General features: G+C 66.1%; 90 protein-coding genes (1 of these 90 running past the window's edge). 38 read left to right on the top strand and 52 right to left on the bottom strand.

Features of this window, described 5'->3' with window-relative positions:
* The 4 genes in view from LZC94_28120 to LZC94_28135 are tightly spaced (at most 40 nt apart) and all read right to left on the bottom strand, a layout consistent with a single transcriptional unit that may run on beyond the window.
* On the bottom strand, positions 1–549 hold the start of the coding sequence (locus LZC94_28120; protein WXB11713.1) for a mechanosensitive ion channel family protein. Its footprint begins 606 nt before the window's first position; 549 of the gene's 1155 nt are visible here — the first part of the coding sequence; the start codon lies at positions 547–549; its stop codon lies off the left edge, out of view.
* 6 nt (positions 550–555) lie between these two features.
* Positions 556–1254: a phosphoribosylglycinamide formyltransferase gene (purN, locus tag LZC94_28125; protein WXB20257.1), complete on the bottom strand. Its 699-nt coding sequence runs from the start codon at positions 1252–1254 to the stop codon at positions 556–558.
* The gene (gene purM, locus LZC94_28130; protein ID WXB11714.1) at positions 1254–2309 is read right to left on the bottom strand and encodes a phosphoribosylformylglycinamidine cyclo-ligase; all 1056 of its coding nucleotides are present in this window, start codon (positions 2307–2309) and stop codon (positions 1254–1256) included. The genes purN and purM overlap by 1 nt, the downstream gene beginning before the upstream one ends.
* 40 nt (positions 2310–2349) lie before the next feature.
* On the bottom strand, positions 2350–3426 hold the full coding sequence (locus tag LZC94_28135; GenBank protein WXB11715.1) for a hypothetical protein: 1077 nt from the start codon (positions 3424–3426) through the stop codon (positions 2350–2352).
* A gap of 9 nt (positions 3427–3435) precedes the next feature.
* Here LZC94_28135 and LZC94_28140 point away from each other — a divergent pair, with 9 nt between their 5' ends.
* Positions 3436–3987: an N-acetyltransferase gene (locus LZC94_28140; protein ID WXB11716.1), complete on the top strand. Its 552-nt coding sequence runs from the start codon at positions 3436–3438 to the stop codon at positions 3985–3987.
* Here the strand turns inward: LZC94_28140 and LZC94_28145 are convergent.
* The 5 genes from LZC94_28145 to LZC94_28165 all read right to left on the bottom strand — a co-directional run bounded on the left by LZC94_28145 (position 3963) and on the right by LZC94_28165 (position 11651).
* Positions 3963–5387 carry a hypothetical protein gene (locus tag LZC94_28145; GenBank protein ID WXB11717.1) on the bottom strand — a complete coding sequence of 475 codons (1425 nt, stop codon included), beginning with the start codon at positions 5385–5387 and terminating at the stop codon, positions 3963–3965. The genes LZC94_28140 and LZC94_28145 overlap by 25 nt on opposite strands.
* Positions 5388–5405: 18 nt before the next feature.
* The gene (locus LZC94_28150; GenBank protein ID WXB11718.1) at positions 5406–6329 is read right to left on the bottom strand and encodes a glycosyltransferase family 2 protein; all 924 of its coding nucleotides are present in this window, start codon (positions 6327–6329) and stop codon (positions 5406–5408) included.
* Between the two features lie 2 nt (positions 6330–6331).
* Positions 6332–7078 carry a class I SAM-dependent methyltransferase gene (locus LZC94_28155; GenBank protein ID WXB11719.1) on the bottom strand — a complete coding sequence of 249 codons (747 nt, stop codon included), beginning with the start codon at positions 7076–7078 and terminating at the stop codon, positions 6332–6334.
* 232 nt (positions 7079–7310) lie between these two features.
* Positions 7311–8693 carry a magnesium transporter gene (gene mgtE, locus LZC94_28160; GenBank protein WXB11720.1) on the bottom strand — a complete coding sequence of 461 codons (1383 nt, stop codon included), beginning with the start codon at positions 8691–8693 and terminating at the stop codon, positions 7311–7313.
* A 42-nt stretch (positions 8694–8735) separates the two neighbouring features.
* Complete coding sequence (locus LZC94_28165; protein WXB11721.1) at positions 8736–11651, bottom strand: sulfatase-like hydrolase/transferase; 2916 nt, start codon at positions 11649–11651, stop codon at positions 8736–8738.
* Between the two features lie 714 nt (positions 11652–12365).
* Between LZC94_28165 and amrB the strand changes: the two genes are divergently transcribed.
* Positions 12366–13736 carry an AmmeMemoRadiSam system protein B gene (gene amrB / locus LZC94_28170; GenBank protein ID WXB11722.1) on the top strand — a complete coding sequence of 457 codons (1371 nt, stop codon included), beginning with the start codon at positions 12366–12368 and terminating at the stop codon, positions 13734–13736.
* A gap of 3 nt (positions 13737–13739) precedes the next feature.
* On the opposite strand, the gene LZC94_28175 is transcribed toward amrB, so the two are convergent.
* Positions 13740–14348 carry a TetR/AcrR family transcriptional regulator gene (locus LZC94_28175; protein ID WXB11723.1) on the bottom strand — a complete coding sequence of 203 codons (609 nt, stop codon included), beginning with the start codon at positions 14346–14348 and terminating at the stop codon, positions 13740–13742.
* A gap of 110 nt (positions 14349–14458) precedes the next feature.
* On the opposite strand from LZC94_28175, the gene LZC94_28180 reads away from it, so the two are divergent.
* Positions 14459–15214: an SDR family oxidoreductase gene (locus LZC94_28180; GenBank protein WXB11724.1), complete on the top strand. Its 756-nt coding sequence runs from the start codon at positions 14459–14461 to the stop codon at positions 15212–15214.
* Positions 15215–15251: 37 nt separating this feature from the next.
* Here the strand turns inward: LZC94_28180 and LZC94_28185 are convergent, their stop codons facing one another.
* The 3 genes from LZC94_28185 to LZC94_28195 are packed head-to-tail and all read right to left on the bottom strand — an operon-like array spanning position 15252 to position 17806.
* Positions 15252–15659 carry a hypothetical protein gene (locus LZC94_28185; GenBank protein WXB11725.1) on the bottom strand — a complete coding sequence of 136 codons (408 nt, stop codon included), beginning with the start codon at positions 15657–15659 and terminating at the stop codon, positions 15252–15254.
* Between the two features lie 16 nt (positions 15660–15675).
* Positions 15676–16572 carry an AraC family transcriptional regulator gene (locus LZC94_28190; GenBank protein WXB11726.1) on the bottom strand — a complete coding sequence of 299 codons (897 nt, stop codon included), beginning with the start codon at positions 16570–16572 and terminating at the stop codon, positions 15676–15678.
* A 43-nt stretch (positions 16573–16615) separates the two neighbouring features.
* A complete protein-coding gene (locus tag LZC94_28195) occupies positions 16616–17806 on the bottom strand; it encodes a M20 family metallopeptidase (GenBank protein ID WXB11727.1) in 1191 nt (396 codons plus the stop codon).
* A 207-nt stretch (positions 17807–18013) separates the two neighbouring features.
* Here LZC94_28195 and LZC94_28200 point away from each other — a divergent pair, with 207 nt between their 5' ends.
* The gene (locus tag LZC94_28200; protein ID WXB11728.1) at positions 18014–19021 is read left to right on the top strand and encodes a saccharopine dehydrogenase NADP-binding domain-containing protein; all 1008 of its coding nucleotides are present in this window, start codon (positions 18014–18016) and stop codon (positions 19019–19021) included.
* Positions 19022–19044: 23 nt separating this feature from the next.
* On the opposite strand, the gene LZC94_28205 is transcribed toward LZC94_28200, so the two are convergent.
* Positions 19045–19410, bottom strand: coding sequence for a hypothetical protein (locus LZC94_28205; GenBank protein ID WXB11729.1), 366 nt, complete (start codon positions 19408–19410; stop codon positions 19045–19047).
* 313 nt (positions 19411–19723) lie between these two features.
* On the opposite strand from LZC94_28205, the gene LZC94_28210 reads away from it, so the two are divergent.
* Both LZC94_28210 and LZC94_28215 read left to right on the top strand, forming a co-directional pair.
* A complete protein-coding gene (locus LZC94_28210) occupies positions 19724–19942 on the top strand; it encodes a hypothetical protein (GenBank protein ID WXB11730.1) in 219 nt (72 codons plus the stop codon).
* On the top strand, positions 19939–21297 hold the full coding sequence (locus LZC94_28215; protein WXB11731.1) for an MFS transporter: 1359 nt from the start codon (positions 19939–19941) through the stop codon (positions 21295–21297). Before LZC94_28210 ends, LZC94_28215 begins: the two co-directional genes overlap by 4 nt.
* A 21-nt stretch (positions 21298–21318) precedes the next feature.
* Here LZC94_28215 and LZC94_28220 read toward each other — a convergent pair whose 3' ends face one another.
* From LZC94_28220 to LZC94_28240, 5 genes are all read right to left on the bottom strand, one after another.
* A complete protein-coding gene (locus LZC94_28220; protein WXB11732.1) occupies positions 21319–22326 on the bottom strand; it encodes a proline racemase family protein in 1008 nt (335 codons plus the stop codon).
* A 262-nt stretch (positions 22327–22588) separates the two neighbouring features.
* On the bottom strand, positions 22589–24238 hold the full coding sequence (dacB, locus tag LZC94_28225; GenBank protein ID WXB11733.1) for a D-alanyl-D-alanine carboxypeptidase/D-alanyl-D-alanine-endopeptidase: 1650 nt from the start codon (positions 24236–24238) through the stop codon (positions 22589–22591).
* Positions 24239–24427: 189 nt separating this feature from the next.
* Entirely contained in the window at positions 24428–25942 is a 1515-nt protein-coding gene (locus tag LZC94_28230; GenBank protein ID WXB11734.1) for a beta-lactamase family protein, read from the bottom strand.
* A 43-nt stretch (positions 25943–25985) separates the two neighbouring features.
* On the bottom strand, positions 25986–26627 hold the full coding sequence (locus tag LZC94_28235; protein ID WXB11735.1) for a hypothetical protein: 642 nt from the start codon (positions 26625–26627) through the stop codon (positions 25986–25988).
* Between the two features lie 44 nt (positions 26628–26671).
* Positions 26672–27253, bottom strand: a complete 582-nt coding sequence (locus LZC94_28240; protein WXB11736.1) for an RNA polymerase sigma factor — start codon at positions 27251–27253, stop codon at positions 26672–26674.
* Between the two features lie 259 nt (positions 27254–27512).
* Here LZC94_28240 and LZC94_28245 point away from each other — a divergent pair, with 259 nt between their 5' ends.
* Both LZC94_28245 and LZC94_28250 read left to right on the top strand, forming a co-directional pair.
* Entirely contained in the window at positions 27513–28082 is a 570-nt protein-coding gene (locus LZC94_28245) for a sorbitol dehydrogenase family protein (GenBank protein WXB11737.1), read from the top strand.
* A 15-nt stretch (positions 28083–28097) separates the two neighbouring features.
* Entirely contained in the window at positions 28098–29744 is a 1647-nt protein-coding gene (locus LZC94_28250) for a GMC family oxidoreductase (GenBank protein WXB11738.1), read from the top strand.
* A 57-nt stretch (positions 29745–29801) separates the two neighbouring features.
* Here LZC94_28250 and LZC94_28255 read toward each other — a convergent pair whose 3' ends face one another.
* The 7 genes from LZC94_28255 to LZC94_28285 form a co-directional block, all read right to left on the bottom strand.
* Positions 29802–32066: an ABC transporter ATP-binding protein/permease gene (locus tag LZC94_28255; protein ID WXB11739.1), complete on the bottom strand. Its 2265-nt coding sequence runs from the start codon at positions 32064–32066 to the stop codon at positions 29802–29804.
* Complete coding sequence (locus LZC94_28260) at positions 32063–32326, bottom strand: hypothetical protein (protein ID WXB11740.1); 264 nt, start codon at positions 32324–32326, stop codon at positions 32063–32065. The genes LZC94_28255 and LZC94_28260 overlap by 4 nt, the downstream gene beginning before the upstream one ends.
* Before the next feature lie 43 nt (positions 32327–32369).
* On the bottom strand, positions 32370–33395 hold the full coding sequence (locus LZC94_28265; GenBank protein ID WXB11741.1) for a cupin-like domain-containing protein: 1026 nt from the start codon (positions 33393–33395) through the stop codon (positions 32370–32372).
* Positions 33396–33421: 26 nt separating this feature from the next.
* Entirely contained in the window at positions 33422–34915 is a 1494-nt protein-coding gene (locus LZC94_28270) for a radical SAM protein (GenBank protein WXB11742.1), read from the bottom strand.
* A gap of 263 nt (positions 34916–35178) precedes the next feature.
* Entirely contained in the window at positions 35179–35703 is a 525-nt protein-coding gene (locus tag LZC94_28275) for a GNAT family N-acetyltransferase (protein WXB11743.1), read from the bottom strand.
* Between the two features lie 26 nt (positions 35704–35729).
* The gene (locus LZC94_28280) at positions 35730–36533 is read right to left on the bottom strand and encodes an ETX/MTX2 family pore-forming toxin (GenBank protein ID WXB20258.1); all 804 of its coding nucleotides are present in this window, start codon (positions 36531–36533) and stop codon (positions 35730–35732) included.
* A 587-nt stretch (positions 36534–37120) separates the two neighbouring features.
* On the bottom strand, positions 37121–37390 hold the full coding sequence (locus LZC94_28285) for a hypothetical protein (protein WXB11744.1): 270 nt from the start codon (positions 37388–37390) through the stop codon (positions 37121–37123).
* A gap of 608 nt (positions 37391–37998) precedes the next feature.
* Between LZC94_28285 and LZC94_28290 the strand changes: the two genes are divergently transcribed.
* Positions 37999–38427: a hypothetical protein gene (locus LZC94_28290; protein ID WXB11745.1), complete on the top strand. Its 429-nt coding sequence runs from the start codon at positions 37999–38001 to the stop codon at positions 38425–38427.
* Here the strand turns inward: LZC94_28290 and LZC94_28295 are convergent.
* Positions 38408–39235, bottom strand: coding sequence for a LysR family transcriptional regulator (locus tag LZC94_28295; protein WXB11746.1), 828 nt, complete (start codon positions 39233–39235; stop codon positions 38408–38410). The genes LZC94_28290 and LZC94_28295 overlap by 20 nt on opposite strands.
* A 232-nt stretch (positions 39236–39467) precedes the next feature.
* Between LZC94_28295 and LZC94_28300 the strand changes: the two genes are divergently transcribed.
* From LZC94_28300 to LZC94_28315, 4 genes are all read left to right on the top strand, one after another.
* The gene (locus LZC94_28300) at positions 39468–40637 is read left to right on the top strand and encodes a hypothetical protein (GenBank protein ID WXB11747.1); all 1170 of its coding nucleotides are present in this window, start codon (positions 39468–39470) and stop codon (positions 40635–40637) included.
* A gap of 11 nt (positions 40638–40648) precedes the next feature.
* On the top strand, positions 40649–42442 hold the full coding sequence (pdxA, locus tag LZC94_28305) for a 4-hydroxythreonine-4-phosphate dehydrogenase PdxA (GenBank protein ID WXB11748.1): 1794 nt from the start codon (positions 40649–40651) through the stop codon (positions 42440–42442).
* Between the two features lie 37 nt (positions 42443–42479).
* Positions 42480–42857 (top strand): cupin domain-containing protein, encoded by a 378-nt coding sequence (locus LZC94_28310; protein ID WXB11749.1) that lies wholly within the window; start codon positions 42480–42482, stop codon positions 42855–42857.
* Positions 42858–43203: 346 nt separating this feature from the next.
* Complete coding sequence (locus LZC94_28315) at positions 43204–44013, top strand: SDR family oxidoreductase (GenBank protein ID WXB11750.1); 810 nt, start codon at positions 43204–43206, stop codon at positions 44011–44013.
* Here LZC94_28315 and cml read toward each other — a convergent pair.
* Positions 43946–45136 (bottom strand): CmlA/FloR family chloramphenicol efflux MFS transporter, encoded by a 1191-nt coding sequence (gene cml, locus LZC94_28320; GenBank protein WXB11751.1) that lies wholly within the window; start codon positions 45134–45136, stop codon positions 43946–43948. The two genes, LZC94_28315 and cml, sit on opposite strands and share 68 nt — an antisense overlap.
* Positions 45137–45246: 110 nt before the next feature.
* Between cml and LZC94_28325 the strand changes: the two genes are divergently transcribed.
* A complete protein-coding gene (locus tag LZC94_28325; protein WXB11752.1) occupies positions 45247–45678 on the top strand; it encodes a hypothetical protein in 432 nt (143 codons plus the stop codon).
* A 171-nt stretch (positions 45679–45849) separates the two neighbouring features.
* Here the strand turns inward: LZC94_28325 and LZC94_28330 are convergent, their stop codons facing one another.
* From LZC94_28330 to LZC94_28390, 13 genes are all read right to left on the bottom strand, one after another.
* Positions 45850–47142: a ferritin-like domain-containing protein gene (locus LZC94_28330; protein ID WXB11753.1), complete on the bottom strand. Its 1293-nt coding sequence runs from the start codon at positions 47140–47142 to the stop codon at positions 45850–45852.
* A gap of 33 nt (positions 47143–47175) precedes the next feature.
* Positions 47176–47757: a hypothetical protein gene (locus LZC94_28335; GenBank protein WXB11754.1), complete on the bottom strand. Its 582-nt coding sequence runs from the start codon at positions 47755–47757 to the stop codon at positions 47176–47178.
* A 20-nt stretch (positions 47758–47777) separates the two neighbouring features.
* On the bottom strand, positions 47778–48554 hold the full coding sequence (locus LZC94_28340; protein ID WXB11755.1) for a hypothetical protein: 777 nt from the start codon (positions 48552–48554) through the stop codon (positions 47778–47780).
* Positions 48551–53422, bottom strand: a complete 4872-nt coding sequence (locus tag LZC94_28345; protein WXB11756.1) for a phage baseplate assembly protein V — start codon at positions 53420–53422, stop codon at positions 48551–48553. Before LZC94_28345 ends, LZC94_28340 begins: the two co-directional genes overlap by 4 nt.
* A 20-nt stretch (positions 53423–53442) precedes the next feature.
* Complete coding sequence (locus tag LZC94_28350; protein WXB11757.1) at positions 53443–54762, bottom strand: type VI secretion system baseplate subunit TssK; 1320 nt, start codon at positions 54760–54762, stop codon at positions 53443–53445.
* A complete protein-coding gene (tssC, locus tag LZC94_28355) occupies positions 54759–56126 on the bottom strand; it encodes a type VI secretion system contractile sheath large subunit (protein WXB11758.1) in 1368 nt (455 codons plus the stop codon). Before tssC ends, LZC94_28350 begins: the two co-directional genes overlap by 4 nt.
* On the bottom strand, positions 56123–57481 hold the full coding sequence (gene tssK / locus LZC94_28360) for a type VI secretion system baseplate subunit TssK (protein ID WXB11759.1): 1359 nt from the start codon (positions 57479–57481) through the stop codon (positions 56123–56125). Before tssK ends, tssC begins: the two co-directional genes overlap by 4 nt.
* Positions 57475–60339 carry a type VI secretion system baseplate subunit TssG gene (gene tssG / locus LZC94_28365; GenBank protein WXB11760.1) on the bottom strand — a complete coding sequence of 955 codons (2865 nt, stop codon included), beginning with the start codon at positions 60337–60339 and terminating at the stop codon, positions 57475–57477. The genes tssK and tssG overlap by 7 nt, the downstream gene beginning before the upstream one ends.
* Positions 60339–60737 (bottom strand): GPW/gp25 family protein, encoded by a 399-nt coding sequence (locus tag LZC94_28370; protein WXB11761.1) that lies wholly within the window; start codon positions 60735–60737, stop codon positions 60339–60341. Before LZC94_28370 ends, tssG begins: the two co-directional genes overlap by 1 nt.
* Entirely contained in the window at positions 60734–61222 is a 489-nt protein-coding gene (locus tag LZC94_28375) for a type VI secretion system tube protein Hcp (protein WXB11762.1), read from the bottom strand. The genes LZC94_28370 and LZC94_28375 overlap by 4 nt, the downstream gene beginning before the upstream one ends.
* A gap of 13 nt (positions 61223–61235) precedes the next feature.
* Entirely contained in the window at positions 61236–62951 is a 1716-nt protein-coding gene (locus LZC94_28380) for a type VI secretion system baseplate subunit TssF (GenBank protein ID WXB11763.1), read from the bottom strand.
* Between the two features lie 384 nt (positions 62952–63335).
* Entirely contained in the window at positions 63336–65951 is a 2616-nt protein-coding gene (locus tag LZC94_28385) for a serine/threonine-protein kinase (protein WXB11764.1), read from the bottom strand.
* 232 nt (positions 65952–66183) lie between these two features.
* The gene (locus LZC94_28390) at positions 66184–67221 is read right to left on the bottom strand and encodes a hypothetical protein (GenBank protein WXB11765.1); all 1038 of its coding nucleotides are present in this window, start codon (positions 67219–67221) and stop codon (positions 66184–66186) included.
* Between the two features lie 29 nt (positions 67222–67250).
* On the opposite strand from LZC94_28390, the gene LZC94_28395 reads away from it, so the two are divergent.
* On the top strand, positions 67251–68738 hold the full coding sequence (locus LZC94_28395; protein ID WXB11766.1) for an aldehyde dehydrogenase family protein: 1488 nt from the start codon (positions 67251–67253) through the stop codon (positions 68736–68738).
* On the opposite strand, the gene LZC94_28400 is transcribed toward LZC94_28395, so the two are convergent.
* Positions 68726–73111 carry an aminotransferase class I/II-fold pyridoxal phosphate-dependent enzyme gene (locus tag LZC94_28400; protein WXB11767.1) on the bottom strand — a complete coding sequence of 1462 codons (4386 nt, stop codon included), beginning with the start codon at positions 73109–73111 and terminating at the stop codon, positions 68726–68728. The two genes, LZC94_28395 and LZC94_28400, sit on opposite strands and share 13 nt — an antisense overlap.
* A 392-nt stretch (positions 73112–73503) precedes the next feature.
* Between LZC94_28400 and LZC94_28405 the strand changes: the two genes are divergently transcribed.
* The 5 genes from LZC94_28405 to LZC94_28425 all read left to right on the top strand — a co-directional run bounded on the left by LZC94_28405 (position 73504) and on the right by LZC94_28425 (position 83028).
* Positions 73504–76107 (top strand): MoxR family ATPase, encoded by a 2604-nt coding sequence (locus LZC94_28405; GenBank protein WXB11768.1) that lies wholly within the window; start codon positions 73504–73506, stop codon positions 76105–76107.
* The gene (locus LZC94_28410) at positions 76104–78515 is read left to right on the top strand and encodes a VWA domain-containing protein (GenBank protein ID WXB11769.1); all 2412 of its coding nucleotides are present in this window, start codon (positions 76104–76106) and stop codon (positions 78513–78515) included. The genes LZC94_28405 and LZC94_28410 overlap by 4 nt, the downstream gene beginning before the upstream one ends.
* A 390-nt stretch (positions 78516–78905) precedes the next feature.
* Complete coding sequence (locus tag LZC94_28415) at positions 78906–79271, top strand: metalloregulator ArsR/SmtB family transcription factor (GenBank protein WXB11770.1); 366 nt, start codon at positions 78906–78908, stop codon at positions 79269–79271.
* A complete protein-coding gene (locus LZC94_28420; GenBank protein ID WXB11771.1) occupies positions 79268–80095 on the top strand; it encodes an SRPBCC domain-containing protein in 828 nt (275 codons plus the stop codon). The genes LZC94_28415 and LZC94_28420 overlap by 4 nt, the downstream gene beginning before the upstream one ends.
* A 632-nt stretch (positions 80096–80727) precedes the next feature.
* Entirely contained in the window at positions 80728–83028 is a 2301-nt protein-coding gene (locus tag LZC94_28425) for a hypothetical protein (GenBank protein ID WXB11772.1), read from the top strand.
* Between the two features lie 9 nt (positions 83029–83037).
* Here LZC94_28425 and LZC94_28430 read toward each other — a convergent pair whose 3' ends face one another.
* Positions 83038–83838 (bottom strand): hypothetical protein, encoded by an 801-nt coding sequence (locus tag LZC94_28430; GenBank protein WXB11773.1) that lies wholly within the window; start codon positions 83836–83838, stop codon positions 83038–83040.
* Between the two features lie 205 nt (positions 83839–84043).
* On the opposite strand from LZC94_28430, the gene LZC94_28435 reads away from it, so the two are divergent.
* The 3 genes from LZC94_28435 (at position 84044) to LZC94_28445 (ending at position 86903) form a co-directional block, all read left to right on the top strand.
* Positions 84044–85414, top strand: a complete 1371-nt coding sequence (locus tag LZC94_28435) for a tetratricopeptide repeat protein (protein ID WXB11774.1) — start codon at positions 84044–84046, stop codon at positions 85412–85414.
* A 284-nt stretch (positions 85415–85698) separates the two neighbouring features.
* On the top strand, positions 85699–85944 hold the full coding sequence (locus tag LZC94_28440) for a hypothetical protein (protein ID WXB11775.1): 246 nt from the start codon (positions 85699–85701) through the stop codon (positions 85942–85944).
* 98 nt (positions 85945–86042) lie between these two features.
* A complete protein-coding gene (locus tag LZC94_28445; protein WXB11776.1) occupies positions 86043–86903 on the top strand; it encodes a phosphodiester glycosidase family protein in 861 nt (286 codons plus the stop codon).
* Between the two features lie 80 nt (positions 86904–86983).
* Here the strand turns inward: LZC94_28445 and LZC94_28450 are convergent, their stop codons facing one another.
* Together LZC94_28450 and LZC94_28455 are read right to left on the bottom strand one after the other, a co-directional pair.
* The gene (locus LZC94_28450; GenBank protein WXB11777.1) at positions 86984–89266 is read right to left on the bottom strand and encodes a glycoside hydrolase family 3 C-terminal domain-containing protein; all 2283 of its coding nucleotides are present in this window, start codon (positions 89264–89266) and stop codon (positions 86984–86986) included.
* 72 nt (positions 89267–89338) lie between these two features.
* Complete coding sequence (locus LZC94_28455; protein ID WXB11778.1) at positions 89339–89695, bottom strand: hypothetical protein; 357 nt, start codon at positions 89693–89695, stop codon at positions 89339–89341.
* Positions 89696–90744: 1049 nt separating this feature from the next.
* On the opposite strand from LZC94_28455, the gene LZC94_28460 reads away from it, so the two are divergent.
* The 11 genes from LZC94_28460 (at position 90745) to LZC94_28510 (ending at position 104370) form a co-directional block, all read left to right on the top strand.
* Complete coding sequence (locus tag LZC94_28460; protein WXB11779.1) at positions 90745–93630, top strand: protein kinase; 2886 nt, start codon at positions 90745–90747, stop codon at positions 93628–93630.
* Positions 93631–93664: 34 nt separating this feature from the next.
* Complete coding sequence (locus LZC94_28465) at positions 93665–94213, top strand: hypothetical protein (protein ID WXB11780.1); 549 nt, start codon at positions 93665–93667, stop codon at positions 94211–94213.
* A 341-nt stretch (positions 94214–94554) separates the two neighbouring features.
* On the top strand, positions 94555–95424 hold the full coding sequence (locus tag LZC94_28470; protein ID WXB11781.1) for a tetratricopeptide repeat protein: 870 nt from the start codon (positions 94555–94557) through the stop codon (positions 95422–95424).
* A 639-nt stretch (positions 95425–96063) separates the two neighbouring features.
* Positions 96064–96306 carry a hypothetical protein gene (locus LZC94_28475; protein WXB11782.1) on the top strand — a complete coding sequence of 81 codons (243 nt, stop codon included), beginning with the start codon at positions 96064–96066 and terminating at the stop codon, positions 96304–96306.
* Positions 96307–96650: 344 nt separating this feature from the next.
* Complete coding sequence (locus tag LZC94_28480; protein WXB11783.1) at positions 96651–97706, top strand: 50S ribosomal protein L11 methyltransferase; 1056 nt, start codon at positions 96651–96653, stop codon at positions 97704–97706.
* Complete coding sequence (locus LZC94_28485; GenBank protein ID WXB11784.1) at positions 97681–99102, top strand: iron-containing redox enzyme family protein; 1422 nt, start codon at positions 97681–97683, stop codon at positions 99100–99102. Before LZC94_28480 ends, LZC94_28485 begins: the two co-directional genes overlap by 26 nt.
* 203 nt (positions 99103–99305) lie before the next feature.
* Positions 99306–99458, top strand: a complete 153-nt coding sequence (locus LZC94_28490) for a hypothetical protein (protein WXB11785.1) — start codon at positions 99306–99308, stop codon at positions 99456–99458.
* A complete protein-coding gene (locus LZC94_28495; protein ID WXB11786.1) occupies positions 99455–100720 on the top strand; it encodes an ATP-grasp domain-containing protein in 1266 nt (421 codons plus the stop codon). The genes LZC94_28490 and LZC94_28495 overlap by 4 nt, the downstream gene beginning before the upstream one ends.
* On the top strand, positions 100717–102321 hold the full coding sequence (locus LZC94_28500) for an MFS transporter (protein ID WXB11787.1): 1605 nt from the start codon (positions 100717–100719) through the stop codon (positions 102319–102321). The genes LZC94_28495 and LZC94_28500 overlap by 4 nt, the downstream gene beginning before the upstream one ends.
* Positions 102263–103726, top strand: coding sequence for a hypothetical protein (locus LZC94_28505; GenBank protein WXB11788.1), 1464 nt, complete (start codon positions 102263–102265; stop codon positions 103724–103726). The genes LZC94_28500 and LZC94_28505 overlap by 59 nt, the downstream gene beginning before the upstream one ends.
* A complete protein-coding gene (locus LZC94_28510) occupies positions 103723–104370 on the top strand; it encodes an HAD family phosphatase (protein WXB11789.1) in 648 nt (215 codons plus the stop codon). Before LZC94_28505 ends, LZC94_28510 begins: the two co-directional genes overlap by 4 nt.
* A gap of 550 nt (positions 104371–104920) precedes the next feature.
* Here LZC94_28510 and LZC94_28515 read toward each other — a convergent pair.
* On the bottom strand, positions 104921–105445 hold the full coding sequence (locus LZC94_28515; GenBank protein ID WXB11790.1) for a transposase: 525 nt from the start codon (positions 105443–105445) through the stop codon (positions 104921–104923).
* 267 nt (positions 105446–105712) lie between these two features.
* Between LZC94_28515 and LZC94_28520 the strand changes: the two genes are divergently transcribed.
* From LZC94_28520 to LZC94_28530, 3 genes are all read left to right on the top strand, one after another.
* A complete protein-coding gene (locus tag LZC94_28520) occupies positions 105713–106042 on the top strand; it encodes a hypothetical protein (protein ID WXB11791.1) in 330 nt (109 codons plus the stop codon).
* Positions 106036–106434 (top strand): IS66 family insertion sequence element accessory protein TnpB, encoded by a 399-nt coding sequence (tnpB, locus tag LZC94_28525; GenBank protein WXB11792.1) that lies wholly within the window; start codon positions 106036–106038, stop codon positions 106432–106434. The genes LZC94_28520 and tnpB overlap by 7 nt, the downstream gene beginning before the upstream one ends.
* Positions 106435–106552: 118 nt before the next feature.
* Entirely contained in the window at positions 106553–107923 is a 1371-nt protein-coding gene (locus LZC94_28530; protein ID WXB11793.1) for an IS66 family transposase, read from the top strand.
* 9 nt (positions 107924–107932) lie between these two features.
* Here LZC94_28530 and LZC94_28535 read toward each other — a convergent pair whose 3' ends face one another.
* From LZC94_28535 to LZC94_28560, 6 genes are all read right to left on the bottom strand, one after another.
* The gene (locus LZC94_28535; GenBank protein WXB11794.1) at positions 107933–108457 is read right to left on the bottom strand and encodes a transposase; all 525 of its coding nucleotides are present in this window, start codon (positions 108455–108457) and stop codon (positions 107933–107935) included.
* Between the two features lie 41 nt (positions 108458–108498).
* Positions 108499–108888 carry a helix-turn-helix domain-containing protein gene (locus LZC94_28540; GenBank protein WXB11795.1) on the bottom strand — a complete coding sequence of 130 codons (390 nt, stop codon included), beginning with the start codon at positions 108886–108888 and terminating at the stop codon, positions 108499–108501.
* Positions 108889–109844: 956 nt separating this feature from the next.
* Positions 109845–110189: a hypothetical protein gene (locus LZC94_28545; protein WXB11796.1), complete on the bottom strand. Its 345-nt coding sequence runs from the start codon at positions 110187–110189 to the stop codon at positions 109845–109847.
* A gap of 133 nt (positions 110190–110322) precedes the next feature.
* Positions 110323–110793, bottom strand: coding sequence for a prolyl oligopeptidase family serine peptidase (locus tag LZC94_28550; GenBank protein ID WXB11797.1), 471 nt, complete (start codon positions 110791–110793; stop codon positions 110323–110325).
* Positions 110724–112154 carry a hypothetical protein gene (locus LZC94_28555; GenBank protein ID WXB11798.1) on the bottom strand — a complete coding sequence of 477 codons (1431 nt, stop codon included), beginning with the start codon at positions 112152–112154 and terminating at the stop codon, positions 110724–110726. Before LZC94_28555 ends, LZC94_28550 begins: the two co-directional genes overlap by 70 nt.
* A gap of 502 nt (positions 112155–112656) precedes the next feature.
* Positions 112657–114375, bottom strand: coding sequence for a hypothetical protein (locus LZC94_28560; GenBank protein ID WXB11799.1), 1719 nt, complete (start codon positions 114373–114375; stop codon positions 112657–112659).
* A 372-nt stretch (positions 114376–114747) separates the two neighbouring features.
* On the opposite strand from LZC94_28560, the gene LZC94_28565 reads away from it, so the two are divergent.
* Entirely contained in the window at positions 114748–115254 is a 507-nt protein-coding gene (locus LZC94_28565) for a hypothetical protein (protein WXB11800.1), read from the top strand.
* Positions 115255–115343 lie beyond the last annotated feature (89 nt).

The following is a 115343-nucleotide window of genomic DNA, read 5'->3' on the forward strand; positions in this document are numbered from 1 at the left end:
CAGCACCCAAATCAAAATGGTGACGATGCGGCGCGTGGGCACCGCCAGCTCCGGCTCCAGCCAGTCGAGCTCCAGCTTGCGCAAGCGCACGGCGTCCGTCAGCACCGCCACCGAGCGCGTGGAGAAGCGCGCCATCGAGAAAATGATGATGAGCATGACCAGGTTCGGGATGAACCCGAGCAGCGCCTCGAAGGCGTGCGTCAGCACGGTGACCAGCGGCTGCACCACCACGCCGAAGACGCGCCGGTTGGGATCGAGCGCCCAGGCGACGACCAGGATCCAGAGATACGTGACGGTCAGCGAGCCCAAGGCGCGCGTCATCCCGATGAGGGACCGGAAAAAGCCGATGATCGTATCGACGCCAAGGACCTCGACCGATCGGAAATGAAAGCCTTTCCCGCGCCGGCGCAGGCGCCGATCGATGAAGGCGACGAGGCTGCGCAGCATGCGCCCCAGGCTTCGCAGGATCCAGATCCAGAGCGCCGAAACGACCAGCGCCAGCAGGATGCGTCCGATCCAGATCGCCACGTAGTCGGGGCCGACCGCCATCGCGCCCTACCCTCCCCCCTCGTCTTGCGAGGTGCCACGCGTGCGGAGCACGACGTTCGACGCGGCGAGGATCTCCCGCGAATCGACGTTCACGCGAACGCGCGCGCGCCCGCCGCCCAAGGGCCGCTCGACGTCGACTCGGCCTTCGACGATCCACTGAAGGACGCGCGGGAGCAGCTGGTGCTCCTCGGCCAAGATGCGCGCGCTCAAGGTCGATGCGTCGTCGGAGTCGAACACGGGCACCGCGGCTTGCGCCAGGATGGGGCCCGTGTCGGTGCCCGCGTCGACCAGGTGCACGGTGCAGCCCGCGATGCGAACGCCGTACTCGAAGGCCTGCTTCTGCGCGTGCATGCCCGGAAACGACGGCAGCAGCGCGGGGTGGATGTTGACGATGCGGTACGGGAACGCGTCGAGGAGCACGGGGGTGATGACCCGCATGAAGCCCGCGAGGACCACCCAGTCCACCTCGTGCGCGCGAAGCGTGTCGACCAGGCTGGCGTCGAACGCCGCGCGGCCATCGAAGGCCTTGTGGTCGATGACCAGGGCCGGAATGCCGCGCGCCCGGGCGTGCTCCAGCCCCTTGGCGCTCGGGACGTTGGAGATCACCACCGCCACCTCGGCGGCGAGCCGGCCCTGGTCGATGGCGTCGAGGACGGCTTTGAGGTTCGAGCCGGTCCCGGAGATGAGAACGCCGAGCTTCACGATCACGCCCCCTGCCAGAGGACGCGCTCTTCGAACGGCGTCTGGGGATCCACCGGCACCACCTCGCCCAAGGCGATGGGCTCCTCGCCGAGCTCGCGCAGCACCGCCGTCGCGCGCGCCGCGTGGCCCGCGGGGACGATCACGACGAAGCCGATGCCGAGGTTGAAGGTGCGGCGCATCTCTTTTTCTTCCACCGGACCGCCCTGGGCGATCAGGTCGAAGATGGCGGGGCGGGTCCAGGTTCCATCGATCCGGACTCCCAGGCCGTCGGGCAACACGCGGGGCAGGTTCCCGGGGAGGCCGCCCCCGGTGATGTGGCTCATGGCGCGCACGTCGATGCCGCCATCGGACGTGAGCGCGGCCACATGGCGCGCGTAAAGGCGCGTGGGGCGAAGGAGCGCTTCGGCCAAAGTGGCGCCGCCGAGGCCCTCGGGGGTGTCGCTCGGGGCGAGGTGCATCGTCTCGAGCAGCACATGGCGCGCGAGCGAGTAGCCGTTGGAGTGAAGGCCGCTGGAGGCGATGCCGATGACCGCATCGCCGGCGGCGACCCGCTTGCCATCGACGATGTTCTTGCGCGAGACCACGCCCACCGCGAAGCCGGCCAGATCGTACTCGCCCTCGGCGTACATGCCGGGCAGCTCCGCCGTCTCGCCGCCGAGCAGGGCGCAGCCGACCTCTTTGCAGGCGTTGGCGATGCCGCGGACCACGGCCTCCCCCACGTCGACGTGAAGTTTTCCAGTGCCAAAGTAGTCGAGGAAGAAGAGCGGACGGGCGCCGGTGGTCACCACGTCGTTGACGCACATCCCGACCAAGTCGAAGCCGATGGTGTCATGGACGCCGGTGAGAAAGGCGACCTTCAATTTGGTGCCGACACCGTCCGTGCCGCTCACCAGCACCGGATCCTCGAGCCCCGAGGGCAGGCGGCACATGCCGGCGAAGCCGCCGACGTCTTCCATGACCTCGGCGATGCGGGTAGCTCGTGCGAGCGGTTTGATTCGTTCGACGAGCTCGTCGCCCGCATCGATGTCGACCCCCGCCTTCCGATAGGTGATCGCCATGGGTTTCCTCACTTTATCATATTGAAACGGGTTTCTCTGCCTACCAGCGCACCGTCACTGGCACGGGTCGTTCTTCGTGGGTGCCGTCGCCGGCCTGACCGTATTCGTTGCGCCCCCAACATCGCACCGCCCCATCCGCGAGGCGCGCGCACACGGTGCCATTGCCCAGCGCCAGCTGCTGCACGTCGAAGAGGCCCGAGATCATGCCCGGGACCTCGCGATCGGTGTGCGTGCCGTCGTTCTGTTGGCCGGAGTCGTTCTGGCCCCAGCAGCGCAAGGTGCCGTCGTAGAGCCGCGCACACGTGTGCCCATCGCCCAGCGCCACGGCACGCACTGCGTCGAGCCGATCGACGGGAACGGGCGAAGGGCGATCGGTGCGCGTGCCGTCGCCCAGCTGACCATAGCGATTGCTCCCCCAGCACGAGGCGGTTCGATCGAGGGTGGTGATGCACGTGTGGGCGGCTCCCGTCGCGATCTGGATCGCGCCGCGCACTCCGGAGACGGCGACGGGCTTCGGGCGGTCCATGGTGGTCCCGTCGCCCAGCTGCCCAAGGTCGTTTTTGCCCCAACAGCGCACGCTCCCGTCCTCTTTGAGGATGGCGCACACGTGCTCTCCGCCCACGGCGATGGAGTGCACCTCGTCGAGATCGTCGACCGGGACCGGCGCGCGGCCCGCGCCCCAGCAGGCGACCTTGCCCGCTTTCGACCTGGCGCACGCTTGGTGGGGGCCGATCGCGATCTCGGCCACGTCGTGGAGCGAGGCGGTGTCTCCGGCGAGCTCGCCCCAGCAGGTGATCGCGGCGCCGTCCTCCAAGGTCGCGCAGGTGGTGGAGCCGCCGGCGGCCACCTGGGTCACGCGGGTCGGGCTCTCCAGGCGAACCGGACGCAGGCGGTTGGCGCGGGTTCCATCCCCGAGCTGGCCTAGGTCGTTGCGTCCCCAGCACCGGAGAAAGCCCTCCTTCATGACCGCGCAGGCATGGGCGCCCCCGACCGCGATGTCGTCGGCCTGAAAAGCCGGGCCCTTCTGCCGTTTTTTGCACGATCCGAGCAGGCACGCCGCGACCGCCAGACCGACGGTCCACTTGACGAGCCTCAATCGACGGTGCTTTGTGGTCATAGCGGAAGAATGCCGAAGCGAGAGAGCAGCCCGCCTTCCTTTACACCGCGCCCGCGTCCTGGTGAACCGGCGAAGATCTATCCCACGGCGATCGTCCAACCGGGCGCGACGATCGGCCCCGACGCGGTGGTGGGCGCATTCTGCTTCGTGGCGAGCGGCGCCCGCATCGGGCCCGGGTGCCGCATCCAGTGCCACACCAGCGTCTGGAACGGCGTGATCCTGGAGGCCGACGTCTTCGTAGGCCCCGCAGCCACCTTCACCAATGTGCGCCATCCGCGCGCAGCTTTTTCACGGGGCCCCGCGGCCGGCGGCGCCTGGGACGAGACCTATGTGGAGCGGGGGGCGACCGTGGGCGCGAGCGCAACATTGGTGGCGCCCGTGCGCATCGGCGCGCACGCGATGATCGCGGCCGGCGCGGTGGTCACGCGCGACGTTCCGAGCCACGCCATCGTGGCGGGGGTGCCGGCGCGGATCATCGGCTGGGCGTGCGTGTGCGGGGAGACGGTGGCCCGCGGCGCGCGCCGTCCCAAGCGGCTTCAGTGCGAAGCGTGCGAGGGGTGAGGGTCGCAGCCGGTGTCCTCGAGGGCGGCCGGGCATCGGCCGGCCATGTCGAAGAGGTAATATTCGCCCACCCTGCGGCAGCTGCGCGCTCCATCGCGCAAGGAGCTGGGGATCGTATACGGCAAGAGCTCGACATTGGGGCGATTGGACGTGTACTGGGGCGCGATCAAGACCACGTCGCCCAGGCCCACCGGATCGCGGTCGTCCACCATATGGTACTCCTTGGCGTCGATGGATAGCGCGGCGCGGCTGGCGTTGGAGTTGAACCCGAGACGGGCCGGCTCGCACGCCGCGATGGCCTGGACCGCGCCCGCATAGCGCCTCTCGAGCCTGCGAACCGCCAGGCACGCGGCGATGCCGACCAACGCCGCGCCGGCCAACACCCACGCGGGCCGGTTCAGGAGCGGGAGCCGCGACCACACCCCCGCGGTGGCCACGAAAAGCACCACGTGCGCCGTGAGCACCAGCCGCTGCCCGCCGAGGAGCGTCTCCAGCCAGCGGGCCGATTGGTCGTGGTACGAGTACAGGAGGAAGAAGACCAAGATGGGGATCGCGGTGAGGATCCAGCGCTCGCAGCGGCGAAACGCGAGCACGATGCAGAGCAGGGGAAACGGCGGAATGAGCAGGAGCCCCGCCCCGTAGAGCACGAGGTTCTCGAAGAACGTCTTGCCGTTGAGCAAGCTGCTGCTGCTCTGCGCGTACCCGTAGTGCGCCGTGTCGACGTGGGTGAGCCGCGTGATCCACCACCCCACGGCGATGGCGACCGCCGATGCCGCGCCGATGAGGACCACGTCCCTGCGCCGCCTCCACGCGTCCGGCAAAATGGAGAGACCAAAGCCGACCGCCGAAATGATGGCGCCGATTCGAATGAAGCACGAATAGGCGATGGCGAGCGCGTTGCGCCCCGGCCTCCCTTCCTCCCACGCATCCATGGCGGCGAGGAGCAAGACGGCCGCGGGGAGGTCCGACATCAGGGTTCGCGAAAAGCTCCAGAACAGCGGATGAAACAGGTACGCGGCCGCGAGCCACGACGAGATCCCGCGGCGGGTCAAGAGTCGGCCCACCAGCGCGCCCCCGAACAGATGCGCGGCGAGCGGCAGGAGGTACATCCACCGAAAGCCGATGGCGGCGGCCGGCGCCAGGAGCAAGGGCCAGCCGAGCGGGTAGCGCACATGCTGGGCGGCGTCGACGAGCGGCGTGGGGAACGCATCGCCATCGGCCGGGACCAGCCGGCCATGCAGAAGCGCGCGCGCCTGCCCGGCGTAGTGCACTTCATCGGCGTTGATCATGGTCGCGGGCAGAAACGCCAGCGCGATGACGAGGGCGAGCGCGATGGCGGCCCAGGCGCCGAACAGACGGCGATCGGACCATCGCACGTGCGACGAAGGTAGGGGGAGCAAGGTGGCCGTTTCCGGTTCTCAAGCCTTGCCGCCGGCCATCGCCAACGGCTCGGTGCGCGCCTCGACCCGAAGATGCCCGTCGGCCACCTCGAGCACCGACACCGGATCGAGCGGGGGGTCGAGCGGCGACATGGCCTCGGACACCGACTCGAGCACCGGCACCGGCTGGGGCGAGCGAACCGGCTCGGGCGAGCGCACCGGCTCGGGCGAGCGCACCGGCGCACCCTCCGTCACCCAAGGCGCGTGTTTGCGGTTCACGAACCCGTACTTGGTAATGACATACAGGGCACGGAATCCGTCCTTGAGCCCAATTTTCTTTCCTTCTTCGTAGGTGCGGCCTTGGTACGAAATGGGCACCTCGTAGATGCGAATCTGTTTGTTTCGCGCCACCTTGAGGGTGACCTCGGGCTCGAAGCCAAAACGGTCCTCCTCGAGGAGGATGCTCTGGATGATCTCGCGGCGGAAGACTTTGTAGCAGGTCTCCATATCGGAGAGATTGAGGTCGGAGACCATGTTGCTGAGGAGCGTCAACAGGCGGTTGCCGACCGCGTGCCAGAAAAACAACACGCGCCGGGTACCCCCCTGAAAGCGTGAGCCGTAGACGACGTCGGCCTTGCCGCTCAGCAGCGGCGCGAGCAAGGTTTCGTAGTCGCCGGGGTCGTATTCCAGGTCGGCGTCCTGAATGAGGACGAAATCGCCCGTGGCCTCCCGAATGCCGCGCCGAAGCGCGGCGCCCTTTCCTCGATTTTGGGGCTGCAGCAGCACCCGAATTTGCGGCTGCCGCTGGGAGAGCCGCTCGAGGACGCCGCGGGTACCGTCGGTGCTACCGTCGTCGACGATGAGCACTTCCATATCGAACGGCTGCGCGAGCACACGGTCGACGATGGCCTCGATCGTCGAGCGCTCGTTGAAGCATGGGATGATGATCGACAACATCGACATGGCTAGCTCCTTGCGGTCTCCGACATCGGTCGCACAGCAACGCACGTTAGGTTTTTCCCGATCGGCGGCGGCATGAGCTGCTCGACTTTGGACATCAACGGAACAATGAAACGATCGTAAATCATCGCCGCCTGAGCGTTGAACGCGGTCTGGCGAAGGACTCGGCCGGCAAACCACCAAGGTAAGATGCCTGCGATATCGAAATAGTTCAAAGTCGCGATGTCAAACCCGACTTCTCGAAGCAAAGCTTCGAGCCCTTTGCGCTCGTAGCGCCGGTAATGGTGGACGAGTCTGTCCAATGTTCCATAGAGCCAGGGGCAGGCGGGCACGAAACAAAGAAACGCGCCGCCCGGCCGCAGCCGTTCGTAGAGTCGTCGCAACGTCATCGCGTCATCGCGAATGTGCTCGAGGACATTGATCATCAGGATCGCGTCAAAGGTTTCATGCTGCGCACCATCCGCGCCATCCGCGCCATTCGCGCCGAGCCACGACTCGATGGATGCTTCGACGACCTCCGCCGAACGAAGATGCGCCACGCGCTCACGAAGAACGGCGACCCGTTTTCCTTCCGGCTCGACGAGCACCGCCCGCTCGACCGAATGCGCGTAATGCATGGAAAGGCTTCCAATTCCCGCTCCGACCTCGAGCACGGAACCTCTCAGATAAGGAGAGTAAGGTTTCAGGATCCAGTCTTGATACCGTTGAATATCGACCAGGGCCTCGAGATCATTGCTCGGACTCGTTTGCATTTCGTCTTCCCCCTCACGTCCTTTGACGCCAAAATTCCTGCCATGTTTCGCGCCGGCAAACCAGTTTGGAATGGCGCCTCAGCCAAGCATATTTGGCTTGGGGCGAGCTCCCTAAATCCATCACGGCTGGCTCAAAAATAAAATTTGCCGTGGGCGCGCCAAAATATCCTGCCCAAAGAAAGGCAACCGTGCGCGGATCCGGCCGACCGTGTGGGGCGTATGGACTAGCGGGTCACTGCGCGCCTTGGAGCACGCTGGACATCACGATGCGGGCGACGTGGACGAAAACGACGATGCCGGCGACGTCGACCAGGCTGGCGATGAAGGGGGTGGAGCTGGTGGCGGGGTCGAGCCCAATCTTCTTGAGCGCCAGTGGGAGCATCGAGCCGATGGTGCACCCGGTCACCACGATGCCCACCAAGGTGAGCGCGATCGTCAAGGCGAAGGCCATCGACTGATCGCGGTACATGAGCACCCGCGCAAAGCCGATGACGCCCAGGATGGAACCGAGCACCAGGCCCATGAGGAGCTCGCGGACGAGCACGCGCCACCAGTCGCGCCCGCGCACCTCGCCAACGGCCAGACCGCGGATGATCAGGGTCGACGATTGGGAGCCGGAGTTGCCGCCCGCGGAGATGAGCAGCGGGATGTAATAGCTGGCGCCCTCGAGGACCTTGAAAATGGGGTCGTAATAGCGAAGGGCGGTCTGGGTGAAAAACTCGCCGACGAAGAGAATGACCAGCCAGCCGCCCCGCTTGCGGATGAACTCTGAAAAGCGGGTTTGAAAGTAAGGGACGTCCAACGGCTCGACGCCGCCGAGCTTTTGAACGTCCTCGGTCTGCTCGAGGGTCAGAACGTCGATGACGTCGTCGATGGTGATGACCCCCAAGAGGGAGCCATTCTCCGCGATCACCGGCATGACGTTCAGGTCGTACTTCGCCATACGGCGTGCGACCTCTTCTTGGTCCATGTCGGGGGGAACGCTGATGATGTTGGTGCGGAGAATGCTCTCGAGCGGCTCGTGGCCCGAGGTGATGATGAGCTGCCGCAAGGAGGCGATGCCCGCCACGGCGCCCTCGGGGGTCAGCGCGTACACCGCGTAGATCGGGCTATTTTCGTTCTCGAGGGTGAACTCGCGGACGGCGTCGAGGGCTTGGCCTACGCGGATGGAGGGCTCGACGGCCAGGTAGTTCGTGGTCATCAAGTGGCCCGCGCTGGTCTCGGGCCACTTTTCGATCTCGCGGACGGCCTCGGCGGCCTCCGGGTCCACCCGCTCGAGGCTCTCGAGGATCTTGTCGCCGATGGCGTCGGGGAGGACGCTGAACAGGTCGGCCCGATCGTCGGGCTCCATTTCACTGGCGATGTGAGCCACCGATTCGGGTGGCATCAGCTCGGCGAGCTCCTCCTGCTCGGTCTCGTCGAGGCGCTCGAAGATGGGGGCCGCCTCGTCGGCGGGCAGACGCGCGAGGAGCTGCGCGGCCTCGTCAGGCTCGAGCTCGGAAACGATGTCGGCGAGGTCTTCGGCGTGAATTTCGTCGAGCAGTTCACGCACCTGATCCGGGTCCTCCCTGAGGAGCTGCTTCAGGTCGGGGCTGAGCAGGGTTGCGAGCCTCATGGCGCCGCGCGCTTATAGCGGAAGCGCCGTCAATCGAGAAGGTCACTTTGCGCTCGAAAATGATCCTCGGGGCGCGCGGGTCACGAAAAGCCCGAGATCGCGCGCAGCATCGATCGCGGGCAGAGCCGCCGAAAGGATGGCCGAACGCGCTTCGTCGGTGTCGATTCCGTGAACGAGACGTGGCTCCGAGAGGCCCAGCGGGCCGGCAAAGATTCGCTCCTGCGGCCAAGGCCGGTCATCCATGTAAAGCTCCCACCCCAGGTGCGCGTCCGCGGGCTCGACGGAAAGGTCGAACCCCACTGGACCATCCGAGGCGGTCGAAAAGGCGAACTCGACGCCTGCCGCATCGACCTTGAACGATTCGAAGGCGATGCCCGCGGGCTCGACGCGAATGCGCGGCGGACCACCGCGTGCCAACGCGTCCGTGCGTGCCTCGATATGGCCCTGGATCCGATGCGCCGCACCGGCGCCCGCAAAACGGAGCTGAATGGGCGTTCCGGTCGGGCGGGGCTCGGGCGAGGTGCCAACCACCGGGACGTTCGTCTCCGCGGCAACGAGGCGTGCGCGCATTTCGGCGACCACATCGGGTCGGGCGGCGGCGAGGTTGGTCGTCTCGGCGGGATCGGTGGTTCGATCGAAGAGCGCCTCGCGCCCGCCGTGAAGGAGTAGGCGGTAGGGGCCGGCGAGGAGGGCGCGCAGGTGATGGCCTTCGGTGAGGGCGACGCGTTCGGCGCGGTCGGATGGCGCGTCGCGCGGGAGCGGGAGGAGCGGGAGGAGCGGGAGGAGCGAGCGGCCCGACATGCGGCTGGGGGCCTCTAGGCCTTCCAACTCGAGCACGGTCGGGGCCAGGTCGATGCTGCGCACGCGGTCGGAGAGAAGCTTGCCGCGGGGGAGAGCGCCAGGCAGGGCGACGATCATCGGGATGTGGCTCGTTTCGCTTTGGGCGGACGTCACGATGAGGAGGGTGCGCTCGCGAAGGCGCATTTCGTCGAGGGCGCGAAGGAGATCGCCGAGGGGCTCGTCGGTTTGGGCGGCTTCGGGGCCGTAGTTGCAAAAGAGGAAGAAGCGGGCGCCCGAGCTCTCGCGGAGGAACGACGTGGCGTCGCGGGTGATGGCCATATCGGGCGTGGTGGCGGGATCGCGGTACGATGCGACTTGGTCGAAGCCCATGTCGAGACCTTGGGCGGGGGAATCGTGGTGCGCGTTCGTGATGGCGGTCCCGTTCGCGCCGGGACCCGTCATGAACGGATGGTTCACCACCGCCCGCGTCCGAGCGCCGTGGTTCCGCAGGATGCGCGCGAGCAACGGCGGATCGGCGGCGCGGTAACGGGCGAGGTCCGCCGCGCGCAGCGGCGCGTTCCATGGCTCGACGCCAAACTCCGTCGGGCGCCCGCCCGCCAGCAACGCCAAGGTGCCGGGGCGGAGCGCGGTGGCGGCCGCATGTGCGTCCGTGAATCGCACGCCGGAGCGTACCAGGGCGTCGAGCGCGGGCGGGAGGACTTCGCCCGCGCCGGCGCGCAAGCCGCCATCCGCGCCGGCGCGCAGGCCGTCGATGGCGATCCAGAGCACGCTGTAGGGCAGCTCCGGCGCGCGCGGCACCGCCATGCCGTCGCGAAACGCGAGGTCCGGATCGCGCGCGACATAGGCGCGAAGCTCCTCGCCAAGGCGCGCGAGCACCTCCGGAAATTGCGCCGCGACGTCGTGCGCCTCGGCGGGATCCTGCGCGGTGTCGTAAAGCGTGTATTCTGCACCCATTCGAGTGGGCACGTACACCAGCTTGAAGCGCGCGTCGCGCACCATGCGGTGCTTGGCCGCGGCGACCAACGGGTGCGCCTCGCCGGCCTTGGCGCTCGGATCCGACTCCGCGTAGGCCAGCGCCGGCGCCAGCCCCTCTCCGGAGAGCGCGGGCGCGAGCGAGCGACCATCGAGCGCGATCCCCGCGGGCGGCGCAACCTGCGCCAGCTCGTACAAGGTCGGCGCGAGATCGACGTCGCGCACCACCCGCGGCTCATGGCGGCCCACGGGGTGGCGCGGATCGAAGACGACCAGCGGCACGTGCGTCCCTTCGTCGCCGAACAGCTGCTCGCCGGGGCCCAAGCCGCGCCCTCGTTCATTCAGCTGCTCTCCATGATCGGCGACCAGGACCACGATGGTGCGCTCCGCCAGGTGGCGCGACGCGAGCTCCCGGACGATGCGCCCGAAGGCGTCGTCGATCTGGGCCACGGCGCCGTCGTAAAGACCGCGGAGCTGCGCTTCGTCGTCTGCGCGGAGCACGGGTTGCGCGCGCGCCACGTCCAGAGGCCCGTGGTACTTGAATGGACCGCGGTACCCGGGCGCCGTAAAGCGCAGGTGGTAGGGCGCGCGCGGGGCATAGGGGCGCCGCGCGGCGCCGAGGCTCACCGCCGCGAAGAACGGCTCGTCCGGGCGAAGTCGCTCGAAGAGCTCGGGCGCGCCGGACGCATCGAGGTCGGACAGACCGAGGTCGGGCGCATCGAGAACGCCGGCGAAGCCGAGGTCGATCCGACCGAAGACGTCCGCGACCGAGTCGCCCGCGACCACCGTGCGGTAACCGGCGCGCGCAAACTGCGATGGGAGCGCGGCGACGTCGCGCGCGCGATCCGCGCGCGGCGCGAACGAAGAGTCGATTCCATGGTGGTGCGGGTGCCGCCCCGTGAGAAGCGAAACCCACGACGGAAGCGTGCGCGGAAGCGAGACATACATCCGATCGAACACCGTGGCCCGAGCCGCGAACCCGCTCATGTTCGGCATGGTCCTCGGATTGAGGCGATCGAATCGCAGCGAGCCGGCCGCAAGAACCAAGACGTTCATCCGCCCCCGAGGCTCCCCGCGCTCCCCCGCGCCAACGCCCTCGCGCAACGCCGCCACCGTCGATGCCGCGGCTGCACGCCAACGCCAAGCGCCCCACGCCGCCGCAACGACCCCGAGCACGAACGCCACCGCCCCCCATCTACGGAGAGCGCCCTTCAATGTAAGAAAGCGCCACCCTTGACCCAGCGCGCCAAGCCACGCAGGCCACGTCGCCGGCCCCGCCAGGTAGACCGTGGCGAGAAGCGCACCCACGATCCCCACCCCGACCGGTCCAAGCTGATCGCACACCACGATCTGCACGAGCCGGAGCACCCCGCCCCTCGCGTAGAACGATGTGGCGTAACGTGCTGGCACGTGCGCCATCCTCCACGCGACGAAAATCGCATGCATCGCCGCCACCACGGCGAGCGACTCGAGCGCGCTCCCATACCACCGTCGCGACGTCCGCCCTGCCACCCGGTCCCGAAGGCGCACGAGCCAACCCGCCCCCACGCCCAACATCGCGCCCGCGCCCGCGCCCGAGATCGGGCCGGTGCCCGACCGATTCATTTCCCCCGTGCCGGTCGCGAGCACCGAAACGTAGAGCGCACCGACGATCATCGGACCGAGAAGGAGGTCGCGAAGGCCCTTTGCAACGATGCTGCGCCGAGTTGAAAACCGGCCATCCCCGGCAGCGGACCTCGCCGAGGAAAGTCGGTCTTCGTCAGCGGCGACGGACCTCGGGCGCGGGCACTCGACGGACCTTAATGGCATTCTACTCCTCGAGCGTTCGCCCACAGGTGTCGGAGCATCACATACACTCTGTCACCGGACGAGCGTAAGACTCTATCGAAGCTAACCGCCTTGCCCAAGTACCCGCGCCTTCGCTCCCTCGAAACCCTCGTCGTCCCCGACTCCCGTCACGGTCGAGTCCTCGTGCTCCGCGATACCCACGGCATCGCGAGCGGCCACGCGTGCATCCCGCCAGCCCTCGTGCCGGTGGTCGCGCGCTTTACGGGCGAACACCCTCACGAGCAGATTGCACGCGACGCATCGGCGGAGGCCGGCGTGGACATTTCCGTCGAGCTCGTTCGCAAGCTCGCCGACGAGCTCGACGAGGCGCTCTTCCTCGATAGCCCCACCTTTCATCGCGCGCGCGCCAATGTCGAACGCGCCTTCGCGACCTCGCCCGTCCGAAAGGCGGCGCATGCCGGCGGCGCCTACTCGAACGAGGCGGCCGATCTTCGAAAGTACTTGGACGAGAGCTGTCTCGGCCGCGCCAGCCCCGGCCTCACCAGCCTCGACGGCCACGAGGCCCCCATCGTGGGCTTGGTCGCGCCGCACATCGATCCCTGGCGCGGGGCCGTCGGCTATGGGCACGCGTACGGCGCCCTGGCGGCGAGGCTCCCGCCGGAGGCCGACACGTTCATCGTCTTTGGCACCTCCCACGCGCCCATGCGCGAGCCCTTCGCGCTCTGCCGCAAGTCGTTCGATACGCCTTTGGGCACGGTGTCCGCCGACTTCGAGGCCATCGACGAGCTGGCGAGCGCCGCCCAGTTCGATCCGTACGCGGACCAGTTCAATCACAAACGCGAACACTCGCTCGAGTTCCAAGTCGTCTTCTTGAAGCACCTGCTCGGCGAAAAGCCCGTGCGCATCGTGCCCATCCTCGCGGGGTTGGGCGAGCACCAAGCGAGCGGCAGCGATCCGAGCGAGGACTCGGCCGTGGAGTCGTTTTTGGAGGCCACCCGCAACTTGGTCGAGAGCCGCCCGGGCCGCACCGTCGTCATCGCCGGCGCCGATCTCGCCCACGTGGGCCCGCGCTTCGGCGATCGCCAGGCCATGACCGAGCGCGAGCGCGCGCACCTGGAGAAGGCCGATCGCGAGTCGCTGGCGCGGGCCGTCGAGCGCGATCCCGCCGCCTTCTGGCACGACGTCGCGCGCGATCTCGATACGCGCCGGGTATGCGGCCTCGCGCCCATCTACGCGCTCTTGAAATCGCTCCCCACGCGCGCAGCGCCCGCAAAGGCGAAGCCGAAGACCACCAACGGACATACGCACACGAACGGCTTCCACGTGCCGAGCCATGGACGCGCGGCCCATGCGCGCTCGAACGGCGCGCACGCGCGCGTGCTGCACTACGAGCAGACGGTCGACAAAGAAGACGGCTCCATCGTCAGCCACGCCGGGGTCGCGTTCTTCGACACCGGCAATGTGGCCGACGGCGCCGAATAGCGCTCAGCCCGGCCAAGCCTTCATCGCAAGCTCGACGACGCGGTGCAGATCCGCGCGCGTGGCCCCCGACGCGGCCTGCACGGCCATGCCCTGCGACACCGTTTGCACGTAGCGCGCGAGATCGCCCGGGCTGGCGTCGGCGGGGAGCTCGCCTTCGGCCTTGGCCCGCGCAAAGCGGCGGCGAAATGCCGCCAGCCCCTCCGCGCGCCGCGCCACCATCACCTTTCGGATCGGATCGGCGGCGGTGCCGCAGGCGAGCGCCCCGTTCAGCCCCAGGCAGCCGCGCGGATCGCCGCGGTTCGTCTGCAGGTTGGCGCAGCCCGCGAGGAAGCGCTCGGCGGTCGCGCGCGCCGTGGGCTCGGCCAGGGCCTCGCCGACGAAGCGCATGTACGTCGCGTCGTAGCGCGCGAGCGCCTTCTGGAACAGCTCCTCTTTGTTCCCGAAGGCCGCGTACAGGCTCGGGCGGTTGATGCCCATCGCGGTGGTGAGATCGGACAGCGACGCGCCCTCGTACCCTTTCTCCCAAAAGACGCGGAGCGCCTTCTCCAGCGCCTCCTCCTCGTCGAAGGTGCGCGGGCGTCCCATGGCCGGGCTGGCTTCCTCCACTTTCATACCGATCGATACTAAACATCTTGACCGCCGCTGTCGATGGCTACATTAATACTGATCGGTACATATATTGGTGCGGGGCACGAGGCTCATTTGCCTGCGAAGGAAGGGACATGACGAACGAGAAGAAGCTCACTGGGAAGGTCGCCCTGGTCACCGGGGGCTCGCGCGGTCTCGGCAGAGAGACGGCGCGCGCGCTCGCCGACGAAGGCGCGGACATCGCGATAAGCTACGTGGCCTCGGCCGACAAAGCGGAGGCCGTGGTGCGCGAGCTCCAGGCCAAAGGCGTGAGGGCGGCCGCGTTTCAATCCGATCAGGGCGAGCCCGGTAGGCCGGCCGCGCTCGTCGACGCGGTCGTCGCCCATTTCGGCCGCCTCGATATCCTCGTGAACAACGCGGCCCTCTCCATCCCGAGCCGCATCGACGCCCCCGACGGCGATGTCGCCGCCCTCGATCGGCTATGGGCCGTCAACGCCCTCGGCGTGGTGGCCACCATCCGCGCCGCCGTCAAAGTGCTCGGCAAGGGCGGGCGCATCATCACCATCGGCTCCGGCGTCGCGCGCCGCGCGGGCTATCCGGGCGTGGCCGACTACGCGGGCACCAAAGGCGCCATCGTGGCCTACTCCAAGGGCGCCGCGCGCGATCTCGCCCCGCGCGAGATCACCGTCAACGTCGTTCACGCGGGGCTGATGGATACGGATATGGCCATCCCCTACCGCGGCATGTTCGACGAGCTCGTGAGCGGGCTATCCATCCAGCGCGTGGCCCGCCTCGAGGAGGTCACCGCCGCCATCGTCTTTCTCGCCAGCCCCGACGCCTCGTACATCACGGGCGCGGCGCTCGACGTGGACGGCGGCGCCGCGGCCTGACATCTCGAACCCGGTCACCCGCCCCGAAAGGCCGCCGTCAGGCCGCGCGGGCGATCTGCCGCAAGAGCCGCCGGGTCACGAGCCGGTGGCCGCCGCTCCCGATGACCGCGGCGCGATAGAGCCACCCGCTGAAGCCCGGAAACGCAGCGTGCGTTTGTGCGCACAGCTGGTCCCCCTCGAAGACGAATGTCAGCGCATAGTCGGAAAAGCGGTGCCGCCCGCGCAGGGCCAGCCGCCGGCCCGGCTCGGCCTCGACCACCCGGAAACCGGGCAGCGCTTCCCCGGGCCGGCCCTCGAACGCGGTCGTGCCCTCCACGGGATCGCAGCCCAAAATCCGCGCGACTGGCCCGCCGACCATGCCACCGCGCAGGACGTTCAACAGCGACGTCCAAACCCTGTCGACCGGAGCCTCGATCTTCTGACGATGCTCATCGATGTAAGGCAATTGCTCCATAAAAGGGTCATTCCACATTCGCCCCCAACGCGCCAGCATGACGCCGTCGTATGCCGGGGTATTGCGCCGGGCGCGCAGAGGATGCGCGGCGAGGGTGGCGCCCCAAGTACTCCCCGGGCGTCACGCCGTAAGCGGCCTTGAATTTGCGAATCAAATGACTCTGATCGGCGAAGCCCGAGGCCACGGCGGCCATGGCCGGGGAGGCGCCGGTCAGCAGCAATCGCTTGGCGTGGCGAAGACGGAGCTGCGTTTGATAGAGGTGCGGCGGCATGCCGAGGCAGCGGCGGAACGCCCGCAGCAGGTGAAAGCGGTCGACGCCTGCGAGCGCGGAGAGCTGGGCCAGGGAGCAATCCTCCGCAAAATTTTCCGAGAGGTACGCGAGGGCCAGGGCCACGTCGCGCGGGCTGCCGCCTTTCGGATCCCCGGCCGCCGGCGCTTTGCCATGGCGTTGGGCGAGCTCGACCAGCGCGGTGAGCAGCCGCGCTTCGCGCTCGAGCGTCGTCTCCGTCCCGTCGAAGGCGCGATGCAGGCGCACCAGGCGGCGGGCGAGCGCCGGATCGTGCACGATGGGCTCGGCAAAAAACGGCACCGGCGTCCGCCGCCCGGCGGCTTCGTCGAGCGCGCCGCGAAGCACCGCGCCGTCGACGTAAATCATCCGATAGGAATACGCGCGACCGCGATCGGCGGGGCCGCCGTCGTGGGGATCGTCGGGGTTCACGATGATGACGCACCCCGGAACGGCGGTCCAAACGCGGCCGCGGGCGGCGAAGGCATGCGCGCCGGCTTCGACCACACCGAGCGCGTAGCCTTCATGGGAGTGCCGCGCGTAGCGGTGGGTGCTCGCGTCCGACCGCAAAAGGTCGACGCCCTGAACCCGGTCGAGCCGCCAATAGCGCGAAGCCATGCACGCATCCTCCGATCGACGCCCCGGCGGCGCCAGCGCAATCTCACGGGTAGGGCGCGCGGGCCTCGCGGGGCGCGAGGACGCTCTCGACCAGCTTGGACCAGTAGCTAGCGCCGAGCGGCAAAATGGCGTCGTTGAAGTCGTAGCGGGCGCTGTGCAGCCCCACGCCATCGACGATGGGTCCGTTGCCAATCCAAATGTAGCACCCGGGGCGCGCGGCCAGCATGAAGGCGAAGTCCTCGGTGCCCATGCTCGGCACCACGTTGCGCCGAACGTTGGCCTCGCCCACCACCATCGCGGCCGCGCGCGTGGCCGCCGCCGTGGGTCTCTCCGCGTTCACCGCGGGCGGAATCGGCTTGTAATAAGAAAACGTCGTTTGGACTCCATGCGCCGCCGCCACCCCCGTCGACACGCGCGCGATGGCGTCCTCCAACACCTTGCGCAGCCCGGGATCGAAATAGCGGCAGGTGCCGCGCAGCACCACCTCCTCGGGGACGATATTCCACGTATTGCCACCGTGAATTTGGGTGATGCTGACCACCACCTTCTCCTCCGGGTTGGCCGTGCGGCTGACGATCGTCTGAATTGCGCCAATCATGCTCGCCGCCGCCACGATGGGATCGTCGCCCAGGTGCGGCATGGCCGCGTGGGCACCGCGGCTCGAAATGACGATTTCGAATTTGTCGTCCGCCGCCATGATGGGCCCCGCGCAGACGCCGAAGGAGCCGACCGGAATCCCGGGCCAATTGTGCATGCCATAGACCGCCTCGACGGGAAATCGATCGAACAATCCGTCGTTCACCATCTTTTGCCCGCCGCACTCGTTCTCCTCGGCCGGCTGAAAAATGAAATGCACCACGCCGTCGAAGTTTCGAGTCTCCGCCAGGTAGCGCGCGGCCCCGAGCAGCATCGTCGTATGGCCGTCGTGGCCACAGGCGTGCATGATCCCATCGTGGATCGAGGCGTGCGCGCGGTCGCCCTTTTCCCGAATGGGCAGGGCGTCCATATCGGCCCGCAAGCCGATGGCCCGCGCGCTGCTGCCGGCGCGAAGCGTCCCGACCACCCCCGTTCCAGCCAGGCCACGGTGAACCTCTACCCCGAATTTTTCGAGGGTTCGGGCGATCAAGTCCGAGGTGCGATGCTCCTTGAAGGCCATCTCGGGGTGGGCGTGGATATCGTGGCGCCAGTGCTTCATGTCGGCATGGAAATGGCCGATTCGCTCGATGACGGGCATGCGTTCTCTCCAGGGTCGGAATCGTGAGCCCCCAAACCGTAATGCTCGGCCCCCCGCCGTGGATTGTACGTTATTGCACATCGGCGGCGCGCTCGGACGATTTGCGCGAAGCGTACGCGATCGGACCCGTCCGGAGCGGATCGCAAGATTCTCCAAGAGCGCCAGAGACCTCCGCCCCACAATGGTCGTCGCGAAAGGAAATGGACCATGGGTCAGGGGACGAAGCGAACGATCGGCGTTTACGGAGCAGCGGGGCACACGGGAAAATTCGTGGCGAACGAGCTGCGGCGGCGGGGATGGTCCCCGGTGCTGGTGGGCCGCGATGCGCGCCTTCACGAGCTCTACCCCGGGGCGGACGTCCGGATCGCGGCCGTGGACGATGCGGCGGCGCTCGACCGGGCGCTCGCAGGCGTGGGGCTGGTCATCAATTGCGCGGGGCCGTTCCTGGAGACGGCCGACCCGATCGTCCGCGCGGCGCTGCGCGCAGGCGCCCACTACCTGGACGTAACGGCCGAGCAACCCTCGGCCCGGGCGATCTTGGCGCAATTTGGTAATGCCGCCGCGGAGGCGAATGTCGTCGTCTCCCCGGCCTTTGCCTTCTACGGCGCCCTGGCCGATCTGCTGACGACGGCGGCGATGGGGGATTGGCCCAAAGCCGACACGGTCACCATCGCCATGGCGCTCGATCGCTGGTGGCCGACCCCAGGAACGCGGATAACGGGCAAACGCAACACCGCGCGGCGCATCGTCATCTCGGACGGCCAACCCACGTTCGTCGCCGATCCACCGCACCGGCGCACATGGGATTTTCCCGCGCCCTTCGAGGCGCAGGAGATGATCGAGCTCCCCTTCTCCGAAATCGTCACCATCGCGCACCACGTGCAGGCGCGCGAAATCCATTCTTACATCAACCTGGCGCCCCTTACGGATATCCGTAATCCCGATACACCGCCGCCTCGAGCGGAGGACGAGAGCGGCCGCTCCGCGCAAACGTTCGCGATGGACGTCGTCGTCGAACACGGAAATGAGCAGCGCCGCGCCACCGCCCAGGGCCGTGACATCTATGCGTTCAGCGCGCCCCTCATCGTGGAGGGCGCGGAGCGGATCTTGAACGGACGCGCCAAGCGCGCGGGAACGGCCGCCGCGGGGGAGCTCTTCGACGCACCCGATTTTCTCGCGTCGCTCGCAGAGCACCTCACCGTCACGTTCCGATGAGCGGATCCCGAGGGCGGTGAGGCTCAGAAGGTCCCACTCACGCCGGCCGTCATGCCACCGCGAACCGGCACCGCGTCGAACCCGATCGTGCTGGCCCCCGGAGGGCGCTCGACTCGTTTCCAACCGAGTGCCGCGATATCGATGATCGACGCGAGCGTGGCGCCGGTGATCGCGCCAAAGGCTCCGTATGCGAACGCTCCCCAGCCGCTCGAGCTCGCAGCCCCGATGGCGAGCCCCGTCACCGGAAGGCCGAGGCGCAGGAAGAACGATCCCGCGCCTGCATCCGGGCGCTGGTTCGCGAAATGGACTACGGGTCCCCCCATGACGTACGTGGCCGCCCCTGCCCAAAGGAGATCGTCGTGATCGTTGGAGGCGCCCAATCCAAACATGGCGATCGATGCCGCATCGACCGCGAGGATTTGCCAACCATACCAGCGTCTCTCGGTGGCCGGGGAGACGTCTCCCGAAGAGGGCGGTGATTCGCGAGCGACGTTCGGCGTGGCTTCGGCGGCCGCGCTGGAGCGAGCGAGGGTAACTCCGATAAAAAGAAGAGCTAAGATGGCAATCGTGCGATGCATTTCCGCCATGCTGCGCGCCCGCGGGTGCGCCGTAAAATGACGCCACCTGACATCGTCCGACAGCGCGCCGAGACAGACGCTCGCATCGGGATGACCGCCGGCGGAGATCGCGTATACTCGGCCAATGCCACGCTCCACGGGGGAAAGCGCGATTCAGATCACCGTCCGGGTCGCACCCGAATGGCTGCCGCGGGCGGATCGGATCGCGGAGGAGATGCGGCAACCCGGTTTTCAGATGACACGGACGACCATCTTCCGCATCGCCTTGGCGGCGGGGCTCGACTGGCTCGAGCGCGAGGCGGGCATCGAGGCAGACGAGCGCAAACCCGAATCGATACCGTGAGCGAGCCTCTCCCCACCAGGAGCGCCCGGCCCACCGTGGGCGCCCGTATGGATCGGCTGCCCATCACCCGCACGCACCGCATGCTCACCTTGGCGGTCGGCCTCGGGTTGTTCTTCGATGTATACGAGGTATTTCTAGCGGGCGTTCTGGGCCAGGTGCTCGTGCGCGAGTTTCACCTGCCCAAGACGTGGCTTCCGATGCTGCTCGGGTCGGGCTTCCTCGGTATGGCCATCGGCGCGACCTTGCTCGGGCGATTTGCGGATCGCCTGGGGCGCCGCAAAGCCTTCTTGGTCGGCCTTTGGGCCTATTCGCTCTTCTCGTTCGTCGGCGCCTTCAGCGTGGGGCCCGTCATGCTGCTGGTCACACGGTTTCTCGCCGGGATCGGCATCGGGGCCGAGCCGCCGCTGGCGGACGCGTACCTCGGCGATCTCTTGCCGGCCAAGGAGCGCGGCCGATACATCGCGTGGGCCTACACGGTGGGGTTCTTGGGTGTCCCCACGGCCGGCTTCCTCGCGCATGCCATGACGTCGGTGACCTTGTTGGGTATCTCCGGCTGGCGGTGGATGTTCGTGATTGGCGCGCTGGGCACCCTCGTTCTGTATCCGCTCCGCCGGAGGCTCCCCGAATCGCCGCGCTGGCTCGAATCGACGGGGCGTCACGAGGAGGCGGATCGATGGGTCTCGCAATTGGAAGCGGAGGCCGGAGGTGCGCGCTCGCCGGAGCCGGAGCCGCCGCCCTCCCCTCGCCCGCCGCGCGGGGATCTGCGCGAGCTGTGGGTGCCGCCGTATCGCCGGCGCATGGTGATGATGACCGTCTTTCAGCTCTTGCAGCCTTTTGCCTATTACGGATTTGGCACCCTGGTGCCGCTGGTGCTCACGGCCAAGGGATACTCGGTGGTGAAGTCGCTGCTCTTCAGCGGGATCACGTTCATCGGATATCCACTCGGCTCTCTTCTATCCTCGTGGATCCTGGATCGCGTCGAGCGCAAATACGTGGTAGCCGGCGCGCTCTTCGGCATGGGCCTCTTCGGCACCGCCTTTGGCCACGCGACCGCGACGCCGTGGATCCTCACGTTGGGCTTCCTTTATACGGCGACGAGCAACGTCTTCTCCAACGGCTTTCACGTCTACCAAGCGGAGCTCTTTCCCACGAGCCTTCGCGGTGTCGCGTGCGGGGGCACCTACGCGCTCTCGCGGCTCTCCAACGCGGCCATGCCCTTCCTGCTGGTCCCGCTGCTCGATACCCGCGGCGTGGGCGCGCTCTTCGCCGTGATCGTCACCATGGTGGTGATCAACGGATTGAATGTCGCCTTGCTCGGGCCTCGCACCACCGGGCGATCGCTCGAGCATATTTAGGGGACCGTCGCCAAACGTGCTTCAACGCACCAGGAAACCATGGGCGAGCGGATCGCGCTCGTCGATGAACCAGCTGGCGAGCCCGTAGACGCGCGCATCGCCCGAGATCTCCGGGATGACGGCGTCGAAGCGGTCGACTTTCGTTTCGGAGAGGACCCGCCCGCGAAACACCGTGCCGATGATCGACTCGTTGACGAGCGTATCGCCATGCGCCAGCTCGCCGCGCAAATGGAGCTGCGCGACCCGGCCGGCGGTGCCGGAGCCCGTCGGCGATCGATCCACGGCGCGGTCGGCGAAGATGCAACAGTTCGCCTGGGTCGAGCCATCGTGGCGTGGCGCATTGTCGATGATCGTACCGTAGATGTGGTTGATCTCGGGGATGTGCGGGTGGATGACCACGAAGGCCTCGTTGGCCGCGCGCTTCACCTCGTCGCCGAACTGGATCAGCCGCTCCACCGCCGCCTCGCGCACCTCGAGCCCAAAGGGCTTACCCGACGTGTAAAAGTAAAACGCGCCGCCAAACGCGATATCGCCGCGCACCTCCCCAAAGGACGGCGTTCGCACGGTCACGTCGCGCTGCCAAATGAACGATGGCACGTTCACGAAGCGCACGCGGCTCGCGCGCTCGCCGTCCCACTGCACGAACGCCTCGATGAAGCCGCACGGCGCGTCGATGCCCACGCGCGTCTCCGGCTCCTGGCGCTCGACCCACCCGAGCTCGACGGCGGCGGTGGCGAGCGCGATCACTCCATGGCCACAATGGTCGCTGTATCCTTCGTTGTGGACGAAGATGATGCCGAAATCCGCGCCCTCGGTGACCGGCTCCGTCAGATAGCCGCCGTACATGTCCGCGTGGCCGCGCGGCTCGAACATCAGCGCGCGGCGCAGATGGTCCGCGTTCGCCTCCAGCCACGCGCGGCGCTCGACGATGGTCTTACCGCGGATCTTGGGCAATCCACTGGTGACGATCCGAAACGGCTCCCCGGCCGTGTGCACTTCCACCGTGCTGATGATGCGGTTCGATTTCATGGGAGCTCACCTCTCGCGGAAGACCGCCTCCATATTGTTCCCATCGGGATCGAGGACGAAGGCCGCATACGGACCGATCCGGAATGGCGCGCTCTCGGGAACCTCGTCAATAGCCATGTCGCGATGATACAGCGATAACCTTTTTTCGCCAGACCGTCGCGGCATCGGCGGCGCTCGCGTGGGCACGCGGCGCCTTTCGCACCCGCGCGCCGGCGCGGCGTCTCGGCGGCGCGGGATCGGGATTCCGGCGCCGTGGGTCCTCTCAGTTCCGGGAGGCCTCCAGGTACACGGCGGTGGCGATCTCTCCGAGCGCCTCCCCCGCCACCTTCGAGACGCTGATGGCGGCCTCGAGCGAGCTCACGGGGATCCTCACGAACTCCGCAAAGGCGATCGCGCGCCCGTCTGGAAGTTGGATGTATCCGGCGAGCGCCTTGGCGGCCATCGGGTTGCTCGCCACATGGAGCGCGGCGGTCCCCGTCTTGGCGTAGACATGCCCCGCCACCGGTGAGCTTACTTGAACGTTGGTCAGCGATCCGTCCCTGCCCAAGATGGGCAGCGCCTGCCGAAACGTTGGCAGGTACGGTTGCCGCGCCAGGTAGCTCAAAAAGGTGACGAAGAAGTCCGGGGTGTAACGGAGATCGCGCGCGCCGGGTGGATTGGGCTCGAGGCCCGCCTTCTCGAACAAGCGACCGCGAAGCACGTCGTAAGCCGCCTCGGGATTCTCCTCGTCGTGCCCGGCCAACGCGCCGATCAGATATGGGAAATACGCGGTGTGAATGTTCGAGCTCACTTTGAGCATCCCCTTCATTTCGTCGGCCAGCGCGGGCGCCACATGCTCGGCCACGAGATGCCTCGCCGAAGCGAACGACGCGAGCGCGCCGAGGTCGGTCGGAACGGACGGATCGGCATGGACGCGCACGCCCTCGTCGCGCAGCGCCTCCGCGAATGCCATCTCCGCGAACCGCACGGGCCCGGGGACATAGTACGGCTGGAAGGAAGACTTGCCACCCAAGAGAATATCGCCGGTGAGGTGAACGGTATGCGTACCATCCGGGTTCGCCACGTCGTTCGTGAAGCGAAGAGGTCGCGGGATCGATCCGCCCGGGGCAATCGTGGTTACCTCGTTGACGATATGCAGATAAGCCGTTTGCGGGGACGTGCGCAAAAGGCCCGGCGCGCCGAGGTGCTGCCCCGGTGCTACCGTCACGTCGATGATGTTGTCGTTGATCATCATGGGCGAGACGGGGACGGAGATCCCGCCCTGGGCGATGTCCGCCTTTCCTTCGCGGAACATCGACGCATCGACGAGGACGCGGCCTCCGATGCGCCGGATGCCCTGCGCGGCCACCTGGGCCGCGATTTCGCGAATCACGCGAAGAGGGTCGCCGGGAGCCGGGGCCGCGCCTTCGGCCATGCCGTAGGAGTGATCCGGGTCGGGAAATGCCAGGCTCCCATCGGGCTGAAGGCGGCCGCCGAGGAGCAGATCGCCGCCTGCGACCAGCACCAGATTGCCCCGTAGGATACCCTTCACCACCGGACCGGTGCGGTAGACCCGGGTGCGAAAGCGGTAATCTTCCCCGAGGGTCGCGAGCGCCGTTCCCGCGACGAAGACCTTGAACGCCGAGCCCACGAGAAAAAGCTCGGCCGGGTTCATCGCATACATGGGCTCATTCGCGCCCAGCAACTGGAACTTCATGCCCCAATGGGCCCCCTGGAACACAGGGCGCTGGAGGATCGCCTGAATCGTGGCATCGAGCGTGGAGCGGCTCGTCGCCTCGAGCACGCCCTCGGCGGCAGGGACGGGCGTGGGTGAATCCGGGTAGTCCGCACCGGGGGTGGAGCAGGCGAGGTCTCCGGCAAAAGTAAGGGCCGCCAGCAGACCGAGCGCGGCTCGCCCGGACGAAGGACGCATGGGTGACGCATGACCAGACATGATGGAACTCCCGGGCGATGTGCAAAGCCATGTAGAGCGCGCCTTTCGGCGACGTGGTGACGATTGTTCAACCGCCGGGGCACCAGGGGAAGAGCTCTGGTGGCTGGCGGGTGCGCCGATGCCGACCGAGATCGCGCGCGGTGGCGGTTCGAAATCGAACGCGTCGAATTAGAGCCGCTTGGATGCCCTCGTCGGGTCCCGTCGAATGCCCGTTAGGACGAGACCCGTGACGGCACCGTTCCCGTCGCGCGTGAACGTGAGGCGCGGGGTCAGCATGTCGTCGTCGAAGAACTCGGCGGTGGAGAGGGGCAGGAATTTATGCTTCCCCTGCAGGGGTATGGAGACGACGAGCGCGCCGTGTTCGACGGTGATGTAAATGGTCGGCACCGTCGGTGCCCCGCCACCTCCGCCCTCGACGTACCGTCCTGCGAATTGCTGGAGCACATGGTCGGGTACGTGAACGGCTCGAGGCGACGGCTCACCGGTCAATCGCGCTTGCAATCGCGAGCCGACGAGCATCGCGGCGCCGTCGTAGTTGGATAAAACCGCCACCGTGTAACCGAGATCCGGATACATCGAGAACGCCGCGCTGGTGCCCATGGTGGCGCCACCGTGTCCGGTGATATGAATACCGTTCACGTAGGTTTGATCCCAACCGTACAGGTGCCACATCTCCGTAGGGCGGTATTGCATCAGCAGATCGGTGTGGGTCCGATCGAGCAGCTTGCCCGCGCGAATGGCCTGCGCGAAACGGAGAAGATCCCCCACCGTCGTATGGGTGCCGCCACCTCCGGCCGGTGCTGCCCCCCGCCCGAGGCGCAATGCCACCACCCGCGGCCCGTCCGGATCGGTGAAGCTCGTGTAGTTCAACGCCAGGTTCGGAATATCGTCTTGGGACGTGTAATGCCCCGAATCGACCATTCCGGCCGGCTCGAAAATATGGGTGCGCACGTATTCCTCGAACCGCTGGCCGGAGACTCGCTCGATCACCAGCCCCAGGATCATGAACCCCGCGTTGCTGTAGCTCTGCTGCGTTCCAGGCTCGAAGCGCAGCGGATCGTCGACGAAGAACGGCAGATGGTCCTCGATCGTTCGTAGCATGTCGGGGTTGCGCTCGACGAGCTTCATGTTGACGTAGTCGCCCATTCCCGAGGTCATCGCCAGCAGTTGGCGAATCGTGACCTTGCGCGCGATCGCCGGATTGGGATAGGCCGGCAACACGGCGCTCAGGGTGTCGTCGAGCGAGAGCTTCCCCTCACCGGCCAGCTGCAGGATCGACGTCGACGTAAACAGTTTTGCCGTCGAAGCCGTATTGAACTTGGTGCCCATGGTGATCTTGGCATTGAACGCGCGCGCGGACCAACCATGAGCCTGCGCGAACAAGGGCTGGCCGTGCTTGGCAAAGAGCACCGTGCCCGAAAAACGATCCTCCGCCACCAGACGCGCGAGCAGCGCGCGCAGATCGCGGACGATCTCCGCGTCGCTCGTCGGGCGATCCGAGGGATCGGCCGGGGCGTCCGTCCCGAGCTCGTCCTCGAGCGCAACGGGTGCCGTCCCCGTTTCCTCCGAGATGGATCCGCTCGATGGCGCGTCGCATGCCCACGTGAGGGAGACGCCCATCGCGAGCCCGATGACCATTCGAACATACACGTGCGATCGCTGCGATCGCGCTCTCCTATGCATGGCGCACCTTTCCTTCGTTCATTATCTTTCGAGCAACGTGGCGCTATTTCGGGCGCTTTACTTTTTCGACGCGCACGCGATGGGTGGCGTCGTCCACCGAGATGTTTACGTCGAGCGCGCCGTCGGCCTCTTTTTGGCGAAGCTCGTCGACGAGCTGCTGGCGGGCGCGCGAGAGCTCCGCGGGGGTCGCGTCGTGGTGAACGAGATAGAGAAATTTGCGCAACATGGTATCGCGAACGTGCCCGCGCAAAGGAGCCACGCGGACGCGGGCGGCGGCCATTCCCGAGAGTCCTTGCACGCGCTCCCGCGTCTCCGCCTCGGTGCGCAGCGGGTTGCCCCAGACGTCGACCGTCAGCACCGCCATGGGTCCGGCCTCGGCATCGACGCGGACGTTTCCCAGGACGATACCTGGCCGCGAGGGCGGCTCCAATGTTTCGGAGACGGCGCGACCGAGCTCCGCGAGCTCCGCGCCGCCGGCCTCGGCGCCGAGCTCGATCGTGATTCGTTGGCCCACGTCGACCTCGAGCTCCGCGGGCGCTTGGCTCGCGACGAGGAGGGAGGCCACGGCCAGCGCGGCGATCGCATAATGGGGCCATCGCACCCGGCGCGCCGCGCGCGGACGCACCTGGCGCTCGAACGCGGCGAGCAGGCCCTGCTCGAGCGCTTCCCGATGATGAGCGTCCATTGGAACCGACTTTCTTCGCAGAGCGCGTTGGAGCTCCTGGCGCATCACGTGACCGCTCCTTTTTCCACCGCATGGTTCCACGCGCCGCGGAGCTCGCGGACCGCGCGCGAAATGCGCTGGCGCACGGCCGCCTCCCCGTGCCCGACGATCTGCGCGATCTCCGCATAACGGAGGCCCTCCTCGTAGCGGAGCCTCAAGAGCTCGCGAACCTCGAGGGGAAGCGCCGCCACGTGCTCGCGAAGGGTCGCGTGCTCCTCGGCCTCCTCGAGCGCTTCATGAGGGTCCCGCACCGTGGACGCCTCCTGGGTGAGCACCTCGGGATCGAACGGGCGGCGCGCGGCACGCGCTCGATCGGCCAAGAGGTTGCGCGCCATTCCGAGCACATAGGCGAACACCGTCCCTCGCGCGGCATCGATCCTGGGCAGCGCGGCCACCCACTGAAGGAACACCTGCGCCACGACATCCTCCGCCTCCGACTGCGTCGCCACCCGCCGCCGGACGTATCCCGAGACGGGCTCGTACAATGCCCGATAGAGCGCCCGGAACGCGGCACGGTCCCCGCTCTGGCTCGCGCGGAGGAGCCTCGCGTGACGCGCATCGCGCAGGGCCGTGAGGGGATCTCGCATATCTCGTTCCGTATTCTTTCTTCAAGGCGTGGTTGCCACCCATGAATACGGAGCCCGACGAAATCCGTGACACGGTTCGACGCTCTTCCTCTTCCGTGAGGTCTTCCGCGAGGTCCGTGATCGACGTGCGCTCAGCGTCGAGGTGGTCCTTGGTACGTAAATCCAGGTAGACACCGGCCACATCTATCCGGCGATGTCCTTCGCGCTACATTGTCTTTTTCCTTCGACGGCGCGAAGAAAGCCGATCCAATATGCCGCCATGAACGAGCCGCAAGCTCCTGCGGATGATTTGGCCCTACCGCCCCTGACGCGCCGTGCGCTCTTGGCGGCATTTGGAGCGCTGGCCATGGCGTCTTCTCTCGCCGGCGCCGGCTGCAGCTCCCCCGATGCGGAGACGCATGCGAGCTCGTTGCCCGAGGCCCTCCGCCGCGAGCCTGCCCTCGCGCGCTTTCTTCATCTCTCCGTGCTCCTGACCGGTTTCGAGGAATTGGCACCTTCCTTCGGGCGGCTCTATTCGACCTCCCTCGAAGCCGACCCCCAACGCGCCGCCGATCTCCAACGCCTTTACCGACAAGCGGGCTATCGCGGATGGCACGCGCCTCGTTCCCTGGAGGAGCTCGAAGCGCGCGGCATCTTCGACGATCCGACCTTCCGGGCGCTCACCGATCGCATCATCACCAATTGGTACACCGGGGTGTACGAGGGCCCTTCGGGGATCCAAATGGCCACGTACATCCATGCCCTCGGATGGCATCTCGATGGGATCCATGCCCCCACCACGCGCGGCGGCCCGCCTGGCTTTTGGTCGAAGGCCCCCGTCGTTCGTTGATCATCGGAGACCGTCATGACCGCGCAAGCGCACGATATCGAGGCCGATGTCATCATCGTAGGAGCAGGGATCGTGGGCACCTTGGTGGCGACGCGTTTGGCGCGCGCCGGGGTCCGGGTGGTCATTCTGGAGGCGGGCCCGCGCGTCGACCGCGAACGAGCGCTCCAGCGCTACCGAGAATCCTTGGTGAAGCTGCCCGAGACGCCCTACGAAGCGGTGGCGCACGCGCCTGCGCCGCGGCTGGATGCCATTGGCGATTACTACGTCCAAGCGGGCCCCGAGAATTTCCAAAGCAATTATCTGCGATTGGTGGGCGGCACCTTGTGGCATTGGCTCGGGACGACGCCGCGGTTGCACCCGAGCGACTTCGAAATGAAATCCCGTTTTGGGGTGGGCGTGGATTGGCCCATCGGCTACGCCGAGCTCGAACCGTATTATGCGGAGGCGGAGCGGGTCTTGGGGGTCGCTGGCGAAGGCGATCTCGAGTCGCCGCGGAGCACTCCGTATCCAATGCCGCCCATCGCCCTCACCCATCGGGACCGGGCGTGGGCGCGCGCCATCGCGCCCTTGGGGCTTCGCGTCAATGTCAACCCCCAGGCCCGCAACTCCACCGCATACGATGGCCGCCCCCCGTGCGACGGGCAAGCCAGCTGCGTGCCCATCTGCCCCACGGTGGCCCGCTTCGACGCCAGCGTGCAGGTGGCGCGGGCCGAGCGCGCGGGCGTGCGCATCGTGGAGAACGCGGTCGCGGTCTTCATCGAGGTGGGTGAAGGCGAGCGAATCCGCTGCATCCACGTGCGCAGACCCGATGGAACGTCGCAAATCGCCCGCGGGCGCAGCTACGTCCTGGCCGCGCACTCCATCGAGACACCGAAGCTGCTTTTCTTATCGCGCACCGCCGAGCGCCCTCACGGGATCGCCAATGGAAGCGATCAGGTGGGCCGCCATTTGATGGACCACCCCGCCCAGCTCACCTGGGCTCTGGCGCGCGAGCCCCTCGGCTCGTACCGCGCGCCGCACGCGGTCGCCGGCATCGATCACTTCCGCTTTCGCGATTTCGAGGGGGCCGATCCGCGCGCCCAGCGCAGCGCGTTTCGCGTCGAGCTGCGCAACGATGGCTGGAACTTCGGTAAAGGCGGGCCCACCTTCCTCCTGCCGGAGCTCCTCGCGCGCGGGCGCGGCGTTCGCGGGGCGAGCTTGCAGCGCGAGCTGGCGCTGCACGCGCACCGGCAATCGACGCTTTTGTCCCTCATGGAGCAATTGCCCGATCCCGAAAACCGGATCACCCTCGCCGAGGACGCGCTCGATTCGTCCGGCCTCCCGCGCCCGAAAATCCACTTTGCGCTGGGCGACTACGAACGGCAGGGCCTCGCGGCGGCGCGCGCGACGCATGATCGCTTGTTCCAAGCGCTCGGCGCGACCAACGCGGAGCACGCGCCAACGTGGTTTGGGGCAGGCCACATTTTGGGAACGTACCGAATGGGCAACGATCCCAAGACCAGCGTGGTCAGCGCTCGGGGGCGGTCGCACGATCATGCCAATTTGTTCATCCTCGGGGGCGGTCAAATGCCCACGGGCGGCACCGTAAACCCCACCTTGACGGTCACCGCGCTCGCACTCTACGCGCTCCCCGAGATCCAAAAGGCTCTGTCGGGAAGCTAACGCACGGCGCGGCAGTCACGCACGCCGTTCCCCTTGATGACGGGATTCGAATGACGTCTAGCCGTCGCGGAGCTGCGAGGGTACGCCCTGGCCGATCACCCGGCCGTGCTCGAAGACGTAGCATTGGTCGGCGTGCTCGATGGTCGAGAGCTTGTGCGCGATGACGAGGACGGTGCGGCCGTGCGCGAGGGTACGGAGCGAGCCTTGGACGAGATCGTCGGTGGTCGCGTCCAGGTGGGAGGTCGCCTCGTCGAGCACCAGGAGCGGCGCGTCTTTGAGGATCGCCCGGGCGATGGCGAGGCGTTGCCGTTGACCGCCCGAGAGGGTCGTTCCGCGATCGCTCAGGATGGTGTCGTAGCCGTCGGGGAGCGCTTCGATGAAGTCGTGCGCATAGGCCAGGCGCGCGGCGCGAATGACGCTCGCGCGGTCGGTGCCGGGTCGGCCGAGCGCGATGTTGTCGTGGACGCTGAACGGAAAGAGTTGCACGTCTTGGCTGACGACCGCGATGGCCCGGCGCAGGGTGCCGCGCGGAACATTTGCGATGTCGGCGCCGTCGATGCGAATGGTGCCTCGATCGGGTGGGTAAAAGCCCAAGAGCAGGTTGACGAGGGTGCTCTTCCCCGAGCCGCTCAACCCCACGACCGCCACGGTCTTTCCCTCGGGCAGCGATACCGAAACATCGTGGAGCACGGGGGGACCGCCCGGATAGGAGAAGCTGACGCGATCATAGGCCACGCTGCCACGCAGTGGCCCGCTCGTATTCATGGCGGCGGCGGCGGCGGGAACCGAGGTCTCCGGGGCGAGCTCCAAGAGGGCGCGAACCCGGCCGAACGAGGTCAATCCACGCGACATCTCCGTGAAGTTCGATGACAGATCGGACAAGGTGGACAAGAAATTGGAAGCGACGGCGAGGCCGGCAAAGTACCTTCCGGCGGAGGTGGTCAAGGTCTTCGCCGAGGCGAGGGACGCCGCCAAGAGCCCGAACATGACGACCGCCTCCTGCGCCAGCGGCGTGCCGATGAGCGCCGGTAGCTCCTGGAGGATCGCCGCGTGAAGCTCGCGGCTCGTTCGCGCCACCCGCGCGCGCTCGGCGCCCTCGGCCTCGAACGCGCGCACCGTGGCCACGCCCTGCAAAACGGCGGTGACTTGGCCGTTCAACCGACCGCCCACGGCGCGCGCCGCGGAGAACCGGGTGCGCAACCGCGGCTGGAGCGCCGAGGTGACGGCCGCCAAGGTCCCCACGATGGCCAAGGAGACCAGGCCGAGAGGAGGCGACACAGCGAAGATCGCCGCCAGCTGGATGGCGCCCGTGAGGCTGCCCATGAGGAGCCTGGCGCCGGCGTCCACCGTGCGCTCGATCTGGCTCACGTCGTCCACGATCACATAGGCCAGCTGTCCGGGCGTGTGGCGCACGAACTGCTCCATGGGAAGCCGCTGCACATGATCGAAGATTTTGACGCGCATACGGTGTTGAAGCTCGCGGCCCGCCGTGAAGAGCGCGGCGTAGCTCTGGAAGCGCGCCCAGAGCTGGATGCCCGTGAGGCCCGCGACGGCCACCGCGACCAAGGCGAGCGCCGGCGCCCCGGCCAAGGAGATGCCCAGGAGCGCGATGGTCCCACCGCGCAAAACGAGATCGATCCCCAGGCCGAACGCGGCGAGCCTCGCGACCCCCGCGCAGGCGTCGACGATCGCAAACGCCGTCCCGCGCCCGATGAGGGGCCGGAGCGGGGCGCACTCGCGCAGCAGCGCCGCGAGGTTCGCGCGATCGGTCTGAAGATGAGGCGCACGCGCCGCCCGGCGCGCCAGATGGAAGCCCACCACCAGCGCCCCCGCGGTGGCCGCCGCCCATACGATCCCCCCGGCCGCCGCGAGCCCCGTCAGCACCGCACCGCCCACCAGCGCCGCCGTCGCCACGGTGCGCGCCGGCCCCCGCGCACGCGAAGGATCGCCGGCGGCATCCGCGGTGCGCGATACGACCGACCACGCCGCGGGCGATCCATCGACGCGCGCGCCCCGCGCCCCGGGAGGCACCGCATCGAGCGCATCGAGCGCCAGATCGAGCGCATCGTCCAGGGCACCGAGGAGCCGCCGCTCCACGTCGCCTGCGTCGATGCTCGTATCGAAGAGCACCAGCACGCGCAAGGTGACCGGATTCCACCGCACCTCGTGGATGCCGGGCGACGCGGCGAGCTGCGCGCAGGCGGCGCTCCATGAAGCGCCGGGCGCGTGCGCGTCGCCGATCGCCCAACGCACGCGGCCCGGCACGACGGAGACCGCGACCACCCTGGGCGAGGCGGCGCGCGAGGGTGGTCGCCGGGTCAATCGCCCACCGGCTTCGCGGGTTTGTTCGCGCCGCTCGAACGCGCCACGCGCGCAGCCTCGCGGGCGGCGGCCACGCGCTCTTCCTCGTCCAGCTCGGCGAGCGCGTCCTCGTGATCCTCGCGCACCTGTTCGGCGGCGCGGGTGACCGTTCGTTGGATGCCCGCCACCACGCGCGTGCCCTTTTTGACGATCTTCGACGAACTGCGTTGCAGCAAAAGGCCCGCCGCGCCCCCAATCAAAAATACGACCAATGGTCCCATATCATCCTCCTTTGCGCTCCTTTGCGGGGGTGCCGCCCCCTCGTCATGACTCCACCGAGGTCGCGACCGCGCGCTCGGGGTACAGCGTTCCGCGTCGAAGGCCGCGCGCCCACAGCGACGTCTCGTCGTCCGTGAGGCGGCCCGTGATCGCGCGTGCGCCCGTCTCTGCGCGCAGCTCGTCGAGCAGCCGATCGTAGAGGCGGGCCATCGCGCGCAGCTTGTCGGCGGGGGAGAGCGGCTCGGCCAGGGCGCGGACGATCCGCTCGAAGCGATCTCGGTCCGCGGGGAGCGGCTGCAGCATGCGCACCGCGAGCGCTTGCAGCTTGTGATCGATATGGAGCTTACCGCTGCCGAGCAATTGAAGCGCCTTGTTGCGGCGCAGGCGAAAATTGATCGAGATGGCCGGCTCCACGTAGTCCAAGTGGTGCCACCACGCCGTGGGGATGAAGAGCGTCTCGCCCGGCTCCAAGGCGGCCGACCAGCCGTCCGCGAAGGCCAAAAAGCGCGCGCGCTCCTCCTCCGTAAATCGATAAAAGAGCCAGCGGCTGAAGTTTTTGACGGGCATCATCTTCTCCGCCTCGTGGGGCGGGACCAAAAACACCCGCTTTCGGCCGGCGACGTGGTGGAGCAACGTCGCCCGCATATCGCCATCGAAGTGGAAATTCGCATGATTGCCGCCATTGCCGAAGAAGAAGAACGACGGCACGTCGTCGCCGTCCTCCTCCAGCACCCCGGCGAGCGACGTGCGCCGGAACGAGCGCGCCACGTGCTCGGGGGTGCGCTGCTCGGTGCACATCCAACGTGTGCCCGGCTCGCGCGCGATGAAGTCGGCATACTCGGCCAGCGACATCTTCCGATCCGGCACGTCGTAGCCGTCGCGCTGGCTCTCGAAATCGTTGTGCGAATACTCCTGACTGATGGCGAGTGGAACGGAGCCCCACGCCTCCACCGCCTGCTCGAGCGATCGAATCGCATCGACCGGCTCCCCCGCGAACAGGCCCGTGAAGATCACGGGCCTCTGCGCCGGTACGATGTCACCTTCGAACGCTTCACGGCTCGGCGCGGGCATCCTCGGGATCGCCCTGCCCCCGAGCATCATCGCACGACCCGAAGTGCGGTCACCCGGCGCGGGCTGCGCTCTTCTCCGTGGGTGCCCCACCCGGGGACGATCTCGCGCACCGGCTCCGTGAGGTAGGGATATGGGATCTCGTCCAGGAGCACCTTTTGGTACACGGGCCGGTTCTCCGGGCAAAGCGGATCGCGCGTGTCGTGCCGCTCGAAGTGGATCTCCTTCTCCGCCAGGCACCCGCCGTTGCACTGTCCCCCCGCGAACGCGCCGCAGCCGGTGCACTCGGTGTCCTCGATGTTGCGCGAGCGGAGCCAGGAGAGGATGGGGCTATCCTTCCAAATGGCCGTGAGCGACGTATCCTTGACATTGCCGCAGTGGTATTTTTCGTATTGGAGCTTTTGGCACGGATACACGTCGCCCGCGTGCTGAATGGCGATCTCCTGATTTCCCGCGACGCACCCGTAAAAGGGTTTGATCCGCCCGCTGTCCTGCAATTTGTGCATGCGCACGTAGTCCTCGACGACCATGCGCCCGCGGAGCTCGTCGGCCTTCGCCGAGGCCAGCTCGTAGAGCCGGTCGTACTCGGTGTGCGCGAGCACCAGCTTGCGCAGCGCCGAACCGCGGCCCATCGCATAGAGCTCGTTGTGCGTCCATTTGTTGCAGCCGATCTCGTGGCAAAAATCGATGATCGCCGGCACCGCCTCGAGGTTCCCTTTGTGCACCACGGTGATCCCGGTCACGTAAATCGCGTCGCCGAGCCGCTCCTTGATGCGCCGGACCCCGCCGGCCGCCGCCTCGAGCGACGCCGACTCGCCGCGCAGCATGGCGTGCAGCTCCGGGGTGTGGCCGTCGATGCTGATATTGACCTCGGTACAGGTCTCGGCGATGAGATCGAGGAAGCGATCGTTCTTGAGCAAAACGCCATTGGTCGCCAAGAGCACCTTCACGTGGCGCTCTTTGAAGCGGCGCAGCACCCGCTCGATCCCTTTCTTCATCAGCGGCTCGCCGCCGCCCAGCCATACGTTGAAGACACCGAGATCCGCGATTTGGTCCGCGACCTCCACGCACCGCTCGATGGGCAGGCTATCGTCGATGACGGGCCCGCTGGTGTTGTAGCAATAGCTGCACGTCAGGTTGCAGACATTGGTGATGTCCCACGTGACATTGAGCGGCGCCGAGAGGCTCTCGGTGATCACCCCGTAGCCGATGGTGTCCCCGGTGCGATCGAAGCGCGCGATGGCCACCAGGTTCGCGAGGTGCTCGTCCGCGCGGCCCGCGGGCTCGCCGAGCTGCACCATCGCCTCTTTGATGGTGTCGCGCGTCTCGCCGTCGCGGAGCATCTCGAACAGGCACGCGGCGAGCGGCGTAATCCGGAGTTGGAAAATGCGATAGCGATCGTGGGCGTTGCCGAAAATGACGGCGGCGTCGCCTTCGCGGCGCAAGATCATCTCCCCGGAGTGGATTTGCCGCCGGACCACGTCCAGCTCGGATTCGAGTCGCTGTTCGTCTTGCTCGTACATGGTAGCTCCTCTCCAGTTCCTGCGCTTCGTGCGGGAGTCTCCCGACGAGTGCCATCGCGCAAAGGCGCGACCGACGGCCCCATCGCGGGGCCGCCGGCGGCGCACGTGGTTCTTACGTCCAGGCCGAGAAGCACCCCTGCTTGGTGCAGTTCAGGTGCTCGTTGATGTTCTTCACGGCCTTTACTTCCTTCGACTGCTCCAACGCCTTCTTCAACTTCTCCACGTTCTTCGTGCTCATGGTGTTTCTCCTTGTTCCGCGCCGGTCATCGAGACAGGCGGGTTTCCTTGGAGCTTTGCGCGCGGAGCGCGGCGACCAGCTCCTTATTTGCGAAGAGGCCCTTGCGCCCGCCGTAGTCGGCGCGCGCCACCAAGCCCCGCGCCGACAGGGCGCGCTCGCACGTCGAGCCCTCCACCGCGTGCAGGAACACGTGCTCGTACGGCGGCAGCGCGTACTCCACGAGCGCGCGCATCAACACCGAGCCTATGCCCCGACGGCGGTGGCCGGGCAAGACGGCCAGATCGCTCAAGTAAAATGTCTCCCGCGGCAAATCCGTGGCGCCATGCGACATCGCGTGGTGGTCGCACCCGACCTGGAAGCCGATCGCCTCCCCGCGATCGAACGCCACCGCGCGCGCTCCCCCCAGCGGCAGCAGGTGGCGCAGGCACTCGGCGATCTTCTCGCGCGACCGCCCGCCAGCCCCCTGCGAACGAAACGCGATATCGGCGAAGAGCTCGATCTCCGACTCCACCATGGCCCCGCAGCGCACGTCTTCGAACACGGGATACATCCGCTCCTCCGAAGGCCCGCGCCGTTCTACGCGGCTTGGATCACCGTGTTGGGGTGCGCGATCTGGACCTTCTGCGACGTCGTCCCCGAGGGATCGACGCGATCGAGGGTGACGTACGCGTTCGACGCGGCGACCCCGTTCATGCTGTAGACCGCGTTGAAGGTCACCGAGCCGTCGCCGTTGATCTTGAGCCAGCTGGGCGTATTGTTGGTATCGGTCAGGAGCTGGGCAATAGGCACGAACCAAAAATAGTGACCATTCCACCGGCTATTGAGCCCCACGGCCACGCGCCCGGAGATGACCACGGGGACGGTCACCGAGCCGGCGAGCGTATTCTTCTCCACGGTGAACGTCGCCTTGGTCACCGAGTGCGGCGGCTCGGGGATCTGCTGGTGCACGCTCCACGTCTTCGTCTCGGAGTTCGTCACCGTCTGGGTCGACGAGATGTTCACGGTCACCGTGAGCGAGGAGCTCACGTCGCCGAGCCCCTCGAGCCCGACCTTCACGCTCTCGCTCTGCGCGATCTGCAGCCCTTCGGTGATGGCCACGCTCAAGGTGTTCGTGACCGCGTCGCTGTACGTGAAGTCGCCCGACGTCTGCTGATCGGTATTGTTCGTATAGGTCTGCGAGTACACGCCGTCGACGCTCACCTTGTTGGTCGTCGTGTTGTATTGCGGCGACCCATTGCTGGTGCTCAGCCCATACCGGTCGTAATAGTCTTTGAACGTCGAGTTCGTGCGCCACGCGTCCACGTTGTCCGCGCCGTCGCTCACTTTGGATTTCGCCCAAGCATACGCAGCGCGCTTCCACAGCGACTCGAAGTCTTGCATGTCCGCCACGGTGTCCTCCGCTCTCTCTACTTTCGAATCATGTATGGCCGAATCGACCACGCCGACTCGAATTGCAGCCGCTGTGCCGTCGCGAATTTTCGCTGCCAGGCCGCGGACTTCGACGAAACGCCGTCGATCGGAGCTCGAAACCGACATCGAGCGCGTCAACCGCAGACGCAGACGCGTCCGCAAGCAACGCGACCGTCCATTTTTGTCCATGGGGGGACGAAATGGTCGTGGACGATCGTTCCGGCATCGCACCGATAACGCAATGACGCTACGAGCTAACGGGAGCTAGCGGGTGCTTCGGGCGGCCCGGGGAGTGATCCTCGGACATCCCCGCGCGCGGCGCCTCCCCCCGATTCATCCCGATCCATTTCTCATCTCGTCATCTCGGAAGTCATCAATCTTCGAATCGACAATCGGTCCGCGGCGCGTGCCCGCTTATCGTACAACGTATCGCCTCCCTGAAACGCCGCTGATCGAGGGCGGCCAAGGATCGCGTCCAATCGTCATCATCCCTTGCGGGCATGGTCGCGACGACGATTGGACGCGCGGTAGCAACTTCCTAGTTCAAGGACCTTCGCTCAGCAGCCGCAGTAGGTGGGGGGCGGCATGGATTGCGGGCGGCAGCCGGAGGCGCCTCCGCATGGGCAAACGGTGAAGACCCACCCGGGACCGCAAATGGGATCCGCATAAGTGGCCGCGTTCGACGGCGTGACGCGGAGCTCCGCGTCGTCCGTCGCGCTGGGGGCACGTTCCTCGGTGATGGGGGCTTCGGCACCGCACCCCGTCGCATAGATCGACGAGAGCAGCGCCAGTGCAAATGAAGTCGTTAGAAGACCTGCACGTTTCATGAATAGCCTCCTGTTCGGCGGAAATCCGCCGCACCGGCCTAAGCAGGAAACGGACCCGCCAATGAATGGGTTCGAGGCTCGGGCGTGGGCGCAAAAGCCGCTCCCGCGAAGGTGCGAAAATGCACTGGGACGAAACACGAACGCACGGCGCGAAGTCCGATCGTGCACTGGTGGATTGTATACCTGCGTTCGACGAAGAAGAAAACTAAATTAGGCAAATACGATATCGTCCTTTTGCGTATCGAACGGTATAGGCCGTCGTTTCCAACGAGGCATCGGGGCGCGGCGCTGCGAACCCTTGCCCAGCGGACGATGCGAGCCCTCGCCGGCGGGACGATACGAGCGCGAACACGCTCGCCTGGACCATTCACCGCTCGGCGGGCCCCGGACATCGTGGGCGCATGGCGCGACGAGCTCGACACGACCCTCGGCGGCGCGAGCATGCGGCACGATATCGAGACTACGCCGCCTGCGCTGACGGTGACTCTTGCGGGCCGAAAGGAAAAATTTGCGGCATAACGAGGACATATCGCGATTATCGAAGGGCCAACCGAGCGACGTAGTGCGATGATATGGGCGAGGTACGTTCTATGCTCGGTAGGGTCATCATGAACCGCATCGCCTCCGTTCCGCTTCTGGTCACGGTGATTGCACTCTGCGGTGCTTGCGCAGGCGAAAAGGCAACGGCTCCGCCGCCGACCGCACCGAGTGAGGCACGCAACGCCGAGCTCGTACGCCCCGGCAACGAGACACCGGAGGCCAACCTACCGCCTTCCCTCCGTGTCACCTTGTCGCGCGCACGCGAGCAGGCGCAGGAATGCCTCCCCGAGGGCAGCGGCAAGGTCAACGTTCTCGTCACGCGACGCGAGGGATCGCTGGTCCTGACCTTCGCCCCGGATGCATCGCTCGATCCGCGCACACGCCACTGCATCCTCGAGACCTTGTCGACCTACAATCTGGAGGAAGTCGGCGGCAACACCGGCGGCACCTCGTACAAGCCCTCGGGATACACGTCCATCATCCAGGTATCGTGGTGAGCTCGTTACCGCGGGTGCGAAGCCAATCGAGCACCGTATCGAAGCACGCGCGATCGTAGCCCTCGCGCGCGGTCATCAGGACGTACTGCGAGCCATCGGCCACGAAGCCTCGGGGGGCCAAAAGAGCCCCGTTGGCGAGATCGTCGGAGACGAGGGCGATGGGACCGATCGCCACCCCCGCGCCTGCCACGGCCGCCTGAAGACTGAGATAAAAGTGCTCGAACCGGATCTCGCGCGCGGGACGGAGCTCCGTGCCGGTGAGCCGCGACCAGTTGGCCCACGCATGGGGACGGGTCGCGGTGTGAAGGAGCACGCCTTCGATGGCGCCCGAGCCCAAAAGCCGGGGCGCGAGATCCGAGCGGCACACCGGCCCCACGTGCTCGTCGAGAAAAGGCTTGGCCAGCACGTCGCCGGCCATCTCGAAGTCCGCCCGGCGGATGGCGAGATCGATCCCGTCGCGCGCAAAGGACACCGCTCCACCGGCCGAAACCAAGCGCAGCTCGCGCGCCGGGCCGACGACCTCTTGCAGATCGGCGAGCCGGGGAATGAGCCAGCGGATCAGAAAGGTCGGCTCGCACGAAAGGGTAATGGGCCGGCCAGGACCCGACGTGCGCCGGGCTTGGGCCAGCGCGCTCGCGAGCCGGTCCAGCACGCTCCGCACATCCTCGGCGAGCGTGCGCGCAACGTGGGTCGGCACGATCGAGCGGTTTCCGCGCTGAAACAGCGGGAAGCCGACCTCCGCCTCCATCTCGCGCACGGCACGGCTCACGGCGCCGTCGGTCAGGTTCAACTCCTTGGCGGCGCGCATGACGCTGCCGTGGCGAACGGTGGCCTCGAACGCGCGCAGCGCCGAGATGTTGGGAAAACGAGTCGGATCGATGGCCTTGCCTCGTCGGGAGACGTCTCCCGCCTTCCTACCTGCGGTGCCCGCGATGTTTCGATTGAGCTTTACTCAATCGACGGCTGAGATCAATTCGCTTTTTTCTCGTTCGGTCGAACGCATAATGGAGTTCACCGGTTGCACGGCCGGCAAGCACACCATGATGACCCTTCTCGCAGACGACCTGACCTCCGCGCTCGATGGCGCGGCCCCGTTTGCCGCCCGGGGACTCTCGGCGCGGGTGGTGCTCGATCCTTCGGGGTTGGGCGAGCCGCGCGCGGATGTCGTGGCCATCGATCTCGACAGTCGCTTTGCATCGCCGGGCGAGGCCGAGGCACGCTTTCGAGGTGCGGCCGAACGGCTGCCCGATGCGGCCATCGTCTACAAGACCATCGACTCCACCTTGCGCGGAAACCTGAGCGCCGAGATTCAGGGGGCGCTGCGAGGATCGGGGCGCGCGCGCGCGGTGGTGGCGCCTGCTTTTCCCGCGGCCGGACGAACCACCGTCGCAGGGCGCCAGCTGCTCCACGGTGTGCCGCTGGAGCATACGGCGTTTGCGCGCGATCCCCGCACGCCCGTCGAGACGAGCATCGTGGCGGAGCGCCTTGCCGGCCTCGAGCGAGCACGCTTCTCCGTCCACGACGCGGAGCGCGATCGCGATCTCGATGCGCTCGTGGCCGCCATCGGCCTGGAGAGCGATGTCGTGTGGGTTGGCTCGCCGGGCCTGGCGGCGGCGCTTGCGCGGGCGATTCCGCACCGCGAGGCCTCGCGCCCCGCGTTCGAGCCGGCGAATGGAGAACGCGCGCTGGTCGTGCTCGGCAGTCTCCATCCTGCGAATGATTCGCAGGTGGAGAGGCTCGTTCGGGCGGGTGCGCGTATGGTGGAGCTCCCATCGGGCGAGGGCGACGTCGATCCAGCGGCCATTGCCTCGCAAATCGTGCGCGGGTTCGCGAGCGGTCCCCTCGTGTGCCTTCGCTCGCCGCGGGCGGTCTCGGAGCGCGGGCGCTCGGAGCGCGAGCACGCGGCGCGCGGGCACGCGGCGGCTGCGGAAATGGCCGAGCGCATGGGCGCGGTCGTACGATGCTGCGCCGAGGAGTTCGATAGCCTGGTCGCGACCGGCGGCGACACGGCGCGAAGGATCGTCGATGCGCTGGGCGCATCGGCGCTCGATCTCATGGGGGAGGTCGAACCCGGCGTCCCCTTCGGGGTCTTGCGCCGGCCACGTCGAGCCATCCCTTTTTCAACCAAGGCCGGTGGATTCGGTGACGCGGAGACACTTCTGCGTTGCGTCCACCGCCTCCACACCCACGAGGATGAACCGTCCCCATGACCTCGCCCCCGATGACTCGAGCCCCTCTGGCCATCACCATGGGCGATCCCGCCGGCATCGGCCCGGAGATCGTCGCAAAGCTCGCCGCCAGCGATCGGCGGCCCCAAACGCCCTTCATCGTGATTGGCGATAGCGCCATTCTCCGTCGCGCGATTGGCATCGTCGGTGCGGAGCTGGAGGTCCGCGAGGCGCGCGTAGCGGACGGTGTGCTCCATTTCGTGTGGGAAGAGGGCATCCTCCCGGTTCTGCAAACGGGTCCGAGCTTGCCCCTCGATTTGCCGATTGGAAAGGTCGACGCACGAGCCGGCGCTGCATCGTATGCGTATGTGGAGCGGGCCATCGATCTGGCGCTCGCGGGCACGATCTCGGGGATCGTCACGGCGCCCATCAACAAAGAGGCGATGCGCGCGGCGGGGATCGCGTACCCCGGGCACACGGAGATCCTGGCCGATCGCTCCGGCACCCGCGACTTCGCGATGATGCTCGCCAACGACGAGCTGCGCGTGCTGCTCGTCTCGATTCACGTTTCGCTCTTGGAGGCCATCCGCCAGGTGACGCACGAAAGCGAGCTGCGGGCCATGCGGCTCGCGAAGGAGGCGTGCCGCGCGTTCGGGATCGAGCACCCTCGGGTGGCCGTGGCCGGTCTGAACCCCCACGCGGGCGAGAATGGCCTCTTCGGCGGCGAAGATCGCGACGTGATCGCGCCGGCGATCCGCGCCGCGCGGGGAGAAGGCATCGATGCGTCCGGGCCGTGGCCGGGTGATACGATTTTCATGCGCGCGCGCAAAGGCGAGTTCGACGTGGTGGTGGCGCAATACCACGATCAAGGGCTCATCCCCGTGAAATACCTGGGGCTCGACGATGGGGTGAATGTCACGGTGGGGCTGCCCTTCGTGCGCACCTCCGTCGATCATGGCACCGCGTTCGATATCGCGGGCACGGGACGCGCCGATCCTGCCAGCCTCGCTTATGCGCTGAAGCAGGCGGTCGCCATGGTGACGCACTCGTACGCGCGGCGTGGGAATGCAGGAGCGGGCGCGAGCGCGGACGCGGGCGGCGCCGGCACGGGCGCGCGCGCAGGCGAAGGAGCACCCGAGTTCATTTTCATGCTCACGCGAAACGATCGCACCGTCTCCGATGCGCGCGCGCGCTTGGCGGAGGCGCTGGAGGCCGGCGTGCGCCACATCGGGTTCAAGGACGTGGGCTTGCCGTTCTCGGAGCTACGTACCTTGGTCGAGGAAATTCGAGCCGGCGGGGCAAAGGTGTATCTCGAGGTGGTGAGCCTCGACGAATCGAGCGAGATCGCCTCGGCGCGTGCCGCGGTGTCGCTCGGGGTCGACGTTTTGATGGGCGGTACGCGGCCGGAGTCGGTCCTTCCGATCCTTCACGGCAGCGCGATTCACTATCGTCCTTTTCCGGGCGCGATCATGGGGCATCCGAGCGTCCTTCGAGGCACGGTGGACGAGATCGTATCCAGCGCCAAGCGCTTGTGCGCCCACGACGGCGTCCACGGCCTCGACCTGCTCGCCTACCGCTTCGACGGCGACGTGGAGGCGCTGATCGCGCGCGTTTGCGCGGCCGTCGACAAGCCGGTGGTGATCGCGGGCTCGATCGATCGACCCGAGCGCATCGCGGCGGTGATGGCGAGCCAGGCGGCGGCCTTCACGATTGGGACCGCCGCGCTGGACGGGACCTTTCCGGCGGCCGGTCCCGGCCTCATTCATCAATTGCGAACGATTAGCAACATCGTCGCCGAACATCGAAATCGCAAGTCGGCCGCGGCCGGCCCGCGCAACGAGCGGTAACGAAAAGCAACGAGCGATAACGAACGAGGAATCGCATATGCCCGAGTTGAGAAAAATCAATCTAGCGGAGGCCTTCTCCGCATTTCAGGAGACGTGGAGCCCCCGGGTGGGAGGCGACATCAACGATTTTCAAATCAAGCTCGCCAAGTTCGAGGGCGCCTTTCATTGGCACCATCACGAGCACGAGGACGAGCTGTTCCTCGTCACCAAGGGCAAGCTTCGGATGCAGCTGCGCGAGGCCGACGGCGGCGATCTCCTGCTCGGCCCCGGCGAGTACGTGATCGTGCCCCGGGGCGTCGAACATTGCCCGACGGCGGAGCCCACGTGCGAGGTGGTGCTTCTGGAGCGAAACAGCACGGTCAACACCGGCAATGTCGAGAACGATCGCACCGTGCGCGATCTCGGTCGTATTTGAACGAACGGTAACGTGCCTGGGTTACGCGGCCGGCGCGCGATGGGACGATCCCGGTCGCCCCGCGTCGGGGGACCTCCTCCCGCACGCGCAGGAGACGCTTCGCGCCGCGCCGATCGGGCCGAGCTCGTACCGTCCCGGCGGGAGATCCACGCCCTCGGAGGGCCGATCCGTCTTCCGTCGCGCGACCAAAACCTGAGTCGGCGCGAGGTTCGCGGTGTGGGCCGTGGCGGGCGCGCTCGCCCGATGCGGGCATTTTTTCCGATCGGCATCGCCCCTGCGCTCGGCCGTGAGGGGTGCTTTTGGAATGCGAATGGCAAATGCGAATGATTCGTCGCATTTTGTCGGGATGCCAACCCCTTCCAAAATCGTCCTCGTCACGGGAGCATCGTCCGGCCTCGGCCTCGCGATGGCCCGCCACCTCCACTTGCGCGGCCATCGCGTGTACGGCACCAGCCGCGCCCCGCGCGAAGACGCGCCGTGGCCGATGCTCGAGCTCGATGTGTGCTCGGATGACTCCGCAAATGCCTGCGTCGGCCGCGTTCTCGAGCGCGAGGGTCGGCTTGACGTATTGATCAACAACGCCGGCTACGCATTCCTAGGCGCCTTGGAGGAGACGCGCCTCGAGGACGCGCGCGCCCAAATGGAGACGAATTTTTTCGGTGCGCTGCGCATGATGCTCGCGGTGCTGCCCATTCTGCGCCGTCAAAGCAGCGGCCACATCGTCAATGTCAGCTCCATTTCGGGCGCCGTCGGGATGCCGTTCGCCGGCGCATACGCCGCCAGCAAACACGCGCTGGAAGGCGCGTCGGAGGCGCTGGCCCACGAGCTTCACGGCAGCGGGCTTCGCGTCACGCTCATCGAGCCCGATGGCATGCGCACCGGCATCGGTGCCCGCTTTCAGCAACCCGCGCGCGAGCACCCGTTGCTGGGCGCGAAGCGCAAACGGCTCGTCGCGGTGCTCGAAAACGTGACCGCCGAAGGCGGCGACGGCATCGATCCCGAGGTGCTCGCGCGGGCGGTGGGGGAGGCGATCGAGAGCGCCTCGCCTCCCCTGCGCATCGTCATCGGCGAAAAGGCGCAAAAGCTGATTACGGCAAAGCGCTTTTTCTCGGAGCCTGCATTTGCGAACCTGATCGCGGAGCTCGCCGCGGAATAGCTGCGAGCCGGCTCACGAGGCCCAAGGTGGCGAGCGGCACGAGTGTGCAGTACGCCACCAGCGGCCAAGCCGTATCCCCGCGCAAGAGCACCACGGACAACGTTCCGGCGGTGCCCACGACGAGGCTCTCGATGCAATAATACAATGCCGTCGCCGTGCCCGCGGCATGCCCAAATGCCTCCAGCGCGCCGTTCGCGGTCACCGCGCACGTGAAGACGATACCCATGGCGATGATCCACATCGGGGGGACAAAGGTCCAAAACGAGGGCGCGGCGGCGCACTGTCCGAGGGCGAGGAGGGCAGCCCCGAGCAGGAGCATCCCCATGCCGCGAACCAGCGCGCCGGCCCGCCCCCAGCGAGCGACGAATCGCTTTGCAAAGCGGGTGGTCGCGATCATCACGGCCGCGACGCTGCCGAAGGCCACGCTGAACCCAAGCTGCGAAAAGCCGGCGCGACCGACGAGCACACGGGGCGCGGTGGAGAAAAAGACGAAGAACGCGCCCATGGCCGCGCTGAACCCCAGCGTGTACGTCCAAAACGGGAAGCTCGCGAGGATGGGGCGAAACGCCGCGCGCGCCGGCGAGGCATCGTGGGGTCGCGTCTCGTGCCACCTCGCCCCTGCGTGCAGCGCCGCCGCCATCGCGAGGGCGCCGAGCACGATGAAGATGGCGCGCCAGCCGAAGTGCTCCGCGATGAGCGCCCCCACCACGGGTCCCAAGGCTGGTACGAACGCGAGCATGGCGCCAAAGAGGCTATAAATGACGGCGCCCTCGGGTCGCTCCGCATACACGTCGCGCACAGTGGCGAACGTCGCAACGAGCGCCGCCGCCGCGCCCATGGCCTGCACCACGCGAAGGGCGACAAAAGCCGTCGCCGTGGCAGTCCCCGCGAGCCCAAACGACGCGGCGCCAAACACCATCGCGCCCCCGAGCAAAACAGGCCTTCGCCCGACCGCGTCGGAGATGGGCCCGAACACCAGCTGCCCCACGCCAAGAACGACCATATAAAGGCTCAACGTCAGCTGAACGACAGACGCCGATGTTCCAAGAATGGCCGGCATCGCCGGGACGATGGGTAAATAGACGTCCATGCCCATTGACGCCAAGAGGTCGAAGGGCGACATGAGCAACAGCGCTGCAACGAGGGAATGATTCCACGTGGAAATTCGAGACGACGGCGTTTGCGACGACGACGTCCGGGACGGAGGCGTTCGAGACGACGGCGTTTGGGACGATGATGTTCGAGATGACGACGTTTGTGACGGAGGCGTTTGGAACGACGACGTCCGGGACGGAGGCGTTCGAGATGACGACGTTTGTGACGGAGGCGTTTGGAACGACGACGTCCGGGACGGAGGCGTTCGAGACGACGACGTTTGGGACGACGGCGTTTGGGACGACGTTCGAGACGGAGGCGTTTGGGACGACGTTCGAGACGGAGGCGTTTGGGACGACGACGTTTGTGGCGACGATATTCGAGACGAAGACATTCGGGACAAAGACATGCCGATACACCCGCGTAAATGGTGAAATTCGGCGACGATCTGCCTCCGGCGAAGCTTTCGAGCCCCAACGAGAAACGAGCAGTCTGGCAGAACGCCGCAACAACGACTTTTCAGTGTTGCTGCGGCTCAGTAATCTGCGGACTCGGTCGTTCCCATGGTGAATACCTCGGCAGAATCATAGCGCCCAGACCTTGCGGAATCAAGACGGGCCGTACGGCGTCGAAGACTACAATCTTCAGGGGATACCCCAATGCGCTCGAAGAAAGATGAACCGCGACGAGTCCGGGAGCAAAATCGATCGCCCTCGTCACAGATGCGCACCGGATCCCCCCTCAAGCGACCATGTTCGACCGCGCGTGCATCGCGAACAGCTGCTCGAGCCTTTCGAGCGTCTCCGCACGGCAAGCTGCATACGTAGGTGCCCACGCATCCGGCCGCACGCGCCCGTGCTCCCGAAGCGCTGCAGGGTCGGCAAGCGCGACGAGCCCGAGGTGCTCGGGACGATACGGCGCCGGGGCGAGATCTCCGAACGACCTCGCCGCCCGCGTGAGCGCGCGCACAACGGGCGCGCCGCCCGCATCGAGGCAAAACGCAAGAATATCCCAAGCCAGCTCGGCATGTGCCGCCTCGTCCACGGCGATGCGCTCGAGGGTTTCCCTTGCCGCGGGATCGGTGGCGTCCTCGAGCCCCACGCGCGCGAGCGCCGCGTTGTACCCCTCGATGAACGCTCCTTCCACGAGTGTTTCGCGCGCCACCGCAACGAGCGCTCGAACCCGCGAGCGCGGAAGGGCGCCCATCCCCGCTGCAAGCTCCGGCATCGCGGTGTGCCCAAACTCCGTTCGCGCGTACGTGCCCGCGAGCGCAAAGCAGCGCTGCGCGTGATCAATCTCCTGCAGAGCGCTTCGATTGGCGCGCGCAAGAAGATCGGCCGGTGCCCCCAAAGCCGCGAGCTGCCATGCAACCTGCGCGAACGCGGGGACGCTCGCGTGCTCTTTCTTGGCATCGTGCAACCAAAGCTCCGTGAGCGCATCGCGGGTTGGCCCGGAAAGGGTAGTTACGTCGGGATGCGGCCCCTTGGCCCACTCGTTCGCGGGCCGAACACGTGGCGTCACCCCGCGACGCCCAACGCGAAGAGGCCGGCCCCAGCCGCCACCAAGCAGTACGGCCGCTACGGCGAACAACGCAGGGATGCCGAACGAGCCAATGAAGCCGATTCCTCCAAGTAGGAAAAAGAGAATCGCCGGGCCAGCGCCAAAGGGGCGAACACCGAGCTGCTTCGACGCGGCGCGTGCCCTCACGATGATGGTCCCCGCCGTAATGGCAAGAGCAACTTGTACACCCCCGAAGGCAATCCACGCGCCGATGAGCGCGTTGAAACCGGCGTCCCGCTTCATCATCACGGAGAGGACAATGCCGTTGAGCACCCACGCAAGCACCGATGTACCCCCCACGGCGAGGCCGATGCGACGGAGACGTGCGATCTTCGCGAACGCCGCGGCGGCGCTCGCATACGGGCCAAGATCGGGTCGCGACGCGATGGCACGCGACGCGCACGATAAGCACACTCCGCGATAGGCCGCTCGATGATCGAGCGGCGAGCCGCATACGGTACAAGCGGACTTCATGGCCCATTCCCCTTTACAGCATACTCGACAACTTCACTTCGATGATTCATCCGGATGTATCGTAGGCCGGTTCGAGTCTGCCGCCGCTGATTTACACGTGCCACTGATAAAGACCGCTTCGAGCGACGGTGTCGTCCCCTCGGTCAATCGATAGCCCACCTCGTGAAGGCATCGAGAACCACCGATCTTCTCCTCGTAGAGCGACCGCGCAGGAGGCATCGCGGCGTGCAGCTCCGCCTCCTTGCTCATCTTCGAAAAGGAGACACCGTTCACGCGGACGCTGCCCTCGAAAGGCTTTCGTGGAAACATGTCAGCAGACGCCGGCTGCAGCGCGAACCAGATCATGCGAACGTGAGGGTCGCTCTTCGGATGTGAATACGACATTCCAACGAACAATCCAAGGTCATCCCACACTTCGAGGCCCCCCGCGCGGTCCACGAAGCGCGAAGACGGCCCAAGCACGCGCTTCCATTCGTCGAGAGGTGCATCGAACTGCATGCGAGCACCGTTGACCGTAAGCATGCCTTTGTCGATGTCGACCGACAATCGTGATTCCGCAAGCGCGGTATTTTGAGAGCGGCAAGCTGCAAACGCAAATAGGGCGGGCAGAAGCAAGATATGGTTGATGGGCAACCTCATAACCAAGGCTCCCGCCTCGAGCTCAATGCGAGCGGCTGACTCTCGGGGGTCAAGCTGCCGAGCGTCAGACTTCGAAATCGACGATCGCAATGCTGCCCACCTGGGACGACCTCGAGATCCATGGAAATGTCGAGGGTAGGGCCATCCGGCTGGCGTGGCGCTTCGAAGCCGAATGAGCTCATCGGATTCGAAAGGCCGAGGAGCCCCCACCACCAGCGTTCTTCGCAATAATGAAGCGGTGGTAGCCCTCGCATATCCCGGAGTACTTCCGTGATGTTGTTCCAGCCGTTCTTCAGAAGCGCATGCTCGAGGATGACCCGACCGGAGAAAGCGTGTCTGGGGAGACGAAAATCATACTCGGGCTTGTCGTTCGCGACGAGAAGAACATCGACTTCGAATACGTACGCGCGGTCATCCGGGGTGGTCACCGCACCACACGTAATCCCGAGATCGTCCCAGATCGATTTCCGAGTAGGCCCTACGATGGAGTGATCCTTGGTGGTCGTGCGAGACGGCTGTCCGAGGGCGGCAAGCCAGATGTCCAGCCGATCGAATAGCCGCAGATCGTAGCCATTGTAGCGAACGACATTGCCGGCGATGATTAAGTCGGTAGAGCCGCGCGCAAAGCCCTGAACTTCCTTTCCTCCCGAGATCACGACCTCGTCTTCGACTGCCTGCGACCGACCCTCGCTTCCCGCAGGATGGCAGCCCTCCAGACCGAGAAGCAACGCGAGCCCCTCGAGGATGCGAGCCCTTCCCCAAGAACGTATCATCGTCCGCCCGTCGTCAAACAAGGGTCCAGTCCGGGCAACAAAGTCAGGACACCGTCCACCTCTCTTCGCTTGTCGCCGATCGTTTGGTCCGATAGCCGCGCGAGAGATGCCCGCTCGAGCCTCGACAGCTTATAGAACGTGGCGGCCGAGCTCTTGAAATCCAATGCCTCGATCACATCCCCTCTCGCCTTGGCGAATGCGAGGATTCGCAGCACCACCTCGGCCGGGAGCCACTGCGTCCCTTCCGCCGTCAGAGACACATCATTTGGATGAACGAAGTAGGCGAGAGCCACCTCCACCGCGCGATCGACACCGGATCGCCCCTTCCATACATCACGCATTGCGAGCCCGACTTTGGCCACGGCAGCTTTTGCACACATGGCTGCAATCTCGTGCAGCGGGTGATCGGGGTGGTCCTTCGATAGCATGCTGTGGGTTGGATTCGTACGCCCACCGCCTCTCTTGGAGACGTCATCGAGAAAATCTTTCTCCAGCTGCGTCACCTGCTGAAGGATCAAGTTGGCGACGATTGCTATCTTGAATTGGATCCAAGATTTGATCCCGCGCGCGGAATCGCCGATGAAGCGCGCGAAGCTCCTCTGATGTTGCCCCAGTCTGTCCTGACAAGCGCGGATTATTTCTTCCGCCGGACGCTGCGCCGAGTTCTGGTTGATAGGCCCGGACAACAAGTACAGGATCTCCACGGTTGGAACCGGGAAGACATCGTTCGTCAGCTCGATCGGCAGATCCAACTTTTCGAGGTACCCTTCGAGCAAACTGACGATCACATCGAGCTTTCCAAACGTTCCGGTCACCAGGGGAAGGCGTTTATCACCGCGTACGTCGATTTCCGATCTCTCGCCCACCCACGCAAAGACATTCCGACTCACGTGACGACGCAGGGTGAGCTCGATGAAGTTGCTATGGGAATACAGGTCTTCGATTGGGTGAAGCGCCTGCCCGAGCCGCCGATATCCCTCGTCGCTCATCCCAGCATCCGCCGCCTTCTCCAACTGCTCTTTGATGTACCCGGTGGACGTGGCCCATTTCTTCCCGTTCTTGCCGCGGTCATTGGCAATGTAATTCTTGATCCCCGTCCCCGGGTCGACTTCGAGCTCCTCTGCCTGCACGGGACCCCGGAGAGCTTTATCCACCGCACGTTCGTCCTTCAGGCCTTCCGGATTATCGATATGCTCTTCGGCGCGGTAGACACCGAGCTTCTCCATGGTTACTTCGACGGCAGGGTTAACGTCCACGAAGGTCACGCTCCTAGCCTTGTCGTGGAGCTGGCTCGTCAGGATCTCGCGCCCTGTCGCATGGCCCAGCACGGCGCCCATCGCTGGAGCGCCCTTGAGTGCAATTTCGAGCGGCCTGAGTACGATGGGGTCGCAAATTTGCGAGTTGTCGCGAAGCCAGTTTCCGAAATAGATCTTGTCGCGAACACGCTCGGTGCCGTTCTCACCATTCGTAAAGAACCGTGCGTCGGCGTCCCGAAGCGCGTCTTCGATACTTCGATGGCCGAAGTAATGTGGATTCACGGCCCCGTTGTGGAGAATCTTCGGGTGCTTCGTCGGTGCGGGGTCGGGTATTCCACCACGGTCCTCGCCGAAGGTCTCTACGTTGCGCCGCTTGAACTTGGCCCGTTCTTCGGGCTTCTCTACGTAGTTCTTCACCGCAACGTGGAATTCCGTATACTCCAGCTCGAGCGGTACGCTCTGCCCGTCACGCGTGAGCACGGCGAAGATGACATGGTCTCGCTCGGCGTGATCCATCCCGGCGATTGCATACGCAAATTTTGCTCCCTCCTCGCCAGGGGCGTCCCCGTCGTTCGGTGGATGGGTGTAGTGCTTGCGCAGCAGATTGTCGACGTGGTGCCCGAACTCGTGGAGGAGCACCAAAAAGAGCGCCGCTGCATCGCGATCGTCTGCCTCGGCAGAAAGCGGCAGCTCTTTGGCGATATGAATTTCTCGCGTCGTATTGTCATAAGTTCCTCGCTCACCGCCGAGGGAGCCCGGAGAAGAAATGACAATACGGGGATTCTGCACGCTTTTGGCCAGCAGATCACGGTGCAGCGCCCGATAAGACTCCACGGGTATGTCGCCGCCATAAATGCTCATGGCCCACGCCGCGAACTCATCCGCCTCGAGCCGCTCGGCGGCGCGCTCGAACAATTCGAGCGCATACCGACTCTCGAGACGCACCGGTAGAACATTTGGCCCCGCCGCATCTTCGAGCGTCGGCGAGCCGCCGATCTGCACCTTGTCGGCGAGGTGGACGCCGGCTTTGCTCGCGAGGAGGTCGATCTCGTTTGCGTAGATCGCCGCCTTTTCATCGAGCCGCAATGTGGGGCCGTCGCCTCGGAGTTTGAGCTCTTTCGATGCCGATGCGATGGCCTTGGAGAGCAAGGTGATGGCGTCGGGTGTGAGGCGGAGCTCGGTCTTTCCCGAGCGCAGGACCAGTGTTTCGTCGGCTTCGAAGATTAAGGTCTTGGCGCGACGGCGGTAGGTGCCTTCGACGACGGTCATGTAGCTTCGGCCGGGCTCGTTGGGGCTCCCCACCGAGACCACGTGCCGCTGGCCGATGGTGACGATGTCTTCGACCCCGACGTTGGCTCTGCGCGATCCTGCGATGTCTAGCTGGGTGTCGGATACGACGGTGTAATCGTGGGAGCCGCGGACGGTCTCCGATAGATTGCCGGTTACGTCGAGGTCGGCCGAGCCGCCGACCTTGGTCTTCAGCGAGTCGCCGACGGTGTCGCGGCGGTGTCCTTTGACGTCGCGTAGCTCGATGCCGCCGATGGTGGTGTGGTGATTGCCGCCTACCAATACGCTGGAGTGCCGCCCCACGCGCTCGAACGCGTCGCGCCCCACCTTGGTGCGCGATTCGCGGACGATCTGCGCGTCGAAGTCCCGCTGCGCGCGGACGTGGACCCGTTCGCCGCCGCGGCGGTCGTCGATGGATATTTCGCTTTGTCCGCCATTTTCGGGGAGGGTTCGCGAGCGAAAGCCGATTTTCTGATGCTCGATTTCGTCGGGGAACGGAAGGTGGTTTTGCTCGCTGTACACGCACCCTTTGACATAGGGACGCTCGCCCTGCCCTTCCAGGAAGCCGATGATGACGTCCATGCCCTCGCGCGGAAGGCACTGCATGCCGTAACCGTCGCCGCCCCACGGTTGGCTGACCGGTACCCACACGGCGTGGTCGTACTCTTCACCGTAGGCGAGGTTTCCGCGGTCCGCGCCATCGTCGCCCGCGACGTCCCAGGCGAAGCGCACTTTGACATAGCCCGGTCGATTCGTGGCCAGCACGGGGGTCACGCGAACCCCCTCCTGCGAGACGACGCGGGCGATTTCGTCCTCGAGCTTGGGTCGCGGCCAGCGAGGCGGTAGCGGGCATACGTTGGAGGGAATGCACTCGAATGTGTTTCGATAAATGCGATCGTCGGCGGTCGCGGTTTCGGCCCACCCTTCGCTATGGAGCGATACGACCATGTATTCGCGATCGAGGGCGCCGTTGGGGTGGCCCTCCAGCACGAATCGATAGGCCGCGCCCAGACGACGGCAGTCGCTTTGGCCGCTGCCCGATACGCGGTCCACGCGGTCGCGCGAGAGCTCGAGCTGGGCGCGTTCGCGTCCGGGTTCCACCTCGGATCGCGCTTCGTCTTTGCCGTATTCGCGTAGACCGGCGTGGATTTGGTAGAGCTCTTGGCTCAGCATCGACGGCGGGATGGTGGGGGCGTCGATATCCAGGTCGATGCGGGCGTGCGCTTTTACGGAGGGACCGCCGGGGCCGATGGCGAGGCCGACGCCGAGCGCGGGGGATAGGTCGATGGGCTTCGCCTCCGCGAGGCCGGCCCAGTTTTTGGCGATTCCCACGTTGCGGTCGAGGATGCGCTCCTTCTTTGGACGAATTCGTTTCGTGAGCTCGAACGCGACGATTCGCTCTTTGTCCGTGCCGGCGCCGCCTTCGTCGTCGTAGGGGATGGAGTCGGCCGGGTTCTCGTCGATCCGGTCCGCTGCGGCGCTTCCGCCAATGGCCGAGGCGAGGCTCTTCAAGCCCTCGCCGGCCAGCTCGTTCGCGACCGCCATGTCCTCCACCGCGGGGGTGTGGGCGGCCGTATCCGAGAATGTCAGGATGGAGAGCATCTTGGTGGCGACGCCCGCCTCGTCGACCGTGTCGGCCATGGGGCCGCCCACCATGCCCGCTACGGACCCCACTGCGCCGAGGATGGCACCTGCGCCGGGGAGCAGTGTGTCCAGCAAGCCCGATGCGTGCTCGAAGAAAAAGAAGATGCCCGCCTCGGATAGGACGCGGCGGAGGAAATCGTAGTCGGTTTCGTTTCGCTGGTAGACGAAGGGGAGCTTGGGGTACTCCTTTTCCAGCCGCCATCGGCACTCTTTGGGCTTGATGCCAATGTCCGAGAGGACCTTCTCCACGATTTCGCGTGGGGTCCGATTCTGAAAGTGGCGAATGGTCCGGCGTTGCGTGAGCAGCCACAATCGAGGAACGATCGTGAGGCGGTATCGCCGGCGCGGGGTGCCGCGCTCGCCCGGTGCGCTGCCGATCGTGCTGGTGCTCGCGATGATTCCTTGGATGAGGCGAGGCTCGTGGCCTCCCACGCCTTTTACCGTGAGGCACGCGGGCTCGCCGTCGAGCGCGAAGACCACCTCGGCCGCGAGCCGGGTCGCGAAGGTGACCGCGTAAAGGTAGGTGTCGTTGATACGCTCGTCGCCCGTGAAGCCGATCACGCGGAGCTGGTGGTTGACGTAAGGGCCCGCCGTGAGCTCGAAAGGACGGTTGTCGGCGTCGTCGTCGCCATCGCCTCCAAGGCCGAGCAGATCTGCGAGGGGGTCGAAGGGCATATCCATGAGGGACTCCTAAAGGGACGTTACGCGTCCCATGGCACTCCGAAGAGATGGAGCTGCAAGGTGGCCGGCGCTTGCGGGAGGTACGCATGAATGGCGTGGCAGCCCATGATATCGGCCCAGTGCGCGCGCACGCCTTGTCCGGGACGGTCGCGCAGGATGCGGTAGGCCGCGATCCCCCGTCCGCGCGGCACGTGGGGGGGTGGATCGGTGTCGATGTCGAGACGGACGCCGCTGGTGGACTGGAGCTTGAGCTCTTCGATGGCAAACGGGGCGGCCAGCTTGATCAAGCGAGGAATGCGCTCGAGAAAATCGTCGTCGGCGTAGACGGCCACGAGAATGGGGCGCTTTTGGAGGAGATCTTCGCGCCGAAAGGACAACGCGAACGAATACGCGTCGAGGCGCGTAAAGGGCAATTGCGTGACCGGCGCGCGGGCAACGGTGTCCACCCGCGGCAGGATCCGCGTGACCAGCCAAGGGAAGACGTCCCCGAGCGCCTCGTGCTTGTAGAGCGGCGGTTGCTCCGCCTCGGACTCGGACTCGAACGCCATCAAGCCCAAATACAAAGTCTGCAGGCACTCGTAGAAAGCGTGAGGCGAAGCCGATCGCACCTCGAGCAGCCCGCGCAGGCGCGCCAGGCTCCGGCCGATGAGCACCATGAGGTCGAGCGCCGACTCCGGAAATGTGAGGCTCGTGAGCCCGAAGCCGTGCATTTCGCGCTCGCGAAGCAGCTCGCTTCGCCGGCGCTGCAGGGCGGCCACCACGTCCCGGATCGCCGCGACCAGCTGGGTGCAGGCGCGCGCATGCAAAACGGTCGGCCACGACGAAGGCGCAAATCGAATGGATGCGCCCACGCGCTGGACCCGGCCGATCGCGACCAGCTCGTGGCGCCCTTTGGGATCGTCCTCGAAGAGGATCTCGAGGTTCGGGCGCATCCATGGAACCTCGGCATCGAGGGTGCCTACGTAACGCGTCGAACGCGCGCCCTTGCCGTCGGGGCTTAGATTGGGGCCGTTGAGCACCAATTTGGGTACGCCCACATAGACCGATGTGGACGAGGTGAGCCCGTACAAACGGCTCTGAACATCGGCCTCGAGCGGCGGGACGTCGTCGTCGAGGGTCGCCTCGAGCCCGCTCGGGAACGTGACATCCAATCGGCGGAACACGAGCGATCCGCCGGCCAGCGCGTCGGGATCGTAGTCCATTTCGGCGATCCCATATGCGTCGGGGAGGATCCGGCGCAGTGCGCGGGCGCGTAGGCGTTCGCGGTAGGTATCGGACGCCTGGAGGTGAACGGGGTCCACCCGCAATGCCGCCGGCCAAAAGGGCTTTCGCGGTCTCATCGACGCTCGATCCTCCCCGAGACGGAGAGCTCGAACTCGGCGGCCTTGAAGCGCATGTGCGGGACGATGAAGAGGTTGGTGGCGAACCAGCCGGCCTGGCCTTCGACCTCCGCCACCTCGACCAGGGCGCCCCGAAGGGGGTATCGGAAACGCATCTCCATACTTGGGTTATCGGCCCGGTTGACGTATCGGTGCAGCCAATTCGTCATCGTACTTTGGAGCTCTTCCGGCGTATGGTGCCCGCCGAGCTGTTCGCGCGCCATCACCTTGATGAAGTGCGCAAAGCGCGACACGAAGAGCAGATATGGGATTTGGCCGCCGAGGAAGTAATCGAGGGTCGCCTGCTCCTCGCTGAAGGCCTTTGGGCGCTGAAGGCTGCTCGCGGTTTGGAACCGCAAGGTGGCATCGACCGCGTCGCACGTGAGTGGAATGAACCCCAGCGCGGAGAGCGAGGCCTCGAGCCGGGGCGATAGAACGATGTCGACGGGCGGCTTGCACGCATCGGCGTTCATGGCCGGGTGCCAATCGCGCACGGGTGGCTCGTCGCCCGCGGCCCCGACCAGCGCCATGGCCGTGCGCACGCGCGCGTGGCTTTTGGCCAGACGAACGGCAAACGCGTAAATGGCGCTGCCCCAGAGGTGATCGCTCGGGTGCTCGACGCGCTCGTCGTAGACGAAGGCGGCGGCCTCCTCCGCGTCCCGATACGGTAGGCGCAGGAGCATTCGTGGAAGCAAGAGCCCGATGTAGCGAGCGTCCTCCGTATCGCGAAAGGCGTTCCAGCCATGGAACTTGGAGGCCTCGAAGATGACCGGCAAATCGGTCATGGCCGCGAGCTCGTCGAAGCACATTACGCCGAAGAGCTCCGGCGCGGCCCCCAGGAACACGGGGGCGTGCGCCATCGCCCCCACCGACGCCATGCCCCGGAGAAGCGCCACGTCGCGAACCAGGATCGCAGGATCGTCGGGGGATGACGCGAGCGAAAAATCCGCGAAGATCGCGGCGTACGGGGTGCCGCCGTGCTGCCCGTATTCCTCCGTGTAGACCGCGCGAAAGAAGCGCGACTTGGTTCGGTCCGTGCTCTCCTCGAGGTCGGCCCGAAGCTCCTCTTTGGAGCAGCTCCACAGATGAACTTGGATATTCTCCGCGAAGTCGGTGCGATCGATCACGAACTTCAGCCCGCGCCATGCGGCCTCCAGCGATTGGAACGCCGGGTGGTGCAGAATGGCGTCCACCTGCTCGGCGAGCAGGGCATCGATTTTGGCGATGAGCCGATCGATGCGGCTCGTCGAGGAGAGGAGCTTGGCCCAGGGATCGACCGGGGGCTCCTCGGAGAGGCTCGTTCGCACGGTGTCGGGTGACGTCATCCGGCGTCCTTGTCGACCGCGTAAAGGGCGAGGCTCGCGATTTCGGACACCTGGTTGATTTGGATACCCATCCAACCCGAGCGGGTGATGGCCATCCAGACGTCGCTCTGTTTCTCGAGCTGAAAATAGACGGTTCCGCTGATCTCCGGCAGGCGCGCGGGGCGGTGGCGCCAGCGAAGCGGTACCCCTGCCCTCGTCGCGTATTGGTGCTCGATCAGCTCGCGCAAAGGCGCGACCTTGGCGAGCTCCGGCACCTTGAGCCGCAGGGCCTCCACGTCTTGCCCGGAGACCGCGAGGAAGAACTCTTTGTCGAAGATGCCCGGCTTGCGCAAATCCACTTGATGCGCCCATGGATATCCTTGAACGATATGAACGGGGACCTCCTCGTGCTCGCTCGCCCCAATCGCGCTCAATACGTTCTTCAGGGCGGCGAACACCGCGCGAAAGGTGGTGCCGAGATCGTGGTGGCGATAGGGCGGCAGGGTGCCTTCGGCGCCCGAATCGTCCATGCCGCTCACGGCTGGAAGGGGCGCGTCGGCTTCGGACGAGAACGGGGCCAGGGCCTGGATCATCTCCACCAACTTGAGATAGGCATCGTGCGGGGCGGTCTGGGGGCGATCGAGGAGGTCCAAAACGATTTTGACGAACGTCCCGAGCAATGCGCGCAGGTGTTGGCGCCGGTATTCGAGGATGTCGAGCGCGCGCCAATGATCGGCCCACGCTTTGCGCGACCGGAGCGCCTCGAGCAGCTCCTCGAGCTGCGAGGTCAAATAGCTGGAGGCCCGCACCCGCCAGATGGGCGGAACGAAGGTGGGGTCCAGCATGGGGTTGTCGCGATCGTCTCGAACGAGGCGGGCGCACTCGATCACGTCGAAGCCATTCAACCGACTATCTTCCGAGAGCAGCCATGGATTGGGGCGAAGCCAGGGTACGTCGACGGGCTTGGTGCCGTTCGCCTCGTCGGGGATCGCGTGCGTTTGCACGTCGTAGCGCACGTGCGAGCGCGGATCGCCGGTGGGATCGGCGTTCGCGCGCGCAGGGCGGATGCGCGGAACACCGACGTAGATCCGCATCGACTCGCGCGATCCGAGATCCGGCAAGGGGAGCACCAAGGGTTCGTCCTCGGGACCGACATGGACCTCGGTGCCATCGGGGAGCATCGATTCGAGACGGTGGACTTCGAGCGCCCCGCGCGCCATGGCCGCGACGTCGAACTCGATATCGTCGATTCCCCAGGCGTCGTCGCGGATGCGCGAGAGCATGCGTATCGCGCATTGCTCGTGGTAGGCGTCTGCGTTTTGCAGAACGTGCGGGCTCATCTCCAGCTTGTCCGGCCATGCAGGTTTCTTCAGCATGCGTTCTCCTCGTGAGGAGCGGGATCCACCTCGGCCGCGGCGCCGTTGGGAGGGGTGACGAGCTCGAGGCGCGCTTCGTCGGCGTTGGTCAGGAGCGGAACACGCGCGTGGAGCGCTTGGCCGCGGTGCGCGGTGTAATACGTATCTACCCCCAGTCGAGCGCGGCCGCCGAATTGCCATTTCGGCGCATCTTCGACCTTCAAGTGGATCTCGAGCTCCACGGTGATTTTGCCATCGAAGATGCGCCGCGTGAGGCGCTCGAGCTCGAAATAGGCTGCGCCCCCCGGCATCAACGTCCGATACGTCGCGCGGTCCACGGGGCCTATGTGCAGACGAACGATCCCCTCGCTATCGCTCCTTCGTTCGCCATAGACGAAGTCGTCGCCGAGGGTGGAGCACGCGCCTTTGCGGGAAGGGCTGTCCGCCGTGCGCCGCGGGCCTGCGAGGTGCGCGCGATCGAAGGGGCTCACGACGACCATTTGGTGCACATTGGGCTCGAGGGAGATGGGCCACGGGAGCAAGCGTTGCAAAAGTTGCTCGGCCGTCCGGACGTCGATGGTGTGCGGTGCGCCGCGCTGAAAGTCCGCGAGCCCGAGCGCCATCATGGGCGGGAGCGGATCGTCGGGGACGGTGGTCCATGCATCGATCCCCGCGAGCGAGCGGAGGATGCGGCTGAGCGGGTCGGCGCCCTGCAGATCGAAGCCACCCTCGATGGCGCGCGCCTTCCACGTGTCGTAGAGGCGCGCGGCGAACGCATCGTGGATGACGTCGTAAAAGGCGCGCAAGGTGCCCTCGTCGTCTTCTTGAATGACGTGCTCGGTCCATGCGGCCGCCAGGGGCGAGGCCGTGCCCACGAGGCCCAAGAACCGAAGCCCGAGGCGGGCTTGCGGGTGGCGCTCGTCACCCGTGAGGGTGAGGGATCCGACATCGCCCGTCGGAAACGAGAGGCTCGCGTCCTGGCCGAATCGAAGGCGCCGGTGCGCCCCATGGGACTCTCCGCGGGACAGCGCATGCTCGACCAGGCGCGCGGCCTCGAAGAATCCATAGCGCGGCGCGGCCGCCACCAGCCGCCGGAGCAGCGAGGTCGTCCCCGTTCGAAAGCCTTCGTGGTGCGCGTGGAGCGCGCCGTGGGTCTTGCCGGCGGAGGGCGCCGTGCAGGGGTGCTGGTGCGCCGTGGGGTGCGCACGTTCCCCGGGCCATGCGATCCGCTCCCCCGTTTTGGTGCAGCGCGCCTCGCAACGGAAGAAGGCATTGGTCGCCACATGAGCGTCGAGCGCACCGTGGAGCAGCCGCACGAAGAGGGCGACATCGCCGAGGCCATCGAAGGCGGTTTCGTCGATCGTGAGCGATGCTCGGTATCCTCGGCGCGAGCCGCCTTCGCCTTCCGCCGGCGCGATCGTGAGCGCGCTCACCGCGTGGATGCGGGCCGCGCTGGCGCGATAGCGTGCCTCGTCGATGGGCTGTGGGGGTGCGAGGGCGAAGAGAAAGCTTTGCAACGCAAAGAGCGGATCGCCCTGGGAGATGGCGCCGCGCGCGAAGGCGCGGAGCGCCAGATCGGCCCCCATGGAGGCGGGGACATACCGGGACGCCGGGAGAAGGTTGCGCACCCGGAGCAGTGGGGGCATGCCGGTGCCCGGCTGATCGAGCTCCCCGGGCGCGAGACGGCATGAGCGGTTGGTCGCGAGGAGCTCGAGCGAGAGGATATGCGGCTCGAGCAGCGGTGGGGCTTCGCGCGGGCTGGTCAAGGTGAGGACGGTGTCCGCTTCGAGGTGCACGCGGGAGGGCACGAGGCGAGTGGAATACGCATACGGGAAGTCGCGTGACAACCGCTCGGCGGCAAAGCGGCGCACCGGCGGTAAAGCGATCTCCGGGCCCATGCGATCCCGCGGGATCGCCGTCGCCGAGAGCACGGCGTAGACCTCGGCGTGCGCGCGCGGTACGCCTGCGATCCGAACTGGAAAGCTCGTGGCGCCGGGGCCGAAGGTTCGTGGTTCGGCGGTGGTGCGAAAGAGGTTTACGGCCGGCACGCACCCCACGCGCAACCCGTCGGCTGCGATCGGCGTCCCGGGTGGCAAGGGCTCCGTGAATCGCAAGGTCACCGTCGCGCGCCGCGCATTCGCGCCCCGAAGCGCGGGCGATAATCCATTGAGGACGAAGAACGCAAACTTCTCTGGAAATACGAAATACTCCTGCAAGAACGCGCCCGCCATGGGCGGACCATCGGGCTCCGGTGCCAGCATCGCGCCAGGCTCGAGCCCATGAGGAGCCACGGGCCCCAAGGCTCGAACCCCCTGTCCTTCCGCGCGGAGCTCGACCCGCTCCGTGCGCGCGAGCACGTGCATCAGCAGCGAAAGCGCGCGCGGGATGGGGCCGTCCACATAAAGGCGAAGCGCGTCGCCCACGGCTCGTTCGAGCGGTACGTCCGCGGTCGCGACCAAATCGAAACGAAGCGAGCGGCCCTCCGCGCGAACGTTCTCCACGGTATAGGGGCCCACATCCACGGGGCTCACGAGCCGAAAGCGGCACCATGGATCCCGCGCCGACGTGACCTCCGCCCCCGCGGGCACATGCCAAACCGGCCCCCGCCTGGACTCGATCTCGAGGATCGTCGCCGCCGGGAGCGGCCGCATCGACGAGGGCGCCACCACCTCCGCCAGCGCACGATGGCTGTCGAGGTCGAAGTCGGATATGCGATCGAGGACGGCCGCCGCGAGCGCGAACACCCCGCGGCGCACGCGCTCGAGCGATGCATTGCCCGGGCCGTAGCCGGCTTGCGCCAGCAGCCCCGGTTGCAGCGCCGCAAACCTCCGCGCGCCGGCCATCAAAGCCTCGATGCGGCCTTGGGGGAAGCGCGCCATCAGCCAATCCTCCACGCGCGGCGGGGATCGATCGAGGCCTCGAAGGCCACGGGGAGCTCGCGGCCACCGAGCGCGATGGCGCCCTCGATCTTCACGCGAAACACCAGATCGAGCTTGCCCGTAGTGTGGTACGTCACGCGCGGAGCGCGCAAGAGCGGGACGTAGCGGCGGAGCGCCTGTTGCGTCTCCAGGCACCAAGCCTTTCCGGCGTCCTCCCTCGATTGGTAAATCGAGGTGACGTCCCCGACGCCGTAGCCGAGATCGCCGGGCATCGATCCGCGCACGGTCCCGAAGAGCATGTCGATGTCGGCGAGGAGGCGCGCCCGCAGCTCGCCCTGCGAGGTTTGCGGCGCTCGGCGATGGGGCTCGGATCGGGCGATGTCGCGGAGCGCGCTCACGGGCCGGTGCTCCGTCGCTTGTACTGCGCTTTGTCGTCGCCGCTCTCGACCAGGATCTCTTCGGCCAAAAACCCGATGAGCGTGAGATCGCGGTAGTCGTCGCGCAAGATGTAATCCGGATCCGCGGAGCCATTTCGAAGGAGCGCGATGGTGGCGTTCTTGAGCGTCATCGTCTTGTACGGTCTCTCGCTCCCTCCCGCCTCTTGACGCATGAACGTCAATACGACCTCCTCCAGCGGCTCGCTGTTGTTCCATGCAGCCTGCATGCACTGCACCACGAACGAGTTCCATTCGCAAATGATGCACAAAGGCTGGTTGCGGACGATATCGGCCGAGCCGCGCGTCTCGTGGGGCACCTCGATGCCGAATCGATAGGCCACGCACGTCGGCTTGTCCTTGCCGGCGCGCGAGGGATCGCTCTTGAAGCGTCCTTGCTTCGAGCCTTTGATTTCCACATAGATGATCGCCTGCTGATTCGATGTCATCGCCCATCATCCATCATCCCAAAGGGAAGGGGTAGCGCTCGCCGTTGCGCGCGCCGCAGACGGCGAAGGTCTCGCGCCCGCGCAGGACGGTGAGACGTGAAAAGCGGAGCACGTCGCTCCGTTCGCCGAGGGCGCGCGAAAGGAGCGTGCACACGAGCCATGCCTCGCTATCGCGGCATTTGCCCGTATCGATGAGGAGCTCGAACGCATCGCCGCTCTGCCAACCTCCGCCGGGGAGCCGGCGTCGTTCATTTCGGTGCGCCATGCGTCGAAAGGCGGGGACCTGGACGGCGCTCTCCTCGGGCGGCGGCGCCGCGTGCAGATGCAAAAAGGCTTCGAGATGAACCGGCTCGGCGAGCCTGCGCGGGGACATGCGCGCAAATGCGTTGAGCCGCATGCTCTCGTCGCCGAGCGGTGCGCGGCGCGAGGGTGAGATTCGCGTGATGTTTCGGCCGTCGACATCGCCCAGGCCGAGCGCTTGGGTGAGCAGGCCGTCGCTCGCCAGCACGTCACCGCCGAGAGGCCCCGGCGGGGGCGCACGAAGACGTTCCCGCGTCGCGAGGGACATGCGCGTTTCGGTTCGGGAGAGCTCGCGCGAGGCGCTCTGCTCGAGCATGTAATACACGAGGCCCGCCTCGAGTGTATGCGGCCGATCCGGCGATTCCCACGAGACGAGCGGCACGGGACCTTGGCGCGCGTTCGTCCAAATCGAGCGCACATGCAGGATCTCGGCGTGCGGGCGATCGACGGCCGCGAGCGACCATTCGGGGCCGTCGGCCGCGCGAAGAGGCTCGAGGGTCGTTTCGTATTCATTGGTGGCCGGAACACAGAAGAGGCGCACATGGTGACGGCTCAATGTGGAGGCGCCCTCGACGACCTGGGCGAGCGGAAGATTCAATACAATCCGCTCGATGGCTTCGGATCGAAAGGCGCCCAGCGCGATTTCGAAGAAGAAATAGCCCTCGACGAACGCACCGAGATCGCGCAAGAGCGTCCCCGAGCGAAACCGATCGGCGGGCGCCGACACCAGGGGCGGTTCGTCGGTATCCACACGGACCCACGCAAACGCATCGCGGGGCAGATGCCCGTACGCGAGCCGTTCCTCGTCTGCGCCAAAGGTCTCGACCTCGATACCGTCCCGCGCGATCCGCAGCGCATGGAGCACATCGAGCGCAACGCTCGGCTCGAGGTGAAGAAAGAACCTCACCTTTTCGGGGAGAACGCTCCCCAAGGCCGCGCCGCTCACGCCACCGAGCTCGATATGGAGCACTTGCGAGGTCGCGTGAATGCGATGCATGCGCGCGTCGCGAACCTCGTAAGGCGCCGGCGTGACGGCCCCCATGGCTCGAAAGGGCATGGGCGGCAGCGCGGGAAGACGCGCCCAAAAGGCGGTGCCTTGCGCGTTCACGGCGTGGGTCATGGCCGAGGGGAGCTCCAAAATCGTGGAGGCGGGGCGCGGTCGCAAGCACTCCGGGAGGGCCCGCGCCATCAAGGGACGGAGCAGGCGTTGGTCTCCATCCTGCCGCCGCTCGTCGAGGGTGGCGAGCGCAAAGGCGGTCGACTGGACCAGGGCGGAGATATCCTCGTGCGCATGGCGCGTGAGCAACGGCGCCAGCCGGGGATAGCGAGCCCCGAGCTCGTGAAAGCCATCCCACATTTCGTGGAGTGCGTTCTCGAAGAGTTGGCGAAACATCGAGCTCCCAAAGTGCTCCTCATGAAGGAACTGCACGGGGTCCGGCGTACACCTCATTGCGCATGGCGCGCCTTCCGGAGCACGAATCTACAAGAGAACGGGTCAGGGTCGAACCGCGCGACGCGCCTGAGTTATGCAAATCCTGATGCCTAAACCATCACCGAAGATCGCGACGCCACGATTTTCGATACCAATCTTGCTTGCGACCCCGTGTGCCAACGACGCCAGCGCCAGGATGAGCATCGCTCGCGGATCGGGCGCGAGCTCCTGGCGCTTCTTATCCGTTTAGGCAACGATATCGGCGCCGCGGGCGAGTGCGCGGCCTGCTCATCGTAGGCGATACTACCCGATGATCCACGCGACCAGGCGACAGCCACCCCCACGGCGCCGTGCGTGCACCGAAGTCGCCGACCTCGGGGCTCAGTGCGCGCACCCGAGGGCGCGGCTTCTCCGTTTTGCATCGCGGGCGGTCACGGATTCGGGCCTCGCGGCGCCCCAGCGATCGATGACGAAGCCATAGGCCGCGCAGGCGCCTGCGACGTCGGCGAGCTTTTCTTTTGCCATGCCGAGCCAGAGATGCGAGCGCACGTTGAGGAAGGGAAAGTCGAGGCTATTGCACGACTGCGCGGCGGCTTCGAGGAGCGGCACGGCCGCGCGCGCGTCGTTGGCGTAGAGACGGAGGCGGCCCTCGTAGGCCTCCATGAAGCCAAAGAGGAAGGTGAGCTGCTGCGACGAACGCAGCATCGCGCCGGCGGCCGCGGGGGGTTCGCGCTCGAGGGCTTCGGACGCGCGGATCTTGGAGCCGACCGCGCTCGCCCACCCCAGGACCCATCGCTCGAAATCGTTCATGCGCGATTGGGTCGATTCGGCCCACGCGGTGCTGGCGGCGCGCCATTGGTCGGGCGTGAGCTTCTCGCCTTCGAGCTCCGCCGCGAGAAATTGCGGCTCGTGGTACGCGGGGCTGGAGACGCGAGGCTCCGATTTCACCCACACCTTGGCGCGCTCGAGGAAGCGCGCGGCGACGAGCGCCGCCTCGGAGTCTCGGCCCAGCTCGCGCAAGACGTCGACGGAGAGGACGGCTTCGCGCACGTGGGCCTCGAGGCGGATGCTCCCTTTGGTCCCGTCCGCGAGCGCTTGGAGCTCGTGGAGGACCTCTGAAAAGTTCCCTTCCCAGGCGGCGATCCGGGCGCGATCGCTCGGGATCATCCAGACGCGCTTCTCGGGTGGGAGCAGCTCCCATCGCACGTGCAGCGCTTCGTCGATGGCCTCGCGGCGCGCGCCGCTCGACGCGAGGTTGATCGCGAGGTACCAATGCGTCCGCTCTTCGCGCTCGTCCCACGCGATCCGGCGGCGCGCCTCCGACGCGGCATCGCTGCATCGGCCTCGGCGGCGCAGCGCCTGGATGCGGTCGGTCATGCAGTCGACCGCGTTCGGCGCCGCCTGGAGGCAACAATCGATCGCGTCGAGCTGCTCGTCATAGCGACGGAGCTGGCCGAGGATGCGGCCTCGCATTTGCCACGCGTCGGCGTACGTGGGGTCGACGCGCAACGCGCGCCCCAGCAGGTCGAGCATCTCTTCGAGCTGCGGGAGGCCCGGAGCGAGATCCAGCTTTCGGAGCACCAGAAGGACGCGGAGCTCGGCATCGTCCGGAAAGCGGCGCACGGCCGACTCGAGGATTTGGACCGACTCGCTCACGCGTGGCGGGTCGGAGGCCACGTTCGCCGCGTAGGCGTCGAGCACGATCCGATCGCGCTCGCTCAGCTTGTCGCGCAGCGCGGTGGCGCGACGGAGGCTCTCCTTTTGTTGCGCCGAGGATGCCTCGGTCTCGCCGGTGATGAGCGCGCGCAGCTGGACTTGAGGGCACGTTGGATCCACGCGCGATGCCTCGTCGAAGAAGAAATGCGCGCGCGGCCAGGAGGCCTCGTGAAGCGCTTGCAGGCCTTGCTCGTACCCGCGAACCGCCTCGGCAGCGCACGACGGCGACGCGGCGAGCTGCGTGATGGCCATCGCGGAGGGAGCCGCTTGCGCGCGCGATGGGATGGCCGTCGGCGGGGGGCGCGACGCGATCCCCCGAAGGACGACCCCAGCCGGAATGACCGCGAGCAGTACGACGAGGAGCGCCGAGTTCGCCCGGTGGTTCCACCATCGTGGCAACGACCAGGGGCGCCGCCGGCGCATCGTGACCAGGTGCTCCGGCGACGTTGCAATCTGCTCGAGCGCGGCTTCCACGCTGGCCGCCGATGCGGGCCGCCGATCGGGATCTTTGGCCAACAACTGCGCGACCAGCTCGTCGAGCGCCGCGGGGACATCGGGGCGCAGATCGCGGATCCGCGGCGGATCGTGGAGGAGCAACTTCGCGAGGATCGTCATCATCCCCGACCCTTCGAACGCCTCTTTGTTGGTGAGGCAACGAAAGAGCACGCACCCGAGCGCGAACAAGTCCGCGCGACCATCGAGGACGTCGCGGTGTGCCTGCTCGGGCGCCAAGTAGCCCACCGTTCCCACGAGCACACCGGAGGTCGTCTCATGGGTCGAGGCGTTCATTCGAGCGATCCCAAAGTCGGCGAGCTTCGGCGCATCGAGCCTCGCGCCCTCGAGCAGAATGTTGGTCGGCTTGACGTCCCGATGCACGATCCCAATCCGGTGCGCGGTGTCGAGCGCTGCTGCGATGCGCGCCCCGAGGCGCGCGACGTCACGCACCCCGAGGGGTTGTTCGTCCGCAGCAGCGCGCGTGAGCCGCGCGCCGAGGCTCTCGCCCTCGACCCATTCCATGGCGAGGTAAGGCTCACCGTCGTCCGAGACCCCGTGCGCCACGTATCGAACGATGCCCGGATGATGGAGATTCTCCAACGCGTCGGCCTCCACCGCAAATCGCTTGAGGGCCGTCGGACCGGTCTTGCGCAAGACCTTGAGGGCGACCGTCTGGGCGGTGACGCGGTCGAACGCGCGGTACACGATGCCCATGCCGCCGACGCCACCCTCGCGTTCGATGTCGAACCGCAGAGCAAATACCGTTGGATAGCTGGGCAGAGCCAAACGGCGATCGCGGACGCTTCGCGGCGCGGAAAAGGCTCGTCGTGGGTGGCGCGGATGCTCCTTCATCCAGCTACATCGACGATACCGCTTATCCAAACCCGTTGACCTAAAAGTCGACATCGCACACCACAATACGATGTAGCATGCATTCGCCAGTCATTCGATGACCCGATCCAGGATACGCCCATCGCGCGGGCCGTTCACGCGAACCATGACGCGGGTCGCGCTGAAATTACAACACACCGGACCTGCTGATATGCGCCGGAGCTCGTACCGATGTCCCGGCGAAGGCCGCGAGCATGAACAGGAGCAGGGTTCCAATCGCGAGAACGGCCCCGATGCGCAAGCTGGCGATTGCCCGTTCGGACATCTGTTTTTCAACCTCGTTTGCCGAACGCTCGACGGCGGGCGCGGCGACCAACCTCGGCATCGTTCGATAGCTCGCCAACGTCGCTTCGGGTATCGAGACGGGCGGCGGAGACGTCACCTCCGCGCGCTTCGCCCGTTTGCGCGCGTCGATGGCCAGCGACACGCCGTAGACGATGATGAGGAAGCTGGCGCCGAGCGCGCCCAGCACGGCGATCCCGAAGTCGCCGCCGACGAAGACCGGGCGCCACGTTTCCCTGCGCTGGAACGCCCCCACGAATCGTTCATGGATTGGCTGCGGGGTGGCATATCCCAATACTCCGTTCATGCTTTCCTCGCCCGCAAAGACGATGGTGTCGTCGCGCCGATGCACGTGCGTCCGACTTCCCGGGGGCCGCAAGGTGTTGGGCCAGATGCCGAGGGGCTGGTCGCGCGGACATTGCGCGTCTTGCACGAAGACGTGCTGCTCGCCCGTGCCGGTATGCCACTCGCTGCGCAACCGATAGTCGGAGGTAAACAAGGTTTCTTCGGGCCAGGAGCGCCAGCCCTCGAGATCGGCGATGGGAACGAGCTCGGTATGGCAAACGGTGACGGCGGCGGAGAGCGCGGGCATCGTGAGGCCGGCGAGGAGCAGGGCGATGAGACCGTTCACGATCATCCATCGAACCAGCGATGCGCGCAGGCGCGCCATGGCGCGGAAAGACGCGCCCTCGGATTCGACCGTGGCGTTCGAGTCGCAGGCGTCTGGCGATTTCCAGGTCATGTCGCGGGTCGAATGTAGAGCACGCGCCTCGCGCCGAAAATGGCGGGCGAGGCCGAGCGCGACGACGTCCGACCATTTGGCGCGATCGGACGGATCGACCCGCTGCGGCGAGGGCGAAAAGCGCTGCTTTCGCGCTCGCAATGACCGCGTGCGGTCCTAAAATCATCGTTATGAGTGCTCGTGCATCCTTCCTTGCTTCGGGGGTGGAAACCTTCGAGTCACGCAACCCGGCGACGGGTGCCCTCATCGGGACGTATCCCATCTTCACCGCCGCCCAGGTCCATGAGACCGTGCGGCGGGCACGCAGCGCGGCGGGGTGGTGGGCCGAGCTCGGGTTTGCGGCGCGCGGAAAGGTGCTCCGCGCGTGGCGCTCGACATTGATGCGAAGGTCCAAGGAATTGGTCGACCTCGTACACGCCGAAAACGGCAAGCCCGAGGCCGACGCCATGGTCGAGGTCATCCTATCGGCACAGCACCTCGATTGGGCGAGCAAGCATGCGCGCGAGGTGTTGGGGCCGAGGCGCGTGCCATCCGGAATGATGATGTTCAATCACTCCGCGACGGTGGAGTACCAGCCGCTGGGGGTGATCGGGGTCCTCGGTCCTTGGAACTATCCGGTGTTCGGCCCCATTGGTTCGATTGGGTATGCGCTGGCCGCAGGCAACGCCGTGGTCTTCAAGCCGAGCGAGTACACACCCCAAATTGGCCATTGGCTGGCCGACACCTTTCGCGAGCTCGTGGGCGACAGGCCGCTCTTTCAAACGGTGACCGGACCGGGCTCCACGGGCGCCGCGCTCTGTCGCTCGGGGGTCGACAAGATTGGCTTCACCGGTAGCCCGGCCACCGGACGAAAGGTGTTGGCCGCCTGCGCCGAAGACCTCACACCCGCCGCCATCGAATGCGGTGGCTCGGACGCGTTGCTCGTCGACGAGGACGCGGATCTCGACGCGGCGGCGGATGCAGCGGTTTGGGGCGGGATGAGCAACGCAGGGCAAACCTGCATTGGAATCGAGCGCGTTTACGTTCATGAGCGCGTTTACGACGCGTTCGTCGCCAAGGTGGTTCGCCTGGCCGGGAGCCTCGCGGCCGGTGAGGGCGAACCGATCGGGCCGATCACGATGCCCTCGCAGGTGACCATCATCCGCCGGCACATCGCCGATGCGCTCGAGCGGGGAGGTCGAGCGCTCATCGGTGGTCTGCACGCCGTGGGCGAACGGTACGTGCAGCCGACCGTGCTCGTCGATGTGCCCGAGGAGTCTGCCGCCGTGCGCGAGGAGACGTTCGGGCCCACCTTGACCGTCGCCAGAGTAAAAGACATGGACGAGGCCTTGCAAAAAGCAAACGGCACCAAGTTCGGGCTCGGCGGCGCCGTCTTTTCACGCAGGCGCGGCCTGGAGCTCGCGCGGCGCATGCGGTCCGGAATGACGTCGGTGAACGCGGCCCTCACCTTCGCCGGCGTACCCTCGTTGCCATACGGGGGGGTCGGCGAATCCGGCTTTGGCCGCATCCATGGCCCGGAGGGTTTGCGCGAGTGGGCGCGGCCCAAAGCCATTACCCAGCAGCGCTTTTCGAGCCCGCTGCGCGCGACCACGTTCCGACGCCGCTCCTCCGACGAGCGCTGGTTGGCCCACCTGGCGCGTCTCCTCTACGGCCGTTGAGGCACGATCCCGAGCTCGCGGCCGACCCGCTCGAAGATCTCCAGCGCCGCGTCGAGGTGCTGCATGTCATGAGCGGCCGTGACGGTGGTGCGCATCATCGCGCGATGCGCAGGCACCGCCGGCGCCATGACGCAATTCGCGTAGACGCCCGAGTCGCACAGGCGTTTTGCGAACCGCATGCACGTGAGCTCGTCCCCGATGATCACCGGCACGATGGCGGTCTTCGAGTGCCCCGTATCGAAGCCCCTGGCGCGAAGTCCATTTCGCCAATACGTGGAGAGCTCACGAATCTTTTCGACCCGTTCGGGCTCCGCCATCAAGATGTCGAGGGCGGCGGCGGCAGCCGCCACCGAGGGCGGGGGCATGGACGCGGAGAACAGCATCGAGCGACCATGGTATCGCACCCAATCCATCGAATGGCGCGACCCCGCCAACCATCCCCCCACCGACGCCAAGCTCTTGGAGAACGTGCCCGTCAGAACGTCTGCACATCCCAACATGCCAAAAGCCTCTTCCACGCCGCGCCCGCGCGCGCCGATCATGCCGAGACCGTGGGCATCGTCGAGCGCCAAGGGCACGCCGTAGCGATCGCACACCTCGCGGATCTCCGCCAGCGGCGCGATGTCGCCGGACATGGAGTACACCCCGTCGACCATGACCATGGCGGGCATCGACTGCAGCTCGGAGCTTAAACGGCGATCGAGATCGGCCACGTCGTTGTGGCGGAATACGATGAGCTTTCCTCCGCCGACCGCGACTCCATCGTAAATGGATGCGTGGCACTCCTCGTCCACGACCAGCACCGTTCCCTTGCCCATGAACGCGGAGAGCAAACCGATGTTCGCTTGGTAGCCGGTCGTGAGCAGCACCGCGTCCTCGCGACCGAGGAAGCCCGCGAGCTTTCGCTCCAATTGCGCGTGCGCCGGGGTCGAGCCATTCATCAACCGCGAGCCGGTTACGCTCGGCCCATCGGCCATGGCCGCGGCGGCGGCAGCCTCGCGAACGCGGCGGTCCGCGGTGAGCCCGAGGTAGTTGTTCGAGCCCAGCATGAGCAACCGGCGCCCCTCGTACGCGCACGTCACCCCGTCGCTGTCGCTCAGATCGGGATAAAAGGGCAGCAGATTGGCCTCTTCGAGGCGGCGCGCCAAATCGAAATCGCGCGCTTTCTGCAGTACGCCGCCGCTGTTTCGATGGGCCAGCGCGTGCCGGTTGCGCACGGCCTCGCCGAGATCGTGGTCCTCGTGCCTCGCGCGGGGCCGATCATCGGCCTTCCCGTTCGCGCGCCATCGTCGTTCGAGGCGGCCGAGATCGCGAAGTCCGTTCAAGACGTCCCCTCGGTCGATGCCGAAATCGATGAGGCACGCGATCTCGCGCACGCCTGCGGAGGCCAGTCGGGCCACCAGCTCGGACGCACGTTCGGGGGTGCCAAACATTGCGCTGGTGTGAAAGTAGCGTTCGAACGCATAGTCGAGGACCGTCGCCTGCTCCGTTTTGGTCAGGCTGTCCAACGCCGTCGAGCCACGCCGCCACAAGTCGACCGAATCACGAAGGTAGGTCTTGAAGGGCGCTTCCACCATCCTGCGCACGAAACGTTCGTCCGAGCCGATGAACGTGTGCAGCATCAAGGTGACAATCCCCGCATCGGGATCGTGTCCGCCCTGGGTGCGCGCTCTTCGGTAGGCATCGAGCTTCGTTCGCAGCTCGTCGACGTCTTGGAACAGCAGCGCCGTCAAGACATTGGCGCCGAGTCGCCCGGCCTGCTCGAACCGTTCGACTCCCCCGCTGCAGGTGACCCAGGTGGGGAGCTCGCCCTGGATGGGGGCTGGGAAGATGCGGACGCGGGTGGGGTCCCCTCTCCCGTTTGGCCGTACGATGGATTCACCGCGCCACAATCGGCGGATCTGGTCCACGCCCTCGAACAGGACCCGTTCGCGCGAAGCGTATCGGTCGGGGCCGAGGACGAAATCGTCCGCGTTCCACCCGGTCGCGAATGCAAGGTCGACCCGCCCGCTGGACAGGTTGTCCACGGTGGACCACTCCTCCGCGACGCGCACGGGATCATGCAAGGGGAGCACGACGCTGCCTGCGCGGATCCGAATGCGCTTCGTGGTCGCAGCCAGGGCGGCGCCCAGCACCGCGGGATTGGGAAAGAGGCCGCCAAACCGATGAAAATGCCGCTCGGGCGTCCAGATGGCGCGAAAACCATGGTGGTCGGCGAACGCCGCGCACTCGAGGAACAATCGGTACTTGTCGGCCTGATCGCGCTCGGCGTCGCTGGAGAAGAAAAAGAGACTGAAGTCCACGGGGCTCGCCGGCGACTGCCGTGGTACGCAAGCAGCTTCGCGCGCAGGCGCGGCGACCTCCTGCACGGGTGGCGGCGAGGGCGCGATGCGCACGGTGGGATGCGATACGAGCTCGGACGCCAGGCCGGATAAGGTCAACCCATCGAAGAGACGTTCGGCCGAAACGGTGTATCCGAAGTGCTGCTCCAAATACGTATTGAGCTCGGCGGCCTTGAGTGAGTCGAGGCCGAGGGAGACCCATGTCCGGCTGCCGTCCAGGGTGGCCGGTTCGACCGCAAAATGCCGAGCGGCCCATGCGACGAGGCGTGCGTATGGCTCATCGCGGGACGGCTCGTCGCGGGACGGCTCCGACGATTTCCTATCCAAGAACAGGGACCGTGCCTCGACGCGTCGAATTTTACCGCTGGTCGTTTTCGGCAACTGGCCAGGCCGCACGAACACCACCCGATGAACGTCCAAGCCGTGCTCACGCGATACGCTTTCGCGGATGGATACCTCGAGCTCCTCCAAGCTCGTCGGCGGCTTCGGTAGCTTTTTCGGCTCCAGCTCCAGGAGCACGGCCAGCCGCTCTTCGCCATCGACATGGTCCGAGACGGCGGCGCAACCGCTTCCACGAAGCCACGGATGCTTCTCCTCGATGGAGCGCTCGATGTCCTGCGGACAGATGTTTCGGCCGCGAACGATGATGAGCTCTTTGAGGCGTCCGGTGATGTACAGATCACCATCGAGCTCGAATCCAAGATCGCCGGTGCGCAGGTAATCGGGGCCGTCGGCGTCGCCGGCCGGGCGCGCTCGGAATACCGCTGTGGTCTCGGCGTCGTTGTTCCAATATCCGGCGGCCACGCTCGGGCCGCGCAACCAAATCTCGCCGATCCGCCCGGGCTCACACCGCACATCGTCCCGAGGATCGACGATGAGGGCGCTCCCGGCCTGCAGCGCGCCGCAGCCGACGATGGCGCGGGCGGCCTCCCGTGCCGGCGTCACGACACCGCGATCCAAATCCGAAATGGAGATCGCCGCAATCTTCGGCCCCTGATCGTGGCGGGCCCCGCTGACGAAGAGCGTCGACTCGGCCAACCCGTAACACGGCAAAAAAGCACTGCGCCGAAAGCCGCCGGACGCGAAATGCCGCGCAAAGCTCTCCAGCACGCGCGGGTCGATCGGCTCCGCGCCGACGAACGCGGCCGCCCAGTGGCTCAAGTCGAGCTGCGCAGCCTCGGCGGACGCGATTTTCCGCACGCAATAGTCGTATGCGAAGTTGGGACCGCCGCTGGTCGTGGCTTTATGCTCCGCGATCGCCTGCAACCACGTCAGCGGGTTTCGTAGAAATGCCGAGGGTGGCATCAGTACGACGGGAAACCCGGCGTAAAGCGGCTGCAAGATCCCTCCCACGAGCCCCATGTCGTGATTCGGCGGTAACCAAATGACGCCGCGGCTCTCCGAAGAGTGCCCGAACACGCGTTGAATGGTCGCGAGGTTGTGCGTCAGGTTCGCATGACGGACGACCACCCCGCGGGGTGCCGAGACGGAGCCGGACGTATACTGGATGAACGCGATATCCTCCGGCGCCGGCCGCTCCCGGATCGCGCCATGCGCAGGCGGCGCGCGACCGCATTCATCGCTCGCCAGCCATGCGAGTCGCGCCAGCGGTTCATGCGCGGCGGAGGCGGAGCGCAATCCGTCGAGGATCGTCCGAGGGGCCACGATCGCGGCCGGATCGCAATCCGCCGCCACGGTCGCAAGCTCGCGGAGCGCGCCAGGTGCGCGCGGCGCCGCGACCGGCACGGGGATCCGACCTGCGAGCATGCAACCGAGGAAGGCGCCAACGTAGTGGCGTCCAAATTCCGATACGACCAAAACGCGACTGCCGCGAAAGCCCATTTCGTCGAGCTCGGCGGCCATGCCGGTCGCCATCGCGAGTAGCTCGCCGTAGGTCATATGGGTCGTCGTGTGATCGGAGGCGCGCAAATACGAATAGGCAACACGATCCGGAGTAAGCGCCGCCCTGCGGGCAAGGACGTCGATGAGCGTCTCCGCATCGGTTCGAAAAGATCGCGTCGTGGTCGCCACCGATTCCGTCCTACACGGATCGTTCACGCTTGCACCTGCACGGGGGAAATCGCGCTGCTCGACAGCTGCGAGGGTCAGAAGGTCCGACCGTCGTAGTGTGGCGCGTCAGCCGGACAACGTCAAATCAGGACGCCCTTTCGAGCTTCGAGCGCCAATTTGGCGCCGTCAATCCAAATTATCCAAATGGCATATCGGCCGATCGCCCGTGGGTCGCGCGGCGGTCCACCCCCATGGCGCGCGCAGGAGTCTTTGCCGAACGGGTTTCGACGTCGGTGCGAGGCGTGATGCTCCCGAGCCGGCACGGGAGAGCCTCGCCCCCGGGAGGCTCCCACCGCGTGGAAAATCCAGCGCTCGCCGCCCGCTTCGACGCGAAATGACGTAACGTACGGCGGATGTCGAAATCGACGGAGTCCCGCAGCGCGCCGCAGACGATTTTCAACACGGAGCTCGCCGGGTCGCCGGCCGCCCAACGCTTCGTTGCCTTCTTCGACGAGCTGAAGGCGGCTTTTTTGGAGCGGGACGATCTGTTCCATCAGATTTCGCTCGCGCTCTTGGCGCGTGAGCACGTGCTGATGACCGGCCCTCCCGGAACGGCGAAGAGCGCCATTGCGTCGGCCGTCCTGGGACGGATCGTCGACGAGCGCACGCGGGTGCCCAGCGTGTTCGCGCGGCAGTTTACGGAGAGCACCGTGCAGACGGATATCGTGGGGCCGGTCGACTTCAAGACGTTGATGCAAACCGGGCGCACGGAGCACTTCACCGACGAGGGTATGCTCGGTGCCGCGCACGCGTTCCTGGACGAGGTGCTCGATGGGCGCGACATGCTGCTCCGCACCACCCTCAATATCTTGCACGAGCGGGAGCTCAAACAAGGGAGCATGACCACCAAGGGCATCATCGAGTGCGCCTTGATGACCACGAATCGGTACCTCTCGGAGGTGCTCGAGGGCTCGCGCGAGACGCTGCTCGCGTTCATCGACCGCATCGCGTTCATCGCCTTCGTTCCCAAGGGGTTCGCGGAGAGCAGCCATTTTACGCAGGTGCTGCGGTCGCAGGTCGGGGGCGCAGGGCGGCCGCGGCTCAAGGCGGTGCTCACGCTTCAAGATCTCGACGTGCTCCAGGCGGCCGTGGACCAGGTGTACGTGCCCGACGAGGTGTGCGATGCCATGGGGCAGCTGCTGGAGTCGCTCGACACGGAGTTCTCGGCGGCGGCGCGCAGCGATCCGAGCTTTTCGCCCACGCGCTACCTCTCGACGCGCACCGCGGTGCGGCTCGGACGCGTGCTGCGCGCCGCGGTGATCTTGCGGCGCATCACCGAGGGCGGGCCCGAGGAGGCGACGTTCGAGGATCTGCCGATGCTCGGCTATAGCCTCCTTCTGTGCGGACCGGGGCGCGGGTCGGTCGCCCAGTTGCTTTCGCGCGAGACGGATGCGCGGGAGCGGCGGCAGCTCTCCATCATGCGCACCGAGGGCTCGATCTTCGACGCCGCGCTGGCGCGGTTGCCGAAGGCGGCGACCAAGCCGCTCCCGGTGAACGATGGGGCCAGCCTCGAGCGCGCGGTGCCGCGTTTGAAGCCGGACGATCCGCCGGAGAAGCTGCTGCAGAGGATGGAGGAGCTCGCGCAGAAGGCCGACGCGGGGGGGCGCGATGGAGAGCGGGCGACGTCCCTCTTGAACGAGACATGGGTCGCGCTCGAGGCACGCGCGCTCGAAATGGGGCTCTCGGGCGGCGCGGGGAGCGCGCCGGTGGACGACGTCGTGCGGGAGCTCTCGGACCTCGCGCGGCGCCTCGAGCGCGCGTCGGGGAACGCGCGACCGACCGCGCTCTGGCTGCGCGGCCGCGCGATCGCGCTCTTGGAGGAGAACGGCGCGCTCGCGTTTGGCAAGGTGGGCGCGTGGCTCGACACGGGCGGGGCCAAGGTTCGCGCGGTCGAGAGCTCGGACCAGTTGCTGGCGGCGTTGGAGGGTCTGTCGGCCGAGTGCGCGCGCCTTCGTGCCGAGGGGGCCGATGAAGCTCCGAGGGCTCCGGACGCGCCGCCGCCGCTGCAGAGGGCCGTCGAGCGGGTCGAGGACGAGCTGGTGATCGCGTGGAACGCCGAGCTGCAAAACGCGGTGGCCGGCACCTTCGCGGCCCTGACCAGCGATCGCTTGGGGGCGCTCATCGATGCGCTGGAGCCGCACTTGAAGCAGATTGACCAAACCGGCGCGCGGCTGCAGGCGCTGGGCGCGGAGCCGGGCGGGTTCAAGTCGCGCGTGCTCGGGCCGCGGGTTCGGCCGCTGCTCGAGGCGGCGTTCGAGCGGCTCGACGTGAGCGATCGGCTCGCGGTGGTGGAGCGCACGTCGGCGCAGATGGCTCGGCTCGAGTCGGTGGGTTTGGGTCGGGTGCTGACGCCCATCGAGTGGCTGACCCTCGTCACGAAGGTGCTCGTGCGCACCGAGCGGCCGCTGCGCGAGGACGAGGCGCGGGCGCCGTCGCCGGATCAGAGAGGCTATCGTGCGCTGCGCCAGGCGGAGCAACGTGTCTCGCTGACGTACACCTTGGTGGGGACCGCGTTTCGCGTGGTGCGGGAGGCTCACCTCGACGAGCTGCACACGAACCTCGCCGAGCTCCCCGCCGCGATGCGCGAGGGCGTGATCGATCGGGATCTCGCTCGCATCGACCGCGCGCTCTCCCTCTTGGAGCGGTTCTGGGAAGCGCTGCGCGCGCCCACGGAGGCGGCGTGCGCCTCCGGCGAGGCGGGCGCGCTCGGAGCAGCCCTCGAGAGCGTACGCCAGAGCGGCTTCTTTCACATTGCGCACGACGAGGGCGCGCTGGCGCGGTTCGCGCTCGAGGCGCGCTTGCTCGGTGAGACGTTTCCTGCGGCGAGCGAGCGCACCGCCGCGCTGCGCGGGCGCATCGACGCGCTCGAGGCGCGATCGCGCGAGCTCTTGGCGCGCCTGCGCCGCGCACACGCGGACACGCGCTGGGCCGGCATTCTCGCGCCGGAACGATCGTGAGCGAGCCGGACGAGCTCATGCGCCGTCTGGGCGCGCGCATCGAGCGCCTCGCGCTCGGGCCCGAGCACATCGAGGCGCAGCACTTCGTCAAGATGACGCGCGTGCTCTTCGTCGCCTTTGGCTATCGGCCGAAGATGACGACGACCGCGCTCGAGGCGTTGGCCGCGTCGTATGGCAGCGCGAGCGCGAAGGCACAGGCTCGTAAGGAGGCGGCATCCGACGAGACGATAGCGGCAAAAAAGCGGCTTCACGCGGCGCGCGAGGAGCTCGAGGACAACGTCGCGGTCGTGGAGCGCGCGACCATCGTGGCGCGGCGTCCGCTGGTCGCGTACGCGGCGTGGCTTCGCCGGGTCTTCGAGCACTTGGCCCCCGGAGCCGCCGAGCATGGCCCCGACGAGGTGGCGCTGCTCCCGCCGCTGGTGTTCTCCACCGACGCGCCGCGCGGTGAGGCGCCCGAGGACACGCGCTCGCTCGAGTTGGAGCTCGCGCTGGTGGACCATTTGCTCGAGGGCGCACGATTGGAGACCCGTCTGCTCGGCCGCAGGCGCCAGCAGCTGCTCGCGGCGCGCCAGGTCCTGCTCGAGGTGGCCGCCGCGCTGCCGATTCATCCGCGCGCCGTGGCCGCGCGGAGCGCCTATGTCGCGCGGCAGATCGCCTGGCTCGATCGCCTCCAGGCAGCCGGGCTCGAGCCCGACGTCGATCTCGTGCACCAGGCGAGGCGCGCTTCGCGCTCGGGCGATGCGCGTTTGCTCTACGCATCGCTGCGCGCGCTCGAGGAGGGCGGGGACGCGGCCCTGGGGCCTGCCGCGTCGCGCGCGCTCGAAGGCATGCCGGGGACGCCGCTCGACGCGGGCACCTCGCTGCGCCGTTCGTTCGAGGAGAGCTTCGGCACCGACGCGCAGGCAGCGATCGCGCGCGGCCACGCCGAAGGGCGCGCAAAGGAGGAGGCGGCGCCGCGGAACCTCGAGCAAGATCCCGAGTTCCGCGAGGCGCGCATCGGCTACTTCGAGGACGGCGACCTCGAAATGGCGGCGTGCGCCCTCGCCGTGGACGGCGCCTTCGAGCTCGGCGCCCCCATGACGCCCGTGCGCATCGTGGAGGAGCAGCGCCGCCTGCGCGAGGTGCGCTATCCGACGCGGGCGATGCACCTGGTTGCCGCGCGCGGCCCCGAGGATCTGCGCGACGCGCTGATCACCGATCCGCGCGCGTTGCTGCTCGATCTGGCGACGGGGCGGCTTCTGACGCGGCGATTCATCCGCGAAGAGACGGAGCAGCGCGCGCGCATCGTCATGACCAGCGAGGCGCGCGTGTACGTGCTCGACGGCTCCTCCTCGATGAACGGGTGGCGCTCGCGCATGCGCGACGCCATCCTCCTCGCCGAGCTCGCGACCCTCCGCAAGCGCCTCGAGCAACCGGGCACCGTGCGGCCCGTGCTCTACTTCCGCTACTTTACCAGGAAGCTCGGGCCCATCACCAAGGTCGATACCGCCGAGCAAGTCGGCCAGGCCATCGTCTCCATCTGCTCGGTGCTGCGCGACGGCGAGACCGACATCGAGCGCGCGCTGCTCGCGAGCTTCGCCACGGTCGCGAAGGCGAAGGAGAGCGATCCAACATTGGCCCGCGCGCAGATCGTGCTCGTCACCGACGGGTGCTCCGAGGTGAACGAGGCCAAGGTCATCGCGGCCCGCGAGAGCGTGCGCGAGCTGCCCATCGGCGTCAGCGTGATCGCGCTCGGCGAAGAGAACCCGGCGCTGCGCGCGCTCGTGGCCCGGCAGCGCGCCCTCGGCGAGCGCGCCTTTTATCACTTCGTGGACGATGCGCAGCTCGAGGCCACGTGCAAAGGCGAAAGCGTCGGCCCCTCGCTGCACCTCGGGCCCCCGCCGCAGGGCCCCCCGACCGTATCCCTCGAGCACGAAATTGGCCCTTTGCTCGACGAGCTCGAGCTCATCGCCCGCAAGCGCGATCGGGCGGCGCTCGAGGACCTCGACGTGGAGGCGGAAGCCCGCCGCGACGTCGGCCTCGACGCGAAGGACGTCGCCGAGGGCGAGCGCGCCCGCGCCGAAGCCCTTTACAAAGATCGCCTCGCCCTGGAGCGACGGTACGCGCGCTGGTTCCCCTCCCCTGCGCCGGACGCCGCGTCTGCGGCGCCTGCAGCACCTGGCATACCGGCGGCGCCCGCAGACGACGAGACCGAGGAAGCCGTTTTCGTCGCGCTCTCGGCCATCGCCGAGGTCATCGATGTCGTCTCCGGGAGCGAGCTCCATCGCCGGGCCGACGCCATCGCGCTGCTCGAGCGGCTCCTCCCCGACGCGCGCCTCACGCCCGCCGCCTACATGGCGGTCGTCTCCTCGGGCTCACCGCGCATCGCCGAAGCGCTGCGCGCGCTGCACGCGAGCGTTACGGAGTGACGAGAGCCCTCACGCGGTCGTCACCGAGCGCGTGATTGAACGCACGATTCGTCTTTCGTACGGTCGAGACAAATCGCCCCACCGGGGTGCGAACGGGGCATATCGTTTCAATCCGAAAAAGAGACGGTGGCCCCAGAGGCAGCCACCGCGCCATGTCCATTCGAGCTGGTGATGGCCAGCGCATCTTTGGCATATGGTTTCAGCGGAGAAAGGCCGGCCATGGCCAGGGCGCGCGCCGCGGCATCCGCTCGCCCCGATCCCCTTCCCTCGAGGATTGGAGCTCCGCGTATGCCCATCGTCGAGGGGTGCGGCGCATGGGGTGGACCGTCCGGCGGCGGCGGCTTGACTTTCACCCTGCGCGCTCATAATGTTCACCCAAAAGGGTGAATATTGATCGCGAGCACCGCACACCTCGACGACACCTTGATCGCGCTGGCCGATCCCACGCGCCGCGCGATCCTCGAGCAGCTCTCACACGGCGAGGCGCGCGTCACGGAGCTGGCGGCGCCGTTCGCCATTTCACTGAACTCCGTCTCGAAGCATATCCGCTTGCTCGAGCGCGCGCGGCTGGTGAAGCGCCGGGTGCGCGGCCGCGAGCACATCTTGTCGCTCGACGCGCGACCGCTCGACGAAGCCGCGGCATGGCTCGACGAGCAGCGCGCGCTCTGGAGCCATCGCCTGCGGCTGCTCGACGCGCTGCTCGAGGCCGAAGACCAACGAAAGAAACCAAAGCGAAGAAAGCGAAGCCCCCCATGACGAAATCCGAACAGCCCGTGCTCGTACGCGTGACCCACCGCTTCGCGGCCTCGGCCGAGCGCGTCTACGACGCCTTTCTGGACCCGGCCAAGGCCGCGAAGTTCATGTTCGCCACCGCCACCGGTCGAATCGTCCAGTGCGAAATCGACGCGCGCGTCGGCGGCACCTTCTCCATCGTCGACCGGCGCAACGGCGAGGACGTCGCACACGTCGGAACCTACCTCGAGCTCGAACGCCCGCACCGCATCGTCTTCACCTTCTCCGTCGCCAAATACTCCACGGACGCAGACAAGGTCACCATCGCCATCGCGCCGCTCGCAAAAGGCTGCGAGCTTACGCTCACCCACGAAATCCCCGCGAAGAACGAGGCCATGAAGGCTCGCACGCGCGAAGGCTGGACCGGCATCCTCGAGGTCGCGGGCGAGCTGCTCGTCGACGACGCGCCCACCTGCGGAATCGGCGTGGCGCAACACGCCACCATCCCCGCAAAAATCGCCCAAATGTTCGAGGGCCTCGCCGAAACCTTCGAGCTTCACCGTAAGATGCTCGTCGCGACCGACCCAAACACCCGCCGTGAAGACGACGTGTACCGCGAGCTGGCCACGACGTGGAGCGACATCGCGCGCCGCGTCCACGACGCAGCGATCGCGATGCGCGCGCAGCGGGATCTCCCCGTGGGCGCGCACGATCCGAGCGCGTGGAGCGATGCGCACCTGAGAGCCTTCGAAAAATTCGTCGACGGCGAGAGGCAATTGCTCGCATCCTTGCGCGTCGCCACCGAGCGCGACGAAGCGGCGCTCCTGTCGCTCCAAGGCGAGGGGTAACGCGATTGGCCGGCGCCGGGAGGGACGCCGTGTGCACGCGATCGCGATCGACGAGGGTACCGGCGTAAGCAGTCCGCTTATCCGGCTCCACGCACGTTGTCGTCGGCAGGCGAGCGCGCGACGATTGGCCGCGGTGTGGCGAACCATTCAACCCGACGTTCCGGGATCGGGGCCACCATCCGTCCTCCAAGCGCACGGCGCGCGCTTCGCCGCGAATGCATGCACCATGCAACATGCGCGACACATCGCAACCTGCTGCGACCCTCGTAATGGGAATGTTCCGGGACCGGGGCCGCCATCCGTCCTCCAAGCGCACGGTGCGCGCTTCGCCGCGAATGCATGCACCATGCAACATGCGCGGCACACCGCAACCTGCTGCGACCCTCGGAATGGGAACCTGCTCTTCATGGAGGTGAACGATTTCGTACGGGTCGACATGGATGGCTGCGTCGAGTACGCTCCCGCCATTCTTCGATGGGGTCGATGCTGCTGGAAACGAGAGCTCGCGGCGCACATTCGTGGACTGCGACGCACGAATGCTCGAGTTTTCGAGCGCTTCGAGGCAGCCGCGACCGTTTGCGAGAGCGCGACCGCGTGGCCGCCGCATCGCACGCGCGCCTCGAGGTGAACGCATGGTAAGGATGGCGCTGACCGGCGTCCTCGGATTGGGATGTTCGACGCTGCTCTTGGCGGGGTGCCCCGATACGGTTTCCAATCGCTGTTCGGGATCCGAGTGCGCAGCGCCTGGGGCGGACGCGGGCCGCGAGGGCGGCATCATCGTCATACCGGCTCCACCGCACGTCGCCGGCTTGGCATTGGGCGAAGCCAATTGCATGTTGCTCTCGGACGGCCAGGTGAGATGTTGGGGAGTCCATATATCCGGCGCACGCGCGCTCGAAGGTCGGCCTGCCGGCCAGTACGGGTTCGCGCCCGTCACCGGGATCGACGACGCGATCCAGACGTCGGCCGGCCCCGTGGCATGCGCCGTGCGGCGCAGCGGTCGGGTCGTCTGCTGGGGCCCAGGCGCCCGCGGAATGCTCGGCGATGGCCATGCGCACACGGACGAGGACTTCACATTGACGCCTGTGCCGGTCCACGCGTTGGAGGACGCGGTCCAAGTCTCCGTGGGACACTTCGCCGCGTGCGCCGTGCGCCGGAATGGGGCGGTCGCGTGCTGGGGAGACGATATCGCGGCAAGCAGCGAGCTTCAAAAACCGCCATCCAACGCGCCGCGGCCGATCGACGGCATCACGAACGCCGCGGCGATCGCCGTCGGCAGCGAGCACGCGTGCGCGCTCGACGCCGATGGAACGGTCGCGTGCTGGGGAGAAAATAGCGGAGGCCAGACGGGGCAACCGTCGAGCGGCCAATACGACGATCGCACGGCCAAGCCGACGAAGGTCCCAGGCGTGACCGATGCCGTCGAAATCGTCGCCGGCTGGGACCACACGTGCGCGCGCAAGCGCGATGGTTCGGTTCTCTGCTGGGGAGGCGTCTCCTCCTCGGAGGCGTTCACGCCCAGCGCGCAGCCCGTCCCCGATCTCACGGACGCGGTCGAGCTTGCGGCAGGGCAGCGCTCGACGTGCGCCCGTGAGCGCGGCGGTACGGTCGTCTGTTGGGGAGCAAACGACGTCGGACAGCTCGGGGTGGGGCTCGCGCCATCCATCCTCGAGAGCTCCGCGACCCCCGTGCAGGTGAAAGGCGTCTCGAACGCGACCGCGATCGCCATGAGCCGGTTCGCGGCCTGCGCGACCACGGACCGCGGACGCGTCGCGTGCTGGGGCAGCAATTTCAATGGCGTCTTGGGGGACCGGGACGTGATTGCGGCATCGCCCGTCCGAGTGCAAGGAATCGAGCTCGCCAAGAGCGTGGCCGCCGGCCATCGGTTTGCGTGCGCCATCTACAACGTCGAAGCATGGAGCCTCGTCGCATGCTGGGGCAGCAACGCCAATGGCGCCCTCGGCGCCGGGGTCGCCAATCCGGATCTTGGACGGATCGACAATGCCCGTCCCGTCCCCATTCCCGTGCCGGGCCTGACCACCGCGGCAGACATCACCGCCGGTGACGATTATGCGTGCGTGCGTTCGAAAGAAGGCACGGTCTCCTGCTGGGGCAGCAACACCAATGGCGTGTTCGGCAACGGCACCACCACCCCGGCCGCGACAACGACCCCCCAACCCGTCCCGGCTCTCTCGAACGTGGCCGAGATCTCGGCCAGCCCCAACATGATGTGCTCGCGCGACCTTGCAGGCGCCGTCAAATGTTGGGGCTCCGGATTCAACGCCCCGACCAACGAGCCCGAGACCATCGCCGATCTCACCGCGGTCCAAATTGCCGCCGGACGAGGCTTTGCATGCGCGTTGCGCGCGCGTCCAGGCGACGTGGCATGCTGGGGAACGAACGCCCGAGGCACCCTCGGCGACGGCACGCTCACGCGAAGCCCAAAGGTCCCCGTCAACGTCTTGAACATTCATGACGCGATGCAAATCGGGGCAGGCCACAATCATATGTGTGCCGTGCGGAGCGGGGGCGAGGTGATGTGTTGGGGCTCGAACGATACCGGCCAACTCGGGATTGGGCAAAGGGACATCATTGCTCACCCGGTGCCAATCGCGGTGAAGAACATCTCGGATGCCATGGAAATCCACGGCGCGCAGTGGTCCACGTGCGCGCGACGGCGCAGCGGAAAGGTCGTCTGCTGGGGATCTCCCTCCCACGCGGGCAACCCAATCGGCCTCGAAAAAGTGCAATTGGATCCGTCCGAGGACTCCGTCGGCAACCTCGTCGCGGATCGATTCGCGGTCGGCCAGCTCCACGCCTGCGCCGTTTCGAGCGAGTGGCGCTCCGGCGTGGTTTGCTGGGGCGCCGACGGGTACGGGCAGCTCGGCGATGGGCGATTGCTCTACGCGCCCTCGCCCATCATCGTGTATTGAGGGTTCGATTCAGAAGCTCACGCCGACGGCGAGGCCGTACGCACGCGGCTGCGCGAGCGGCGCGAGGATCCACCGGCTGGTGGCGCGCGCGTCGTCGGGGGCGACGAGGTTGCCGGCGAGGTAGCGGTCGCGCGCGCGAACGGCGCCCGTGGGCTGGGTCCATATTTGAAGCTCGCTGATGGCGATCCCGATGCCCGCCGCGAGGGCGTTGCCGCTCCAATCGTCGAGCGCATATCCCAAGGTCGCGCCGAGCCCGGCGCTGAACCCGATGGCCATGGCGTGCGTGTACCAGGCCGTGCCAAAAGCCTCCTGCGCGGCGTCGCGCTCGAGAAAAGCTTCGGCGCGAGCAAGATGGGAGCACCCGTCGGGCTCGCGCGCCGCGTCGCCCTCGGGCGGACGCGAGGCATCGTCCTCCAGCGCGCGTGAATCGCCCATGACGTGGAGCGGCGAAATCAGCAATCGGAGCGGCATGATGAGCGACGTACCAGCCCAAATGAAATTACCAATGCGCTTGTCCCGATCGCTCTCGAGGAGCCCGAGGGTGAGACCGCCGCTGCCCATGGCCACGCTCGCGGCGGCCCAACCCAGGCTCCACGTTCGTGCATTCCCAGCGTCGCGGCGAAGATGCTCCCGAATGAACCGCGCGCGCGCACCGGCATCAATGTTTGCGAGCGCGGGGGCCGCGCCGGCCGGCACGGGGCACTTCTCCCACCTTGGGAGCGCCTCTTGGGCGTGCGCGGGCGCGGAGAAACCCGTCATCGCCATCACGCCCAGGGCGAGCCCCATATACGTTCGGGTCATCGTCTTCATATCGAACCTCGAAGCACTTGCCTTCCGGGCGCTTCGTGCGATCTCTTCGAGCTCGCCGCAGGGGCCCTGACGTGGCAGAAAGTCGTCGCCGTCGATCGGCAGCAGGATCAGCGTGTGTTCGAACCGTCGCGTCCGAACATGACGAAGATGTACGGCTTGCATCACAGCAAGGCAACGCACATACACGCAACACTTGGTCGCAAAAATGCAAGCCCAAGATCGGGCGACGATCGGGGCGCGCAAACGCCCATGCGGCTCGTTTTTTAGAACGGCGAGCAAAAAATCGATGGTCATCCCGCCGCGCGAAGCCCATCATCGGCGCATGCAAATGCCTGGGTGGATCGCACGCGGCGCGGCCGTCGCGGGGCTCGTTTCGTGCGCGTCCCAAGCGACGACCGGGCTGCCGGCGCGGACCGCGGCCGAGCAGGCGAAGGCCGATCGGTACGTGGCCAGGTTCGAACAGAAGCTGGCCGAGGTCCCCGATGACGCGGGCATCCGTTATGGCCTCTGCGAAGCGTACGACGATGCGGGGCGCGTGCCCGACGCGCTGAAGTGCCTCGAAGGGCTGGACCTACGTGGGTGGCCCGTGTCGATCCGCGCGATGGACTTTCGCCCGACCCGCGAGGACCCGCAATTTGCAACCCTGTTGCGCCGCTCGGACGCGCGCGCGATCCGGGTCGATGGCAGCCGCGTCGCCTTTACGGCGCCCGCGGAGCTGGTTCCCGAGAACGTCGCCTTCGATCCAAAGACGGGCGCATTCTTCCTCGGCAGCATCCCCTTGCGAAAAATCGTGCGCGTGGTCGATGGTCGGGTGCAGGTCTTCAGCAAGGCCGGCGTCGCACCGCCGTTGCTATCCATCGTCGGCATGAAGGTCGACAGCGAGCGCCGAACGCTCTGGGCGGCGTCGGAAGGCAAGCGCGGCGCGGAGAAAGCGCTCAGCGAATTGCTGCTCTTCGACGTCGACACCGGCGAGCTTCTGCACCGCTTCGCGGCCGGCGACGGAAAGCCGCATATGTTCAACGACGTCGTCATCACGCGAACCGAGGACGTGTTCGTCTCCGACACCCTCGGCGGGGGCATCTACCGTGTCTCGAACCGTGGATCCCTGCGCCCCTTCGTTCCCGCGGGGACCTTCCCGCACGCCAACGGCATCGCGCTCTCGCGCGACGAGAAAAAGCTGTTCGTCGCGTACGATCTCGGCATCGCGGTCATCGACGTCGCGACCGGCGCCCACGTCGAGCTGCGCAACGACTCGTCCTCGTCCATCGCGGGCATCGATGGCCTCTACGTTCACCGCGACGGCCTCGTGGCGGTGCAAAACGGAACGGGCTTGGCGCGCATCGTACGCATTTCCCTGGATTCGGAGGCGACACGCGCGACCCGCGTCGCCATTCTCGAATCGGGGAATCCATGGTTCAATCGCGCAGGCGGCACGGCACCGACCACCGGGGTGCTCGTCGGCGATCGATTTTATTACATTGCCAATTATCGACCGGGCGCCCCCCGCCCCGGCGAAAAGCCGCCCGCCGAGCCCCTCGAAGACGTGCGTGTGCTGTCCATTCCCCTGGCTCCCTAGCAGGTGCCGCGGCGCAGGCGGATTGCCCTCGTCCAACGACGACCTCCGCACCTTCGTCGCGGCGGGTTCACATGGTTTGGCCAGCCTGACAAGAATTCAGTCGTGCTGTTCCGCCTCGTTTCAATCGATCGATATTTGTTTCAGTGTCAGCATTGCTGCGCTCCGCGCGCCCGCCATCCATGGACCGGCGATCACGAGGCGAGGACTGCGACCGACGTGTTTCTGAGCTCAAGCGCTCCGAACATGGTTGGAATTTTTGGTGACCATCGCAGAATGCGTCACGCATGCCGCGCGCGCGTAGCGAGAATGCCATCCAGATCACGCTTCGTGTGGAGCCCGAATGGCTCCCGCGAGCGGACGCCGTCGCTCGCGAGCTGGGGCGCCCGGGGTTCTTCGTAACGCGGACATCCGTCATTCGGATGGCGATGGTGCAAGGGCTGGAGCAGCTCGAACGCACGGCGGGCGTCACGGACGAGGAGCCCGCGCCCGAAATCTTGCCGGCCCCCGCCGAGATCGCGCGCGATCCGTAGACCCGCGCGCGTATTTGGCCGCTTCGCGCGCCGTCGGGCATCCGCGCTTGGTGCGCGCCCTGGAATCATGTGCCGGCCGGCGGCGTTCCCTCGGAGACGTGCTCGCCGCACCCAAAAACCGTCTCGCCCTTCGCTGCGCCGTGATCGCCGCTGGGATCCTGGCGATCCCAGGCTGCTCGCGGAACGGCCGCGCGGGCACGGAGACCAGCACCGCCGGCGCGGCCGACGCCGCGGTGCTCGTCGCACGTCCAGAGGCCGCGACCTCGCCGTGGAACCCCGACATCGTACGCAGCGGGAGCGAGAGCTATCCGCTTCGCCGCTTCAGTTATGCGCTGAAGGATGTCACGTTGGGAATCGAAGACATCGGAATGCGCGCCTCGCTCCGCGAGATACTCGAGCAACGGCACGCGCTGCTCGCCGTCAACGGCGGATTCTTCGACACGCATGGAATGCCGCTGGGGTTGGCCGTATCGAACGGGCGCGTGCTCGCCTCGTTCGTACCGTCGCTCTCCGGAGGCGTTCTCGGGGTCGATCGCGGGCGCGGATGGCTCGAAGAAACGGAGTCCTTCCTCACGCCGTCCCCGGCCGTCGATTTTGCGATTCAGTGCCGGCCCCGGCTGGTCGTCGCAGGAAATGCCAACATCCGCAGCGACGACGGCAAGCGCGCCGCCCGAACCGCCATCTGTCTGCGCGATGCCGGTGCGGTAGTCGACTTCATCATCGTGCGCGGGGACCTCGGGCGCGCGGACCCGCGAGAGTCGGAGGGGAGGCCCGGCCCGTCGCTGTTCGCGCTCGCCCATCATCTTGCGCAGCTTGGTTGCCAGGAAGCCCTCAACCTCGATGGGGGCCCATCGACCGGCGCTGCATTCTGGGAAGATGGCAAAATGCGGCACTTGGCACCGCGAGCCCCGATCCGCCATGCGATTCTGGTGCGGCCAAGGCGCGACGCGGGCAGGTAATGGAGATGCGCGCGCCCGCACCGCGATGCGTGTGCTCCGCAGATGAACGAGCGCCCCACCCTGCGCGGTCCGGCTGGGGGCTATCGCGCGAACTGGAACCAATTGACATTTACGAAATCGCCGCCCGGGCCCGTGAAGGTCAGATATACGGCGTGCCGGCCGGTGGCGGAGCCCGTGAGGGTGCTGGTCACGCTGGTCCAGACCTGCCACCCTCCGGTGCCCGATACCGGTACGCTGGCGAAGACGGGCCCGGTCTCGCTGTCGAGACGGTATTGGATGTTGCCGCTGCCCGCGCCCGACGCTAACCGCGTGGTGACCCGGGTGGCCGTGGGGGCGCCGAAATCGACTTGGGCGTAGCCGACCGAATCCCCGGGGGCGATGTAGCCGATGTTCTGGCCGCCGCCGGTGTCGGTGGTGGTCTCGGTGCGCACGCCGGATTGGCTGTCGAAGGACTCGGCCTGAATGGTCGCATATGCATCCCGCGGCGGCGCCGCGCCATAGGTGAGCCCGAAGCCGAATGGGAAGAGGGCCGGCTTCCCATCGCCGTCGTTGATGGGTTGTTGATTGGCCGATTGCATCCATGTCGATGGCAATTTGCCGGTTGGCGCATAATCGCCATAGAGAACGTCCGCGACCCCCGCGCCCTCCGTGCCCGGCAGCCACGAGGCGATCAGCGCGTTCCAGTTCGGCAGCTGCGCGGCGATGTCGAGCGGCCTGCCGGAGACGAGCACCACCACCACCGGCACGCCGCTGCTGCGCAAGGTATCGAGCGTCGCCGCGTCGGTGGCGTCGAGGCCGAGGGAGCCGGGTCGATCGCCCGCGCCCTCCGCGTACGGGGTCTCGCCCACCACGGCGACCGCCACTTTGTAGGAGCTGTCGATGCCGGAGCCGCCGGGGTGGTACGTGACGGTGGTGCCGCTGCCCGCGCCGTTGCGGATGCCTTGCAGGATGGTGGTTCCGGTGGTGATGTTGCCGCTGCTTCCTTGCCAGGAGATGGTCCAGCCGCCGCTCTGATGGCCAATGTTGTCGGCGTTCTTGCCGGCGACGAAGATCTTGTTGCCGGTCTTGGCGAGGGGGAGCACATTGCCCGCGTTTTTCAGCAGCACCTGCGATTCGCGCACCGCCTGGCGGGCGATCGCGCGGTGTGCGGCGCTCCCAACCGTGCCGGTGAAGCTTCGATCGGTGAGGGGCTTTTCGAAGATGCCGAGCTCGAACTTCTTGGTCAGGATGCGGCGGTTGGCGTCGTCGATCCGCGACATCGGCACCCGCCCCGCTTGCACCTCGGCGCGCAAGAGCGCGATGAAGTCGCGCCATGCGGTCGGCACCATCACCATATCGATGCCCGCGTTGATCGACTGGCGCACCTCGGCGGCCGTGAAGCCGGGCTGCCCGTCGATTTGGTCGATGCCATTGTAGTCGGAGACCACGAAACCGCTGAACCCCAATTCGTTTTTGAGCAAGTTGGTAATGAGGTACGAATTGCCGTGCAGCTTGGCCCCGTTCCAGCTGCTGTAGCTGACCATCACCGAGCCGACGCCGCGCGCAATGGCCTCGCGGAACGGCGGCAGGTGAATCGCCCGCAGCTCCGCCTCGCTCAGCTGCGTATTGCCTTGATCGGTGCCGCTGGTGGTGCCTCCATCGCCGATGTAGTGCTTCGCCGTGGCCAAGACGGAGCCGGGTGCGCTGAGCGAGCTGCCCTGCAGGCCGTCGATGAACGCCGCCATCTGCGTGGGGAGCTCCGGCTTTTCGCCGAACGACTCGTAGGTGCGCCCCCAGCGATCGTTGCGGGCGACGCAAAGGCAGGGCGCGAAGTCCCAGTCGATGCCGGTGCCCGAGACCTCCTCGGCCACGGCGCGTCCGATTTGCTGCGCCAAGGTGGGATTGCGGGTCGCGCCAAGTCCGATGTTGTGCGGGAAGATGGTTGCCCCGAATACGTTGTTATGGCCATGCACCGCGTCAACGCCGTACAGCAGCGGGACGCCGAGCCGGCTCGCGACCGCGGCATTCTGGAAGCTATCGTACATGTTCGCCCAGCTCGTGGCGTTGTTCGGCGACGGCGCGGAGCCACCGCCCGAGAGCACCGACCCAAGCGAGAAATTGGTCACGTCCGCGCTGGTGACGGAGGCCCGCTCGGCTTGCGTCATTTGGGCGATCTTCTCGTCCAAGGTCATGTTGGCCATCAGCTGGCTGACCCGGGTCGCCACCGGCAGCGATGGATCGGGATAAGGCACATGCGCCCGCACCAGCGGCTCGGCGCCTCGTTCGCGCGATCCATCGTCGGTGCTCACCGCACAGGCGACGCCCAAAATCGCGACGCCTGCTGCAAAACCTGCACGAACGACGTTCGGTACCGTTAGGCTCATTGGAATCTCCCCGGGCGGTTGGGCGCGTATGATGATCGGCATCATCGTTCACGTCAAGGGAGATGGTCCCGGTTAGAGAACGCAGAGCGTCTGATTGTTCGAGCTGCCGCTCGCGGGTGATGTGCGGCAGCTCGGGTTGTAGCTAAGGCTCACGGGCCGATAGCCGCTCGGGCACCCCAGGGAGCAACTATAGAAGCTGCTTCCGGTGTTGGGCTGACAGTCGGTCTGATTGTACCCGGCCGTGCAAGAGCCCGGGCAATTGAAGTTGCACGAGAAGGAAACGGGGTGGAACCCCGATGAACACCCGAAGCTGCATTGCAGCGACATCAACTCCGCCTTGTCTTCCAGACTCGACTCCTCCCCCGCATCGGGATCGGCGACATTGCAGGCACACAGCACCAAAGACACGAATAGAAATACCAATTTCATCTTACATCCCTCCAGTAAAATGGATACCTCCATCGAGCGCACGCGGCTCATGAGCGAGCGCATGCCCGGATGGAATGAATGACGAATTCAAATGCAACGTGTGAAGCGACAGCGGGCTCCCCTCGCGCCAACGGCGCGGTTGCTGCCATGTGGCAATCTCGATGTGCGCTCTCGGCCCCTCCCGTCACACCAGCTCATGAGCTCATGCGCTCACGTCGATATCGGAGCCCCCACCGTATTTATCGATTGCGATGTACGCAGGACAATCCGTCTGCTGCGCCAGTAGCTTTGTCGCACGGGCAGCATGATAGCAAGAGAAAATAGTCGACGACCGCGCCTAGCGATGCTTTCTCCGTCCGCTCGCACCTGCTGATGTGAATGCGTCGCTGGATCAGTCCAATATTGTAAAGAGTCATAACATGTCGGACAGATGTCATCACGGCGCGGAGCAACGGGCCCGGCAGGCGGGGATACGCGCACGTCGCGAGCTCGAGCCGCGCGGATGAGCACCGGCCGCCGCACGGTACCAGGTGCAGTCGTGATGGGACATTCGAGCGCCATCGCCGCTCAGGCCGCGATCGTGGCATCGGTCGCGATGGGCGAGCGACGGTCTGCAACGATTCGACGCGCGCGCCTCGGAGCTGACGCGTGGGTGAACGATGCCGAAGTGGCTCGATTGTTTTCGGGACGCCCGCGAGGAACCAATGGGACCATGGAGGCTCGCCGCGCCCCTCGTCACCGACGGAGTTGGTTGGGACGGCAACGGGTCCGCGCGGGTCGTCGTCGTCGTGAGAGAACGTCCGGCGATGCAGGTGAGCTCGATGACGTCACGCAAAGGGTCTCGTCACCGATCGCGTAAGCTCGGGCGAGCATCGAGGGCGTCTATCCCAAAGACCCCAAAGAGGACTTCGAACGCGAGAGCCTCGTCCCACCGGGAGGCACCTCGAAGCGAATTCGAGATGTCCGTCTCGTCGCATCGATCGACCATGGGGCCCGCGCGGACGTATCGCTATCACCGATGCCGCGCGCGCCCCCCGCCGGAAGCGGCCTTGACGAGGCTGGATTGGTACGGCACCATCGGCCCGGTTCGGATGGCCCCGCCCTTTTCGCGAACGATGATTTCGGAGCGCGCCTTGGTGCGGGTGGGAACGGAGGTCGGCAAATACCGGATTGAACGGTTGATTGGCATTGGTGGAATGGCCGCGGTCTACGCCGCCACGCATCGCAACGGGCACAAGGTCGCCATCAAATTCTTGCTCGAGTGGTACGCGGATGATCCCGCCATCCGGCGTCTGTTCGGCCGCGAAGCCTATGTGGCCAATGAAGTCGCGCACCCCGGTGCAGTTGCCGTCTTGGACAACGACGTCGACCCGAACAGCGGCTGCCCATTTCTGGTGATGCCGCTGCTCGAAGGAGAGACGCTGCGCGCCCGCTGGGAGCGCGCCAAGCTGCGGTTGCCGCTCGCGGACGTGGTCGTGCTGATGTCGGATGCATTGGACGTCCTGGCGAGCGCTCACGCAAAGGGGATCGTTCATCGCGATATCAAGCCGGAGAATCTATTCATCGCGCGCGACGGGCGCACGCGGGTCCTCGACTTCGGAATTGCGCGCTGGACGACGCCAGGAGAAGGGAGCGCCAGCGTGACGGGGCAGGCATTTGGAACACCTGCCTTCATGCCGCCCGAGCAGGCCGCCGGCGATCGAACGCGTATTGGACCGCACAGTGACGTGTGGTCCGTCGGGGCCACGATGTTCGCGCTGCTCACGGGCGAATACGTGCATATTGCAGATAACCCCGCCGCGCTGCTCGCGGCCGCGTTGACGAAGCCTGCGCGGTCGATTCGCGACGTGATGGCGGACTTGCCCGCGCCCATCGTGGAGCTGGTGGACAAGGCGCTGGCGTTCGACGGGGCGCAGCGGTGGCCGACGGCCAACGAGATGCACCAGGCCCTTCGCGAGGCCTTCGAAACCGGATCGGGGACGACGATCGCGAGCGTGATCCCGGTGGTTCGCGCGCGAATCGCGGCGGAGCTCACGCCGCGCGCCGACGACCTGCACGACGTGGCGACCCAATCGCTCGCGGCGGACCTCGTCACTCCCCGAACGAGGAGCGGAGTCGATCCATCGGCGCATGCATCCGCGGATGTTCCGGCGACAGACGATGTTCCGGCAACAGACAAGGAGGCGGCGACACCACCCATCGCCGGCAAGACGAATCGGGGCCGGCGGCAACGATGGGGTGTGGCGCTGGCGACGCTCCTGGCGGTTGGGTCGGCCGGGCTGTGGCTCGCCCGTTCACGAGCCGTGCCCGAGAAGCCGGTGCTGCGAATCGAAGATGCGGCCCCCGCGCAAATGCCGATTACGGCATTGCCAATTTCGCCCGCGTGCAACAAGGAGGCGGAGAGGTACTATCGGGAGGGGCTCTCGGAGGTGCGCCACGCGAGCTGGGAGCGCGCGTATGACGCGTTTCAGAGGGCCGTCAATGCGGACCCGGGCTGTCCCGAAACGCAACTAAGGCTCGCGTTGACCGGTTATTCCGTAAATCCTCTATCTTCGAGCGGAAATTACGAGTCGTTTCGCCACGCGCTCTCCATTCGGGACGCGCTCGGCGACCGCGATCGTACCCTGCTGGACGCCCTGGTTCCGCTCATCGTCTCCACCCCACCCGACCAGGGGGAGCAAGTTCGCAGGCTCGACGCGGCCGTGTCGCGGTTTCCAGCCGACGCCGAGATCCTTTATTTGGCGGCACGGGCCTGGGCCCAATCGGCAACGGATCGCAAAGGTCTCGAGCGCAGCCTCGCCCTCGCACAAAGGGTGACGGACGTCGATCCGCACTACGCCGATGGCTGGCAGGCGCAAGCGCGCACCTTTGCCCGCTTGGGTCGATTGGACGAGGAGAGCGCGGCGCTGGACCACTGCCGCGAGGCTGCCCCGGGGTCGACCGATTGCCTGCTCGACCGCGTGTCCTCCCTGTACCAGCGAGGCGAGTGCGGCTCCGCGCTCGAAAACGCGCGCAGGCTGATCACGATTGCCCCAAAAAGCTCATTGGACGCCAAGGTATTCGCCGCCTTGCTCGCGTCGCAAGGCGCGCCCGACGAGTCCATCGAGACGGCGCTGACGCAAGCGAGCGAGAACACGTCCGCCGATCTTCGTGAAGCGTCCGATCTTCGTTGGCGTGCCCTCCTCTGGTCGATGAAGGGCGATTTCACGCGCGCCGAGCAGCTCATTCAGGCGGGGCGGCGGCTTCTGGAAAATGAACCCGCCGGACTCCGGTACGCGCTCCTGACCGGATTGCTCATGGATCTTCTGGTCGAAACCGGACGCGACGATCGCGCTGCCGCCGTCGTCGACGAATACAAGCGAAAGCGACATGGATGGACGAGCACCGACGCCTTCGTTGGATGGACCGCCTATGAGCCCGCAATCCTCGGTCAGCTCTTGATTCGGCGCAAGCTGTCCAAAGAGGAGTGGCGCGCGACGACGGATAGTTGGGAAACACGAGCCCGTTCGTTCTTTGGCGACGAACCGGCGTGGGGACTCCGCTGGGGCCCCGTGAGCACCACGCGCGCCGCGGCCGTGGAAGGCTGGAACCATCGGCCGAGGCAGCCGGAGATCGCCGCCTCCATCGAGCAGGTCATGTCCGACACCCCTCGCGCTCAAATGTTGGGCGGATACATCGCATTCATGGCGGGTGAGCACGAGCACGCTAGGCGCTATTTGTCGGATTCGACGCGCGGCTGCGATCGCCTCATGAACCCCTTTACGAATGTCAGCGCCTATCGTTGGCTCGGCGAATCCAACGAGCGCCTCGGTGACGTCCCCGGCGCCTGCGCGGCCTACGCCGTCGTCCTTCAGCGATGGGAAAACGCCAAACCACGTTCCGTCACGAGGGAGGCAGCCAAGCGACGGATTCAAGCGCTCGGCTGCAAACCGTAGTGACCGCGAGGTCATTTCGGCTAGGCTCAATGCCATGAATGGCATCTCCGGTGAGCACCGCCCCCGCCCTGCCTCCGCCCTCGCCAAGGCCCTCTTCTGCGCGCTCTCGATCGCGATGTTCGCGGGCTGCCCCGCCAAGGACGATCCCATCAAAGCCCAGGTCGGCTCCTGCCTCGAGGCGCGTGGAAAAGGCGGAAAGACGCTCGCCAACGAGTTCCATGTCGTGGCGTGCGACGCCCCCCAGGCGGCCTACAAGGTGATCAGCAAGGGCGAGCGCTGCAAGGACATTACCAATGGCTATCTCCAGGTCGGGGGCCGCCGGTCGCGCACAGAACTGTGTCTGGCATTGAACGCCAAGGAAGGAGATTGCTTCTACCAGGAGATCGACTTCCCCACCGGGAGGGCGACCAAGACGACGTGCGGGCCGACGGCGACCTTCCGCGTCACCAAGGTGGCGACCGGGGTGGCCGACGCCGCGGTATGCGGTAAAAACGTCCCCAACTGGGCCAAGACCCCGGACGTCCTGCCGCGCGCCATCGTCTACCGCGGCCTCCCCGCGACCGTTTGTGTCGACCGACCGTGATATCCGGAGCGGGTCCGCAAACCGTCCCTCCTTCGGCCTCGAAGTCGCGGCTCATTTCACGGCGCCGGCAAGAAACGGTAGCGGGTCGGCGGCGATGGCAGCCAGCCATCTCGGATTGAGACGGCGAATCGATCGCAAATGAAATGCGATAAACCGCACCGACGAAACCGTCCTCGTTCATGCTATTTTGCAAGATTTGCGGGACGGTGCTCCATCGACGCGCGAGCGCGGGAGCCTCGCGCATTCGGGCGGACGGCACCCGGTTCGCCCATCAAATGTGCGGATGACGACGGCAAGAGTTTTCTGCCAGCGTCTGGACCGACCCGCGTACCATACATCGGATGCCCGCTGCGCCCACCTCTCTCTATGCTGGTTTCTTCGACGAGCACACCCCGGTCCTTTGCGTAGCCGGCCCCAATATGCGCGATATCGTGCAAACCCCTCGCAGGCTGTTCGCCTTGTTGCGCCTGTCGAGAGCGACGCCGCCGCTGCGCGAGGTGGTGCGCGTGGTGAGCCACTCCATGGGCTCCGCGGCGATCTTCAGCCCCCGCGACAGCGACGCGTCGGTTACCCGGTTTGCGCGACTCGCTCGCGCCATGGGCGAGGATCTTCTCGGCGAAGATCCCTTTCAGCCCGCGGAGAGTTGGATCGCACGCAAGCCATTTCTGGTCTTCGGAAAGGAAGATATCCACCCCGTCCCCAAGGCCTATATGGAAAATCGATTCGGGGTACCGCCCGAAGAGCAGAGACCGCATCGTTTGGCGCGCGCCCTCTGGGCCATCGATCGCCGTGCGCGCGCGCTTCGCATCCTCGAAACCGCGTGCGCAACATCGACCGATGCGCTCGATCATTTTCACCTCGGCCAGCTGCACGCCGTGGAGCTCGGCGACCCAAAGACCGGAATCCCGCACCTCCAGCGCGCGTGCGAGCTCGCCCCCAACGTCTCGCAACCCTTCACGTCACTGGGAATTGCCTCGATGAGCACCGGCGACTACGCCAGCGCACGCGACGCCTTTCGCTCCGCGACGGAGCTCGCCCCGAGCGATGCGGGGGCTTGGGCCAACCTCGCACAGACCTGCGCGCTCCTCGGCGATCACGAGACGATGCGACGCGCCTGCGCGCGCGCCCAGGAACTGGAGCCGGGGGAGCCGATTACCGCGCAGTTGGCCGCCGAGGCGAAGGCGAGGCCTCGGCCGCCCGCGTCCAGGTAATTCTGTCAGCGTTCCATCGGGCGGCCCGGTTCAATACGTATACATGACGTATACACGTACCCGGTGACGCTTCCAGGCGCGCGAGCCGGTGGCGACGTTTCAGAGCATCCACGGCACCGGACGCGATGGCGACACCGTACTTCCGCCCACCGTTCGAGAGCCGTTCGCCCAAATACCGTACACGTCACCATACGCGCCCGACGGGCCCATTGGTCTTGCGATGCCTTGCCTCCCGCGATGCGTTCGGGACGTCTCACGCCAAATGGGAAACGCCCACACACAAATGCGAAATAGCGCGCCGATGATTCACGCTCGTTCGTCCGGTTCGCGCGGCCCGCCGAAGGCAGAAGCTCGAAATCGATCGCCATCACGGTATCACGGATTCCGAAATCTCTGTTGCGGTATGGGTCGCCCCTCGTGGACATGCTCGACACGAGGCACGATGCACGACATCGCCGCGCATCCGACGCCGATCCTCAATAGCCTTCCAAGCTGAGATGTAGGCTCAACATGTCCCCAGATACGCCATCGTGGGCACACGGAATAAAGCGGATGAAGCGCAACCATCGGGACGGTCATCGTTGCCCCTGATAAAAACTTCACGGAAGGGCTGTCTCAAGATGGCACAAAGAAGATTCGATGATGTCGATTCGAGAGACCGTGATCGACGTGATCGTGATCGGGACGATCATCTCGCGCGACGCGACGCACGGATTCGAGGGCGGCATGTCCCGCCGAAAAATCAGCATAGGCGGATTCCCTCTCCGTAGGATGAGTCATGTCGATGACGACATCCTGTCGACGAGTCACGAATGCAAATCTAAGAAGTCGACTTCGCCATCCATCGCACCACGCAAACCGTTCTTCGATGCGCGGATATGACAAAACAACGACCATGGAAATGCGACGAGCGATTGGTTGACATTTGACCCGCCCGAGCTAATAGATTCCCGCGAACGCGAATAGTCCAACCAGCGTCGAGCGGCGGTTTTGGCGGGACGGGTTCATCCAATCATCTGGCGGCCCCACCACGTCCATATGCGCCATGCGATGCGCCACCGCTGTTCGAGAAACAACCAATCCGAAGGCAGGGTGATTTGCTCATGGAACCATCCGTCTCGAACGCCTCGAACGCGAGCAGCCTCGACGCAAACGAGATGACGAGGAAGTTGGACCCTTCGAGGTCCAGTCTTACCAAAGGCGAGCCTTCCGCAGGAGCCATTGTCGTGGATTCCGAACAGTCGTCGGCGTTCTTGGCCTTGTTGCGTACACAAGTCGATGCTCTCAAGGAGACGTTCAGCGCGGTCGACACCTTGCTCGACGCGGGAACGGTATCGGAGAGCGCGGTTCACCAGGCGTCTTTGAAGTCCATTCCGCGCTGGCACTTTGCAATGGTCAACGACCATGCCCGGAACGACGCGTTTGCGGCGGCATTCAAACAGCTGGTTCGGCGCGGAATGCACGTGCTCGATATCGGTACCGGCACCGGGCTGCTGGCGATGCTCGCCGTAAAAGCCGGCGCGCGACGGGTCACCACGTGCGAGGCCAACCCGTTGATGGCGGACATCGCAAAGCGGATCATCGCCGCGAATGGAATGGCCTCCACCATCACCGTCGTGTCGAAGAAGTCGACCGATTTACGCATGGGCTCCGACCTCCCCGAGCCCGTCGACCTCATTGTGTCCGAAATCGTCGACTGCGGCCTGGTCGGTGAAGGATTGCTCCCTACCCTGCGCCACGCGCGCGAGCATCTGCTCAAGCCCGGAGGCATCCTCGTTCCACGCCGTGCCCGATTGATTGGCGCGCTGGTGGAGAGCCCCGCCGTCATGCGCCTGAACAATGTCGAGTATGCTGCGGGGTTCGACGTCCGGTGGCTCAACATCGTGGCGACCCGTGGGCATTTCCCAGTTCGGCTCGGGACTTGGCCCTATCGCTTTCTCTCGGATCCGGTGGTGCTCGCCTCGTTCGACTTGGTCCACGGAGGGCTCACCGACGGCGAGGTCGAGGTCACGGTGCCAATCACCGCATCGGGACAGGCTCACATGGTGGCCGCCTGGTTCGAATTGGATTTGTGCCCAGGGGTGGTCTTGTCCAATCGTTTGGAGGACACCGAATCGCATTGGATGCAGGCATGCATTCCATTTCCAGCTCCCGTGGCCGTTCGCGAAAACCACGACACCCGGCTTGCCGTGCAGTGGCGGCGTGAGCGCTTGTCGGTTCACACCTCGCCTGAGCCTCACCTTACGGAGGATGTCCATGAGCCATACGCACCTACCTTATGAGGATTATCGACTTTCGGGCGAGGAGCTGCGGCGCGCCGTCGAGCGCTACGCCAGCAACCCCCTCTACCTGGACAACGAAGAGTGGGTCAACGACGACAACCCTTTTCGCCGGCAGCTGCGTCCACAAGTCATCAAACACCTCGACTTCGATCGGGTCCTCCCGCGCAAGGACATCCTGCACTACACCGGCCTGGCAGCGCAGCGAATGCTCACCTCCATCTACGAGAGCGACTTGATGTTCCTGCCGAAGGCAGGGTTGGACCGTAAGTGGCACGATTTTCAACGCTTCTACAGCCCGACGAACCGCGCGTTGGGAGAGATGGTCCGCCCCGCCCTGGAGCGCTTCGCCTTTGGGTTTCTCGATGAGGAGGTCCATGTCAGCGGACAGTGGACCCGAAAGAGCCTGGAGGCTTTTCTCCGAGAGCTCGAGAAGAAGGACTTCAGCGAGCCTTCGGCGTCCGAAACCGCCATCGCGAAATCCAACGATCCCCAGCGCGCCGCGCACATGTGGCTCATCCAGTTCTGCGGCGACTTCCTCGCGGAGGCCTCCCCCATGGGCCGCAACATCCTGGGCTACTACGGGCCAGCCCAGTCGGAGTGGTTCAAGATTCTCATCGACGAGTACGGATACGGCGTCCACGCGACCAAGCACAGCAAACTCTTCGAGAATACATTGGCATCGGTCGGGTTGCGGTGCGATCTACATCATTATTGGCAGTTCTATCTCAACAGTAGTCTGTTGATGAACAATTACTTCCATTACCTCGGAAAGAACCACGAGCTTTTCTTCCGCTACCTCGGCGCGCTCTACTATACAGAGAGCACCTTGGTCGATTTCTGTCGTCGCGCGCACACCTTGCTGAAGAAAGTCTTTGGCAACGACGTCGATACGACCTATTTCACGGAGCACGTGCACATCGACCAGCACCACGGAAAAATGGCCTTGGAGAAGCTGATCTTGCCGGTGGTCGACACCTGCGGCGAAGAGGTCATCGCCGACATCGTGCGCGGCTACGAGGAATTCCAAGCGATCGCCCAGATTGCCGATGCGGACTTTGCCGACCAGATTCGTTGGATGGATGAGGGTCCCAAGAACAAGGAGCTGCATGATCCCGTTTGGGCGGCCATCGAAAGCGGGCGGGTCACGGCGCCGGTAGCACATCTCGTCGAGCCGCGCGGCGAACTATCCAATACGCATTGCCACGACGGCGACGAATTGTGCCATATCGTATCTGGAACCATGCGCTTCGTGAGCGGCTACCGATCCTACCAAATCCTGGAAGCGGGACAGGGCACCGTGATCGCGAAAAATAGGCTTCATGGCGCGATCATCGAGTCCGAGGAGTGCGTCTATCAAATCCACTCCGTGGGCGACTACCGCACATGCTTGTGCTGACATTTTCGGTCGATGGAGGCGGCAACTGCGCGGAGGTGTCCGGCGTGGGATACGTCTATGCGCGTACGGAAATGGGGGAATTCATCCTCCCAGCCCAATGCAGGCACCGCGGTGGGCCGCTGCACCTGGCCACCATCCGGGCAAACGGAACCCCATCCAAGGGAAAGTGCCTGGTATGCCCCTGGCACGAGACCCTTACCTCCATGGCTCGAATCGCGGCTTCGAGCGTTCCGGCCGTGCGGCGCGGCGGGCAGGTCACCGCGGTGTTCCCCCACGAGGCCGAATCGGACTTCCGCATCACGTATCGTCCCCTTTCCGCGGAGCTATCCCGCGCCGCATCGCCGGGGGGTGCATGACCTCCAAGCCGAAGACCGCGATCGTCGTCGATCCCTATTCCTCGGGGAACATGCTGGCGCCGGAGTTGCGCCGCGTCGGGGTGACCCCCGTGGCCGTGATTTCCACGGGTGAACCTCTGGCTGCATACGCGGCATCCTTCCGACCCGGCGACTTCGAGACCATCGTCGCCTTCGATGGAGACTTGGACGCGCTGGTACGTCAGCTCGCGACGAAGGCACCGTTGTGGGTGCTGCCGGGAACGGAGTCCGGGGTCGAGCTCGCCGATCGCCTGGCCGCGGCGCTCACCCCGGAGCGGGCGAACGATCCCGAGCTCTCCTCGGCCCGGCGCGACAAGGGATGGATGGCCCAGGCCGTACGCGCCGCGGGGCTTTCGATCCTCCGACAGCACGCGGCGAGCAACATCGACGACGTGATCGCGTGGCTGACGAAAGAACGGCTCTTGGAACATGATTTGGTGCTGAAGCCGCCGCGCAGCGCCGGCACCGACAGCGTCACCCGCGTCCCCGCGGGCCAGGATTGGACACACACGTTTCGCGCGCTTCTCGGCCAGCGCAACAAGCTGGGTGTCGTCAATGATCGGGTGCTCGTTCAGGAATACGTGACGGGGACGGAATACGTCGTGGACACGTATAGCCACGACGGGGTTCACACGGTGACCGATCTCTGTCGCTATGGAAAGTTCGACAATGGCGGGCATATGGCCGTCTACGACTCCCTCGAGTTTCTGCCGTACGACCCGGAGGCCTACGGGGCATTGTTCGACTACACCCGCGGTGTGCTCACGGCGCTTGGGATTCGGAATGGCGCCGGCCACACCGAGGTCATGCTCACCGCGGAAGGTCCGCGCCTGATCGAGACGGGGGCGCGCATGCACGGTGGAGGTCATCCCCGTTTCTGCCGGCTGGCCACCGGCGACAGCCAGCTCGATCGCACCATTCGCCACCTTTTGGGCGAGATCGTGCCCGGCCCCGGCTACACCTTGAAACGCACCGTGCTCGTGGTCTTCCTGGTCGCGCGAACCTCTGGAACGGTGAAGAACATCGAAATCTACGACCGCGTGAAGTCCCTCTCGAGCCATCACGATTCCATCGTGGGGACGCGCAATGGAGACCGGGTCGAGGCGACACGCGATCTCTTCGCCAGCCTCGGTCTCGGGTTCGTGGTGTTCGCCCACGAGCGCCGTGATCAGGTGTGGGAGGACTACGCGACCTTGCGGGCCATCGAACGGCAGCTCGTCATCGAACCGGCGAGCCCGCCGTGACGAACGAGGCCTCCCAGCAGCGCCAGCATGTCCAGCATGTCCAGCCCCCCCAGCCTCCCCAACAGACGCGCGGCACAGGGCTGTTGCTCGCGGTGCTCCTGGGCGGCCAGGCCATGGCCAATGTGGATATTGCCATCGTCAATGTCGCAGTTCCCTCGATTGAACGAAGCTTGCACACCACCGGCGGCCAGACGACGGCCGTCGTGGCCGGATATACCCTGGCGTATGCCATCCTGCTCTCCACGGGCGCGAGGCTGGGCGGCATGCTCGGCCATGGGCGCGTGTTCCTATGGGGGGTTGGGGCCTTTACGGCGGCGTCGCTCGCGTGCGGCGCCGCGTCCGGTCCGGCCTCGCTCATCCTCGCCAGGATCGGTCAGGGGGCCGCCGCGGCATTCATGGTGCCCCAGGTGCTGGTGGGGATTCACAATCACTTCGAGGGCCAAAAACGAGCACGTGCCATTGGCTATTATGCGGTCGCTCTGTCCGCGAGCGCGGCATTTGGACAGGCGATGAGCGGATTTCTCATTGCTGCAAACGTATTTGGCAGCGGGTGGCGATCGGTCTTTCTCGTCAATGTTCCAATTGGGATCCTGCTCATCGCGGCAGGCGCGCGGCGCCTCGGGGCCGAGCGTGGACATGGCGCGCAAGGATTCGATGGCTGGGGGGTGCTGACCTTCTCCGTCGCCATGGCCCTGGTCGTCGCGCCCGTCGTGTTCGGAAGGGACATGGGCTGGGGCCCCACTACCTGGATTTGCCTGGGCGCGAGCGTACCCGCATTTGGAGCCTTCATCGCCATCGAACGCGGCGTGTCCGTGCGAGGAGGACGGCCCCTCTTGGACCTCGGGATCGTGGCGAGACCCGAGGTGGCCTTTGGCCTCTTGTCGCAGGCCGCGGTCACGGCCACGTACTTCTCACTGCTCTTCGTCCTCGCCCTCTATCTGCAGCGCGGGCTCGGCAAGGCGCCCGAGTACTCCGGGCTCGCCCTCGTGCCTTGGGTGCTGGCGTTCGGTGTGGCAGGGCCGGTCCTGTCGCGCATCCCGCGAAGGGTGGGCCGCTTCTCGCCCGTCGTCGGATGCCTGCTGCTGACCATGGCCTTTGCGTCGATCAGCTGGTCCACCCGCTCCGAGCGCGCGGGGGACGACCTACGCTTGCTCGCGCTGCTCGGGTTGGGCGGCCTTGGCCTCGGGACGACATTCAGCGGTCAGATCGCCAACCTCACGGCGGCCGTCCCCGTCGGCAACGCCTCCGATCTCAGCGGGTTGTTCAACACCATGGCGCAGGTCGCCGCATGCGTCGGGGTCGCGGTATTCGGCACGCTCTATTTCACGGTGGAGACCCGCGCCACCACGTCCGCGATCCCATCCGCGTCGTCCGCGTTCTCCACGGTGGCGGCCTCCCTCGCCGCCATGGCCATGCTCGGCGCCATCGCGGCCTATCTTTCCGTGCGTCGCCCGATGGAATCCGCCGGCGATCGCAGCCCGTCGGCCTTCAACCCGGATACCCACGACAACCTCACGAGAGACGAGAGAAAGCGAGCGAGCGATGAACGATCTCGGAAAGCTATCGGCGGTGGAGTTGGCGGCGCTGATTCGCAAACGTGAGCTGTCGCCGGTCGAATCCGTCAAGGATGCCTTGAAGCGCATCGAGCAGCGCAACCCGGCGCTCAACGCGGTGGTGACGGTCTGTGCCGAGAGGGCGCTCGAGGCGGCTCGCCATGCGGAGACGGCGGTCATGCGCGGACGCCCCATCGGGCCCCTGCACGGGGTGCCCATCGCGGCCAAAGATCTCGATCCGGTCACCGGGGTTCGCGTGACCCGAGGCTCGAAGATTTTCCGCGACCTCGTCGCCAAGGAGACCATCCCCTGTGTGTCGCGCCTCGAAGATGCCGGCGCCATCGTGATCGGCAAGACCAACACACCGGAGTTTGGCTACAAGGCCACCACCGATAGCACGCTCTTCGGGCCTGCCAGCACCCCCTTCAATCGCGCGATGAACGCGGGCGGCTCGTCGGGCGGCAGTGCGGCGGCGGTGGCAGCGGGGATCGTCCCGCTCGCCCAGGGCTCCGATGCCGGTGGCTCACTGCGCGTGCCGGCGGCTTTCTGCGGGGTCTTCACGATGATGACCACATTCGGGCGGGTGGCCGTTCCCGCGCGGCCCAATGCATTTCGCCGTTACAATCCCATGGTCTGTTATGCACCCCTCGCTCGGAGCGTCGCGGATGCGGTGGTGGCCCTCGATTGCATGTCGGCGATCGACCCACGCGATCCGTATTCGTTCACGGCCCCCGACAAGCTCGCGGACGGGCTGAATCGCGACCTGACCGGACTACGCGTCGCCTACAGCCCCGATCTGGGCGGCTACCCCTGTGAACCGGAGGTCGCCGCCATCGTTCGCGATGCCTTGCCGGCGTTCACCTCCGCCGGGGCGCGGGTCGACGAAGTCGACTTCCGGCTCCCGATCCCCCACGACGAGGTCACCCGCATCTGGCGCCGCTACCTCTCCGTATGCCACGCGGAGTCCGCGGCCATCCTGCGCGACGAGGGCATCGATCTCCTCGGTCCCCAGGGCGAGGTGGTGGACCGCGAATACCTCGAGAGCGTGCGCACCGGCTTCGCGCTGAGCGCGGTGGAGTTCCGGCTCATGGATCTGGTGCGCACCAAAATTCTCGATACGTTCGAGACCGTCTTCGATCACTATGATATTTTGGTCAGCCCCGTGAATTCAATCGCAGGTGTACCCAACGCATCCGACCGCACCACCGCGGGCCCCAGCCACATTGGCGACAGCCCGGTCGATCCGCTGGTGGGTTGGTCGATGACGAGCCCGTTCAATCTCATCGGCAGCCCTGCCGCCTCCGTCCCCGCGGGGCTGGCCAAAAACGGCGTGCCCGTCGGCCTCCAAATCGCGGCGCGCAGAGGCCACGACGTCACCGTCATCGCCGCGGCCGCAGCCTTCGAACGGCATCGGCCATGGAAAGCCATGTACCAAACATTGGGGTTCGTATGAGCATCTTCCAAGCGGTCCTTTTCGACCTGGATGGCACATTGGTCGACAGCGAACCACGCAGCCGAGCCGCTTGGGCAAAGCTATTCCACACCCACAGCGTGCCGTGCGACGCAGCGCTCCTCGCCACCTTCTCCGGCCGCCGGGGCCACGATGTCATGGCCGAGCACGCGCACGCATTTCCGGCTGCGCGCAGCATCGATTCGCTGTTGGAGGAAGCCTTTGGCTATTACTTCGGCCCCGATATGCCCTCGATCGTGGCCGTTCCCGGCGCCATCGAATTGGTGAGCCGGCTGCGCGAGACCCACGTGCCGATGGGCATCGTCTCCTCGGGCCTGCGCGACCATGTTCAGTCGATCCTCGAGGGCATTGGCATTGCGCACCATTTCGATGTCCTGGTCACCTCCGACGACGTCCAACACGGAAAGCCCTCCCCCGAAGGATATCTCAAGGCATGCGCCAAACTGCGCATCGACCCCACCCGCGCCCTGGCATTCGAAGACGCCCCCGCCGGAATCGCCGCCGCGAAAGCAGCCGGCATGACCTGCGTGGCATTGACGACCACCCAGCGCCTCCAGGCGCTCGAGCATGCCGATGCGGTGGTGACCGACTTTACGCAAATACCGTGGCCGCTGGCGCTTCCTTGAAAAGGGCTTATCGTTTCGATTTCCCTCTCTCGAAGAAGGGTTTGATTTCACTCTCCCGCGGTGCCGGAATCGCACATACTGCGTCCCTATGCTCAAGAGCAGCAAGTTCGTCGCGTCGCGAATTTGTTTCAGCGTTGGCGTCGAATGTCCTTCGGAAAGAGCTCTTGGTTGTTCTGCAAACTTCAGCAGAACCGTCATGGACCAACTTGAACGAGTGGCAGCCATTTGCCCATGGTGTCCGCGCCACGGCGGCACGGGTCCGCGCTTGACCGCGTGCCAGAGTGCGCCGAACATCGTTCAATCCCGTTGGGAGCGTGATGCGCGAGAAGACGAGAAAAGGGGGAAAGCATGAATCGATGGGGCTTTGCCATGGCCCTCATACTGGTCGCTTGCGGCGGGCCCGCTGTCACGTCGACGCGGCTTCGCGGCCCCGACGGTGAGAGCAATTGGGTGGCGATTACGTGCAAGGACTCGAAGGTGCGATGCTTCCAGCGCGCAGGAGAGGCTTGCCCGGGCGGATACGTCATCGTCGACCACCTAACCCCAGAGATCACCTGAGTGGAGCCCGATAACCGGCGTGAACGAACCAGTTGCTCGCGTGCGTCTCGGTGACTCGAAAGCGCGCTCGTCTGGCGATGAGCCGAAGCGCTTTGGGGTGGCGGGGAGCGTGGCGTCGCACGTATTGCTTTTGGAGGGCCCAGCCGGATTCAATTGGATTGAGGTCGGGCGAGTATGGGGGCAAGTAGACGACACGAACGCCGCGCGCCTTGCAGGCGGCTACGACACGCGGGTCGCGGTGGGCGGGGAGGTTGTCCATCACCAGGACGTCTCCGGGGTACAGTCGAGGGAGCAGCTTGCGTTTCAGCCAAGCCAGGAAGCGGGGACGGTTGGCCGTTTTGAACATCGTGCTGAGGACGACCCATCCCGATAGGCGCATCGCCCCAAGAAGTGTGAGGTTCGTGCCCCAGTTCATAGGAATGCGATCGATGAATTCGCGACCTCGCTTCACCCAGGCGTGGCTCCGACTCATGGCCAGGTTTAGGCCCGATTCGTCGAGAAAAACCAGCTTTTCCACGGGAATCCGGAGGATCCTCCGTCGGAAGGAGCGGCGCTTGGCTATGACGTCGGGTCGCTGACACTCCAACGGCCGTCGGCGTTTTTTTTGATGACGTACCCATACCGATGCAGCGCGCGCTTCATGCTGGACACATGAACTCGCGCGCCCCGCGGGCGAAGCCGATTGAACTCCGCCGTAATCTCGTTAGCGGTCGCATCGCGCAGCTTCGCAACAAGCGCATCAACGTAACCGTACGGGCAAAGACGCCGTGCGGGGCGGTCGCGTTTGATGTTCATTGCGCGCATGGCGAGACATGATGCGAACTGGTGGGCTGAGCGGATCAAGGAGCTGGCGCAAAGCGGCGACGCGGCGGGGATCGCCCGCCGACACAGCGTCAGGGAGCGGACGTTGATCTGGTGGCGATCCGAGCTTGAGCGGCGCGCGCGCACAGCAGGCCCCACGCGCCTGCTGCCCGTCGTCGTGACACGACCTGCGACGGTGGAGCGCGATATCGAGCTTGTCGTCGAAGCCGGACCGGCACGCATCACGATGCGTGGAGCGATTACGGCCGAGCATCTTGCGGCGCTGGTGGCCGCCGCGGCGCGCGCGTGTTGAGTCTCGGGCCCGGCATCGAGATCGTCCTCGCGAGTGCGCCCGTCGACCTTCGGCGCGGACACGATGGCCTCGTGACGCTCGTGCAGTCTTTGTGGAAGGCCGACCCGTACAGTGGCACCCTCTTCGTGTTTCTTGGTCGCCGCATGGATCGCGTGAAGATCCTCTTCTTCAGCGCGGGCGGCTTCGTTGTCTATTACAAAAGGCTCGAATCTGGGCGCTTCACGCTGCCGCGGATCCCTGAAGGGGCCTCATGCATCGACCTCGACGCGACGTCGCTCACCATGCTGCTCGATGGTGTCGATCTTCGTCTCGTTCGACGCACACCGATGTGGAAACCCGCGAAGACGACCGCCGAAGCGAAAAAGGGGATCGACATTCGGCGGAGTGCATGATCAAAGCTGTTTATTGGTCCCTCCTCCCGACAACGACGAACACGGTTCCTGCGCTTGGCGCGAGTACGCGCAGTACCTCGAACAGGAGGGTGCGCGGGCGCAAGCTCGAATGGATATCATGCAGGCCGAGCTCGAGGTGCTCAAACGCGCCTTCGCCAGGCGTACCGAGAAGATGGGCAAGATGCCCAAGATCGCGCGGCCACCGAGGACGCCAGCGGAGATCGCCGAGCGCCGCACGGAGCAGGCTTTGCTTCGCGCGGAACACATCGTCACAGAAGAGAAGACGGAGCCCGTGCCCGAGACGCTGAAGAAGTGTCATCTTTGCGGCGGCACGAATTTTCGCAGCGTCGGCACCGGCAAGCCATCCGAGGTTTACTCGTACGTCCCGGGCTACTTCCGACGTGTTGTGCACACGCGCGAGGTCGTCGCGTGTCGATGCGGTGGATGCGTCATTACCGCGCCGCCGCCGGAGCGTTGGTCGGACAAGACGCGGTACGATTCGAGCTTCGTTGCGCACCTCGTCGTCTCGAAGTGCCTTGTCGTCACGCCGCTTTATCGTCTCGAGCAGTCGTTCGCGCGGCTCGGTATGCCCATCGCACGAAGCACGATGAATGACTTGTTCCGGCGTGCGGCGCAAAAGCTCGAGCCCCTCCGAGCCCCGCTCTTCGACGTCATCAAGAAGGACTTCCTCGTCCATGTCGACGAGACGTCGTTTACGCTGACGAAGCAAACCTCGAAGGCGTTTATCTGGGCCTTTGTTGGCAAGCGCCTCACGGGATATCGCTTTGAGCTCACGCGTGGTGGCGATGCTCCACTCGAGGTCCTCGGTGATTCGCCTGGCGCATTTCTGTGCGACGATTATCGTGGATATGACCCGCTCGAGAAGCGAGGACTCCGTCAGCGATGTGGCTGTCTCGCTCACGTTCGTCGGAAATTTTTCGAGGCCGGGGAGGTGCCCGAAGCGAAGGAAGCACTCGACCTCATCGCCGGAATGTACGGTGTCGAGCACGAGGCAGAGCATCGCGCGTTTCTTGGCACGGCCGAGCATCTCGCGCTGCGGCGCACCTATGCACGGCCTCTATTTGTGCGATTACTTCTGCTTTCTCGCGAACTTCGTCGTGCACACGGACCGAAGACGTTGCTCGGTCGTGCCGCGCACTATGTATGGCGCAACCTGCGCCCGCTCGGCCGTTTTCTCCGCGATCCGCGCATCCGCCTGGACAATAACTTGGCAGAAAATGCCCTTAGGCTCGTCGCTCTTGGCCGGAAAAATTTTCTATTTGTCCACAGCGAGGACGCCGGTAAGGAACTCGCACTGCTCTACTCACTGGTCGTCTCGTGCACACGCGTTGCCATCAATCCCGTTGAGTACATCGCGGACGTTCTCGAACGCATCGACAAGACCGCCGACGACAATCTCTCGAACCTCCTGCCCGATCGCTGGAAACCACACGCGATCGCATCACCCTCGACGTTTTTCGACGCTTAACCCCAGAGATCACCTGAGTGGAGCCCGATAACCGGCGTGAACGAACCAGTTGCTCGCGTGCGTCTCGGTGACTCGAAAGCGCGCTCGTCTGGCGATGAGCCGAAGCGCTTTGGGGTGGCGGGGAGCGTGGCGTCGCACGTATTGCTTTTGGAGGGCCCAGCCGGATTCAATTGGATTGAGGTCGGGCGAGTATGGGGGCAAGTAGACGACACGAACGCCGCGCGCCTTGCAGGCGGCTACGACACGCGGGTCGCGGTGGGCGGGGAGGTTGTCCATCACCAGGACGTCTCCGGGGTACAGTCGAGGGAGCAGCTTGCGTTTCAGCCAAGCCAGGAAGCGGGGACGGTTGGCCGTTTTGAACATCGTGCTGAGGACGACCCATCCCGATAGGCGCATCGCCCCAAGAAGTGTGAGGTTCGTGCCCCAGTTCATAGGAATGCGATCGATGAATTCGCGACCTCGCTTCACCCAGGCGTGGCTCCGACTCATGGCCAGGTTTAGGCCCGATTCGTCGAGAAAAACCAGCTTTTCCACGGGAATCCGGAGGATCCTCCGTCGGAAGGAGCGGCGCTTGGCTATGACGTCGGGTCGCTGACACTCCAACGGCCGTCGGCGTTTTTTTTGATGACGTACCCATACCGATGCAGCGCGCGCTTCATGCTGGACACATGAACTCGCGCGCCCCGCGGGCGAAGCCGATTGAACTCCGCCGTAATCTCGTTAGCGGTCGCATCGCGCAGCTTCGCAACAAGCGCATCAACGTCGCCCTGGCCGATCGGGGACGGCGTTCCGCCTCGCTTCGGGTCGGCGCCGAGCGGCACGCCACGACGCCCTCGACGAACCCACCGCTTGACGCTCGCCTCACCGATACGAAATCGAGCGGCAATTACCGCATAGCTTCCGTCGCCAGCTTCGTACGCCTCGACGACCCTGGCTCTCAATTCAAGAGGGTGCGCTTCCGCCATGCCGCGACCAGATCATGCCTCGAGCCAAAGAGCAAGACGCTTGATCGACCCAGGTGAGCACTGGGGTTAGACCATCGCGGATCGAACGGAACCCCGTTCAGGCCGTTCGCCGTACGGTTACGCATCAACGTCGCCCTGGCCGATCGGGGACGGCGTTCCACCTCGCTTCGGGTCGGCGCCGAGCGGCACGCCACGACGCCCTCGACGAACCCACCGCTTGACGCTCGCCTCACCGATACGAAATCGAGCGGCAATTACCGCATAGCTTCCGTCGCCAGCTTCGTACGCCTCGACGACCCTGGCTCTCAATTCAAGAGGGTGCGCTTCCGCCATGCCGCGACCAGATCATGCCTCGAGCCAAAGAGCAAGACGCTTGATCGACCCAGGTGAGCACTGGGGTTAAGCCTCGAGGGGCAGGAGTCGCGCGGAATCGCAAGCATCAATCCCAATTCGGGTTTTGCCGTATCGCGATCCGTCCCGACCCGCGGCGGCGAATTGCTCGTGAAGTGCAAGGGCGCGGCCGCGCCGGAGGCCGAAGACGACTCGGATCATCGCGAATGCCTTGGCGACGCGAGCTGCGATACCGGCGACTACTGCGCGTTCGGGCCCCACGCAGGCGCATTCGAAAAGGGGCGCTGCCAGCGGCGCGGCAATCGGGGCAGCCCCTAGCCGCTCGACATTTCAAAGACGCCGAAGCAATACTTTCCCCCTGAAGAACGAGTTCGTTCGGGCGCCGGCGCGATCATGTGCACCACGCCAGCGGGTGACGCGATACGGCGCGGAGAGGCGCCCGAGGAGTTTCGCTCGACGGTCGCGCGCCACTTTGCCCAGTTGCTCCTCTTGTACCACGTATCGTTCGCGTCCTTGACCGCGCCGATGCACGTAGCATTGCGCGCGCCGGAGGCCACCACGGTGCACAGCCCCCGGCCCGAGCGCGCGCGAAGCAGCTTACGCCTTCACTCCCAGGATGCTTCTTGGGGATCGAACTTCGCGAGCTTCTCGTTGGCGAGCTCGGACCCGAACATCGTTATCTCGAAGATGCCGTCGCCCGAAGCGCTGAGGTAAAGCGCGCGCTTGGTGAGCCGAGCCTCCGCGCCCCAATCCGAATGGGAAAAGACCCTCCCGCGCTTATCCGCTTTTCCTTCCACGAAGCCGCGAAGCTCCATGGCATTCACGAGCTCTTCGAGGGTGGGCTCATCGAACGGAACGAGGTTATGTTCATTTTCGAAGAAGGCAGGTGACTTTGCAGCCTCGTACTTGGCCTGCGTCTCGCGACCTACGATGTGAACGGAGTAGCTCATAAATAACCCGAGATACCATGAAACCTCGGTGCTTTCAAGGCTCAGCTCGGTCCGCCGGGGCGGCCGATGGCTCGGCCCATCGCGTGAAAAACGGAGTCGATACCGCTCCCGAAGCGCGGCACGCGCGAGCGGCCTACGGCTGCAGGTATTTCTGAAACCAGCTCACCACCGCCGCCATCTCCCGAAGGCGGTTCTTGCTTTTCACGAAGCCGTGGCCTTCGTCGGGAAAGAGCACGTACTCGAGCGGCACCCCGCGCGATTTCAAGGCGCTCACCACCTGCTCGGCCTCCACCACCGGGACATTGGTATCATTGGCACCGTGGAGGACCAGGGTCGCCGCCTTCACGCGATCGATTTTATGGATGGGCGAGAGCTCGCGCAGCATATCGCGCTGGGTATCGGGATCGCCATATTCGACCCGAGAGAGGGCGCTCATCCACGGCTCGGCGTGGGCGAAGAAGGTCTCGAAGTCGACGATCCCGTAGAGATCTGCGCCCGCCGCAAAGCGCTCCGGGTAGTTGGTGAGGCCGGCCATCACCATATACCCACCGTACGAGCCGCCGTAGATGCCCACCCGCTTGGGATCCGCGACCCCGCTCTGCACCGCCCAGTCGAGGGTGGCGGCGATGTCCTCGATGGCCCCCCTTTGCGGAGGGCGCCATTGTCGAGGTTCACGAAGCGCTTGCCGAAGCCGCTCGACCCCCGCACATTGGGCGCGAGCACCGCGATCCCGTGGGCGAGCAGCGCCTGGTAGGTGGCGCTGAAGTACGGCCGCTCCTGCCCCTCGGGTCCCCCGTGGAACGAGAGCACGATCGGTCCCGGCCCGCTCGCGCCCGCGGGGCGATAGAGCCAGCCGGTGAGCGGCAGGCCATCCTTCGCCGAATACCGGACCAACTCGGGGCGCACCAACTTGGAGAGCTCCACCCCTTCGTGCGGGCTGTCGGTGATGGGGACGAAATGCACCCGGGCCTTGCGAGCGCCTGCCGGAGGGGGAAGATCGGCGACGAAGACATTGGTCGGCTGCACGGCGCCCTCGCCGGTGAGGGTGAGGCGTTTGCCGTCGCGCGAGAGGCCCGCGCCGTACAGGATCTCCGCCGGCGGCTCCGCGATCCCCGTCGCGAGGTTTCGCTTGGGATCGTACCATGCCAACTCGCTGCGGCCGGACGCGTTCCAACTGAGCACCCCCGTGGTGAAGCGCTCGTCGAAGATCACGTCGAAGAGATCCGCGTCGTCGCGCGCGGCCAGGAGCTCGGGCGCACCGGCGCCCTTCCCGCGGAGCGCCGCGCGGAAGAGGGCCACCCGATCGCGGCGCAAGTCACCTGCAAAATACACATATTTTCCGTCGGCGCTGAAGGCGCCGGCGTCGAGATAGGCAGGTCCCTGGTGCGGCGTGAGGAGGATGTCGGTGCCGGCGGCGATGTCATGCACCAAAAAATCGGCGTCGCCGCGGGTGCGCGAATGGAAGAGCAGCACCTGTTTGCCATCGCGGGAGATGTCTTGCACGAAACCGAAGCCCTGAACCTCGGCGACCCGGGTCGAGGTACCGCTGGCGATGTCATAGAGGTACGGATCGGCGCTGGCCGGATCGCGCGTGTTGGCGGAGTAGCCGAGCTTTTTGCCGTCGTGGGAGAAGACGCCGATGAAGTTGTTGTCCTTGCCGCCCGCGGTGATCCGCTTGGCGCCGCTGCCGTCCGGGTGCATGAACCAAATCTGCCGGTTCATGCCACCGCCCGGTGCAACCAGCGCCGCCAGCCATGCCCCATCGGGCGACCATAGGACGACGCGCACCGGATCCTCGAACGTGGTAACTGCCTTGAGCGCGCTTCCATCGGCCCCGACTGTCCAGACCTGCGGAACCCCGCTTCGATCGGAGATGAACGCGAGCGTCTTGCCATCCGGCGAGAACGAAGCGCGGTACGATCTGCGGATCGAGACCATCGCGTTGATCTCGGGCATCCTCTGCACCCGCGCGTCCAACTCATCGAACGAGACGGGATGCGGCGCGTTATCATGTGCAGGGGAAGGCGGAGGCGCCGAGCGGACTGCAACCTGCGAGGCCGCAGGTTTGGGTGCATCCGCGGCCGGCGGACCACCACAAGCGGCGGACGCGCCGATTGAAACGAGCACGAAGGGGAGCGGGCCTCGAATGCGCATGTTGGATCGTACTATTTGTCGCGCGCGCATCGGAGACAAGGCTCTTACGATGAAGTTTATCGCGCGGGGCGGTGCCGGCGCGTCGATCGTGAGCATTCCCGTTCCGAGTCTCGCGCCCCGACGGACAATCGCCGCCGCGCGCCGTTCGGGGACCGCGCACATCCCTTGAAGCTCTTGCACACCTGCGTTGAATCCCACGCATCGCGCCGGCTTCGTACGGGATCATGGCCCCGCGAGCGGCGTCCCTTCGAAACGTGCTCGCCGCCCCCGAACATCATGTCGCCCTTCGAAGTGCCCGGATAGCCCTCGTGGGTCATCGGTTCGGTCGTGAGGTGAACGTCGATGACACGAGGTCGTCGACCGTCCCCGAAGAGCACCGAAGCGCGGCGTGCCTCGCCCGTGCAGTCTTCGCCGACAGGCTGCGAGGTTCATGCCCCCATCGCTTCAAGACGACGTTGTACGCGGCACAGGCACCGGGCAGATCGCCCTTCTTCTCGAGCGCCAACCCGAGGTGCAGATTGGCCCACGTATGATCGAAGGGAACCCCAAGTGCCCAACATGAGTTTACCGCTCGTTGCAGGAGAGGTATGGCGTGCTCGAGATCATCCGCCAGCAGATACACGTGACCGATGGCTGCGTCGTCGGCAGCACTTCGATTGAACGGGCTTGCGATCGGCAAATAGTGCGGAAGTACCCGCAGCGCTTCTGCCGCATCTTGCTGGGTCATCACGACACGGGCATAAGCGTCGAGCCATCGACGTACGGAGCGACCTCGGGTATTCGAAGTATCCGCCGTGAGCCACGCGCGTCGTCGAGCCTCGAACTCTGCATCGGAGAGGCCGCCGGCGCGGTATCCGGCCGAGAGCACGAGTATATCTAAGTCGATGTACGGGTTCCGCGTGAGCCAAGCATCGCGCTCGAGGAGGTATTTCGTCATCAGGCGCTTTGCGACCTCGCGCTCTCCGAGCTCGGTCGCCATTTCGAATCGAAGGACAAAGGGGCGCATGTGCATGCTCTCGAACTTTTCGTGAACGGCAGATCGAGCCCAGACATCGACAATATGTCGGAGCTTGGAAAACTCGCCCGTGAGCGTGTAGAGGTCAGCTTCCCCCCACAACGGAAGAGCGGGCTCGCTCGAGGATTGCGCCGGTGGTTGCGAGAACTGCGCGAGCGCCGCACGGACGCTCTCCGTCGAACCTCCGCGACCGTAGATCGAGCTGGCGAGCGAGCTCGCGACGGACGTTTCCCACCCAATGCCGGGCATGGCGAGGATGGTCCGCGCGCGCTGCTCGGACTCCGCGCACCGCCCTTCATCCATGTCGAGGTACATACGCGTGATCCAACAGTCTTCTGCGAAGGCCGACATCCGAAGACATTCATCGAGCGAATCGCGCAGCCGATCCGTGTCGCCCAGGCTCCCGAACACGAATGCTCGACCGAGCCACCCCATTGCGCTGGACGGGTCATTTCGTAGAAGAATGTCGAAGGTCTCGGCCGCCTCGACAAAAGCATTTTTGGCCAGTTGGGTTTGCCCGAGCAACGACAGCACGATCCAATCGGACGGAAATAGCTCGCGCACCCCGAGGAGGCGCATCTCGGCTGCATGCGCATCGGGCGGAATCGCCATCAGAGGCTCCTGAGCCTCGAGGAGCGCGCGGTCGCGAGGAGAAAGCCGGGCGCGCTGCACCGAGGCCGCCTGATGGTGCGCCCGCATCTCATCGTCGACCCGTAAAATGCGTATCCTTCGGGGGAGCATCGAAGCGTACAGGTGCGCAGGTGCCAAATTCGGGTCGAGCTCGATCGCACGCTCGAAATACTTCTTGGCCGACCCGGGCGATGCGTCGCGCCAGCTTCGAAGGCCCGAATCGAGGTACGCCAGCGCTTTGGAATCGTTCGAATCGGACACGTCGCTCGCTGCTCGCACGGAGGGAACAGTCCCCGTTTCGACCCGTTGTTTGGCCATCGGCTCGTGGTATCGGTTGGACGCTGCGACCGCCCCAAACGCGAGCGCGGCCAGGACGATAAAGCTCATGACCCAAACGAATCCACGAGACGTCGTGGCTGTCGTGGCACGCAATGGCTCCGACGTCGGATCGTGAGAGGCTTCGCTCTCGGGCAACAGCGTCTCGCTCTCATCGTTCCTTCGGACCGAAAGCTCCGCGGCAAGCTGCGCGCGCGTCCGAGCGACGATTTGTGCTACGGGCTCGCTCCAGGTCTGCTCCAGCGCTGCGATCAGCGCATCGCGCATCTCCTGCCCGGTACTCCATCGCTCGGAAGATGAAAATGCGAGCGCCTTATCGACGAAGTGCACCAGGGGCCGAGGTACGTCGCTCAACAGGGCAGCAATGGAACGCGCGCGCCGCGTCGCCGCGGCCGCGAGCTGCGCCCGCGAGCTCTCCGCCTCGTGAACGAAGCGGCCCGAAAGGAGGGTAAAGATCGTCGCCCCCACGGCCCAACAATCGCTGTGCGGACCCAGGGCGTCTCGATCCCCGAGTGCCTGCTCGGGCGCCATGAATGCCGGTGTGCCGAGCGCACGACCTGTCATCGTGACATCACCGTCGGGTGCACGATCGCGTGCGATCCCGAAGTCGAGCACGCGGACCTCGCCTTTCGTGGTGAGGAAGAGATTGTCCGGCTTGATGTCCCGGTGCACGATCCCTTTGTCGTGCGCACGCGCGAGCACGTCGAGCACGTCGAGCATCAGAATGGCAACTTCGACGAGGGGCATTCTTTTGTTGGCACGCTCCCAGCGGGCGCGAAGTGTCTCTCCCTCGAGCAGCGGCATGACCAAAAACGGGCATTCGTTCTCATCGAGATCATCGTCCAAGACGGGGACCGCGCCCGGGTGCCCTACGCGATTGGCGATGTAGGGCTCGCGCCGGAAAAGGCGGCAAGCATCGGCGTCTCGTAGCCGGTGATCGATTAGGAACTTGATCGCAACCCGGTGGCCGTTGCGATGTACCCCAGCGTACACGACGGCCATCCCTCCGATCCCGAGCA

Source organism: Sorangiineae bacterium MSr11954, from assembly GCA_037157815.1.
Classification (GTDB): domain Bacteria; phylum Myxococcota_A; class Polyangia; order Polyangiales; family Polyangiaceae; genus Pendulispora; species Pendulispora albinea.

What these genes read in the sequence shown, in the direction of transcription:
- purM (WXB11714.1), bottom strand. Translation starts at nt 2,309, where the DNA reads ATGGCGATCACCTATCGGAAGGCGGGGGTCGACATCGATGCGGGCGAC.
- LZC94_28135 (WXB11715.1), bottom strand. Translation starts at nt 3,426, where the DNA reads ATGACCACAAAGCACCGTCGATTGAGGCTCGTCAAGTGGACCGTCGGT.
- LZC94_28140 (WXB11716.1), top strand. Translation starts at nt 3,436, where the DNA reads ATGCCGAAGCGAGAGAGCAGCCCGCCTTCCTTTACACCGCGCCCGCGT.
- LZC94_28150 (WXB11718.1), bottom strand. Translation starts at nt 6,329, where the DNA reads ATGTCGATGTTGTCGATCATCATCCCATGCTTCAACGAGCGCTCGACG.
- LZC94_28155 (WXB11719.1), bottom strand. Translation starts at nt 7,078, where the DNA reads ATGCAAACGAGTCCGAGCAATGATCTCGAGGCCCTGGTCGATATTCAA.
- mgtE (WXB11720.1), bottom strand. Translation starts at nt 8,693, where the DNA reads ATGAGGCTCGCAACCCTGCTCAGCCCCGACCTGAAGCAGCTCCTCAGG.
- LZC94_28175 (WXB11723.1), bottom strand. Translation starts at nt 14,348, where the DNA reads ATGAAAGTGGAGGAAGCCAGCCCGGCCATGGGACGCCCGCGCACCTTC.
- LZC94_28180 (WXB11724.1), top strand. Translation starts at nt 14,459, where the DNA reads ATGACGAACGAGAAGAAGCTCACTGGGAAGGTCGCCCTGGTCACCGGG.
- LZC94_28190 (WXB11726.1), bottom strand. Translation starts at nt 16,572, where the DNA reads ATGGCTTCGCGCTATTGGCGGCTCGACCGGGTTCAGGGCGTCGACCTT.
- LZC94_28195 (WXB11727.1), bottom strand. Translation starts at nt 17,806, where the DNA reads ATGCCCGTCATCGAGCGAATCGGCCATTTCCATGCCGACATGAAGCAC.
- LZC94_28200 (WXB11728.1), top strand. Translation starts at nt 18,014, where the DNA reads ATGGGTCAGGGGACGAAGCGAACGATCGGCGTTTACGGAGCAGCGGGG.
- LZC94_28205 (WXB11729.1), bottom strand. Translation starts at nt 19,410, where the DNA reads ATGTTTGGATTGGGCGCCTCCAACGATCACGACGATCTCCTTTGGGCA.
- LZC94_28210 (WXB11730.1), top strand. Translation starts at nt 19,724, where the DNA reads ATGCCACGCTCCACGGGGGAAAGCGCGATTCAGATCACCGTCCGGGTC.
- LZC94_28220 (WXB11732.1), bottom strand. Translation starts at nt 22,326, where the DNA reads ATGAAATCGAACCGCATCATCAGCACGGTGGAAGTGCACACGGCCGGG.
- dacB (WXB11733.1), bottom strand. Translation starts at nt 24,238, where the DNA reads ATGCGTCCTTCGTCCGGGCGAGCCGCGCTCGGTCTGCTGGCGGCCCTT.
- LZC94_28230 (WXB11734.1), bottom strand. Translation starts at nt 25,942, where the DNA reads ATGCATAGGAGAGCGCGATCGCAGCGATCGCACGTGTATGTTCGAATG.
- LZC94_28235 (WXB11735.1), bottom strand. Translation starts at nt 26,627, where the DNA reads ATGGACGCTCATCATCGGGAAGCGCTCGAGCAGGGCCTGCTCGCCGCG.
- LZC94_28240 (WXB11736.1), bottom strand. Translation starts at nt 27,253, where the DNA reads ATGCGAGATCCCCTCACGGCCCTGCGCGATGCGCGTCACGCGAGGCTC.
- LZC94_28245 (WXB11737.1), top strand. Translation starts at nt 27,513, where the DNA reads ATGAACGAGCCGCAAGCTCCTGCGGATGATTTGGCCCTACCGCCCCTG.
- LZC94_28250 (WXB11738.1), top strand. Translation starts at nt 28,098, where the DNA reads ATGACCGCGCAAGCGCACGATATCGAGGCCGATGTCATCATCGTAGGA.
- LZC94_28260 (WXB11740.1), bottom strand. Translation starts at nt 32,326, where the DNA reads ATGGGACCATTGGTCGTATTTTTGATTGGGGGCGCGGCGGGCCTTTTG.
- LZC94_28265 (WXB11741.1), bottom strand. Translation starts at nt 33,395, where the DNA reads ATGCCCGCGCCGAGCCGTGAAGCGTTCGAAGGTGACATCGTACCGGCG.
- LZC94_28270 (WXB11742.1), bottom strand. Translation starts at nt 34,915, where the DNA reads ATGTACGAGCAAGACGAACAGCGACTCGAATCCGAGCTGGACGTGGTC.
- LZC94_28275 (WXB11743.1), bottom strand. Translation starts at nt 35,703, where the DNA reads ATGTATCCCGTGTTCGAAGACGTGCGCTGCGGGGCCATGGTGGAGTCG.
- LZC94_28280 (WXB20258.1), bottom strand. Translation starts at nt 36,533, where the DNA reads ATGCAAGACTTCGAGTCGCTGTGGAAGCGCGCTGCGTATGCTTGGGCG.
- LZC94_28285 (WXB11744.1), bottom strand. Translation starts at nt 37,390, where the DNA reads ATGAAACGTGCAGGTCTTCTAACGACTTCATTTGCACTGGCGCTGCTC.
- LZC94_28290 (WXB11745.1), top strand. Translation starts at nt 37,999, where the DNA reads ATGAACCGCATCGCCTCCGTTCCGCTTCTGGTCACGGTGATTGCACTC.
- LZC94_28295 (WXB11746.1), bottom strand. Translation starts at nt 39,235, where the DNA reads ATGCGCGCCGCCAAGGAGTTGAACCTGACCGACGGCGCCGTGAGCCGT.
- LZC94_28300 (WXB11747.1), top strand. Translation starts at nt 39,468, where the DNA reads ATGATGACCCTTCTCGCAGACGACCTGACCTCCGCGCTCGATGGCGCG.
- pdxA (WXB11748.1), top strand. Translation starts at nt 40,649, where the DNA reads ATGACTCGAGCCCCTCTGGCCATCACCATGGGCGATCCCGCCGGCATC.
- LZC94_28310 (WXB11749.1), top strand. Translation starts at nt 42,480, where the DNA reads ATGCCCGAGTTGAGAAAAATCAATCTAGCGGAGGCCTTCTCCGCATTT.
- LZC94_28315 (WXB11750.1), top strand. Translation starts at nt 43,204, where the DNA reads ATGCCAACCCCTTCCAAAATCGTCCTCGTCACGGGAGCATCGTCCGGC.
- cml (WXB11751.1), bottom strand. Translation starts at nt 45,136, where the DNA reads ATGTCGCCCTTCGACCTCTTGGCGTCAATGGGCATGGACGTCTATTTA.
- LZC94_28325 (WXB11752.1), top strand. Translation starts at nt 45,247, where the DNA reads ATGATGTTCGAGATGACGACGTTTGTGACGGAGGCGTTTGGAACGACG.
- LZC94_28330 (WXB11753.1), bottom strand. Translation starts at nt 47,142, where the DNA reads ATGAAGTCCGCTTGTACCGTATGCGGCTCGCCGCTCGATCATCGAGCG.
- LZC94_28340 (WXB11755.1), bottom strand. Translation starts at nt 48,554, where the DNA reads ATGATACGTTCTTGGGGAAGGGCTCGCATCCTCGAGGGGCTCGCGTTG.
- LZC94_28345 (WXB11756.1), bottom strand. Translation starts at nt 53,422, where the DNA reads ATGGATATGCCCTTCGACCCCCTCGCAGATCTGCTCGGCCTTGGAGGC.
- LZC94_28350 (WXB11757.1), bottom strand. Translation starts at nt 54,762, where the DNA reads ATGAGACCGCGAAAGCCCTTTTGGCCGGCGGCATTGCGGGTGGACCCC.
- tssC (WXB11758.1), bottom strand. Translation starts at nt 56,126, where the DNA reads ATGACGTCACCCGACACCGTGCGAACGAGCCTCTCCGAGGAGCCCCCG.
- tssK (WXB11759.1), bottom strand. Translation starts at nt 57,481, where the DNA reads ATGCTGAAGAAACCTGCATGGCCGGACAAGCTGGAGATGAGCCCGCAC.
- tssG (WXB11760.1), bottom strand. Translation starts at nt 60,339, where the DNA reads ATGGCGCGCTTCCCCCAAGGCCGCATCGAGGCTTTGATGGCCGGCGCG.
- LZC94_28375 (WXB11762.1), bottom strand. Translation starts at nt 61,222, where the DNA reads ATGACATCGAATCAGCAGGCGATCATCTATGTGGAAATCAAAGGCTCG.
- LZC94_28395 (WXB11766.1), top strand. Translation starts at nt 67,251, where the DNA reads ATGAGTGCTCGTGCATCCTTCCTTGCTTCGGGGGTGGAAACCTTCGAG.
- LZC94_28405 (WXB11768.1), top strand. Translation starts at nt 73,504, where the DNA reads ATGTCGAAATCGACGGAGTCCCGCAGCGCGCCGCAGACGATTTTCAAC.
- LZC94_28420 (WXB11771.1), top strand. Translation starts at nt 79,268, where the DNA reads ATGACGAAATCCGAACAGCCCGTGCTCGTACGCGTGACCCACCGCTTC.
- LZC94_28425 (WXB11772.1), top strand. Translation starts at nt 80,728, where the DNA reads ATGGTAAGGATGGCGCTGACCGGCGTCCTCGGATTGGGATGTTCGACG.
- LZC94_28430 (WXB11773.1), bottom strand. Translation starts at nt 83,838, where the DNA reads ATGAAGACGATGACCCGAACGTATATGGGGCTCGCCCTGGGCGTGATG.
- LZC94_28435 (WXB11774.1), top strand. Translation starts at nt 84,044, where the DNA reads ATGCAAGCCCAAGATCGGGCGACGATCGGGGCGCGCAAACGCCCATGC.
- LZC94_28440 (WXB11775.1), top strand. Translation starts at nt 85,699, where the DNA reads ATGCCGCGCGCGCGTAGCGAGAATGCCATCCAGATCACGCTTCGTGTG.
- LZC94_28450 (WXB11777.1), bottom strand. Translation starts at nt 89,266, where the DNA reads ATGAGCCTAACGGTACCGAACGTCGTTCGTGCAGGTTTTGCAGCAGGC.
- LZC94_28455 (WXB11778.1), bottom strand. Translation starts at nt 89,695, where the DNA reads ATGAAATTGGTATTTCTATTCGTGTCTTTGGTGCTGTGTGCCTGCAAT.
- LZC94_28465 (WXB11780.1), top strand. Translation starts at nt 93,665, where the DNA reads ATGAATGGCATCTCCGGTGAGCACCGCCCCCGCCCTGCCTCCGCCCTC.
- LZC94_28470 (WXB11781.1), top strand. Translation starts at nt 94,555, where the DNA reads ATGCCCGCTGCGCCCACCTCTCTCTATGCTGGTTTCTTCGACGAGCAC.
- LZC94_28475 (WXB11782.1), top strand. Translation starts at nt 96,064, where the DNA reads ATGATGTCGATTCGAGAGACCGTGATCGACGTGATCGTGATCGGGACG.
- LZC94_28485 (WXB11784.1), top strand. Translation starts at nt 97,681, where the DNA reads ATGAGCCATACGCACCTACCTTATGAGGATTATCGACTTTCGGGCGAG.
- LZC94_28490 (WXB11785.1), top strand. Translation starts at nt 99,306, where the DNA reads ATGGCTCGAATCGCGGCTTCGAGCGTTCCGGCCGTGCGGCGCGGCGGG.
- LZC94_28495 (WXB11786.1), top strand. Translation starts at nt 99,455, where the DNA reads ATGACCTCCAAGCCGAAGACCGCGATCGTCGTCGATCCCTATTCCTCG.
- LZC94_28505 (WXB11788.1), top strand. Translation starts at nt 102,263, where the DNA reads ATGAACGATCTCGGAAAGCTATCGGCGGTGGAGTTGGCGGCGCTGATT.
- LZC94_28510 (WXB11789.1), top strand. Translation starts at nt 103,723, where the DNA reads ATGAGCATCTTCCAAGCGGTCCTTTTCGACCTGGATGGCACATTGGTC.
- LZC94_28530 (WXB11793.1), top strand. Translation starts at nt 106,553, where the DNA reads ATGCAGGCCGAGCTCGAGGTGCTCAAACGCGCCTTCGCCAGGCGTACC.
- LZC94_28540 (WXB11795.1), bottom strand. Translation starts at nt 108,888, where the DNA reads ATGGCGGAAGCGCACCCTCTTGAATTGAGAGCCAGGGTCGTCGAGGCG.
- LZC94_28545 (WXB11796.1), bottom strand. Translation starts at nt 110,189, where the DNA reads ATGAGCTACTCCGTTCACATCGTAGGTCGCGAGACGCAGGCCAAGTAC.
- LZC94_28560 (WXB11799.1), bottom strand. Translation starts at nt 114,375, where the DNA reads ATGAGCTTTATCGTCCTGGCCGCGCTCGCGTTTGGGGCGGTCGCAGCG.